General features: G+C 36.6%; 101 protein-coding genes (1 of these 101 running past the window's edge). 33 read left to right on the plus strand and 68 right to left on the minus strand.

Going from position 1 to position 115,343, the window contains the following annotated elements:
• Positions 1 to 815: 815 nt before the first annotated feature.
• Both A8B79_RS13260 and A8B79_RS13265 read right to left on the minus strand, forming a co-directional pair.
• Positions 816 to 1,205 (minus strand): rhodanese-like domain-containing protein, encoded by a 390-nt coding sequence (locus A8B79_RS13260; RefSeq protein WP_066223589.1) that lies wholly within the window; start codon positions 1,203 to 1,205, stop codon positions 816 to 818.
• A gap of 96 nt (positions 1,206 to 1,301) precedes the next feature.
• Positions 1,302 to 2,351 carry a hypothetical protein gene (locus A8B79_RS13265; RefSeq protein ID WP_066223590.1) on the minus strand — a complete coding sequence of 350 codons (1,050 nt, stop codon included), beginning with the start codon at positions 2,349 to 2,351 and terminating at the stop codon, positions 1,302 to 1,304.
• A gap of 266 nt (positions 2,352 to 2,617) precedes the next feature.
• Here A8B79_RS13265 and A8B79_RS13270 point away from each other — a divergent pair, with 266 nt between their 5' ends.
• The 5 genes from A8B79_RS13270 to A8B79_RS13295 all read left to right on the plus strand — a co-directional run bounded on the left by A8B79_RS13270 (position 2,618) and on the right by A8B79_RS13295 (position 11,144).
• The gene (locus A8B79_RS13270) at positions 2,618 to 3,607 is read left to right on the plus strand and encodes a hypothetical protein (RefSeq protein WP_066223592.1); all 990 of its coding nucleotides are present in this window, start codon (positions 2,618 to 2,620) and stop codon (positions 3,605 to 3,607) included.
• A gap of 239 nt (positions 3,608 to 3,846) precedes the next feature.
• The gene (locus tag A8B79_RS13280; protein WP_235603731.1) at positions 3,847 to 5,571 is read left to right on the plus strand and encodes an ATP-dependent DNA ligase; all 1,725 of its coding nucleotides are present in this window, start codon (positions 3,847 to 3,849) and stop codon (positions 5,569 to 5,571) included.
• A 92-nt stretch (positions 5,572 to 5,663) separates the two neighbouring features.
• Positions 5,664 to 6,956: an efflux RND transporter periplasmic adaptor subunit gene (locus A8B79_RS13285; protein WP_082894187.1), complete on the plus strand. Its 1,293-nt coding sequence runs from the start codon at positions 5,664 to 5,666 to the stop codon at positions 6,954 to 6,956.
• Between the two features lie 18 nt (positions 6,957 to 6,974).
• Complete coding sequence (locus A8B79_RS13290) at positions 6,975 to 10,091, plus strand: efflux RND transporter permease subunit (protein ID WP_066223598.1); 3,117 nt, start codon at positions 6,975 to 6,977, stop codon at positions 10,089 to 10,091.
• A 102-nt stretch (positions 10,092 to 10,193) separates the two neighbouring features.
• Complete coding sequence (locus A8B79_RS13295) at positions 10,194 to 11,144, plus strand: DNA-3-methyladenine glycosylase family protein (RefSeq protein ID WP_066223600.1); 951 nt, start codon at positions 10,194 to 10,196, stop codon at positions 11,142 to 11,144.
• On the opposite strand, the gene A8B79_RS13300 is transcribed toward A8B79_RS13295, so the two are convergent.
• From A8B79_RS13300 to gap, 7 genes are all read right to left on the minus strand, one after another.
• Positions 11,141 to 12,235 carry a hypothetical protein gene (locus A8B79_RS13300; protein ID WP_066223602.1) on the minus strand — a complete coding sequence of 365 codons (1,095 nt, stop codon included), beginning with the start codon at positions 12,233 to 12,235 and terminating at the stop codon, positions 11,141 to 11,143. The two genes, A8B79_RS13295 and A8B79_RS13300, sit on opposite strands and share 4 nt — an antisense overlap.
• Positions 12,236 to 12,429: 194 nt before the next feature.
• Positions 12,430 to 13,425, minus strand: coding sequence for a hypothetical protein (locus tag A8B79_RS13305; RefSeq protein ID WP_066223604.1), 996 nt, complete (start codon positions 13,423 to 13,425; stop codon positions 12,430 to 12,432).
• Between the two features lie 121 nt (positions 13,426 to 13,546).
• Positions 13,547 to 14,077 carry a fasciclin domain-containing protein gene (locus A8B79_RS13310; RefSeq protein WP_066223606.1) on the minus strand — a complete coding sequence of 177 codons (531 nt, stop codon included), beginning with the start codon at positions 14,075 to 14,077 and terminating at the stop codon, positions 13,547 to 13,549.
• Positions 14,078 to 14,245: 168 nt separating this feature from the next.
• Positions 14,246 to 15,556 carry a Na+/H+ antiporter NhaA gene (gene nhaA, locus A8B79_RS13315; protein WP_066223608.1) on the minus strand — a complete coding sequence of 437 codons (1,311 nt, stop codon included), beginning with the start codon at positions 15,554 to 15,556 and terminating at the stop codon, positions 14,246 to 14,248.
• A 251-nt stretch (positions 15,557 to 15,807) separates the two neighbouring features.
• Positions 15,808 to 16,896, minus strand: coding sequence for a calcium/sodium antiporter (locus A8B79_RS13320; RefSeq protein WP_066223610.1), 1,089 nt, complete (start codon positions 16,894 to 16,896; stop codon positions 15,808 to 15,810).
• Between the two features lie 94 nt (positions 16,897 to 16,990).
• Positions 16,991 to 18,886, minus strand: a complete 1,896-nt coding sequence (locus tag A8B79_RS13325; protein WP_066223612.1) for a M61 family metallopeptidase — start codon at positions 18,884 to 18,886, stop codon at positions 16,991 to 16,993.
• Positions 18,887 to 19,018: 132 nt separating this feature from the next.
• On the minus strand, positions 19,019 to 20,017 hold the full coding sequence (gene gap, locus A8B79_RS13330; RefSeq protein WP_066223614.1) for a type I glyceraldehyde-3-phosphate dehydrogenase: 999 nt from the start codon (positions 20,015 to 20,017) through the stop codon (positions 19,019 to 19,021).
• A gap of 229 nt (positions 20,018 to 20,246) precedes the next feature.
• Between gap and A8B79_RS13335 the strand changes: the two genes are divergently transcribed.
• Positions 20,247 to 21,047, plus strand: a complete 801-nt coding sequence (locus A8B79_RS13335; RefSeq protein WP_066223615.1) for a hypothetical protein — start codon at positions 20,247 to 20,249, stop codon at positions 21,045 to 21,047.
• Positions 21,048 to 21,174: 127 nt separating this feature from the next.
• Here the strand turns inward: A8B79_RS13335 and A8B79_RS13340 are convergent, their stop codons facing one another.
• The gene (locus tag A8B79_RS13340) at positions 21,175 to 23,022 is read right to left on the minus strand and encodes a flotillin family protein (protein WP_066223617.1); all 1,848 of its coding nucleotides are present in this window, start codon (positions 23,020 to 23,022) and stop codon (positions 21,175 to 21,177) included.
• 11 nt (positions 23,023 to 23,033) lie between these two features.
• Positions 23,034 to 23,693: a YqiJ family protein gene (locus tag A8B79_RS13345; RefSeq protein WP_066223619.1), complete on the minus strand. Its 660-nt coding sequence runs from the start codon at positions 23,691 to 23,693 to the stop codon at positions 23,034 to 23,036.
• A gap of 176 nt (positions 23,694 to 23,869) precedes the next feature.
• On the opposite strand from A8B79_RS13345, the gene A8B79_RS13350 reads away from it, so the two are divergent.
• Positions 23,870 to 24,328 carry a DUF1456 family protein gene (locus A8B79_RS13350; protein WP_066223624.1) on the plus strand — a complete coding sequence of 153 codons (459 nt, stop codon included), beginning with the start codon at positions 23,870 to 23,872 and terminating at the stop codon, positions 24,326 to 24,328.
• A 910-nt stretch (positions 24,329 to 25,238) separates the two neighbouring features.
• Here the strand turns inward: A8B79_RS13350 and A8B79_RS16235 are convergent.
• The 4 genes from A8B79_RS16235 to A8B79_RS13365 all read right to left on the minus strand — a co-directional run bounded on the left by A8B79_RS16235 (position 25,239) and on the right by A8B79_RS13365 (position 28,907).
• Positions 25,239 to 25,397 (minus strand): hypothetical protein, encoded by a 159-nt coding sequence (locus tag A8B79_RS16235; protein WP_201118609.1) that lies wholly within the window; start codon positions 25,395 to 25,397, stop codon positions 25,239 to 25,241.
• Between the two features lie 39 nt (positions 25,398 to 25,436).
• Positions 25,437 to 26,189, minus strand: coding sequence for a succinate dehydrogenase/fumarate reductase iron-sulfur subunit (locus A8B79_RS13355; RefSeq protein ID WP_082894199.1), 753 nt, complete (start codon positions 26,187 to 26,189; stop codon positions 25,437 to 25,439).
• 80 nt (positions 26,190 to 26,269) lie between these two features.
• Positions 26,270 to 28,192 carry a fumarate reductase/succinate dehydrogenase flavoprotein subunit gene (locus A8B79_RS13360; protein WP_066223627.1) on the minus strand — a complete coding sequence of 641 codons (1,923 nt, stop codon included), beginning with the start codon at positions 28,190 to 28,192 and terminating at the stop codon, positions 26,270 to 26,272.
• A gap of 13 nt (positions 28,193 to 28,205) precedes the next feature.
• Positions 28,206 to 28,907, minus strand: a complete 702-nt coding sequence (locus tag A8B79_RS13365; RefSeq protein ID WP_066224075.1) for a succinate dehydrogenase cytochrome b subunit — start codon at positions 28,905 to 28,907, stop codon at positions 28,206 to 28,208.
• 223 nt (positions 28,908 to 29,130) lie between these two features.
• On the opposite strand from A8B79_RS13365, the gene A8B79_RS13370 reads away from it, so the two are divergent.
• Entirely contained in the window at positions 29,131 to 29,727 is a 597-nt protein-coding gene (locus A8B79_RS13370) for a YigZ family protein (RefSeq protein WP_268872944.1), read from the plus strand.
• Positions 29,728 to 29,737: 10 nt separating this feature from the next.
• Here A8B79_RS13370 and A8B79_RS13375 read toward each other — a convergent pair whose 3' ends face one another.
• Entirely contained in the window at positions 29,738 to 30,697 is a 960-nt protein-coding gene (locus A8B79_RS13375) for an NAD(P)-dependent oxidoreductase (RefSeq protein ID WP_066223631.1), read from the minus strand.
• Positions 30,698 to 30,933: 236 nt separating this feature from the next.
• Here A8B79_RS13375 and A8B79_RS13380 point away from each other — a divergent pair, with 236 nt between their 5' ends.
• Together A8B79_RS13380 and A8B79_RS13385 are read left to right on the plus strand one after the other, a co-directional pair.
• Positions 30,934 to 31,989: a methyltransferase domain-containing protein gene (locus A8B79_RS13380; RefSeq protein ID WP_235603733.1), complete on the plus strand. Its 1,056-nt coding sequence runs from the start codon at positions 30,934 to 30,936 to the stop codon at positions 31,987 to 31,989.
• Positions 31,980 to 32,963: a radical SAM protein gene (locus A8B79_RS13385; protein ID WP_082894188.1), complete on the plus strand. Its 984-nt coding sequence runs from the start codon at positions 31,980 to 31,982 to the stop codon at positions 32,961 to 32,963. Before A8B79_RS13380 ends, A8B79_RS13385 begins: the two co-directional genes overlap by 10 nt.
• A gap of 202 nt (positions 32,964 to 33,165) precedes the next feature.
• Here the strand turns inward: A8B79_RS13385 and A8B79_RS13390 are convergent, their stop codons facing one another.
• Complete coding sequence (locus A8B79_RS13390; protein ID WP_066223633.1) at positions 33,166 to 33,921, minus strand: hypothetical protein; 756 nt, start codon at positions 33,919 to 33,921, stop codon at positions 33,166 to 33,168.
• Positions 33,922 to 34,046: 125 nt separating this feature from the next.
• On the opposite strand from A8B79_RS13390, the gene A8B79_RS13395 reads away from it, so the two are divergent.
• The 8 genes from A8B79_RS13395 to A8B79_RS13430 all read left to right on the plus strand — a co-directional run bounded on the left by A8B79_RS13395 (position 34,047) and on the right by A8B79_RS13430 (position 41,601).
• Complete coding sequence (locus tag A8B79_RS13395; RefSeq protein ID WP_066223635.1) at positions 34,047 to 34,592, plus strand: cob(I)yrinic acid a,c-diamide adenosyltransferase; 546 nt, start codon at positions 34,047 to 34,049, stop codon at positions 34,590 to 34,592.
• Positions 34,593 to 34,595: 3 nt separating this feature from the next.
• The gene (locus A8B79_RS13400) at positions 34,596 to 36,605 is read left to right on the plus strand and encodes an SGNH/GDSL hydrolase family protein (protein ID WP_066223636.1); all 2,010 of its coding nucleotides are present in this window, start codon (positions 34,596 to 34,598) and stop codon (positions 36,603 to 36,605) included.
• Positions 36,606 to 36,609: 4 nt separating this feature from the next.
• Positions 36,610 to 37,956: a phosphoglucosamine mutase gene (glmM, locus tag A8B79_RS13405; protein ID WP_066223638.1), complete on the plus strand. Its 1,347-nt coding sequence runs from the start codon at positions 36,610 to 36,612 to the stop codon at positions 37,954 to 37,956.
• Between the two features lie 25 nt (positions 37,957 to 37,981).
• Complete coding sequence (locus tag A8B79_RS13410) at positions 37,982 to 38,860, plus strand: N-acetylmuramoyl-L-alanine amidase-like domain-containing protein (protein ID WP_066223640.1); 879 nt, start codon at positions 37,982 to 37,984, stop codon at positions 38,858 to 38,860.
• A gap of 656 nt (positions 38,861 to 39,516) precedes the next feature.
• Positions 39,517 to 39,972, plus strand: a complete 456-nt coding sequence (gene msrB / locus A8B79_RS13415; protein WP_066223642.1) for a peptide-methionine (R)-S-oxide reductase MsrB — start codon at positions 39,517 to 39,519, stop codon at positions 39,970 to 39,972.
• Between the two features lie 19 nt (positions 39,973 to 39,991).
• Entirely contained in the window at positions 39,992 to 40,345 is a 354-nt protein-coding gene (locus A8B79_RS13420; RefSeq protein ID WP_235603735.1) for a hypothetical protein, read from the plus strand.
• A 7-nt stretch (positions 40,346 to 40,352) separates the two neighbouring features.
• Entirely contained in the window at positions 40,353 to 40,796 is a 444-nt protein-coding gene (locus A8B79_RS13425) for a DinB family protein (RefSeq protein WP_066223646.1), read from the plus strand.
• Between the two features lie 7 nt (positions 40,797 to 40,803).
• Positions 40,804 to 41,601, plus strand: coding sequence for an MBL fold metallo-hydrolase (locus A8B79_RS13430; protein ID WP_076782613.1), 798 nt, complete (start codon positions 40,804 to 40,806; stop codon positions 41,599 to 41,601).
• Positions 41,602 to 41,656: 55 nt separating this feature from the next.
• Here the strand turns inward: A8B79_RS13430 and A8B79_RS15980 are convergent, their stop codons facing one another.
• The 4 genes from A8B79_RS15980 to A8B79_RS13445 all read right to left on the minus strand — a co-directional run bounded on the left by A8B79_RS15980 (position 41,657) and on the right by A8B79_RS13445 (position 44,627).
• The gene (locus A8B79_RS15980) at positions 41,657 to 42,046 is read right to left on the minus strand and encodes an SxtJ family membrane protein (protein ID WP_082894189.1); all 390 of its coding nucleotides are present in this window, start codon (positions 42,044 to 42,046) and stop codon (positions 41,657 to 41,659) included.
• A gap of 18 nt (positions 42,047 to 42,064) precedes the next feature.
• Positions 42,065 to 42,502, minus strand: coding sequence for a hypothetical protein (locus A8B79_RS13440; RefSeq protein ID WP_066223651.1), 438 nt, complete (start codon positions 42,500 to 42,502; stop codon positions 42,065 to 42,067).
• A gap of 13 nt (positions 42,503 to 42,515) precedes the next feature.
• Positions 42,516 to 42,665: a DUF5989 family protein gene (locus A8B79_RS16240; RefSeq protein ID WP_201118611.1), complete on the minus strand. Its 150-nt coding sequence runs from the start codon at positions 42,663 to 42,665 to the stop codon at positions 42,516 to 42,518.
• 117 nt (positions 42,666 to 42,782) lie between these two features.
• The gene (locus tag A8B79_RS13445; RefSeq protein ID WP_066223653.1) at positions 42,783 to 44,627 is read right to left on the minus strand and encodes a carbamoyltransferase family protein; all 1,845 of its coding nucleotides are present in this window, start codon (positions 44,625 to 44,627) and stop codon (positions 42,783 to 42,785) included.
• 129 nt (positions 44,628 to 44,756) lie between these two features.
• Between A8B79_RS13445 and A8B79_RS13450 the strand changes: the two genes are divergently transcribed.
• The 6 genes from A8B79_RS13450 (at position 44,757) to A8B79_RS13475 (ending at position 52,239) form a co-directional block, all read left to right on the plus strand.
• The gene (locus A8B79_RS13450; RefSeq protein ID WP_235603736.1) at positions 44,757 to 45,626 is read left to right on the plus strand and encodes a YicC/YloC family endoribonuclease; all 870 of its coding nucleotides are present in this window, start codon (positions 44,757 to 44,759) and stop codon (positions 45,624 to 45,626) included.
• A 60-nt stretch (positions 45,627 to 45,686) separates the two neighbouring features.
• Entirely contained in the window at positions 45,687 to 46,256 is a 570-nt protein-coding gene (gene gmk, locus A8B79_RS13455) for a guanylate kinase (protein ID WP_066223657.1), read from the plus strand.
• A 5-nt stretch (positions 46,257 to 46,261) separates the two neighbouring features.
• On the plus strand, positions 46,262 to 46,555 hold the full coding sequence (locus tag A8B79_RS13460; protein WP_066223659.1) for a DNA-directed RNA polymerase subunit omega: 294 nt from the start codon (positions 46,262 to 46,264) through the stop codon (positions 46,553 to 46,555).
• Positions 46,556 to 46,557: 2 nt separating this feature from the next.
• A complete protein-coding gene (gene coaBC / locus A8B79_RS13465; RefSeq protein ID WP_066223660.1) occupies positions 46,558 to 47,748 on the plus strand; it encodes a bifunctional phosphopantothenoylcysteine decarboxylase/phosphopantothenate--cysteine ligase CoaBC in 1,191 nt (396 codons plus the stop codon).
• Positions 47,749 to 47,917: 169 nt separating this feature from the next.
• Positions 47,918 to 48,793, plus strand: coding sequence for an MBL fold metallo-hydrolase (locus A8B79_RS13470; protein ID WP_066223662.1), 876 nt, complete (start codon positions 47,918 to 47,920; stop codon positions 48,791 to 48,793).
• A gap of 68 nt (positions 48,794 to 48,861) precedes the next feature.
• Complete coding sequence (locus tag A8B79_RS13475) at positions 48,862 to 52,239, plus strand: DUF4175 family protein (protein ID WP_153038441.1); 3,378 nt, start codon at positions 48,862 to 48,864, stop codon at positions 52,237 to 52,239.
• A gap of 103 nt (positions 52,240 to 52,342) precedes the next feature.
• On the opposite strand, the gene A8B79_RS13480 is transcribed toward A8B79_RS13475, so the two are convergent.
• From A8B79_RS13480 to A8B79_RS13680, 41 genes are all read right to left on the minus strand, one after another.
• Positions 52,343 to 53,098: an HAD-IIB family hydrolase gene (locus A8B79_RS13480; RefSeq protein ID WP_066223669.1), complete on the minus strand. Its 756-nt coding sequence runs from the start codon at positions 53,096 to 53,098 to the stop codon at positions 52,343 to 52,345.
• Positions 53,099 to 54,118: a VWA domain-containing protein gene (locus tag A8B79_RS13485; protein ID WP_066223671.1), complete on the minus strand. Its 1,020-nt coding sequence runs from the start codon at positions 54,116 to 54,118 to the stop codon at positions 53,099 to 53,101.
• Between the two features lie 86 nt (positions 54,119 to 54,204).
• Positions 54,205 to 55,491: a glycerate kinase type-2 family protein gene (locus tag A8B79_RS13490; protein ID WP_066223673.1), complete on the minus strand. Its 1,287-nt coding sequence runs from the start codon at positions 55,489 to 55,491 to the stop codon at positions 54,205 to 54,207.
• Positions 55,488 to 55,970, minus strand: a complete 483-nt coding sequence (locus A8B79_RS13495; protein ID WP_153038442.1) for a hypothetical protein — start codon at positions 55,968 to 55,970, stop codon at positions 55,488 to 55,490. The genes A8B79_RS13490 and A8B79_RS13495 overlap by 4 nt, the downstream gene beginning before the upstream one ends.
• Positions 55,942 to 56,460: an exosortase X gene (xrtX, locus tag A8B79_RS13500; protein WP_066223676.1), complete on the minus strand. Its 519-nt coding sequence runs from the start codon at positions 56,458 to 56,460 to the stop codon at positions 55,942 to 55,944. The genes A8B79_RS13495 and xrtX overlap by 29 nt, the downstream gene beginning before the upstream one ends.
• Positions 56,457 to 57,677 (minus strand): DegT/DnrJ/EryC1/StrS family aminotransferase, encoded by a 1,221-nt coding sequence (locus A8B79_RS13505; protein ID WP_201118613.1) that lies wholly within the window; start codon positions 57,675 to 57,677, stop codon positions 56,457 to 56,459. The genes xrtX and A8B79_RS13505 overlap by 4 nt, the downstream gene beginning before the upstream one ends.
• Positions 57,678 to 57,767: 90 nt before the next feature.
• Positions 57,768 to 58,337 (minus strand): acyltransferase, encoded by a 570-nt coding sequence (locus tag A8B79_RS13510; RefSeq protein ID WP_066223679.1) that lies wholly within the window; start codon positions 58,335 to 58,337, stop codon positions 57,768 to 57,770.
• A 103-nt stretch (positions 58,338 to 58,440) separates the two neighbouring features.
• A complete protein-coding gene (locus A8B79_RS13515) occupies positions 58,441 to 59,469 on the minus strand; it encodes a Gfo/Idh/MocA family protein (protein WP_066223681.1) in 1,029 nt (342 codons plus the stop codon).
• Positions 59,469 to 60,641, minus strand: coding sequence for a nucleotide sugar dehydrogenase (locus A8B79_RS13520; protein ID WP_066223682.1), 1,173 nt, complete (start codon positions 60,639 to 60,641; stop codon positions 59,469 to 59,471). The genes A8B79_RS13515 and A8B79_RS13520 overlap by 1 nt, the downstream gene beginning before the upstream one ends.
• Positions 60,642 to 60,727: 86 nt before the next feature.
• Entirely contained in the window at positions 60,728 to 62,212 is a 1,485-nt protein-coding gene (locus A8B79_RS13525; RefSeq protein WP_153038443.1) for a hypothetical protein, read from the minus strand.
• A gap of 525 nt (positions 62,213 to 62,737) precedes the next feature.
• Positions 62,738 to 63,436 carry a sugar transferase gene (locus A8B79_RS13530; RefSeq protein WP_082894190.1) on the minus strand — a complete coding sequence of 233 codons (699 nt, stop codon included), beginning with the start codon at positions 63,434 to 63,436 and terminating at the stop codon, positions 62,738 to 62,740.
• Between the two features lie 122 nt (positions 63,437 to 63,558).
• Positions 63,559 to 64,626: a glycosyltransferase family 4 protein gene (locus A8B79_RS13535; RefSeq protein WP_066223687.1), complete on the minus strand. Its 1,068-nt coding sequence runs from the start codon at positions 64,624 to 64,626 to the stop codon at positions 63,559 to 63,561.
• Positions 64,627 to 64,796: 170 nt separating this feature from the next.
• Complete coding sequence (gene wecB / locus A8B79_RS13540; protein WP_066223688.1) at positions 64,797 to 65,891, minus strand: non-hydrolyzing UDP-N-acetylglucosamine 2-epimerase; 1,095 nt, start codon at positions 65,889 to 65,891, stop codon at positions 64,797 to 64,799.
• Complete coding sequence (locus A8B79_RS13545) at positions 65,892 to 66,950, minus strand: DUF354 domain-containing protein (protein ID WP_066223689.1); 1,059 nt, start codon at positions 66,948 to 66,950, stop codon at positions 65,892 to 65,894. It abuts the gene before it with no gap.
• Positions 66,947 to 68,110, minus strand: coding sequence for a D-glucuronyl C5-epimerase family protein (locus A8B79_RS13550; RefSeq protein WP_066223691.1), 1,164 nt, complete (start codon positions 68,108 to 68,110; stop codon positions 66,947 to 66,949). Before A8B79_RS13550 ends, A8B79_RS13545 begins: the two co-directional genes overlap by 4 nt.
• Positions 68,110 to 70,248, minus strand: coding sequence for a bi-domain-containing oxidoreductase (locus A8B79_RS13555; protein ID WP_066223692.1), 2,139 nt, complete (start codon positions 70,246 to 70,248; stop codon positions 68,110 to 68,112). The genes A8B79_RS13550 and A8B79_RS13555 overlap by 1 nt, the downstream gene beginning before the upstream one ends.
• Positions 70,249 to 70,258: 10 nt before the next feature.
• Positions 70,259 to 72,133 carry an asparagine synthase (glutamine-hydrolyzing) gene (gene asnB / locus A8B79_RS13560; RefSeq protein WP_066223695.1) on the minus strand — a complete coding sequence of 625 codons (1,875 nt, stop codon included), beginning with the start codon at positions 72,131 to 72,133 and terminating at the stop codon, positions 70,259 to 70,261.
• Positions 72,134 to 72,136: 3 nt separating this feature from the next.
• Complete coding sequence (locus tag A8B79_RS13565) at positions 72,137 to 73,237, minus strand: glycosyltransferase family 4 protein (protein WP_082894191.1); 1,101 nt, start codon at positions 73,235 to 73,237, stop codon at positions 72,137 to 72,139.
• Positions 73,234 to 74,382: a glycosyltransferase family 4 protein gene (locus A8B79_RS13570; protein ID WP_066223697.1), complete on the minus strand. Its 1,149-nt coding sequence runs from the start codon at positions 74,380 to 74,382 to the stop codon at positions 73,234 to 73,236. The genes A8B79_RS13565 and A8B79_RS13570 overlap by 4 nt, the downstream gene beginning before the upstream one ends.
• Complete coding sequence (locus tag A8B79_RS13575; protein ID WP_066223699.1) at positions 74,372 to 75,547, minus strand: glycosyltransferase; 1,176 nt, start codon at positions 75,545 to 75,547, stop codon at positions 74,372 to 74,374. Before A8B79_RS13575 ends, A8B79_RS13570 begins: the two co-directional genes overlap by 11 nt.
• Positions 75,534 to 76,754, minus strand: coding sequence for a glycosyltransferase (locus tag A8B79_RS13580; protein WP_066223701.1), 1,221 nt, complete (start codon positions 76,752 to 76,754; stop codon positions 75,534 to 75,536). Before A8B79_RS13580 ends, A8B79_RS13575 begins: the two co-directional genes overlap by 14 nt.
• A 27-nt stretch (positions 76,755 to 76,781) precedes the next feature.
• Complete coding sequence (locus A8B79_RS13585) at positions 76,782 to 78,005, minus strand: O-antigen ligase family protein (RefSeq protein WP_066223702.1); 1,224 nt, start codon at positions 78,003 to 78,005, stop codon at positions 76,782 to 76,784.
• Positions 77,995 to 78,555 (minus strand): CatB-related O-acetyltransferase, encoded by a 561-nt coding sequence (locus A8B79_RS13590; protein WP_235603738.1) that lies wholly within the window; start codon positions 78,553 to 78,555, stop codon positions 77,995 to 77,997. Before A8B79_RS13590 ends, A8B79_RS13585 begins: the two co-directional genes overlap by 11 nt.
• Positions 78,556 to 78,682: 127 nt before the next feature.
• Positions 78,683 to 79,690, minus strand: coding sequence for a hypothetical protein (locus A8B79_RS13595; RefSeq protein WP_153038445.1), 1,008 nt, complete (start codon positions 79,688 to 79,690; stop codon positions 78,683 to 78,685).
• 20 nt (positions 79,691 to 79,710) lie between these two features.
• Complete coding sequence (locus A8B79_RS13600) at positions 79,711 to 81,138, minus strand: flippase (protein WP_066223706.1); 1,428 nt, start codon at positions 81,136 to 81,138, stop codon at positions 79,711 to 79,713.
• Complete coding sequence (locus A8B79_RS13605) at positions 81,126 to 81,830, minus strand: SGNH/GDSL hydrolase family protein (protein ID WP_066223708.1); 705 nt, start codon at positions 81,828 to 81,830, stop codon at positions 81,126 to 81,128. The genes A8B79_RS13600 and A8B79_RS13605 overlap by 13 nt, the downstream gene beginning before the upstream one ends.
• A gap of 8 nt (positions 81,831 to 81,838) precedes the next feature.
• Positions 81,839 to 82,276, minus strand: a complete 438-nt coding sequence (locus A8B79_RS13610) for a YhcH/YjgK/YiaL family protein (RefSeq protein WP_066223710.1) — start codon at positions 82,274 to 82,276, stop codon at positions 81,839 to 81,841.
• Complete coding sequence (locus tag A8B79_RS13615) at positions 82,276 to 83,073, minus strand: cytidylyltransferase domain-containing protein (RefSeq protein WP_066223711.1); 798 nt, start codon at positions 83,071 to 83,073, stop codon at positions 82,276 to 82,278. Before A8B79_RS13615 ends, A8B79_RS13610 begins: the two co-directional genes overlap by 1 nt.
• Before the next feature lie 3 nt (positions 83,074 to 83,076).
• On the minus strand, positions 83,077 to 84,129 hold the full coding sequence (locus A8B79_RS13620) for an N-acetylneuraminate synthase family protein (protein WP_066223713.1): 1,053 nt from the start codon (positions 84,127 to 84,129) through the stop codon (positions 83,077 to 83,079).
• A 1-nt stretch (position 84,130) separates the two neighbouring features.
• Entirely contained in the window at positions 84,131 to 85,177 is a 1,047-nt protein-coding gene (locus A8B79_RS13625) for a nucleotidyltransferase family protein (protein ID WP_066223714.1), read from the minus strand.
• Positions 85,164 to 86,291 (minus strand): UDP-N-acetylglucosamine 2-epimerase, encoded by a 1,128-nt coding sequence (gene neuC / locus A8B79_RS13630; protein WP_201118616.1) that lies wholly within the window; start codon positions 86,289 to 86,291, stop codon positions 85,164 to 85,166. Before neuC ends, A8B79_RS13625 begins: the two co-directional genes overlap by 14 nt.
• Positions 86,273 to 87,301 (minus strand): N-acetylneuraminate synthase, encoded by a 1,029-nt coding sequence (gene neuB / locus A8B79_RS13635; RefSeq protein ID WP_066223717.1) that lies wholly within the window; start codon positions 87,299 to 87,301, stop codon positions 86,273 to 86,275. Before neuB ends, neuC begins: the two co-directional genes overlap by 19 nt.
• Positions 87,298 to 87,915: an acetyltransferase gene (locus A8B79_RS13640; RefSeq protein ID WP_066223719.1), complete on the minus strand. Its 618-nt coding sequence runs from the start codon at positions 87,913 to 87,915 to the stop codon at positions 87,298 to 87,300. The genes neuB and A8B79_RS13640 overlap by 4 nt, the downstream gene beginning before the upstream one ends.
• A complete protein-coding gene (locus A8B79_RS13645) occupies positions 87,908 to 89,059 on the minus strand; it encodes a LegC family aminotransferase (RefSeq protein ID WP_066223721.1) in 1,152 nt (383 codons plus the stop codon). The genes A8B79_RS13640 and A8B79_RS13645 overlap by 8 nt, the downstream gene beginning before the upstream one ends.
• Positions 89,059 to 90,246 (minus strand): UDP-N-acetylglucosamine 4,6-dehydratase, encoded by a 1,188-nt coding sequence (locus A8B79_RS13650; RefSeq protein WP_201118618.1) that lies wholly within the window; start codon positions 90,244 to 90,246, stop codon positions 89,059 to 89,061. Before A8B79_RS13650 ends, A8B79_RS13645 begins: the two co-directional genes overlap by 1 nt.
• 4 nt (positions 90,247 to 90,250) lie before the next feature.
• A complete protein-coding gene (gmd, locus tag A8B79_RS13655; protein WP_066223725.1) occupies positions 90,251 to 91,399 on the minus strand; it encodes a GDP-mannose 4,6-dehydratase in 1,149 nt (382 codons plus the stop codon).
• 364 nt (positions 91,400 to 91,763) lie between these two features.
• Positions 91,764 to 92,726 carry a GDP-L-fucose synthase family protein gene (locus A8B79_RS13660; protein ID WP_066223726.1) on the minus strand — a complete coding sequence of 321 codons (963 nt, stop codon included), beginning with the start codon at positions 92,724 to 92,726 and terminating at the stop codon, positions 91,764 to 91,766.
• Positions 92,727 to 92,767: 41 nt separating this feature from the next.
• Complete coding sequence (locus tag A8B79_RS13665) at positions 92,768 to 93,739, minus strand: SDR family oxidoreductase (protein WP_066223728.1); 972 nt, start codon at positions 93,737 to 93,739, stop codon at positions 92,768 to 92,770.
• 19 nt (positions 93,740 to 93,758) lie between these two features.
• Positions 93,759 to 95,048, minus strand: a complete 1,290-nt coding sequence (locus tag A8B79_RS13670; RefSeq protein ID WP_066223730.1) for a nucleotide sugar dehydrogenase — start codon at positions 95,046 to 95,048, stop codon at positions 93,759 to 93,761.
• Positions 95,049 to 95,072: 24 nt separating this feature from the next.
• Positions 95,073 to 95,609 (minus strand): hypothetical protein, encoded by a 537-nt coding sequence (locus A8B79_RS13675; protein ID WP_066223732.1) that lies wholly within the window; start codon positions 95,607 to 95,609, stop codon positions 95,073 to 95,075.
• A gap of 66 nt (positions 95,610 to 95,675) precedes the next feature.
• A complete protein-coding gene (locus A8B79_RS13680) occupies positions 95,676 to 96,377 on the minus strand; it encodes a metallophosphoesterase family protein (protein ID WP_066223734.1) in 702 nt (233 codons plus the stop codon).
• Between the two features lie 135 nt (positions 96,378 to 96,512).
• On the opposite strand from A8B79_RS13680, the gene A8B79_RS13685 reads away from it, so the two are divergent.
• Positions 96,513 to 98,846: a GumC family protein gene (locus tag A8B79_RS13685; RefSeq protein ID WP_066223736.1), complete on the plus strand. Its 2,334-nt coding sequence runs from the start codon at positions 96,513 to 96,515 to the stop codon at positions 98,844 to 98,846.
• 1,408 nt (positions 98,847 to 100,254) lie between these two features.
• Here A8B79_RS13685 and cysN read toward each other — a convergent pair.
• The 6 genes from cysN to A8B79_RS13720 form a co-directional block, all read right to left on the minus strand.
• The gene (gene cysN, locus A8B79_RS13695) at positions 100,255 to 102,141 is read right to left on the minus strand and encodes a sulfate adenylyltransferase subunit CysN (RefSeq protein ID WP_066223740.1); all 1,887 of its coding nucleotides are present in this window, start codon (positions 102,139 to 102,141) and stop codon (positions 100,255 to 100,257) included.
• 48 nt (positions 102,142 to 102,189) lie between these two features.
• Complete coding sequence (cysD, locus tag A8B79_RS13700; protein WP_066223742.1) at positions 102,190 to 103,098, minus strand: sulfate adenylyltransferase subunit CysD; 909 nt, start codon at positions 103,096 to 103,098, stop codon at positions 102,190 to 102,192.
• A gap of 34 nt (positions 103,099 to 103,132) precedes the next feature.
• The gene (gene cysQ / locus A8B79_RS13705) at positions 103,133 to 103,906 is read right to left on the minus strand and encodes a 3'(2'),5'-bisphosphate nucleotidase CysQ (protein ID WP_066223744.1); all 774 of its coding nucleotides are present in this window, start codon (positions 103,904 to 103,906) and stop codon (positions 103,133 to 103,135) included.
• 12 nt (positions 103,907 to 103,918) lie between these two features.
• On the minus strand, positions 103,919 to 105,688 hold the full coding sequence (locus A8B79_RS13710; protein WP_066223746.1) for an SLC13 family permease: 1,770 nt from the start codon (positions 105,686 to 105,688) through the stop codon (positions 103,919 to 103,921).
• Between the two features lie 62 nt (positions 105,689 to 105,750).
• Positions 105,751 to 107,808, minus strand: a complete 2,058-nt coding sequence (locus tag A8B79_RS13715) for a ComEA family DNA-binding protein (protein ID WP_066223748.1) — start codon at positions 107,806 to 107,808, stop codon at positions 105,751 to 105,753.
• Between the two features lies 1 nt (position 107,809).
• A complete protein-coding gene (locus A8B79_RS13720; RefSeq protein ID WP_153038446.1) occupies positions 107,810 to 108,634 on the minus strand; it encodes a hypothetical protein in 825 nt (274 codons plus the stop codon).
• A 46-nt stretch (positions 108,635 to 108,680) separates the two neighbouring features.
• On the opposite strand from A8B79_RS13720, the gene A8B79_RS13725 reads away from it, so the two are divergent.
• From A8B79_RS13725 to A8B79_RS13760, 8 genes are all read left to right on the plus strand, one after another.
• Positions 108,681 to 109,580, plus strand: coding sequence for a type IX secretion system protein PorD (locus A8B79_RS13725; RefSeq protein ID WP_066223752.1), 900 nt, complete (start codon positions 108,681 to 108,683; stop codon positions 109,578 to 109,580).
• Between the two features lie 80 nt (positions 109,581 to 109,660).
• Positions 109,661 to 110,431, plus strand: a complete 771-nt coding sequence (locus A8B79_RS13730; protein ID WP_066223754.1) for an electron transfer flavoprotein subunit beta/FixA family protein — start codon at positions 109,661 to 109,663, stop codon at positions 110,429 to 110,431.
• An 88-nt stretch (positions 110,432 to 110,519) separates the two neighbouring features.
• Positions 110,520 to 111,494, plus strand: coding sequence for an electron transfer flavoprotein subunit alpha/FixB family protein (locus tag A8B79_RS13735; protein ID WP_066223758.1), 975 nt, complete (start codon positions 110,520 to 110,522; stop codon positions 111,492 to 111,494).
• A gap of 71 nt (positions 111,495 to 111,565) precedes the next feature.
• The gene (locus tag A8B79_RS13740) at positions 111,566 to 112,891 is read left to right on the plus strand and encodes an FAD-dependent oxidoreductase (protein ID WP_066223760.1); all 1,326 of its coding nucleotides are present in this window, start codon (positions 111,566 to 111,568) and stop codon (positions 112,889 to 112,891) included.
• Positions 112,892 to 112,920: 29 nt separating this feature from the next.
• Entirely contained in the window at positions 112,921 to 113,268 is a 348-nt protein-coding gene (locus A8B79_RS13745) for a four helix bundle protein (RefSeq protein ID WP_066223762.1), read from the plus strand.
• A 58-nt stretch (positions 113,269 to 113,326) separates the two neighbouring features.
• Positions 113,327 to 113,629, plus strand: a complete 303-nt coding sequence (locus A8B79_RS13750) for a ferredoxin family protein (protein ID WP_076782615.1) — start codon at positions 113,327 to 113,329, stop codon at positions 113,627 to 113,629.
• A 195-nt stretch (positions 113,630 to 113,824) separates the two neighbouring features.
• On the plus strand, positions 113,825 to 114,997 hold the full coding sequence (locus A8B79_RS13755; protein ID WP_066223766.1) for an acyl-CoA dehydrogenase family protein: 1,173 nt from the start codon (positions 113,825 to 113,827) through the stop codon (positions 114,995 to 114,997).
• Between the two features lie 111 nt (positions 114,998 to 115,108).
• Positions 115,109 to 115,343, plus strand: partial view of a 6-bladed beta-propeller gene (locus tag A8B79_RS13760; RefSeq protein WP_066223768.1) — the beginning only. 893 nt of this gene lie beyond the right edge of the window; only the first 235 of its 1,128 coding nucleotides appear in the window; the start codon lies at positions 115,109 to 115,111; its stop codon lies beyond the right edge, outside the window.

Below are 115,343 nucleotides of genomic sequence, written 5' to 3' on the forward strand. Positions count from 1 at the left end.
ATATATGCCGAAGAATACGATACTATAAGTGATGCTATAGCAAGGGAGAAGCAACTAAAGAATTGGCATAAACAGTGGAAATGGAATCTGGTAAAGCAAAACAATTCAAAATTAGAGGATTGGTATGATACCTTAAGAGGATGGTAAACAAGAACAGACTAAAAGTCTTTACGTAAGATCCCGAAATAAATTCGGGATGACCTGTTAAGCAAGGGTTTATTGTATAATAAAACTCAGCTAGGATATTAGAAACCCGGGGATAAATCCACTACTGGATTATGTTCTTGTATTAAACTCGTACATAAACAAGCAAGGACTTTAGTCCTGCGAATATTCTCAATTTGGTTCCTATTTACCCATTCATCTGACGGATCTCCCGTCTGATGAACCTGTTGGTCAGACTCAAAAACCGGCTAGGATTCATTTTCGAAGCTCTAGCTTTTATTTTGACCTCCTCTGTCTCCTCCTTCATAAGGAGGAGAACTCGTTGATAAATCTTTAAGCAAATTTAATAGCAACAAGCCTCTTCTTGTGAAGAAAAGGTTGGTGAGATATTTTTGAGAGTTGCTACCGCACAAGCGGGAAAAGTTTTGTGCGGCATTTATTGGTCTAAAACTCAGCTATGATATTAGAAACCCGGGGATAAATCCCCTACTAGCTTATGTTCTTGTCTTAAACTCGTACATAAACAAGTAAGGACTTTAGTCCTGCGATTAGTGTCAATTTGGTTCCTATTTACCCATTCATCTGACTGATCTCCCGTCTGATGAATCTGTTAGTGAGACTCAAAAACCGGCTATGATTCATTGTCGAAGCTACGCAGCTTCCACTTCATACCCATCCGACATCCACCCGGTAATTCCTGCGGATAAAACTCGCACGTCATTAAATCCCATTCCTTTTACTTTTTTGGCGGCGTTGGGTGCTTTCCTGCACATGGGATTGGAACAGTAGAAAACGAGTGTTGAGTTTTTATCTGCATTTAGATCGCTTTCTGAAATTGAATTCGGATCTAAATTCTGAGCACCGGGAATATGAGTTTGTTGCCAACGCGATGAATCATTCATATCAAACACATGAACATTTTCCTGAGCAAGAATTCCGTTTAATTCTTCTGTAGAAATAGATTCAAGGTTCATTACCAACGGAAGGATATTTCTGAATACCATAATAAAATCTCTTTGATGAACAGGCGGTGCCTGCATGTTTCTTTATTTAATTAGTAACAGAAATAGGAAAGTTTCTTACAGGGTTGGTGAGAGTTTTTAGGGAGTGGCATTAAGCGCACAAGCGGGTGGGAGTCAAATCTTAGCTAGAGATAGTGTGCGCCATCGGTTTTTAAATAAATCAGAACAAGTTAAAGTATTCTCAATTTCGATAGCTTTAAATCCCATCTCAACTAGTTCTGAATTTATTATATCCAAATCTGAAAAAGAAATTTTATAAGCTGTACCTATACACTTCATTTCGTTTCTATTGGCTATTAAAGCAGTCCCCTTTTCCTTTCTTAGAAGCCTCAAATTCATGGGGTGATAGGCAAAACCTAGGAACAATGCTAAATCTGAATTACTAATAGATGCACGAATTTTAGAGATTCTATTTTTTTGAGAAGTCACACCTTCAGTAAAAGTGTTCAACTCTTCTGCGAGTTTCATGAGTTGATAAGCTGTTGGTTCTTTTCCAAATTCTATCGAATTATCTTGTTCCATCCATGGAAGAGTTCCTACCGTACCGTACGGGTGGTATATTTCTATGTAGCTTAATATCTCTCTCGCATCAAAAGGTGAGAGTTTATAATAGTATTGTAAAGCATGATATAAAAAGTGCTCTACACTCCTGTCATAGTTAAATATTATTAAAGTAAATTTCGAAAATCTTTCAGGTAAGTCCGATCTTTTACAATTCTCAGTAAGTATTTGGAAAAATGAGGTAAGCCATATGTCTTTTTTGAAATTAAAGTCTGGTCCAATATCATTTAATCTATCAAAATATATTTTACTAGACTTTTCCTGATCTAATATCGCTCTAGCGATTCCAATCTTGCCGCAAAATTCTATTTCACTATTTCCTTTATGAGCATCTAGAAAGTGATCTATAGATATAGCCAGTGGCATTGCTCTATGAATATCATTTGAAGCATTAATAAGGTCTTCAAAAGACGTTTTACAGTTATTAGAACTATAAACTCTAATAGTCTCATAAATTAATTCATCTTTATAAATAAAGTCTCGATTATGATATCCAAAACTTAAAAGATTCGCTATATCTTCTTTTAACTTAGTGCCTAAAGAGAATCCTAACTCATAACTTGCTCCTGCACCTATTACTAAAACTGTCCTTCCCTTAACCATAAAAATTTTATCTACTGTAAATTTACGAGAACATAATAATACTTTTAGATTATTTCTCTTCTTCGCAAATCCTCTAGTTTAATTGAATTAATAAAGCAGCTCAATTATAATATTCATTTCGTTCCAAAAAAGAACTTAAACCTATTATGCCACAAACTGTCACCCCCTCTTATTAGTTTAGTGAGCAGATTAAGACCTTAAACTAGCAAGCCCTTCAGGGCTGCGACTTAGACGCCTCGATTGATAGAGGCGATACAAGATCAAAAATGCTCAAAGTAACTAAAGTCGGATATCATGGAATAATCCTCCCCGAATTGGGAATAGGATTGGATTATTCGGGAACCAAAGCCGAGCATATTTTTATTTCGCATGCACACGCCGATCATGTTCCCCGAAATAAAAAGCTGAGCGTATATGCTACTCCCCCAACTGCAAAATTCATGAAATTGCGAGGCTTTGGCGGAGAAGTAAAACCCCTGGAGTTCAAACAACCGCTGGAAACGGATAGAGCCAAGATCACTTTTTATCCCGCCGGACATATTCTCGGCTCTGCCATGACTTTTGTGGAAAGCGATCTGGGAAACCTGTTGTACACCGGCGATTACCGGACTCCACCCGCTCCTGCTACCGAAGGATTTGAGTTACCGGATGCAGAGATCGATACTTTTATAACCGAAGCCACATTCAGTTTGCCGATCTACAAATGGAAGCCGGAAGAAGTGCTTGCAAATCAGATTCGAAATTTTGCTGCCCGAAATCTTGAACAAAGCTTTACTCCCATTTTCACTGCCTATAATCTGGGCAAAGCCCAGGAATTGATGTATATCTTAAAGGAGCTGAACCATCCAATGCAAATTCACGGAGCAGGATTTAAACTTTGTTCTGTTTATGAAGACTTTGGATTTCCACTTGGTGACTACGAAACCTATCAACGCGAGAATTGTGAAGGAAAGATCCTGATCACACCCGGTTCTGCTTTGGGGAATGGGTTTGCATCCAACGTAAAGAAAAAGCGAATCGCATACTGTTCGGGATGGGCAGCAAACGAGTCCAGACAAACACAGCTTACTGTAGACGAGCTGATTCCACTATCTGATCATCTGGATTTCTTTGAGCTGATCGATCTGTGTAAAAAATTACATCCAAAGAAAGTTTTGATCACGCATACGCCCAATCCTAAAGTGGTTCAACATTATCTGGAGGAGCTGGGGATAAATTCGGGGTTTTTAGATTTGGAGGCGGGCGATTATGAGTAGTTCTAGGTTGACCCTCCCCTCAATCCCCTCCTATGGAGGGGAAGCTCTTTGGTTTAATAATAAACCTACAACAAAGAGTCTTCCTCTCTCGGGAGAGGAAACAAAGGAGAGGGTCAACCACAAATCCTGCAAACTATTTGTCATTTCGACTATAGAGAGAAATCTAAAGAGCTCAGAGTTATTAAAGATATTTTTAGATGTCTCACATTCGTTCGACATGACAGAAAATGGATTTTTCTATGATTACTAAGTCAAACTCGTTTACGCGATTAGCCGAAACCGCCCAATCCATTTCATCAACTCGTGGGAATAATGCGAAGATCAAGCTGTTTGTGGATTATCTATACAAGCTGAAAGCCGACAAAGATGTAGAATTAGCGACTCAATTTTTAAGTGAAGGCGCTTTCTCTTCAGTTTCCGGTAAACGAGCATCAGTTGGACACCGAACGATTGCGACTTTAGCTGCTGATTTCTGTGAGATCGATTATGAAAAGGTATTCAAGCCAAGTAAAACGGCAAGCGGTTCTTCTTCTGAAACTATTCAGCGCTTGTTTGAAAATATTCCTGAAGCACAGTCAAAATGGAAAAGCGAAAACCTGACTTTACAGGAGATCAATGAAATCTTTGAGTCACTGTATATCACTTCCAAAAGAGACGCTAAGCAGCAAATACTTTTGGATGCATGGATGAGAATGTCGCCGTTGGAAATAAAATATTTTATTCGGATCCTTGGACAAGGTTCACTCAGAATCGGATTCGAAACTAAGAGCGTGGAAAATGCCATTGCCAAAACTTATGGTAAAGAGTTAGAAACGGTTCGCTATGCCAGAATGATCTCCGGCAGTATTGGCAGAACAGCCGTAATGGCGAAAAATGATGCTCTTGATGAAGCATCTTTTAAGATGTTTAGTCCCATTGCGTTTATGTTGGCTTCTCCTATTGAAAGCAGAGCTGTTACGGATCTTTCAGAATATATCGCTGAGGAAAAATTTGACGGAATGCGTTGTCAGGCTCATATTTCTGATGGAAGAGTAGAATTATTTTCCCGCGACTTGAATCAGATCTCTTCATCATTTCCGGAAATCGTAGAATTCTTTTCCGGTAAAGAGCTTCCTGATCTGGTTTTGGATGGAGAGATCTGTGTTTTCAAAGATGACACCATTCTCCCCTTTCAGCTTCTTCAAAAACGAATGGGCGTAAAAAAGCCCTCGAAAAAATTACTTACTCAATATCCGGTGCTGTTTATCGCTTATGATATTTTGTATGAAGATGGGAATCCGCTATTTGATGATTTGTTATCGGTTCGTCGGGTTAAACTCGAAAAGCTTTCAAAAAAACATTCTATTCCTATCACCTCGCAGATGAAAATCTATAATCAGGACGATGTGGAGGAGCTTTTTCAACGGGCGTTAGATCATGGAAATGAAGGCTTAATGCTGAAGCGAAAAGATTCTGTGTATGAATACGGACAACGCAGAAAATCCTGGCTAAAAGTTAAAAAACCCAGTGGTTCTTTGGATACTGTTATGCTGTACGCACATGCCGGAAGCGGTAAACGCGGCGGGACCTATTCTGACTTTACGCTGGGAGTTTCGGTAAAAGATGATGATCGGTATGAAGAAGAGTTCATTCCAATAGGAAAAGCATACGGCGGTTATTCTGATGAAGAACTCAAAAAGATGAATGCGCTGATCAAGGATATTACTCTAGAGCGATTCGGCCCTACACTGCTTTTGAAACCTCACTTAGTTATCGAACTGGAATTCGAGGACATCCAAATAAACAAAAGAACCAAGGCGAAATACACACTTCGTTTCCCGAGATTCAAAGCTATTCGCTGGGATTTATCTCCATCTGATGCAGACACCTTGAAAGATGTGGAACGAATGTATCAGCAGAAAATTGATGAAGAAAGGTCGAGGCAAGGCAAAAATCCTTCGTTTTATCTGCCTTCACGTAACTAATTTTTACGTTTTTAATCAGTTTTAACAACCATTCTGAACGCCTTTATGCTAGATTATGGTTCTAGCTTTAAAATTGCTCTTAAAACATACAGATGAGAAAAATACTAACAATTATTTTGCCTTTGTTATTCCTGATATCCTGCTCAAAAGAATCGCAGGATCAACAACGAAATCAGGGAAATCTTGTAATTCCTGCTGTTGAAGCCGTTCAATCTCAATTTGGCTCTCTTCCGCTTGTTGAACGATTTAGTGGAAATGTGGTTTCCGAAAACCAGGTGGAACTTTATCCTGAAGTAAATGCCCAGATCGCTGAAGTATATGTAGAAAATGGCGACTTTGTGAATAAAGGAGATGTACTTGTAAAGCTACAGGACGAACCTTTCCAGAAGCAGTTGCAACAATCTGAAGCTAATCTCAAAATCAATAATGCTCGTTTAAAACAAGCAAAAGCTCAGTTATCTACTCTGGAAGCTCAATACAAAAGAATACAAGCTCTTGCTGAAAAAGATCTCAGCAGCGAATTGGAATTGGAGCAAATCAATGCTGAAAAGATCTCTGCTGAAGCAGATGTAGAGTTAGCCGAGGCGCAGGTAGAACAATCAGCAGCTTTAGTGGATGAACGAAAAAATCAGCTTACAAAAACACTGATAAAAGCACCTGTTACCGGAACTATCGGACAAAGAAATGCCCAACCCGGTATGCAGGCATCAGCTTCTACTCCGCTATTTATGATAGGAGATCTGTCAAAACTGAGAGTTGAGATCCTGTTAACAGAAAGTATGCTTAATAAAATTAAAGTTGGTCAAACCGCCGCAATATCGGTAACTGATCAAAATGGAGAGATCGTTACTATTAGTGGTGAATTATCCCGAATCAGTCCTTTTTTAAATGAAATTACAAGAAGTACTGAAGCGGAAATCGATATTGATAACCAAAATGGATTATTAAATCCGGGAATGTATGTACCTGTTGATATTTTTTATGGTGAAAGTCAGCAAGCTACTTTAATTCCAACCAGCGCTATTTTCATTGATCCTAATACCGGTTCTGAAGGAATTTATATTGCCAATTCTATTGGTTCAGAAATCAAACCAGTAAGTGATTCTGCATCCGGAGTCTCTTCTTTAACTTCTCCTACAGATGTTACTTTTCAGGAAATTGATGTGATTGCCCGAGGTAAAATGGAAGTTGCAGTAAACGGTTTGGAAAGCGGGAAATGGGTGGTCACATTAGGACAAAACCTGCTTTCTGAAGGAAGAGTACAAGCACGGGTTAAAACCATTCCCTGGGAACATGTAATCCGATTGCAACAAATGCAGCGAGAAGATTTGCTCAATGACGTAATGAAAGACAAACAACAGACTCCTGAAAAACCCACACTTTAACATTTTAGCTTAACTGACATGGCACTTACAGACATTTCAATTAAACGTCCGATTGCAACTACAATGTTCTTTCTGATCATTATCACTCTTGGTGTGATCGGGTTTCGATATTTACCTGTTGATCTGCTTCCTCCTATCGAATATCCACAACTTACCGTAAGTACTGAATACCCAAATGTTGGACCTGAGGAAATTGAGACCATCATTACTGAACGAGTTGAAAATGCGGTAGCGGGAGTTCCAGGAGTTGAGCGTGTTCGTTCTCAATCCAGTGAGGGCCGAAGCAGAGTAACTCTGGAATTTGCTCAATCAGTAGATGTAGATGTAGCCGCAAATGATGTACGGGCAGCTTTAGATCGCCTAAGAAGTGCTCTTCCGCCCGAAGTTGAATCCCCTAGAATCTGGAAATTTGATCCCAATAACTTCCCGATTGTTATTGTTGGGGCTAATTCTGATAAAAATCTGGCGGATCTAACACTACTTTTGGATCGTGAGATCACTAAAAGATTTGAACAAATAAACGGAGTTGGCTCCATTGATATTTGGGGAGGTATAAACCGCGAAGTTAAAATTGATCTGAAGCGTGACCGGCTGATAGCGAGTGGTTTAACATCCGCCGATGTTCAACAAGCCATCTCCAGTGAAAATGCAAACCTTCCGGGTGGAAATGTAAATTCCGGAGTACAACAATTATATGTCAGAACTCAGGGCGAATTTGAATCAATTGATCAGATTGCAAATACGGTTATTACTACGGTTGATGGAAAACCTATCCGTGTTAAAGATGTTGCTGAAGTAAACTTTGGATATCAGGATCTGGATCGTCTGGTGACCATTGATGAAAAGCCTATGGTACGCTTTGGAATCCGTAAACAAACCGGAGCCAATACAGTAGCTGTTGCCGAAGATATTCGACGGGAAGTTGCACTCATCAATTCAGAAAGAAATGATCTTGACCTTTTTGTAACTACGGACCAAAGTACATTCATCCAAAGTTCTATTGACAATGTTCAGAGTTCAGCTATGTGGGGAGCTTTACTTGCGGTAGTCGTCCTTTACGTTTTCTTCAGAAATGGATCGTCGACTTTTATTATTGCTGTTTCAATCCCTATTTCGATCATCGCTACTTTTGCTTTGTTGTACTTTAACGGACTTACTTTAAACCAGATGAGTTTCGGAGGCTTGGCACTCGGTGTAGGCCTGATCGTGGATAATGCCATTGTTGTACTCGAAAATATAATACGGCTCCGTGAAGAAGAAGGCGAAGATCTGAAAACAAGTGCATTAATTGGTACAAAACAGGTTTCAGGAGCCATCATTGCTTCCACACTAACAACTTCTGTGATCTTTCTGCCGGTGATTTTTATGCAGACTATTTCCGGTTTATTGTTTCAGCAACTAGCTCTGGTTGTTGTTTTCGCACTTGTTTGCTCACTTCTGGTAGCACTAACTTTAGTGCCGATGCTTTCTAGTAGATTTCTGGATGTTAAAAAGAATTCTGAAGGCGCTAAAAAAGGTTGGTTTCAAAAGTTTTTTAACAAATTTGAGAATAAATATTCATCGTCACTAAGATCTGTTCTGAAATACAGAAAATTGGTTTTTGCAGTAACCGGAGTTTTGGTTATTGGATCATTTTTACTTGCACCTGTCATACCGGTTGAACTTGCTCCACAAACCGATGCCGATGAGATCGATATTGATCTGAGAATGGCTGATGGTACAAACATCACTGTGATCAATGAATATTTAGCAGAGTTAGAACAGGTTATCAGAAGTACTATCCCATTTGATGATATAGAACATTTGACAACCGATGTAAGAGACGGTCGCGCTGAAGTTGAGATCACTATGGTGGAAGCTTCTAAAAGGTCCCGAAGCACTTCTGAACTTGCGGAGGAAATTCAACAGAAAGTAGAAGGGGCGATTGCAGGAGCTAATATCAGAGTTAGTGCTCAGTCAGGCCTTTGGATCTTGCGCCGCGTATTTGGCTCAGGCGGAGCTGAAGATCTTCAGCTTGAAGTTCGTGGATATGATATTGACCGTTCTTATCAAATAGCTCAGGATATTAAACTGGAACTGGAAAAAATTGAAGGAATTACAGGAGTTGAGGTAGATCGTAGTGAAGGAACTCCTGAAGAGAATATAGTTTTTGACCGAGAAAAGATCGCTCAGCTTGGTTTAACTATTAATAGTGTTGCCAGAACTATTCAAACCAATATCGGCGGAAGCAGAGCAGGTGCATTCAGAGTTAGCGGAGACGAATACCCAATCACGGTCCGTTTGCGTCCTGAAGATCGCTTAAATACACAAGACCTTGATAACATTTCTATTCAAACTCCCGGTGGGCAGGTTATTCCTGTTTCTTCCGTAATTAAGAGAAATCCGGGACGCGGACCTGAGGATATCACCCGAATAAACGGTCAAAGAGTAACCGGAATCTCAGCGAATCTGGAAAGTGGTTTAGCATTGGGAGAGGCCGTAGAAATTGCTCAAGCTAATCTTGCTGATTATCCGTTGCCGGAAGGTTATAGTATCGTATTCAGCGGAGAATATCAGGAGCAACAAAAGGCGGCGGCAGATTTTAATATGTCGATCATTATGGCTCTGATTCTCATTTATATGGTAATGGCAGGGCAATTTGAGCGATTTTTGGATCCACTGGTAGTAATGTGTTCTGTTCCTTTGGCTGTAATCGGAGTTGTACCCACTTTACTTCTCACTGGAACTACAATAAACATACAAAGCTTGATGGGCATCATCATGTTGATCGGTATAGTAGTAAATAATGCCATCGTGTTAATTGACTATGTGAATCTACTTAGAAGAGACAAAGGGCTACCTGTGATTGAAGCAGTTATAGAAGCAGGCAGATTACGATTACGTCCGATTTTAATGACCACACTTACAACCGTTCTGGGTTTACTTCCACTCTCTTTTGGAATTGGAGCCGGAGCAGAGATACAGGCTTCTCTTGCACGAGTTGTAATTGGAGGGCTAACCGCATCAACTTTAGTAACACTAGTGTTTATCCCTGTAGTGTATGTTTCAGTTGATCAGGTAGTTGATAAATTGAAAGCTTACAACTGGAATCCATTCAAAAAAGAATCCGAAAAAATAGAATTAGCCGGGTCTTAATAGCTTATTCAACAATTCAGAAGATTGATACGCTTAATGGAATTAGTGTTATAAACTATTGGTTACTTTAATCACTATTGCAATATCCATTTATAATTTTCTATGAGTTCCTGGACACTAAAATCTATACCACCACACGACTGGTTTCTATGCCTTGATGTGGAATCCTATTTCGATCATGAGCATGATGTAGAAACTATTTTCGAAGAAGGATTTACTCGTCCCGTTCCGATTGGTGATACAGATGTGATCGTAACAGTTTTTTTTAACGGTGATCCGGATTCGCCTGAGTTCCATATCGAAACCAAAGAATCTTTATCAAAGGAAGAAATCGCTGAAGCCAATAGAAGCTTGTCTAAGATCTTAGGAACTGAAATGGATATCCGACCTCTGTACGATCAGGCTTCAGAAGATCCACTTTTAGCTGATAAACTAAGTTCGTTGTACGGACTGAAAAGAATGACCAGAGCTAATTTATTCGAAGATATTCAGAATAGAATTGTGGAGATGCAGATGAATCATAAACCTACTGCAAAGAAAATGATGTTTGCAGTTCGTAAAGCATATGGAACTGCTTTGGTTCATAACGGGAAAAGTATCCCTGCATGGCCACGAGCTCATCAGCTTATGAAAGCAGATCCAATGAGCATTCGTAAGCTTGGTCCTACCAAAAGAAAAGGCGAATATCTTACGGGATTGGCTTCAGATATGGTAGGCGGTAATGTTGATATGGAGCACATTACAAATTGTGATCCTCAAGAGGCTTACGATCTGCTAACCGGTATCAAAGGAATTGGACCTACCGCAGGACAAGATCTTATGATGATGCGAGGCAGACCGGATGCTGTTTTTCCCAGCAACAAAAAGAAAGATGAAGAAAAGGGACTGCGCCGTTGGATCATTGCCAGTTATGGTGAAAACCCACATACTATCAGTGAAAAGAAGTTTCAAAGTTTGATCTCAAATTGGAATGGATTTGAAGGGGCTGCATTGGAGTTTTTATATGTGAATTGGATCATCAGTGAAAAAGAGAAGAAGGCTAAAGGCGGTTAATCTTCAGTTTCAAGTTTTGTGTTTTTAAAAAGCGAAAACTCAACATCATTCAATCTTACCCCGATGTTCTCATCTGAAATATGAGTAACCATCACATCCTTTGGAAAACGGGCAATTTTTATAATTTGTCCATCCATATTTAATACAAACCATTTTTGATAATCACCTCTTAAATTAGATTGAAGCCAAAACCGGTTGTTATTATAAAAAAAACGTTCGGCTTCACTCTTAAATTCAGGCAAATAGGAACTCATTGTTTTCCACTGTTCACTTTTCTCACCATCTCTGAGGCTATCAAGTTCAGTATCACTCAGCTCCTGTTTTGGTAGATTTACAGGGGTAATACTAAGAGTATCAAAAAAAGTATCTATCTCTATGATCTCAGACTTAGAAGTCTCGTAAATAAAAAGTGATTCATTCTCTGAGTTGTATGCAGTTAGTGCTATATCACTGTATGGCACTTCACTTGCACCTACAAGGCGACCATCTAAATAAGTTCTTGCATATGGCCGGTCTTTTATAATTTTGACATCTCCATATTCTTTATTTTCTAAATTGTACTGAACAAATATTTTCTCTCTATCTTTTTCCTTGTTTTCAAGAAAATCAAAAGTGGTTAATTCAAAAATAAAACTACCATTTACCCCGGGATAAATATTTACTATTTCAGTCCCTTCATAAGGTTTAGGCTTAAATTCACTTAAAAAATTAAGATTTTCATCATACATCAACACTTTCTTATTACCCGAATCATTTAAGTACACAATATTCTCGGATGATTTTGTCATTTCGTAGACATCCAAAATTTCACCGGGTCCTCTACCTTCCCTTATTTGTTCAATGAGGTTTCCTTCATCATCCACCAGAATTACAAACTTATTTTGTCTATCAGCGATAATAATACGATCTGAGGCTACTCCAATACTTTTATATGACAAATGAGAAAAGTATAAGCTGTCAGCTTGATCGAAACTGGTTAGAGCTTTTGGTGTAAATTCAGGGATATCAGATAAATCTATTTCTTTGACTTTATCTGAGCAAGAAACCATTGACAACCCAATAAAAAGAACTATGAATATATTATTTCGCATTCACTCTGCAACTTAAGATTTTGTTTATAAAATATTTATGATATTAAATAAGTTTCAAAACCTCAAAACTCTACTCGGGTTAATCTGATTTGGAAAAAATCTAGTTAATTCATTCTGTAAATACTTAACCATTGCAAGTTATGGGGGAAAACCCTCACCTAACAGTGAGAAAGAAAAGAAGGCTAAGATGTAGATCAATTACTGACTGGAGACCCAATAAATAAATGGAAATAATCCCCCACTACAATCTTGTTATCTGAAAAAACTTCCAGATATTCAAAATTAAGGAAATCATATTCTGTTTCTTCGTAGAAAGGTCCAATATTTTCAAAACTCAAATCTTTTCCTTGTGCAAGAAATACCTCATCTGAGTCTGCGGCAATAACCTTACTGCTTCTGAGGCTTCTAACTAATTGTGTTCCAATATTAACTTTCTTCTTTTCCCAGGTGCTTGCACTTTTTTCCTTGAAATATATCCGGTCACTTTCAGCAGCATATATGATCTCATTCTGTTCATCTATACTTATTGATCTTATAAAATCATCTTCTTTATCAATATCTGATGAAATTCTTCTCCAGCTTATACCATCATCTTCTGAAGAGTGAATCCCATCGTGAGAAGCTAAGTAAATGATTCCTTCTTCTGACGCTGTTATTTCTTCTATATGATCACTCAACTTACTGTTTATAAAACTATTTCTATATAGAACTGAATCACCTTCAAGATCAAAGGTAGTTACTCCATGTGTTCTACCTATATGCAATTTATTCCCAAAAACTACTATATCTTGCATAATATATCTTCCTGTAACCTCCTCCCAGTTTTTTCCATTATCATCTGATACATATACATAGTTTGTAAACCCTAAAAAAACCCCTCCATTTTCTATCAGCACATCTCCTATCATATACAGACTTTCGTATACCCTAATTTTTTTTATGTGTACCGAATCCGGAGTAGAAAAGCTTTGGAATGTTTTACCCCCATCATTTGAATAATTTAGAACATCTTCATTCGCTACGTACAGTTCATTTTCACCATTGGTAGCAATAGCATTTATCCATTCCGACTTGAACTTTGTTATCTCTACCCAGTCATATAGCGGATCTTTTTTATCGTTCTTTGAATTGAGTAATCCACAACCATTCAAGAAGAATATTATTGAGACGAAATAAATTAAAGCTTTCATATCAACTCTCTTTATTTGACCCAATATCAGTTATTTAGGCTATAAATAAAATTAGAATTCCGACCCATAAAAAAAAGCCGAATGCTTTCACAATCGGCTTAGTTTGGTTTAAAAGAATGACCTAATAATCACTCTTTGAAGAATTCAGTGCTTTTTTGATACTTGGTGGTAGAATTACTTCATCAATTACATGCACAACACCATTGCTGGCATCCATATCTGCTTTTACTACTTCCGCATTTTCGATCATAACGCTTTCTCCATTACTTTTTATGGATGCATTACTTCCCTGAATTGTTTTAGCTTTCATTGTTTTAGTAACATCATCCGACATTACTTCACCGGGAACTACATGATAAGTAAGTACTGCTAACAATTTTTCTTTGTTTTCAGGCTTCAGTAGTTCATTTAAAACTCCCTCAGGAAGATTTTCAAACGCTTCGTTTGTTGGTGCAAAAACTGTATAGGGCCCTTCCGATTGAAATGTTGCCTCCAGATCAGCTGCTTCTACTGCTGTAGCTAATGTTGATAACGTCTCTGTTTCAGAAGTTAACTCAAGAATATTTGTTTCCTCCTGAGCTTTAACCTCGAACGAAAGGATTAATACCAGCGCTAATGTAAATAAATTTATTGCTCTCTTGAATAAGTTCATCTTGAATAGTTTTTATTAATGGTAACACTCACTTAAATAGAGATTAAAAATGATATGTTCCTATAAATAATAGAGCAGTGGATTCAAGTTCGAACTCACACTTATCAGCGCCACAAGTCTTATATGTTAAGATCAAAAAAAGCCTCTGAAAATATGAGGCTTTTAAATTTATTCTACAGGCTTAAGCTTAGATCTCAAAAAGAAATAACCGAGTAACCCACTCAACAAAGAGCCCACAAAAATACCCACTTTAGAGTATTCTATGAATTCCTGATTAGTAAATGCAAGTCCTCCGATAAACAAGGACATGGTAAATCCAACACCGGTTAAACAGGCAATTCCATAAAATATAGTCCATACTTTATCTGAATCGGGTAACTTAACTATACCTAATTTACTTGATATCCATACTGAAAGCATGATACCGATCTGCTTTCCAAGAAACAGACCAAAGATAATTCCAAGGGTCAAAGTTGATGAAAAAGCTATTACAGTCTGTTCGGCTGAAAGTGCTACTCCTGCATTTGCAAAAGCAAAAACAGGCATAATAAAATAAGCTACAAGCGGATGTAGCTTATGTTCTAATTTGTGCAATGGACTTTCAAGTTTTTCTATGCCCTCTTCTAAATAGTGAAGAGCTGTTTCATCATCTTCTTTGTCAGGGGTGTTAAGAGAATTTCGAAATAATTTAACTCCATTCTCGATGGTATCCAGTAACCCTTCCCTGTTTTTATGGGGGCTGGCAGGAATCATAAATCCTAAAACCACACCCGCTATGGTTGCATGAATACCTGATTTAAGTACGGCAACCCACAGAATTAATCCTACGAAAAGATATAATGCTATTGAACGGATATTTGCCCAATTCATAATCACTAGTACCAATATAGCACCACCGGAAACTGCAAGTGCAGTCAATGATATTTTACTCGTATAGAATAGAGCGATTACTACTACAGCAATTAAGTCGTCTACTACTGCTACTGCTGTAAGAAACACTTTTGCCCAAACGGGTACCCGGCTACCGAGTAAAGCGAGTATTCCTAAAGCAAAAGCAATATCCGTTGCAATGGCAATGGCCCAACCATCCATAAATTCTGTTCCGGCATTAAATCCGTAAAAGATCAATCCGGGAACAACAGCGCCTCCAAATGCAGCAATAATTGGAAGCAGAGCCGATTGCACGGTTGAAAGCTCCCCATATTTGATCTCCCGTTTTATCTCCAAACCGATCAATAGAAAGAAAATCGCCATCAATCCATCGTTGATCCATAAAATTAGTGGTTTCGAAATATTTCCGGATTCAAAACCTATGGTAAGCTTGGCTTGAAATAATTGAACGTACCAATCTGCCAAAGTTGAATTTGCTACTACAAGTGCTAATACTGCTGAAAAAAGTAGAAGAATTCCTGAAAATGATTCTGTTTTGATGAATTCTTGTATTGGTGCCAAAGGCTTTTTTGATGAAGTCTTTTCCATAATTTTAAAAATGTAGTGTTTTGTAATAAGTTGATTTGTATAACCCTATTTAAAAGGGCAGAAAGTGATTTTATAAATCAACTACATTCTTCAAAATGATGCTGAGGACACTTTTGAGATGGGAAAAATAAAGCTGTAGGACAACACAAAAAATTTTGTGATCTACCTGTAGTAAGCGTTTTTACGATATGTATAAATAAGTTGCTCATAGCAATGATATGAACAGAACTTAAAACTACGATGCACCATTCCTAAGAAATCAATTTTTTAACGAGTCTTCTGTATTTATATACACGCCAAATTATATATGCGATAGTTAAAGGTAAAACAGCATAAAGCATAACCCATTCCATTGTAGGCTCAAAAGCAGAACCCACGGCATCCAGAACCAGATAAGTCAGGTAAGAACCATAATAGAACAGTAACATCGCTCCATCAAATTTAGTAATATCAAAGCCGGCAATAAATATCGGGATACACATAATACTTACCGCAACCATGAAAGGAAGATCTAATGCCAATGCAGCAGGAGAAACTGTTAATATATTTGGAGCTATTACAACTGTTAAACCTAGTGTAAGCAAAATATTATATAGATTACTTCCCATCACATTTGCCACAGCCATATCTGTATTTCCTTTTCGGATGGTTGCAATGCTCGTAGCAACTTCCGGTAATGAAGTTCCTATCGATACAATTGTTAAACCAATCACTAACTCAGAAAGTCCTAATATTGTAGCAATTTCAACTGCACTTTTTACCATCCAGTCTGATCCCTGAATGATCAATCCCATACCAACAATTAAATATCCGATATTCTTCACATAGAAGAACCAACCAGTTGAGAGCTTTCTTTGCTCTGCTTCGAAGTCTGTTTCTTCGGGTTGATTGTCTCTTTCTTTCTTTATCTGGAAAAAAGTAAAAACTGAATATGCTACTAATCCCAATAACAGCCACACTCCGTCCAGTGTTGTAAGCTCGCCGTCAAAAGCAATAACGTACAATAATACACTTGCTGCTATTACGATCGGAACGTCAATTTGGACCACTCTGAGTTTTACTGCTAAAGGCTTTATAATAGCGCTAATCCCAAGAATCAGAAGTATATTTGCGATATTACTACCTACAATATTTCCCAGAACTAAGTCAGCGTTCCCTGCTATGGCTGCCTGCAAACTGATCGCCAGTTCGGGAGCACCGGTTGCAAAAGCGACCACAGTCAATCCCATAATTAAAGGTGAGACTCTCCATTTCACACCAAAGTGATCCACACCTCTTAAAAATAATTCTGCTCCGCCAATAAGTGCCGCCAATCCGGCTATAAAAGTAATTGCTGTCATATCTGAATTTGTGAACACCAAAGGTACAAGGTATTCAGCATAAAAAAAGCCTTTCCCGAGCAGAAAGGCTTAGTTTTTATAGTTTGATGAAAAATTATTTCTCCAACCACCAATTTCTGAGTTGAATTTGCTCATCGGTAGCATTTTCAACTTCCTGTAAATTTTGCTGTGGATACATTGGCGTTCCAACTTTTCCTTGTAGTTTCACCTCTTCTCCATTTCTTTCCAACGTCATTGAAATATCTGTATCCGGCGTCCACTGAAAACTCTGTGGAATAACCTGCTGGATATTTTGCAATGAAGCTTCTAATCCATTAATGGATTTCAGAATATCTCCAGGTCTAACTCCTAATTCTATCAGTGAAGTATTCAAGTCCATATTTTCGAAATAAATTTCTCTGGTTTCCGGATTTACATTAATAAATGCTGCTTGCTGATTTATCAGAAACAGATTTGTCTGTACCTCTTCCACTCCCATTTCAAGACCAACCTTATCAAAGAATACTGAATAATCGATAGGTGTAGTTCCTTCAACATGAGTTCTCAGAAACTCACCAATTGATGGGTAAGTCATCTCGGTTATTTCAGCGATCAGGTTATCATCTTCGAATGGTTTGTCGATTCCATATTTTGCTGACAATTCTTTCATCAACGAAAGCATACTTCTTTCACCGTTACTTTCTTCTCTCATCAGAATATCAATGCACATCCCGATCAAAGCTCCTTTTTGATACACATTGTAATAATTAGATGCATATGGTTCATCAATTACATTTTCACTCATAACTGTAAAACTCATAGAATCGTCCATAGTGTATGAACTTGAGATCTTGCTCTGAATCTTATTATAGAATTCTTCTTTAGGTTGAAGATCTTCGTAGGCCTGAAAGTGACTCGCAAAATATTCCGTAACTCCCTCATACATCCACAAATGCTTCGAAAATGTCGGCTCATAGTAATCGAAATAGTGAACATCTTCTGAGTGCACGCTTAATGGTGTTACAATATGGAAAAACTCATGTGAAACCACATCGATCATAGCTTGATTTAACTGTGGCTCCTGCATTTGCTCAGGAAGTACAACAATGGTTGAAGTCTGATGTTCTAGTGCTCCAAAACCCTGTGGTGATGTTTCAGTACCTTCTGACAGATACAGATAGATGTCATATCGCGGAGTACTGTTTAGGTCACCCAGATATACTTTTTGGGCCTGCATCATTTCAAAAACGGTCTCTTTGATCTTTGCTGCGGAATGCACTCCGTTTGGTGAATACACACTTAACACGATCTGAATGTCGCCCACCTGAAATTCTTCAATATCCAGATTACCGTAAAACATCGGATTATCAGTAATATCAAAATATCGGGCAGCTGTATAATTATCTACTACTGTTGAATCTCCTTCTAAAACCATAGAGCTGCTTGTAGGAAGCGCGGATGATTTTTTCATTCCGGCGGGAGCGGTAACAGCTAATTTGTAGCTATTATCTTTCAACTCTTCAAAATATCCTATAAAACCGTGCAGATTAAGAACAAAATTATCGTCTTCAATATTTGTGCCTGATGGTGAGAATGGTGTTGGTTTTTCTGTGTTCTCGATATCAAATGTATCGTTTACATAGTAGCCCAACTTATCTAATTTCTGAGCATTGGGAATGATCCATGTATTTTCATCCGGTCTATTTACTTCAATTTCCATTCCTGAATAATCATAAGCAACCAAGTCTTCTGTAAAACTTCCGAAATCACTGATATCATAAGTTCCCTGAACAACCCTTGGAATTCTGTATGTAACGGTGTCTTGAGAAAACATTCCGGGATCGATCTCAACCCAAACCCGGTCATTATCAATATTTACAAGATCAATTGAGGTGGAAATTGGAGTTTGTGCAGCTAGCTCTTTCATTTCTTTTGAAAGATTGTCTCCTGTTTTTGGCGAACATGCATAAGTTACACTAAGGAGTAAAACTCCATATATAAGTTTCTTCATTAGAATATGTTTTGATGAATATTTTGGATAGCAACTTCAGTAATCCGAAAAAATTGCCAAACCGTAATTTATTAATTGTAAGAAATTAAAAACCCCGGTCAGAGTTAACTGCCGGGGCTAAAGATTCGCTTGTTAAGCTATTTTCAGAATCAGATCTGCGGTTCTCATAGAATAACCGGCTTCGTTATCGTACCAGCCAATTACTTTTACAAGATTACCATCCACTTTTGTCAGGTCGCTGTCAAAAATATTTGAATGTGGGTTTCCGATGATATCCGTTGATACCAATGGATCTGTTGCATACTCAAGAATTCCTTTCATAGAACCTTCAGATGCTTTTTTGAACGCAGCGTTTACTTCTTCTGCAGTAGTTTCTTTGTTCACTTCACAAACAAAATCAGTCAGTGAACCTGTTGGGGTTGGAACACGAACGGCTCCTCCATCTAACTTCCCGTCTAAATGCGGAAGTACTAATCCAACTGCTTTTGCAGCTCCGGTCGAAGTAGGAATAATATTAATGGCAGCAGCGCGAGCTCTTCTAAGATCTTTGTGCGGTGCGTCTAATATTCTTTGATCACCTGTGTACGCGTGAATGGTTGTCATAAACCCTTTCTTAACTCCGAAAGCATCATCCAAAACTTTTACCATTGGTGCAAGACAGTTTGTTGTACAGCTCGCATTCGAGTAGATCTCTGTTTCTTCATCGATCACTTCATCGTTTACACCAAGTACTACTGTTTTAACTGGTCCTTTTCCCGGTGCAGAAATGATCACTTTCTTAGCGCCTGCTTCGATATGCTTACTTGCACTTTCTTTATCTACAAAAAAACCGGTTGATTCAATCACAATATCAACGCCAAGATCTCCCCAGTTTAAGTTAGCCGGATCTCTTTCAGCTGTAACTGAAAAACTCATATCATTGATGGAAATCTTATCCCCATCCACAGAAACCGTTCCATCGAAAGTCCCTTGCGACGAGTCGTACTTAAAAAGATGAGCTAGTGTATTTGTATCAGTTAGATCGTTTACCCCAACGATATCAACTTTATCGCTATACTTTGCAAGAATTGATCGGGTAACCATTCTACCAATTCGACCAAATCCGTTAATTCCGACTTTTATTTTTGACATTTTATACCTGTTTTTTTGATGGTCAATTCTGATATCATTTACAAAACCAACCCATTAAATAACTTTCTTTTCAGACTCTGAAAATACCACTACTAGTCGCCATATTCAATGATTTTAGCTTATGATAGCAATAGAAAAACATGAACAAGTACTAAAAGCGCTTTTCCAAAAATTAAATGGTTGGCGGAAATTTATTTTCTTATAATCTTTTGAACTTAATGGATACATAATGGGGAAAGTATTTACTGAAGAAGAAGTAAAAGAGATCATTCGGAAGGCTGCCGAAATGCAAAAAAAATCCGGGAGCGAAGTTCATGAGCAAGGCTTGACCATGAACGAACTTATGGAAATAGGCAAGGATTCAGGTCTTGATGTTGACTTCATTAAAACTGCCGCTCTGGAATACGAAAACAAGAAAATTACCCGCCACTCCGGTATAACGGATACTCATATTTTTGAAGAAAGAACTTTTGATAGCGAGTTACCTGAAATAACGATTTGGGAAGATGTGTTATCTGAATTGGGGCATCAATTTGGCGGAAGTGCTTTCGGGATGGCTAAAGAGTCTAAGGATCAACGAAAATGGTCTCATACCAGCATTTCAGGGATAGAAACAACCGTTTCACTAATAAAAAGAGATACTGGTACCAAGTTGAAACTTTCGCAAAGAGTAGGATTAGGAAGTCCTTTGACTGAAGGGATAATGTATGGAGGAGGACTTACTTTCTTAATTATGATGATAACCGGGGTATTTTCCGATTTAAGTATTCAAGGTATTATTGCTTTAAGTGCCGGACTTTGGAGCATTTCGTCTCTTCTGATATATCAATTAGATATTGCATGGAGAAAAAGAAAGCTTAAAAACCTGAAAGACCTTGCCAATAAGATCATTGACCAACTTCCGAAAAAACTATCTTCTTCAAAGAAAAAAGAAAAAGTGAATGAGAATCTATCTGAAATTGAAATAGAGCCTGAAGATGTTTATCAAAATAACGATAATTTAAATAATGACTTAAGAGAAAAGGAATAGTAAGACTCTTTTTTATCCTTCTTTAGTCCGGTTTTAAGCTTCTGTTCAATAAAAGATTAATAGCCTGGATTTATTCCCTAATCCAAACCCTTAGGCAAAATAAGCCTTAGGGGTTATTATTTTAAGATCACTTAGAACTTCCAGACTCACCTTTTTTTCTACTCACAGATTTATCCGTCTCAGTTTTTTTGGTTATTTCTTCACTCTCTGCTTCTGTTGATTTGGATTTCTTTTCGGGATTATCTGTTTTCTGATCGTTTTCGGTGTTTGATGCATCTTGCTTTTGTGCAATCTCACCACTTGGATTCAGCGCCTTTGTCAGCCCTTGTATTGATCCGGTTTCCATTCCAACTTCTTTTAGAATATTATCAACTACAGGTGCTAATCCTCTGTACTTAAGCAAACTGTTTACAAGTTGATCAGCCATGTTTCCGGATGAACCATTCCCTCCTGAACCTGCACTTCCGTTATTCACTCCCGAGCCAACAAAATCAGACAATCCTCCTACATTAATTACCTTCATATCCGAAATTGCTTCGATCGGTTTCACACTTGCTTCAATCATTGAAGTAGCCTGTTTTATTGTTTCGATCTGGACTCTCATCTGAATAATCTCTTTTGAAAGCACATTTTCGGCAGCGTTTAATTTCTCATTACCTTCGGCCTCAACTTTATATCTCTCCTCATCTGCTTTGGCTTTAATTTTGATCGCTTCAGCTTCAGCAACAGCAGTAGTTTTGATCGATTCCGCTTTATCAAGAGCCGCTGTCTTTTCAGCTTCGGCAGCTACTTTAATACTTACAGCTTTTTCTTCAGCCTCTTCCATTGCTTTGATTACTGCAATCTGCTTGTTTCTGTTCGCTACTTCTGTTTGTCGTGCTGTAGCAACTTTCTCAGATGCTGACGCCGCTTCCGCTTCTGCAAGTTTAGCTTCTTTTTCGGCTTTTGATCTAGTCTTTGACTTTTCAGCAACTACAATGTCCCTGTCCTGATTGGTTAGCTCGATCGCTTTTTCCCGCTCAATATCTTTCTCTTTTACAGATTGCTCATTCAGGATCCTTTCTTCCTCGACCATTCTGTTTGCTTTGATCTTCGCTCTTTCAACTTCACGTTGAGCTTCAATTTCAGCTTCTTCAGCAAGCTTATCGTTAATAGCTTTTTCCTTTGCAATTTGAGCGGCTTCTAAAGCAACCTGATTTGCAATAGCTCTTTGTTGAGTAGCTTTTGCAAACTCCTCTTCCCTTTCCAACTCCAGTCTTTCTTTTTCAGCTTCCAAGTTCTTCTTCTTGATAGCAACTGAAGTATTTTGTTCGATGTCGTTTCTTACTTTCTTCTTTTCTTCAATTGTCTCGGTAAGCTTGGTCAAACCCTGAGCGTCAAATGCATTATTAGCATTAAAAAACTGCTTATCCGTTTGATCCAGTCCTGTTAAAGAAACCGTTTCCAGTTCCAAACCATTTTTTTCAAGATCTACCTTTACAGCATTCTGAACTTTTTGAACAAAGTCAGTTCTCTTTTCATGAAGTTCTTCCATTCCCATCTCAGCAGCAACAGCCCTTAAAGCATCTACAAACTTACCTTCCATTAACTCTTTAAGCTGTTCCGGGGAAATAGTTCTTTGACCTAATGTCTGAGCTGCGAAAGCTATTGCATCTGCTTCGGGTTTAACTCTCAAGTAAAACTCGGCAGTAGCATCCACTCTCATTCTGTCTCTGGTAATCAATGCCTGCTCATTCTTTCTTGAAACCACTAAGCGAATAGTGTTCATATTTACGGCAATAATTTCGTGAAGTACCGGAAATACTAATGCTCCCCCATTCATAATTACTTTTTGGCCGCCAAAGCCTGTTCTTACAAAAGAAAGTTCTTTGGATGCTCTTTTATATAGTCTTGCAAAAACCAATCCTATAATCAGAAGCGATACCAGTATTATCGAAGAAATTATGACAATGTCATTTGTTTGAAGAAAATCCATTCTTAATCGTATTATTTATTTATTGGTAAGGTAGCTTTAAAAGTCGAACCCTTTTTTTCTGTTAAAACTACTTTAGTTCCTTGTTTGAATTCCGTTTCACTGTCCTCAGGCTCAACCATGATGTAGTGCAGTTGACCGTATACATCTTTGAACTTTGCTTCCGCAGGAAAACCCGGTCTTGAAGTCCCTATAACTATCTCAACTTCTTCTCCCACAAAAGAGCTTTCAAACAGTGCTGTTGTTTCTTCTTTAAATAATTTAGTTCCAAGAGTCTTAGCAACCCATCTGTATAATGGTAAACAAATAAGTATGCTTGCAGGTATGGCCGCAATAAGAGGCAAAGTAAATTCAAAAAATTTATTTGAAAGACTTTGCAGCATAAAACCGGTAATTGAAAAAGTAGCCAGAAAAATGATCAGCAAGATGAGAACAGGTACATTTTTTACTTTGATCCAGGCGATATACTTTGATATAAATCCGTTTTCAAATTCAACATCTGAATCTATATCTGTTTCCAGAGCGATATCTCCACCATCAAAAATATTGTCGATAAACTGAGAAAATCCAAATCCCAGTACTAAAGAGAACAACTCCAAGCCGAGTATCACCAACAGAACAGCAAATGCATAAAAGAAGGGAGCATTGTAAGGCTCCAACAAATACTCGATCATTTAACTTTAAAGATATATTTCAATTGAGTCTGTAAATATCAAAATCCGCCTTATTAAACAACTCCTATTTTGTAAGTCTACACTATTTATCATGTTTTAATTTAACGGGTTAATATCCCGATCTTTATTGGTACCTTTCGAGTTCACTTATTTAATTCTTTACTTCAGTTCCCAAAATGGACAGCAACGATATTTTCAGGCGATTACGATATATTCTAGGCTATAACGATCTTAAAATGGCAGAGGTTTTTGCTTTGGCTAATGATCCCATTGATCAGGCCAGAGTTACAACCTGGCTCAAGAAAGATGAAGATTCTGATTTTGTGAAAATGCCTGATGTTGCCTTGGCTACTTTCCTGAATGGATTGATCAATCAAAAGCGTGGCAAGAAAGATGGACCACAGCCTGTTCCTGAACAAGTATTAAATAACAACATCATATTCAGAAAATTACGCATCGCTTACAACCTTCAGAGCGATGACATTTTAGAAATGTTTGATCTGGTTGATAAAAGCATCAGTCCGCACGAACTAAGCGCCTTTTTCAGAAAACCCACCTCCGGAAAGTACCGGGAATGCAACGATCAATATTTAAGACATTTTCTTTCGGGCTTGCAGGAGAAGTTTAGAGCTTGATGGATTGGCTTACCACAAAAGCACGAAGGCACTAAATGTATTAAGCTCTCTGTCTTCTCTGTAGAAGTTAGATAATTCACATACAAAAATTGACTTGTTTGTAATTCTGAAGATTCCAGAAAAGGCTTCCAACTACGCCGAACTTAGAATTATTGGCGAAACAAGAACGCAATGAAATCGACGGCTCCGAAGGAGTAATCATTACATTCAGGCTGATTCTTAAATATGCATCATTCGAACGTAGACCTTTTGTAATGATTAGTCGATGTAATGGAGTTCGCGCCAATAATTCTTGTCGGGAGCTTTTGGTACTTTTGTCGGTACAAAAGTACATAGAACAAAGGAGTTGAACCCTATAAACACATTTATCTTAGAATACGGATACCTACTTTTGTCTTGATTTCCCGTTCTTCAACGGGGGTATCACGTTTACGCTTGGATTGGTTGATGGTGTTGGTTTAGCCACAAAAGCACTAAGGCACTAATTATTTTAGGCTCTTTGTCATCTCGAACACATGTGTAAGATCTGGGATTTACCTAAAATTACATCTTTAGATTTCTCCATCCGCTCGAAATGAGAAGTTTAGGAGTTGATTAGTTTCGTAAAGTAAAAGGTCATCCCGAACTTGTTTCGGGATCTTAAGAAAAGGCTACCAACTCATTCACGAAATAAACTTCAGCTAGTACAATGAATAGAGAGTTTAGTTTATGCCGCCTTATATTAATCTTTGATGTTTAAGCATGAATGGTATCTAACTTCCATTCTTCGCAAAGATCCTGAAACAAGTTCAGGATGACCCTCCGACACACTTGTCAAGTCAGCTTTCTATAAAGCACCCCTACTCAGGTTGGCATCTTTAAACAAAAAAGCCACCTCAAAACGAGATGGCTTTTAAATTAAAGCTGAAAACTATTCCTGAGTATCTTCTTTTTCATCTTTGGAAGCCTTTACCATTCCGGCAGCTCCAAAAGCAACACCTAAAGCAAGCCAAAGCGCTAAGTTATCGGTAATAATTCCAATCACCGTTCCGATAATTATCCCAAAAGCCAATGCATTTTTCTTATTCATAGTACTTTGACTTCAGTTTAAATTTTCGGATTAACTTAATTAGCTCACCAACGCCTTCATGTAATCTCTTCTCATTTCAGCAATAGCGGAGATAGAAATTCCTTTCGGGCAAACAGCTTCACATTCTGCAAAGTTGGAACAGTCACCAAATCCTTCTTCTTTCATTTGGTCTACCATTGCAACTGCACGGTTACTTCTTTCCACTTCTCCCTGAGGGAATTTATTTAAGTGAGCAAGTTTCGCTCCCGTAAACAACGAAGCCGAAGCATTCGGACAAGCAGCCACACAAGCGCCGCAACCAATACAAGCAGCATATTCAAATGCTTCATCTGATTTCTCTTTTTCTACCGGCAAGGCATTTGCTTCCTGAGCGGAACCGGTTTTTACCGATACATACCCACCTACTTCAATGATTCGATCAAAAGCACTACGATCTACAACAAGATCTTTAATGATCGGAAAAGCAGCTGCTCTTGGGGGTTCGATGGTAATTTTGTCGCCATCTTTATAATTACGCATGTGCAATTGACAACAAGCAACTTCGGCTTTTGGTCCGTGTGCCTGTCCGTTGATCACTAAATTACAAGAACCGCAAATTCCCTCGCGACAATCGTAATCGAATTCAACAGGTTCTTTGCCTTGCAGCTGAAGTTCTTCGTTGAGTACATCCAGCATTTCAAGAAAGGACATATGCTCGTTTACAGTATCTAAAGTATACTCTTCGAAATGACCGGGAACATCAGGTCCTGCTTGTTTCCAGTATTTCAAATGAATGGTCATATCTTTGCTCATAATCTTTTCCTTTGGTTCAGCCACTAAAGCACAAAATCACTAAATAATTTTTGTGTCTTGGTGATTCTGTGGTAAACCTTTTACTTGTATGATCTTTGTTTTAGTTCAACGAATTCAAATTCTAAATTTTCTTTGTGCAGCTCTTCCTGAAGCTGTCCGTTCACACCCTTGAATTCCCAGGCTGCTACGTAAGAGAAGTCTTCGTCATTACGGATCGCTTCTCCTTCTTCAGATTGATATTCCTCACGAAGGTGACAACCACATGACTCTTCTCTTTCCAGAGCGTCTCTGGCCATTAACTCAGCTAACTCAAAGAAATCGGCTACACGACCTGCAAATTCCAGATATTTGTTGTAGTTATTCTTTTCGCCCGGTACATACACATTCGTCCAGAATTCTTCACGAAGTTCCTGAATTTCTTTGATCGCTTTTTCAAGATCTTCCTTGTTTCTGGCAATACCGATGTTATCCCAAACGATCTTCCCGAGCGTTCTGTGGAAATCAACAATGGTTCTTTTTCCGTTTACATTCAGAAGTTTATCGATTTGATCCTGAGCACCTTTTTCTGCTTCAATAAAGGCGTTGTGATCGGTTCCGTAACGGGTACCCGGTTTTACATCAGCTAAGTAATTACCAATTGTTGCCGGAAGTACAAAATATCCATCACTCAAACCTTGCATCAATGCACTGGCTCCAAGTCTGTTTGCGCCGTGATCTGAGAAATTAGCTTCTCCTGTGGCAAATAACCCCGGAATGTTCGTCATCAAGTTATAATCTACCCAAAGACCGCCCATCGTGTAATGCACTGCAGGATAAATTCTCATTGGTTGCTCGTATGGATTTTCTCCTGCAATATTTTCATACATATCAAACAGGTTACCATATTTTGCAGCAACAGTTTCTTTTCCATCACGCTTGATAACATCGCGGAAATCCAGATAAACCGACAATCCTGTTGGTCCCACTCCTAATCCTTCATCACAAACGATCTTAGCATTTCTGGAAGCTACATCACGGGGAACAAGGTTTCCGAAGCTCGGATATTTTTCTTCCAGATAATAGAACCTTTCTTCATCCGGAATATCATTTGGATGACGATCATCTCCTTTTTTACGAGGAACCCAAACACGACCATCGTTTCTCAAACTCTCACTCATCAGAGTAAGTTTAGACTGGTAATCTCCGGAAACCGGTATACATGTTGGGTGAACCTGCACATAACATGGGTTTGCAAATAAAGCTCCTTTCTTGTGAGCTCTCCAAGCAGCTGTTACATTTGAATTCTTAGCGTTTGTTGAAAGATAGAATACGTTTCCATATCCACCGGTTGCCAATACAACTGCATCGGCTTCCCATCTTTTCAATTCACCTGAAACCAGATCTCTGGTAATAATACCTCGAGCTTGTCCGTCAATGATCACAACATCAAGCATCTCATGGCGTGGGTGATATTCAATTCCACCTTCGTTCACTTGACGCATCATCGCCTGGTAAGCACCCAGTAATAATTGCTGTCCGGTTTGACCACGAGCATAAAATGTTCTGGAAACCTGAGCTCCACCAAACGATCGGTTTGCAAGTAATCCACCATATTCCCGTGCAAAAGGAACACCCTGAGCAACTGCCTGATCAATAATTTCGTTTGCAACTTCCGCAAGTCGGTACACATTCGATTCTCTGGATCTGTAATCGCCACCTTTGATGGTATCGTAAAATAATCTCCAGATGCTGTCGCCGTCATTCGGATAATTCTTAGCCGCATTAATTCCACCCTGAGCAGCAATACTATGTGCGCGTCTGGCAGAATCCTGAATACAGAAACTCTTTACATTGTAGCCAAGCTCGGCCATACTTGCAGCCGCTGCTCCACCGGCTAATCCGGTTCCAACAACGATAACCTCATACTTTCGCTTGTTATTAGGAGCGACAAGCTTCATTTCTTTTTTATGCTTGCGCCACTTTTCTTCTAGTGGTCCTTCAGGTGCTTTTGAATCTAATTTCATTCTTAAATTCCTTTTAATATGAGATTAATGAGCCTTCACCGCCGGTGAAATAGATATACAGCGGAATGAAGATGAACATGAGCATAATTACGATTGCGAAACCATAAGCACCCATTTGTACTTTTTTTGAAGCTTCTTTGCTCTTCATAGAAAGCGAAGTAAAAGCGCTCCAGAATCCATGTGACAAATGGAGTATCAATAAACTCAATACAAATGTATAGCCGAAGGCATATAGCGGGTCAGTAAATTTTTCGATCACCAATGCCCTCAGGTCACGAGCCATTTCGCCCGATGCAAGCTTTACCATTTCAGTATCACCGAATTTAAATGTCCAGATATGGATCACAAGAAAAACCAAAATGATGATTCCTGTATAGACCATGCTTTTTGAAGCTAAAGACTGGTGACTTGGTCCGCCTTTAGTTTGATACTTCTTGTATCCTTCCGGGCGAGCTTTTCTTCTGTTCCACCAGATCGAGACTCCCAAAATTGTATGGTATAAAAAGAAAAAAGCCAATCCTGCTTCAATCACATAAAGCAAAGGACCCAGATCTTCTAAAGTTTTGGTATAAATGTTAAAGGCTTCAGGAGCACCGAAAATAGTTAGATTACCTACAATATGACCGATGAGAAACAGCATCAAACCGATGCCTGTGATCCCCGTCATGATTTTGCGGCCTACCTGCGAATTGATCGCTTTTATAAATGAGGGCATGCTGGTTTTTATAGTTAGTTCTGAAAATGTTAAACAAGCTTGTTTAAGCTTTAGTTTCAATTTAAAGTGAAACTAAATTATGCTTTTATAGATTTGAAAAATCGCTTTTTCCCTTTTCAATGGCAAGGTGGATTCACTCTAAATATTAAGTATGAACGGCGATAAATATTCTTTTACCTTTTCAAGCTAATAAATCAATCATTTTCTGAAAACAGTTTCTAACATATTTACTTCTGAATTCAAAGAAAGAGGTTCTAAGTTCATTGGATATCTCATTCCTGCTAAATCTGAGCAAGAGTTTGATGAGCAACTTCAAAAATTGAAAACCGAGCTTTGGGACGCTTCACATCATTGCTATGCTTACCGGATCGGAGCAAGTGACACCACCGAGTTCAGCAGCGATGATGGAGAGCCTTCGGGCACGGCCGGACTTCCAATCTTAAATCAACTTCGGTCTAATGAATTGGTGGATGTCTGTGCAGTGGTTGTACGTTATTTCGGAGGAACCAAACTTGGTAAATCAGGATTGATTGAGGCTTACGGTGAAGGAGCGAAACAAGCTATTGAAATAGCTAAACTGAAAACTGTTATTCCCTGCGTCTGGTTTCAAGTCAGTTATGAATATTCTGAAGAGAATATCATTCAAAAACTGAGACAGGATTTTCAATTGCACGAAAAAGATTCCGAATACCTGGAAAATGTTACATTAACAGTAGCCGCTCCAAAAGAACTCAGTGACTCTTTTAAAAATCGACTTGAAGACTTAGCTCATTTGTCTATCTCTTTCAAAAAAATGGATTCGGGATATTATTTCAGCTGAATAACTTTCTTTAATTCACACAATTAATTATTCCACCATTGGCAAAGGTTTCAACTACTTCAATTACACCTTCAGCTACTGCATCCTGAGCTTGTTGAGTTGATGCACCAATATGATGAGTTCCATATACATTAGGATGTTCGCCTATTTGGTTTTTGAATTCCGATTCTCCGGCGCCGGGTTCATCCGCATAAACATCCAGCGCTACTCGTATTCCCTTCTCATTCATGGCTTTGATCAAAGCATTTTCATCCACAAGTTCTCCTCTGGATGTATTTACTAATATCGCTCCGTCATTCATTTGAGATAAGAAATTCTCATCTACTAAGTTTTTTGTCTCTGGCACGGATGGTAAATGAAGACTTACTACATCGCATTTTTTTAACAACTCTTCTCTTGATCCAAATAATGTAATTCCTACTTCAGAAATCTTTGTTTTCGACTCCTCTGATCTTGAGGTTTTTTCAACCCCGAATACATTCATACCAAAGGCTTTTGCTCTTTCCGCTAATGCCAGTCCAATCGAACCCAAACCTAATATCCCTAAGTTTCTTCCGTAAATTCCTTTAGCGGCACTGTATTTTTTCTTACTCCAGATTCCTTGCCTAAGATCATGCACATTATCAGGAATCTTACGGTCTATGGAAATGATCAATCCCATCACAAGTTCAGCAACTGCAATAGAATTAGCTCCGGGGACATTACACACTTTTATGCCTTTTTTCGCAGCGTACTCTTTATCGATGGTATTTGTCCCTGCCCCGGCTCTAACGATCAGCTTAAGATCACTTGCCTTGTCTATCGTTTCAACTTCCACTCTTGTACTTCTGACAACCAATACCTCATGATCTGTAATTGAACCGGGTAACAAGTCAGATGTTAAAGAACTGTCAATTGTGCAAACATGCCCTTTGTCTGAAAGAGATTCTGCAACTGAATCCTGAATTTTGTCAGCTATTAATATTTTCATCTCAAGAGTCTATTTATTGATTAACCTAAATCTTCGGTGCTTAAACCGGAAAAATCTACAAATGTATTCCATTAAACGTTAATAAAGAATGTTACATAAAAGTTACACTTATGTTTGATGATTTAAAGTATAATAATTTCACTAAGTACCAATCCGAATTCAGAGTTGTTACGTTTCTTTATTTAAGTATCTTGCTCGGAATTTATTCGGAAGATCAGACAATCAAATATCTAACTATGAAAAATAATATTCACGACCAGGTTTCATCCTATTATGGGGAAACTCTGCAAACATCTGACGACCTGAAAACCAATGCCTGCTGTACAGATATAGAATACCCGAGGCATATCAAGGATATTCTAAGTCAGCTTCATGATGAAACCATGTCTAAGTATTATGGATGCGGTCTTACTATTCCTACAAATCTTGAAGGTTTGAGAGTTTTAGATTTAGGTTCGGGTTCCGGAAGAGATTGTTATGTAGCCAGCAAATTGGTCGGCAAAGAAGGTCACGTTATTGGCGTTGATATGACTGATGAGCAGTTAAAAGTAGCGGATGCTCACAAAGATTTTCATGCAGAAAAGTTCGGGTTTGCTAATGTTGAGTTCCAGAAAGGAAATATCGAAGAACTCGGAAAACTTGATATAGAAAAAGAATCGCTTGATCTGATCATTTCTAACTGTGTAATAAATCTGGCAACAGATAAAAAAGCAGTTCTTCAGGGCGCTTATGACCTTTTGAAAGAAGGCGGAGAAATCTATTTCAGTGATGTGTATTCAGATCGAAGAATTCCTCAGGATCTTGTTGATGACCCTGTTTTATACGGAGAATGTTTGAGTGGCGCTCTTTATTGGAACGACTTTTTAACCATTTCAAAGGATGTTGGTTTTTTGGATCCGCGGACAGTGAGTTCGAACAGAATCACCATCGAAGATGAAGAGCTTATGGAAAAGGTAGGAAATATCAATTTCTACTCCGTTACCTATCGCTTAATGAAATTACCAAAATTGGAAAGTGATTGTGAAGATTATGGTCAGGCAGTACGCTATAAAGGAACCATCGATCATAACAAAGATGCTTTTGAACTGGATGATCATCACTTATTTGAAGCCGGCCGCATTAAAACGGTTTGCGGAAATACATATATGATGCTTCACGATACACGATTTAAAGAACACTTTGATTTTTGGGGTGACTTTTCCACCCATTACGGAATTTTTGAAGGTTGTGGTGGAAGTGCCCCCTTCAACACAGAAAATACTAATTCAGACGAGGCTGCTCCATGCTGCTAAAAGATTTGAAAACGAAATCTCTTAAAGAACAGGAAATAAAACAGAATTTTCACGACAAAGGGAAATTCAGAGAACCAACAACTACGGGCAAAGGTGACGATCGCGCTTACGTAGAGTTGACCAATCTGGATACGCTTTGGTTCAATACGGGAACCCGATGTAACCTTCAGTGCAAAAACTGTTATATCGAATCTTCTCCAACCAACGATGAGTTATTATACATCACTACGGATGAAGTAAAAACCTATCTGGATGAAATTCGTGATCTTGAACTGAGCACAAAGCAGATCTCATTCACCGGTGGTGAACCATTTCTGAATAAAGACATGGTTCCAATCCTGGATTTATGTTTAGAGCGAGGATTTAACGTTTTGGTATTAACAAATGCCTACCGTGCTATTGACAAACATTTCGATGAACTGGATATACTGAATAAAAAGCATCCCGGAAAATTAACGCTTCGTATTTCTTTAGATCACCACACGGAATCTGTTCATGAGCGAGAAAGAGGTCCAAAGACTTTCAATAGAACGCTTACTACGATGAACACCCTTTCAAAAATGGGTTTTAATCTTGCAGTAGCAGGACGTTCTTTAGAAAATGAATCCAGAGATGAAGCTTTACAAGGCTACCAATCTATTTTGGATGAATATGAAGTTGGCATCACGGTTATAGGCGGAGAAAACATTGTGATCTTTCCTGAAATGACTACCGATCAGGATGTTCCTGAGATCACTACTGATTGCTGGGATATTTTGAATGTTAAAGCTGCAGATCAAATGTGTGCATCAGAACGCATGGTGGTAAAACGAAAAGGAACGGATATTCCGGTTGTGCTTCCATGTACGTTAATCGCTTATGATGAGCAGTTTGAGCTTGGAACCACGCTGAAGGAATCTTTCCAAAAGGTATATCTGAATCATCCTTACTGCGCTCAATTTTGTGTATTGGGCGGGGCCAGTTGTTCGGCTTGATAATTAAATTCCCTGTTTGTAAACCTAATTCATTACGAGTTATAATTATATCAAGTTTACCAGAGAGGACTTTAGTTCGATTGGATAAAGTATTTGCTTATTTAAGGCACTAATCCTGTTCACATCCGAATTACAGCATCCATCCTTATTAGCTGATTGTGCAGATCCTTCGGAGGTATTCTCAGGATGAACAACTTAGAAATCACTCCCACGCCACCTCTACAAATTTTTCGGGATCAAAGATATCAGGATCAAGCGAATCAGGGATTTCCATTTCAGTGTATTTTTCTACTAAACCGAGCATTCCGTTGGCTTTAAAGATCACTTCAGGAGCAACCCAACCTCCTCCCAATTTTTCATAGTTGTTGAATTGAACTTCCTGAAGAGTATTTGCTCTTCCAACCGTGATATTTCGCACAAAAACTAAGTGTTCAGCGTCGATCCAGAACTGAGGTTTTGTTGAATCAGCTTCATCCACTCCGATTACATAAACGCCTCTGCCCTGCCATTCATCCATGTACACTTTTTCAAGGTCGTAGCCAATTCTTGTAAGTTGGTTAGCTGTGCTGTCTACCGATTGATGATATACATCAAAGCCCAAAACAAGCAGATCGTGCACTCTCGGGAATTCCTGAATCTTCTCTCCGTTCACAAATCCGTACTGAACTCCGTCATTAAAGAGAATACCATTATTTGATGTTTTATCATCGAACTTAATAGCAAGTTTTCCCGGAAGACTCATAGCTTCGTACCACATTTGGGTTCTTACTACTTCATCGTTTTGTCCATAGAAGATCGTCTCTTGAGTAAATGTAAAGTTGGTGTACCACTTTCCTTTATATTCATCGTACATCTTTGAAAGCACATCCACTCCGGATTCAACCTCATCAGATTGAAAGCCAAAAGCATTAATAATCGGGATAAAAACAAACAGAACTAAAAGGAGTATTTTTCTCATGTATATATGTGCTAAAATTTCTTCCCTGAATGGTAGCAATCTCATTAATTAAGAACCATCAAAATCTATTAAAGCTGAATCAGAATGTTTATGTTTAAAGAGCTATTTTCAGCAAAAGATTATTTATGAAGATATATACGAAAAAAGGCGATGCAGGCGACACCTCTTTGTTTGGCGGACAAAGAGTTTCCAAAAGCTCGTTGCGAATTGAAGCATATGGAACAGTGGATGAATTGAATTCCGTACTCGGAGTATCGTTATCACACGGGATTCATGCTCGCTCAAAAGAACTTTTGGATGAAATTCAGAAGCAGCTTTTTGTATTGGGTTCTGATCTTGCAACTCCGCCATCAAAAAAGATAAAGATCGATCGTATTCAGGAATCTGAGATCACTTTTCTGGAGCAAGCTATTGATGAACTTGAGGAGCATCTTGAGCCTTTGACGAGCTTCATTCTTCCTGGAGGTTCTCCGGCCGGTGCAAATCTTCATGTCGGCAGAACTGTTTGCCGAAGAGCTGAACGATTAGCAGTAGAATGTTCAAAAGAAGATGAGATCTCTGAAGAAGCTATAAAATATCTGAACCGCCTTTCTGATTTCCTGTTTGTCCTTGCAAGATTTGAGAACAAACAATCCGGAAATGAAGAAACAAAGTGGTTGCCAAATTCCTGATCTATGGCTCTAAGTAACAAGCAGAAGTCTTACATAAAAAAGCACAGCAAAAAGAAAAGTGCCAAGAAAATAGCTTCGGACCTGAATCTCGAGGAAACGGAAGTACAAACGTATCTGGATGAGCTCAAAGAACCACTTCCGCTAAAAAAGAAAGTGCTGTTTTACGGAATCACCATTTCCATTCCTTTTTTGTTCTTTTTGGTCCTTGAATTGATTCTGAGAAGTACTAATTATTTAGGAAATACCGATCTGTTCATCGATCCGAATATTCCTACGGATGAATATCGCATTCCAAATCCGAATTTTGCATCCAGATATTTCTTCTACACAAATGTAATTCCCAGTCCTTCTATAGATGTTTTCTTAGCTGAAAAACCAAAAGACAGCTACAGGGTTTTTGCTATGGGTGGCTCAACAGCAGCCGGATATCCTTATGGATTTAACGGTACATTTTCTCGTGTGGTAGATGATGTTTTACAAGATGCCCTGCCAGACAAAAATGTGGAAGTCGTGAACGTGGGTATTTCGGCGATCAACACTTATACCTTGTACGACCAATTGGATGAGATCATCGAGCATAAACCGGATGCTGTTATGATCTATGCCGGACATAATGAGTTTTACGGAGCACTTGGAGTTGGTTCTAATGAAAATCTTGGTGCTTTTCCCGGATTTGTTCGATTCTATCTAAAACTTCAGCGATTCAAAACCTTTCTGTTTCTCAGAACTATTATTGTGGATACGGGTAAATGGTTCGCTTCTACCTTTTCGGATAAAAAGATTTTGGAAAATGGAACATTGATGGAGAGAATCGTTGATTCACGGTCTATTGAATTAGACAGCCCGAAATATGAACTCGCCATGATCCAGTTTGAAAGTAATATTTCAACCATTATAGAGACTTTTGAAGAAGAAGGAATCCCGGTTTTTATAGGCAGTGTTGCCAGCAACGTTAAAGATCAGGAGCCGTTTGTTGATATAACAGATGGAGAGCAACCATCCGCTCTTGCCACTTACCGGGAAGCTCAAAATGCTCTGGAAATTGATGACTTTGGCACTGCAAACGAAAAGTTCAATCTTGCCAAAGATCTGGATGGACTAAAATTCAGAGCACCTTCTGAAATAAACGAGATCATAAAAGATCAAGCTGACAAAAATACTCTTACAGCATACGTTCCCGTTCACGAAGCTTTTGAAGAAAACTCTGATGAAGGTTTAATTGGCTTTGATCTGATGCTGGAGCATCTTCATCCCAATCAGGAAGGTTACTTTTTGATCGGAAAAACTTTTTCTAAAGTTATTTTGAATGATCTGGAAAAAAGAGGAATAACAAGAAGTGAGATCCAAAAAGAAGATTGGGAAAAATATTTCAATAAAATGCATCTCACTTATTTTGATCATCGAGTTCAGTGGCACCGAATTTCTACATTAAAGCAGGGTTTTCCTTTTGTTCAGGGCCCAAAGCCAACTCCATACCAACTTTCGTATTCTTTCACTGATTATGTAGACAGCTTAGCTTATGCTTCGGTTCATGAAAATCTGGGTTGGGATAGAGCTAAAGTGGAAGTTGCCAATTATTACGAGAGTTCAGGACAAATTGATCTTGCACTTGTAGAATATTACGGACTGATAAGAAATCAACCATGGAATGATTCACCTTATGTATTTGCTGCACGACTTCATTTAGATCGCAATGAATTTGATAAAGCAGAACCATTGTTACGAAATGCTTATTCCATCAATACACAAGAACCTTTCATTACCAAAATGCTGGGTGCAATAGAACTGAACAGAGGTAATGCAAAAACGGCAATTCAACTTTTAGAAGAATCCGTAGCCATAAATCCGAGAGATCCACAGGCTTTATTTAATTTATCCGGTGCATATGGAACGGATCAGCAATTTGAAAAAGCAATGGAAACAGCACAAAAAGTTCAGCAATTGAGTCCCAATTTTCCGGGATTACGTGGCTGGATGATCCAATTAGAACAAATTATTCAATCAAGAAAATAATACAATGGCATTAATGATATCTGTCTCCGGGATTCGGGGCGTTTTTGGAACGGACCTTACCCCTGAAAATTTAGCCCGATTTACGGCGGCTTACGGAACATGGCTAAAAGGTGGAACGGTTGTTCTCGGGCGAGACTCGCGTGTAACCGGACAAATTTGTGAAGACATCGTGGCTTCAACGCTGGCAAGTGTTGGTTGTGATGTGATCAAAGTTGGGATCGTGCCAACACCAACGGTCGCAATGGGTGTTTTACGTCATAATGCTGATGGAGGAATTATAATTTCTGCCAGCCATAATCCGGCTCAATGGAATGCCTTAAAGTTGCTGAACGGAACCAGTGAGTTTATGACAGCTTCTGAAGGAAAAGAAATGATCTCCATTTCAGATTCAGGGAAATTCAATTATAAAATGTATGATGAGATCGGAAGCATTTCAGAAGACAATGATCTGCTTGAGTATCATATTGAAGAAATTCTGAAACTGGATTACATCGATCCTGAGATCATTCGCGCAGCAAAACTATCTGTTGCGGTTGATGCCGTAAATGGAGCCGGATCTGTAGGAGTTCCTCTGCTTCTGGAAAAACTTGGAGTTGAAACGGTTCATACTATTCACTGCACTCCCAACGGACTATTTCCACACAACCCTGAACCACTTCCTGAGCACCTGACAGAAATTTGTGATCTGGTAAAAAGCTCAAATGCTGACATTGGAGTGGTTACCGATCCGGATGCTGATCGTCTTGCTTTAGTAGATAACACAGGAATTTTATTCGGAGAAGAATACACACAAGCAACAGTATTCGACTTTATTCTTGGGAAGAAATCAGGAGACTCAGCTACCAATTTATCCTCTTCCAGAGTTGCTGATGATATCACGGAAAAGCACGGCGGAAAATGTCATCGATCTGCAGTTGGAGAGATCAATGTGGTTAAGAAAATGCAGGAAATGGACGCTGTTGTTGGCGGGGAAGGAAGCGGTGGAATCATCGTTCCGGATCTGCATTACGGACGGGATGCATTGGTGGGAATAGCTTGTGTTCTGCAACATTTAGCTGAAAAGAAAGTTAGTTCATCAGAGCTTCGGGCTTCTTACCCCGACTATTTTATGAGCAAAAGTAAGATCCAACTAGACGAGCTTGGAAAAGAAGCGGATGAAGTTCTTGAACTGGTAAAAGATCATTATGCTGATCTGAACCCTAATACGGTCGACGGAGTGAAAATAGATTTTGAAGAAGGTTGGGTTCATTTAAGAAAATCGAACACTGAGCCTATTATCAGAATTTATACGGAAGGAAAATCGCCTGAAGAAGCAAAAGCCTTTGCTCAGAAGGTCAAAAATTTATTCTGATCTTTAATTTTAATATCATTCAATTATGAAAAAGCAGTTTCTCTTTTTATTCAGCATTTTTTTCCTGATTCAAGCCTGTGCCCAAAATCAGAAAAATGAAACTTCATCGCCCACTACTGAAATCAGTTACACTGAAAAAGATGCCGAGATCTTTGCTGATATTCTTAGTAAGTACAAAGATGAATCTGACAAACCTATCGCCACTCTTATCCCTGAGCTCGGCAAGTATTTTCTTGGGCAGGAATATGTCGCTCATACGCTGGAAGTAAATGATGAAGAAAAGCTAATCGTGAATCTTCGGGAATTAGATTGTACTACTTATGCTGAAAACCTTCTGGCTTTAGCTAGAACCATCAAATCTGAAAACCAGTCATTTGAACAATTTGCTAAAGAGATCGAAAAGATCAGATACAGAGACGGAAAAAGAGATGAATATCCATCCAGATTGCATTACTTCAGTGACTGGATCTATAACAACAAAGAAAATGACTTGGTAACTACTCCAGCTGATAGTTTTGGTAATCCATTTCCGAACAAAGTGAGTTTCATGAGTAATAACCCGGACAGCTATAAGCATCTGAAAAATAATCCGGATTATGTTTCTGTGATCGAGCAACAGGAAAAAGAGATCAATGAAAAAAGCTATTTCTTTATTCCGAAAGAAAATATTGCTGAATACGAACATCTTCTAAAAGAGGGAGACATTATCGGGCTTACCACAAGTATTAACGGACTTGATGTCGCTCATGTAGGAGTTTTGGTTGAGCAAGACGGAAAATTACATCTGCTACATGCATCTCAGTCTAAACTTAAAGTTGAAATATCAGACGAACCCATTTCTTCATTTCTGAAACCTGAGTCCAAGAATACAGGGATCATGATCGCCCGCCCTGTTGAGATTTGATTATTTATCATTTTACAAACCCAATAATGTAGTAATTCGTTGATAGGTTTCATTTTAATAGTAAGATGAAACTTTCGCCCTTAGTATTTAAGACGGAGAAGAGAGCATGATCCGGATGCGTCTGCGAAGCAGGAATAATCCTTTCAGGTGAAGAGTATCATTATTTTCTCAGAATGAACGAAGACCTTTAGGATTATTCAGCGTAGGATCAGTGAACCCGTCTTAAATACTTCGGCTTGATCTTTTGCTACTTTTGTATCAAGACAAAAGTAGGTACCCTTGTGCTAGGCTAAGCCTGAGAAAAAGTATCTACTTCTTTATTCGATGTACTTTTGTGCCGATACTGAGCTTCCTCAGCACAGGCTCCAGTACCAAAAGCTCCCGACAAGAATTATTGGCGAGAACTCCATTGCATCGACTAATCATTACAAAAGGTCTTCGTTCTAATGATGCATATTCAAAAATCAGCCAGAAGTGTAATGATTGCTCCTTAGGATCCGTCGATTTCATTGCGTTCTTGTTTCGCCAATAATCCTAAAGGTCGGAGTAGTTGGAGCTTTTTCTGAAGTACTGTAACTTGCGAAAATAATAGCCCCCAACATCTCCCTGTTTACTTTCTACCAATAAACACCGTTCTTAAAATAAAAACACAGTTTATGATCAAGTGGCTGGATGTTCTCAACTACGCACGAAACGGCAATCCTGAACCGGACCGCAGAGTAGAGAAAAGCGATGAAGAATGGAAAAAAGAGCTCACCAACGAACAGTTTGCTGTTACCCGTTTAAAAGGAACGGAACGACCTTATTCAAGTGACGTTTGTAGTAAATTTGAGCCCGGTATTTATGCCTGTGTATGCTGTGACACTCTCCTTTTTGATGCCAATACAAAATTTGAAAGCGGTTCAGGTTGGCCTTCATTCAATCAACCGATTAAAGAAAATGCAATAGCTTACCACAAAGACGATTCACACGGAATGATCCGTGTAGAAGTAACATGTAACGTCTGTGATTCTCATGTAGGTCACATATTCCCCGATGGCCCGGAACCTAGCGGACTTCGGTATTGCGCTAATGCAGTAAGTCTTAAAAAAGTAGAGGAAGAAAATGTATAGGGTTATTCTTTTCGTTTTGATGATAGCCCCAGAATTATTAGCAGCACAAATTATAAATAGCTCGCATTCTAATCAGAATGATATCTTAATCATTTTCCAAATGAATAGTAATCAAATTGGGAGTAGTACTGAAATTGATTTAAAATCTGACAAGTTTAAATTACATGAATTGACTGGAGGAGACAGCTTACTAGTTGAAGCCAAGACAGATAGTATTTTTTACTCGATAGAGCCTTCTTTCATAGAAGAGATCATTGTTATAAAAAACTCCTATGATGAGATTAATCACTACTCGAGTAAAAATTATAATGGGGTTGTAATAGTTAAATTCAAAAATAAAGATCAGTTCTTATCAATAATTTGTAATAAATAATCTAGAAATGAACACTGAAACGCTCACTCAATTATTTGCACGTGATTTTGAAACGTTAGAATCTGAGATCTTTGCATACTCCACTGAAGAAAATCTCTGGATCAAAGAACCCGGAATTAATAACAGCGCCGGTAATTTAGGTCTGCACTTAGCCGGTAATCTGGCTCATTTTTTGGGAGCAATTCTCAATAACAGTGGTTACATCCGCGATCGTGAATTTGAGTTCAACGGTAAAGTCGATCGTGATGAATTGATCAACAGGATCAGAGATTCCAGAAAGACCGTTCGTGAAACACTGGATAATCTTACCCCTGAAGACTTCTCAAAAACCTATCCTCTTCAACCCTTCGGCTTTGAAATGAGTACAGATTATTTCCTGATTCATTTATACAGTCATTTCAGCTACCACTTAGGGCAGATCAATTATCATCGAAGATTGTTGGATAAATAGACTCTGAATGAAGAAGCTAACAATCATATTTTCGCTTCTCCTTTTTTCACTGAATGTTAGTGCCCAACTTGAAATCCGGTACATTGGCAATATGGGCGTTCTTATTTCAGGAGAAGAATCTTCTGTTTTGATTGATGGCTTGCATACGGAATACAACAAGGAATATTACCTCTTCCCTCCGCAAAGTCTGGTAGATACTCTTACAAATTCCTTAGGTGACTTTCCCCCGATCATAGCGATAGCTGTCACACATTATCATGGCGACCATCTTGATGGTGAACAGGTAAGCACTTTCTTAGATAAAAATACCCAAGTACTGTTTTTCGGAAGCAAGCAATCCACGGACCTTGTTGAAGAAGCCGGTTCGAATAACAATGACCGAATCATTACTATCGAAACTAAAACTTATCAGAAACAAACTGTTCGAATCGGAGATATTTCAGTAACAGGCTTTTATATGAATCATGTTAATCCTAACCGTCACGGTAACGTGCAAAATGTTGGATATCTCATAGAAATGGAAGGAAAAAAGATCTTACATGTTGGAGATTCCAATTGGTTTGAAGAAGCATTTACCGAGCTAAATCTACAAAAAGAGAATATAGATGTTGCCATTTTCCCTTATTGGATGTTATTAAATCACCAAAAAATAATACAACTAAGAACTTGGATAAACCCAAAGCATATTGTAGCAACCCATCTCCCACCCACCGGTTATGAAGATTATATCAAAACAATAAAAACTACTTATCCCAAAACCACTTTTTTAATCACATTAAATCAGAAAGTTGAGATCCAAAATTAAGAATTTAACATTCTTAATTTTTAATTCTTAATTCCGCCAACAAGTTGGCGAAGGCCTACCAAGGATTAACCAGATCTTCCTTTTTAAAAGTATGATCCCGAATCTCATAGAGACTCCCTTTATTGTCTTTGAGTCTTAACGGATCATTTCCGAATAAACGAAACAGAAGTGCGATCGGAGTAATAAAAAGAAAATAAAGAAGCCCGAGAATCAATGGATTCATCACTTTGCTCAGCAACTCAGCCAGTTTATACCACCCCCAAACAATGCGATCTCCAATCGGTTTTATCGCAATGGATAATACACCGATGATCAACGCGATATAGGCAAAGGTCTCGTCCTGAAAAATGGCTGCTATAACCAACAATCCCGTAACGATCACCAATTGCGTTTTGGGCGTTTCAGGATCGGTCTTTATAAAATTAAGATCTCTTTTGGGGAGCATAGTTTTAGATTGTAATAGTTAAGGCCATTTATAGTCTTTTCCATTATCCAAAAATGGAACACCTAGCTCTAATTTTGTTACTTTTTCGTATTCCGAATGTAATGAAATCCAATATTCCTCATTAAAATGCGACGTAAAAGAAAACAATTTGTCTGATTCCCAGCTCTCAATTCTTTTCCCAAAAACCTCTTTTTTTACGAAATCTATATTCTTGTCGAAAATTTGAATTCCACCAAATGCTATGCTCGGATTCGAAGTTTCTATATAGCCTAATCGGTTTTCTGTATCTTTGTAAAATGAGAGACTTATTTTTTTCTCGTTGAACACATAAATCAGTTTATTGCTGTCATCTTCATCGATTAGTTGCTCATCAAAATTACCTAATAAAACTTCAACCTGAGGTAATTTCATACCGAACTCTATTTCTTCAAGGCCTAAACCTAGCTTAACTTCCATTCTGGTTGATATCCTAAAATAAAGTATAAATAAACGGAGCGATTGAAGATCCGCCACCGATCACAATTAAAAATCCGAGTAATAAGAGCACTATGATAACAGGAGCCAACCAGAATTTCTTCCGCTCCTTCATAAACAGCCATAAGTCTTTAAGTAAATCCATGTTCTTCAAAAACTACATTGTTAATAGTCATCCCGGGCTTGACCCTGGATCTCATTCAACATAAAGATCCAGATTGCGGATCAAGTCCGCAATGACCTAAAGGGAGAATGATATAATTCAATCTTTATCGAATTCTATTTTATCAGTCCATTCAGGCTGATCTTCTTTTGCAAAAACATACTCACCAATTACCAAATAATCCATCTCTGTATTCATAAAACAACGGTACGCATCTTCAGGTGTACACACAATTGGTTCGCCCCGGACATTGAAACTGGTATTTACCACCATTGCGCATCCAGTTCGTTCTCTGAAAGCATCTATTAAATTCCAATATTCCGGATTCGTCTCTTTATGAATGGTCTGTATACGGGCAGAAAAATCAATGTGTGTGATCGCTGGATAATCAGATCTTTGTACTGCAAGTTTTTCCCTTAGTGGCAACTGGTTATAATCTTTCGGCAAATCTTTTTTCAATTCCTCTTTTATGGATTGAACCAGCAACATATATGGAGAATCGGAATCCAACTCGAAATAATCAGCCGCATGTTCCGCAAGAACTGATGGTGCAAAAGGCCTGAACGACTCCCTGTATTTTATCTTCAGATTCAGCTTTTTTTGCATGTCAACTCGTCTCGGATCGGCAATAATACTTCTACCACCTAATGCCCTTGGACCGAATTCCATTCTTCCGTAAAACCATCCAACCACATTTCCATTATCAAGGATCTCTGCAACCTTTTCATAAAGTTCGGAACCTGATATCTCATTAAATACGGGTTTAAACTTTCGTAAAGATCTTTCTACATCAATTTTATGAAAATCAGGACCTAAATACGCTCCCTGCATTGAATCCGGAGTTTCCGGAACTCTTTCGTCTTTGAAATATATGTATTGTGCAGCAAGCGCCGCTCCAACCGCTCCTCCGGCATCTCCTGCCGCCGGTTGTATATACACTTCATCGAAAATTCCTTCGTTCTGAAGTTTTCCGTTAGCAACACAATTAAGTGCCACACCACCCGCCAAACAAATAGCATTGGCTCCGGTTAATTTCTTAGCCTCTTTCGCCATCAAAATTACAACTTCTTCAGTCACCATTTGAATTGCTAAAGCCAGATCTGCTTCGTGTTGCTCCAGTTCTGCTTCATCTTCCCGGCGGGGAAAGCCAAATAACTCCTCCCATTTTTTATCCTTCACCATTCGCAATCCGGTGGCGTAATCAAAATACTTTTGGTTCAACCAAATCGAACCATCTTCTCGGATATCTACCAATTCAGATTTAATTTTAGTGATGTAATCCTGAAGCAATTCCGATTCGGGATTTCCATAAGGAGCCAAACCCATCAATTTATACTCACCTGAATTTACTTTAAAACCTAAGTAGTATGTGAACGCTGAATACAGCAATCCCAAAGAATGCGGAAATTTCAATTCGCGAAGAATTTTTATCTCATTTCCTTTTCCGTGACAGATAGAAGCCGTTGCCCATTCTCCAACTCCATCAATAGTAAGAATGGCTGCTTCATCAAATTTTGAAGGATAAAATGCACTGGCTGCATGACTCAAATGATGCTCCGGAAATAACAGAGTAACATCTTCTTTGTCGTATTCTTCAATTTCTTTTAAAGAATCATAGATCAATTTTTTCAGGAACATCTTTTCTTTCAACCAAACAGGAATAGCTGTTACAAATGACCGAACTCCTTTTGGTGCAAATGACAGATATGTTTCAAGAAGTCGCTCGAACTTAAGAAAAGGCTTGTCATAGAAAGCGATGGCATCCATTTCATCGATGCTTAATCCGGAGTGTTCCAAACAATATTTGACCGCATTTTCCGGAAAGGAAGCATCGTGCTTATTTCGTGTAAATCGCTCTTCCTGAGCCGCAGCTACAATTTTTCCATCCTGTATCAAACAAGCGGCAGAGTCATGATAAAAAGCAGAAATTCCTAGAATATTCATCCGAAAAGTAAAATTATTGCAAGAAGATACGAATCGTGGAATACTTGCCAAGTAGTTTCTTCCCGTCTGTTACTTTTGTACCTTTGTTTTTCTTAAAAATTCATCTGCGATTCATATATGATTATTTCTATGACCGGATTTGGACGGGGCGAGGCTACTGAAAATGGCATTACCGCTACTGTTGAAATCAAATCCTTAAACAGCCGATATTTAGATCTTTCTATACGGCTTCCACAACGACTTCAAGACAAAGAACTTATTTTGAAAGAATTAGTTCAGAAAACCATCAGTCGTGGAAAACTGAATATTAATGTTCACGTCACTGAGTCTGACTCCGGTGAGCCACACATCAAAGTAGATGAAGTTAAAGTAAAAGCTTATGCTCGTATTTTGCGAGAAGTCCAGGAAGCGGCGGGAATTGAAGGCAGTCTGAACGTCAGAAATATTACCGGTTTTGGAGATGTTTTTATAACTCAGGAAGATGATGAAGAGATCCTTGAAAAAAAATGGTCTGTTGCTTTAAAAGCTTTGAACAGCGCCGTGGAAAATCTGATTGCAATGAGAACGCAGGAAGGCAATCAGTTAAAAAATGATCTTATTGAGCGAATTGAAAATATCGAAGCCAATCTTAAAGATATTGAGAAAGTAACTAACGGCAGAGTTGAGGAAATCAGAAATAAGCTTCGTGAGCGAATTCAACAATTATTCGACGACGAAAATTTTGATAAAGAACGCCTTGAAACAGAAGTTGCTGTTATTGCAGATAAAATGGATATCACCGAAGAAATTGTGAGAATGCGTGCCCATTTAAAGTTCTTTATTGAAGCAATTGAACAAGCTGAACCTGCAGGAAGAAGACTGAATTTCTTAACTCAGGAAATGAACCGTGAATTGAACACAATTGGTTCTAAAGCAAATGACTCTGAAATTGCGCATCACGTAGTTCGTTCTAAAGAAACGCTGGAGCAGATCAGAGAACAAGTACAAAACGTTGAATAAACTAGATTTTAGTATTTAGTATTGAGACGCTTTTCTCAATACTAAATACTCGGTACTAATATGAAAGGTAAAGTTATAATTCTTGTTGCTCCCAGTGGAGCCGGAAAAACCACGCTTGCAAAAAGACTCTTCAAAGATTTTGACGATCTGAAGTTTTCTGTTTCTGCTACTACCAGGCCACCCCGTGAAGGCGAAGAAAATGGTATACATTATCATTTTTTATCTGATGAAGAATTCCAAGCCCGAATTGATGAGAATGACTTCCTGGAATGGGAAGAATTCTATGGCGGAAAGAGATATGGTACTTTGCAATCAGAAGTTGATAAAAGCCTGAAATTAGGCTATTTTGTTTTGCTTGACATCGAAGTAAAGGGAGCCGTAAATATCAATGAAATATACGGCGATGAGTGCTTGAGCATTTTTGTTCAACCACCTTCACTCGAAGTCTTAAAGCAGCGTTTAATAGCCAGAGGCACTGAAAATGAAGAAACTCTTGCCTTACGACTTGAACGTGCAAAAGAAGAACTTACATATGCCGATCGATTTGATCGGGTTATTATTAATGATGATCTAGAGACTGCTTACTCTCAAATAAAGCAAGCTGTTCTCGAATTCATGAATTCAAATTAGAAAATATGCCAATTCGCACACTTGACATCGAAGAGCTGAAAAAGACAACCGGTAACAAATATGAGTTACTTGTGATCATGTCTAAAAGAGCTCGTCAGATTGCCGCAAATGAAAAATTAGAGCTTGATGAAAAGCTACAATATTTCGAAGGTTTTGAAGACGAAGACGAGTTTTCATTCAATGAAGAACAAGAGCAAATTTCAAAGTCTTTTGAAAAACTTCCTCATGCAGTACAACGATCTATTACTGAAATGGAAGCCGGTAAAACTTATTTCCGTCGTCCTGAAGTAGAGGAATAAAAATGCTCTCCGGAAAGCGCATTGTTCTCGGTGTCACCGGAGGAATAGCAGCTTATAAAGCTGTCTTTTTACTAAGAGAATTTCAAAAAGCGGGTGCTGAAGTACGAGTCACTATGACTCCCTCAGCCACTCGCTTTGTTGGTTTAGAAACTTTTGCTTCCCTTTCTCAACATGAAGTTGCCGTTGAAATTTTCCCCGACGACACTCAATCAACTGATTGGACCCGTCATATTAACTGGGGAGAATGGGCCGATCTATTTGTGATCGCTCCTTGTACAGCAAACACTCTTTCCAAAATAGCTTCTGGAATTTCAGATAATATGCTTACGAGTACAGTTCTTGCAGCTCGCTCGCCTATTTTGATATGTCCTACGATGGATGGAGAGATGTATGAGTCTCCGACTGTAACTGAAAATCTAAAAAAAGTTCAGGAATTCGGATATCATGTACTAGAGCCGGCATCCGGATTTTTGGCTAGTGGTCTGGAAGGAAAGGGCAGGCTTCCGGAATTCGAAGACATTCTGGATAAAGCTTCAGAAATTATTGGATCCATCGAAGGACCTTTAAAGGGAAAAAAAGTTGTGGTCACCGCAGGACCCACCAGAGAGTTTATTGACCCTGTTCGCTTTATTTCAAATCCAAGCTCCGGCAAAATGGGGTTTGCAATGGCCGAAGCTGCAAAAAGATTAGGCGCTGAGGTCAAACTTGTTCATGGACCTGTTTCCGTTCCAAAACCTGAAGGCATCCACACAACTTCCATTACAAGTGCTGCCGAATTATTTGAAACTGTTAAAACCCATGCTGATGCTGATGTAATTATAATGGCAGCTGCTGTATCAGATTTCACTCCTTCAAAAACATATTCACACAAAGTGAAGAAGGAAAGCGGTTCAAGTTCTATTGAGCTTTCAAAGACTACAGATATTCTGGCATGGCTTGGTGAAAACAAGAAATCAGATCAGGTTTTGATCGGGTTTGCAATGGAAACAGAAGATCTGATCAAAAATGCTGCGAAAAAGCTTAGTAAGAAAAATGCAGACTGGATCATCGCAAATTCTATAAGTACTGAAGGTGCTGGTTTTGAAGTTGATACCAATCACGTGCACTTGATCAGCAAAGATTCTGAAACTGAATTTAGTGGAACCAAACAGGAAGTTGCTGAACTGATACTTGGAAAGATATTCCGAAAATGAGTTTCGTTATTCGAAATAAAAAGTAAAAATTGTAATATTTAAAGGTCATTTCACGGCGAATGCCTGAAATCTGGATTTCGATCATTTATAGAAATAGAGTTTTAAAACACAATTTAGATTCCTGCCTCCACAGGAATGACTTTATCACAACAATAAAAAATACTGATCTATGAGCTTATCCAAAACCACGCTGGGAAATTTTGAGTTGTACACCATCGAAACCGGTGACTTCAAACTAGATGGCGGTGCTATGTTTGGCGTTGTTCCTAAGACGTTATGGTCACGAGGAATTGAAGCCGATGAGAAAAATCGTATTCAAATGACCATGCGTTGTTTATTGATCAAATCAAAAGCTACAGATAAACTTTATTTGATTGATAATGGACTTGGAACAAAGTTCAATGAAAAGCTCATGAAGATCTATCAGGTGGATTTCAGCAAACATACCATGGAAAAATCCTTTGCAGAACATGGTTTTAATTTCGAAGATGTGACCGACGTGATCTTTACTCATTTACATTTCGATCATTGTGGTGGGACTTCATACTATGATGAAGACGGAAATCAACAATACACTTTCCCCAATGCTGAATATCATGTAACAAAATCTCATTGGGAAACAGCCACTAATCCTAATGCCCGTGAAAAAGCCAGCTTTCTTCCTGAAAATATAAACCCGCTAAAAGAGACTGATAATCTGAATCTTGTAGATGAAGATTATATCTATGAAGAAGGTTTATCAGCAATTATAGTAAACGGACATACACTTGGCCAACAGCTTCCACTCATTGAAGGAGATGGGAAAAAGATCTGTTTTGTTGCTGATCTTCTTCCCACTCATGTCCATGTACCGCTTCCGTGGGTAATGGGATATGATATGTATCCGGCTGAAACTCTTAAAGAAAAAGAGGGTTTTCTGGAACGTGCAGTTCGCGAAGACTTCCATTTATATCTGGAACACGACTATTATAAAGAGATCATCAAACTCAGTTCAGATAACGGAAGATATTCTGTAGCCGAATCACTTTTGTTAAATGAAGTATAAGCTGCAATAAAGCTTCTCATTTACGGTTTTTTAGAACATATTAAGCAGGATTTCCTTTTCTTATGGGTATGCGAGAAGACCATCAAAAATCAAAGTCAGAACAAATAAAAAAAGAGCTTCATCAAGCCTTTGATGACTTGGAACGTCGTTTTTTCATTTCAAAAATTCTGGCCGGACTTTCTGCTCTTTTTAGTGTGGTATTGTTACTTATCGCAATCGAACAATTTAGTTTTCTGAGCCCGGCTGTAAAATCCGTAACTGTATTGCTGGCACTTGCTTCAGCAATCGGGCTGTACTTGTGGTTACGCTCCCAAAACAAGCCTGATCCGTTTCATACATTCTACAAAAAATTTGCTCACAGTCAGCAGCTGGAAGAGATCAATTATTATCTGGATCTGGAGAAAGACGAGCTAGCTGATTCAGCTCTTGTTCAAGCCGCTATCGAAAAGAATCTTTCTTCAATTGATTATCAGCAGTTTAAAGAACGCCTCGTTTCTTATTCCGATTCTCAATCTCAAACCCGTTTTTTCAGAAATTCTATCAAGATTTCCGGAGTAGTGCTTCTCTTTTTCATAGTAACGGCCTTTACATTTCCTGATGGAGCCCAAAGAAGTGTTTACCTTTGGAAAGCTTTTGAAAAACCAAATCCCTACACTTTTACCGTTACCCCCGGTGATGTAACTCTGGAACAAGGTTCACCATTTTCAGCGAGTATCAATTTCGGTGATAATCAAACCCCCGAAAATGTAAATCTTTTTGTTAAAACATCGGTTGAGGAAGACTTCAGGTCTTTGAACATGGATCCCATGGCATCCGGATTCGCTTCAATCCCTTTTAATCTGAATAACGATCTGGAATATTATATTGAAATGGATGGATTCAGATCTGAAACTTATGAAGCTTTTGTTCAATTGCGCCCCCGGTTTTCTGAACTGATCTCCACTACAATTCCGCCGGATTATACTCGCCTGGACTCAACATCTCAGTCTTACCCCTTTTCTCTGATAAGAGCTTATCAGGGATCTTCGATAAGTCTGAACGGCTCTTTGAATAAAGAAATTGATCAATGGGAAATCATTTCAAGTTCGAATTCAATAGACAGCAATTCCATTGACCGTCAACAATTTTATGCGGGATTTTTAGTAACTGAGCCTGATACCATTTCCTTCCTCCTTAAAGATAAAAGCGGACTACAAAACAAAAACCAGTTTCAGTTTATCATTGAACCAATTATTGATGAGTACCCAATCATAGAATTAGTAGAACCCTCTGCTTCTTTCGAAATGGTACAGCCTAAGAATCTACCCCTAACTTACAAAGCTACAGACGATTTTAATATTACTCGAGGTCAACTTAAGTATGAACTCAAAAAAGCTTATGTCGACGATCCTCGGAACGGCTCCATCCGCCTAGATCGTCCGGTAAATGGAGTTCTTCAGCGATATGAGTGGGATATTTCCGAACTGAAACTTTCTCCTCTAGACGAATTAACTTTTTGGATAGAAGCTTCTGATAATGATGGTTACAATGGTCGAAAAACATCTCGTTCACAAGAGATCACTTTAACAGTTCCTTCTTTAGTGGATTATTTTGAATCTCTGGATGAAAAGGAAGATGAAGTTGACACCGATCTGGAGTCGATATCAGAATCTTTTGAGGAAATGAGTGAGGCTTATGACGATTTTGAAGAAAGCCTGAAGGACAACCCCGAAGTAAATTATGAAAATCAGAGACAAGTTGAAGAGGCTTCAAAGAAACAGGAAGAAGTTCAGAAAAAAATAGACGAACTCAACGAAAAGTTTGAAGAGATCAAAAATGAGCTTAGTGAGAATAACTTACTGAGTGAAGAAACACAAAAAGCCTACGATGAGCTTAAAAAACTCATGGAAGAAATTGATGATCCGGGTTTGCGTGAGGCTTTAGAAAAGCTCAAAGAAAATATGCAGCAACTTAATCCTGAGCAACTACGTCGTGCCATGGAAGATGTACAATTCAGTGAGGAAGATTTCAAAAAGAGACTGGAGCGAACAATCGAATTGTTTAAGCAACTGAAGCTTATGTCTGATATGGAAAAACTCGCCAAGTCATTTGAAGACCAAGCCAGACAAGAACAAGAGCTATCAGAAAATCCTCCATCAGACGAAGAAGCTGAAAACAAAAGAAAAGAAGATCTGAAGCAGATCGAAAAGCTTAGAGAATCCATTGAGAACCTATCCGAGAACACTTCTGAGAAAACAGAGAAACCTGTTTCTGAATTTCAAAAGGAAACTCAGGAAGAATTAGAAAACCGCATCAAAAAAGAAATTGAAAACTGGCTGGAGGAGAACCAAAATCAGGAGCAAGGATCGGGGGACGAAAACAATGAATCTCAACAACCTCAAAACCAGCAACCCAATCTCCAGCAGCCTTATCAGGAATTAGCTGCGAAAACCCGCGAGCAAATGAAAGCGATGGGGCAGCAACAAGATCAAATTAATGTTGCTGGACTTCAGTATGTCTTGCATTCATTATTAACCCTTTCAACTGAACAAGAGGACTTGGTTTATCTTTCACAACAAACCGAGGATAGAAGTTTAGCTTATATAGAGTTGGCTCGGGATCAAAAAAATGTAGAACAAATATTTGGGGCTCTGTCTGATACACTATTTAATCTTTCAAAATCTATTCCTCAGTTTTCTAATCAAATTAATTCAAAAACCATTGAGCTTAAGAAGCAGCTGGATCGTTCCCTGACACAGATGGCTGAACGAGACCAAAGAAATTCCTCGGTTGCTTCGCGTCAAGCATTTGGTGGAATTAACGAGATCGCATTTATGATCGCTAATCTTTTGGAACAACTTCAGAATAACCAAGGCGGAGGCAAAGGTGGAAGTGGTAGCCCTCAATCTATTCAGCAAATGATAGAACAGCTTGGCGAAATGAAAGGGAATCAACAACAGTTGAATGAACAACTTCAACAGATGATCAATGATATGCAGGGGGAACGACTTTCAAATGATCAAATGGAGCGTTTAAATCAGCTTGCAAAGCAACAGAACAGAATAAGAAAGCAACTTCAGGAACTACGTGAGAGTGGTGGCTTAGAAGGCGATCGTGCCGGAAGTGAGATTCAGAGAATGATCGAAGAAATGGAGGACACAATAAATGATCTTCGCGGAGGAGCAGTAGATCCAACCTTGATCGAGAGACAACAAAACATTCTTACCAGAATGCTTGATGCGGAAAAATCGATGCAGGAACGAAATGAAGAAGAGCAAAAAAGAGAAGGAAATCAATCTAAAGGCTTTGACAGAGTAACTCCATCGAACATCACTCTTGAAGAACTGGAAAAACAAATCCTTTCAAGACTTAATGACCCTAACTTTACAAAATATTCACCGGATTATCAGAAATTGATAGAGCGTTATTTTGAGTTGTTGAAACAGCTTCAGGAAAGACAAAGTTGATTAAACGTGAATAGTAAAAAGGGAGAAGTAAAAAGAGAAAAGATGAACGAATCAGGTTTGTATTTTTATTAACAAACGCTTTTCACTTTTGCCTTTTTACGTTTCAGTTTTCACTCAGTGACCGATTATATTCAATCACTTTTTTATAAGCCTCCAGAACAGCATCAGCATCTTCCCCATTCATTACATCAGAAACTTCTTTAGCTGATTCCATTGCATTATTAGGAGCAAATGGTTTCCCTACTATTTCTAATCCCGGCCTGTCACCTCCTGTATCTCCAATAAAGGCAACTTCGTTTAACTCCAGATCAAGAAGCTCACAAAGAAACTTGATCCCTTCTCCTTTATTTGTGCTTTTTGAGATCACATTAATGGAAACGTCTGTGTAGTGTACTTCAAAATTCGGATAATTGGCATCCACATATTTCCTGATCTCGGGATACATCTTATGAATAACTGCCGGTGTTTGATTTATAATTCCCGAATCGGTGTGTTTAGCAAACTCCGGTATCGTATTGGGATATTTCTCAATGAAATTTGTTTTGAGATGAGCTTTTAACTCTCCCAATTCACGCTCTCTGTCTATATCGAAAGTTGGGTGCCAGTGCAGCGTATTGTTAGCCATGTCGTAAACGCCTCCCCCACTTTCAAACAAAAAAGGTTTATACATACCCATCCATTGATAAACTGCTTCTGCATACGGCATCGGTCGACCGGTACAAATTGTTAAAGGCGGAACCGTTTCATCAGTTTTACTTAGCTCGTTAAGCTCTTTTAGTTCGGTAATTATTTCCCACTTTGGAGGAATGAAAGGCATACTTATGCATCCGTCCAAATCCGTAATAAAAAGTTTGATCATCTATTTTTCTTTTCGATAAGCCGGAACAAGGTAAGCAAATGTAAAGCACAACAATGCTAATGCCCCCATCCATTGATATTGGTTTTTATAGTCAGCGTATTCCTGACTTGAGAATTCTCCCTTTTCAAGTTCATCTACCCGAGCAAGAAAAGCGTCAATTCCGTCATTTCCTCTTTCAATTGCGTAATAGGTACCGTTCCCTCTGCTCGCTATTTGTCTGAGTTCATCACTTTGTAATGAAGTAGTTACTACTTTACCGGATCTGTCTCTCTTATATCCAATCAAGTTTGAAGAATTTTCTTCGTAAAGAGGGATTGTAGTACCCTCATCCGTTCCTATGCCTAATGTGTATACATAAATATTCTTATCGATCAAGTCTTGCAGAGGTGCATCATAAGATTGCCCGTGATCTTCCCCATCAGAAATTATCAAAAGTACTTTAGCAGCTTCAGTTTCATTTTCTTCCAGTGATTCAAATGCAGTTATTGCAGTTTCCATTGCTGCTTTAAAATCAGTTGCAGAGCTTGGCATTTGATCCGTGTCAGCAATATCGAGAAAAAGCTTAAGCGCTGAATAATCTAAAGTCATCGGGCTTTGAAGATATGCTTCCCCTGTAAAAACTATTAAACCAACCCGGTCTCCTTTCAACCTTTCAATAAGTCTGTTGATCTCGAACTTAGCTTTTTCTAATCTGCTCGGTCGAACATCTTCTGCATTCATGCTCGCAGAAAGATCTAGCGCAATCAACATATCAACGCCCTGCCTTTTAACTTCCCGAACTTCAGTACCAATTTTTGGGCCGGCCATTGCGAGTAAAAGAAAGGACAATCCGGCAATAACAAAAACGCTTTTTAGTACATCACCTGGTTTCCAGAAACCTTTCCTTAGCTTAGCGAAAAGTTGTTCGTTAAAGATTCTCTCTCTCTTTTTCTTGAGGGCTTTAGTTCTTAACCACACTCCTGCAATCAACACCGGAATGAGGATTAGTAACCAAAGTAATAATGGGGACTGCCAGATCATGATTTTTTTATTTAATGAAAAATAGGAAACAGACTCGACACATGTGAATTAAGAATTCAAAATTTATAATTCTCAATTTTGAATTCTTAATTTATTAGAACTATCTGCAAATCCATAAGATTAATTCCAGTTGGTCCTGTTCGTAAATGCGTTTCCGATTTTTTATGAAATTCATATGAATTGTTATCTGACAAAAGCTTCTCCGGTTCAACTTTATTCTTTCTGGCCAATAAGGTCGTATTTGAATTTACAATTGCTCCGGCGACATCAGTTGTACCATCTATTCCATCTGTATCCATACTTAATAATGAGATTGAATGCTGTCCTTCAATCGATAATGCAACCATCAAAGCCAACTCCTGATTTCGCCCACCCTTTCCATTGCCTTTAACTTGTACAGTACTTTCTCCTTGATAAACTAAAGCTGATGGTTTTTTCATCTCGTTATTACCACTCAATATAGATATAGCTTTTCCACAAATTTCTTTTGACACTTGTTGAACAGAGCCTGAATACGCTTCTTTTCGGACCCAGACATTATATCCTTGTCCTTCTAAATATTTAGCTAACCTCTTCTTTAATGTGTCAGAACTAGATAATAGCTGAGCTTTATGATTTAATGGTTCAAACTCATCAGGTTTAGGAGTTTCGGGAATATATCCCTCGACCCCGCAGATCAAATGCTCCTGAATTGAAACCGGAACACTGTCCCAAATCTCTAAATTCTTTAAAATTTGAACAGCCTCTACAAAAGTTGAAGGATCCGCAACTGTGGGACCACTTCCTATTGTACTTATATCATCTCCGGGAACATCAGATTCTATCAAAGATATCAGATTGATATGCTCTATCTCTTCTGAAAGCTTTCCTCCTTTCAAATCACAAACATGTTTACGAACAATATTCATCTCATGGATAGAAGCGCCTGATTTAAGAAGCAGATCATATAGTACTTTAATTTCATCAATTTCGATTCCAAATGGGGGAATTGTCAGCATCGAAGATGTTCCTCCTGAAATGCAAAAAATCAATGTATTACCGGCAGGTATTCTACGTACAAAATCCAATACCTCATAAGAAGCGGCTACGGTGTTTGAATCCGGTATGGGATGAGAACCACCAAAAATCTGAATTTTATTAGAAATAAAACCCTCATGATCATCCGATACAACTATTCCGTCATATAGTTGATCGCCATATTTCTCAACAATTTGAGAAGCCATCTTCAAAGAACCTTTTCCTACGGCAACCAGATATATTTTACCATGGATACTGTCTTCAATTTCAAAAGGCACTTTCTTGCCGTCTTCAGAAACAACCAATTCCGGAATTTGTAAAAGCACATTGTATTGTTTTTCTAGTGTTTCCTTCATTCTGAGTCTTCGTTTTTTCGACGATACATTATATAAATTGGTATTCCGAGACTACCCAGAGGTGATAAATATCTGGTTAGGAAATCCATAATCTCCAGAAAAAAAAGATTTCCGTTACTTCCCGGTATAAAGCTCAAAAAAGCTATTAACCAAAATCCGATTTGAATGAGAATAAGTATGCCAAAATCCTCCCATCTTGCCTGTAACCATATAAGGCAAACAGAGCTAAAAAGGAAGAACATCCCAAAAGGCACCTTAAACACAAACTTCTTTGAAAAATCGCCGTCACTGTAAACTGTAGTAATTCCTACTGAGCTTTGTTGAAACTGATCCACTCCTGAAACTTCGATCTTACTTTTTATCAGATCAGCAACATTTGATCTAATCGGACGGAGTCCCATAAAGTAAAAGCCTACGAATAAAATTATTAATAATAAGCGCTTCAACACATTAAGCTGATTGAGTTTTAGGTAACTCATTAAAATTCACCCAAACCATCCATAACAGAAAAATAGAGATATAAAAAATCGTTGTTGTGGAATAATCATGTGTAAAATCAAAAAATGCCGGCCACTCTGCCTGAGTAATAGTGAGTATTACTATTCTGACTAAATTAATAATATAGATTGCACAAATCCCTATAATTGAGAAGCTTAATCTATTTTTCCATGAACCCGGATAAGCAAGAATGAAACCGAGAAAAAGTCCCATTGCTGCAATACCATTACATCCATCAACCACCTCAATACCTGAGTTTCCGTAGATCCCTATGATTCGGTTATAAGCAAAGGTTTCATATCCCAGCCATTGTACAATCCCATTACTATTAGAAATGATGTTATGCGAGATCCATTCATCAAGGCTACCGTCCGGAAGCAACCAAAGCTCATATACTATATACCAGACTACAAAAAATCCTAATGCCTTAAGAATAAATTTTGTGAGAGGAGATTTCAGTGAAATATTCATGACATAAATTGTGAAATTTTTCGTGCCACTTCTTTTACCTGTTCATCAGCTAACTCAGGAAATATAGGCAAAGAAATTGCAGTTCTGCTTGCACATACAGCATTAGGACAATCTTCAGCAGCATATCCAAGATCAGAAAAACATTCTTGTATATGAAGCGGAACAGGATAGTATACAGCGTTTCCAATCTTTTCCGAATCCAAAAACTCTGAAAGACCATCTCGATTCTTTACCCGTACTGTATACTGATGATAAATATGAAATCCGTTTTCTTCAGGGGCTCCTGTAGTTTCTTTAGGTAAAACTATTTTCCCGTCAGGAAATTCACAACTCGAATGTGATTCGCATTCAGAACAACCCTCATATTCTGAAACCAAACCTGATTCTTGAAATAAAGAATTATATAAATGAGCAATTTCGTTTCGTCTCTGCGACCACTCATTCAGATATTTCAATTTAACGCTGAGAACAGCCGCTTGAATAGCATCTAACCTGCTGTTTATACCAACGTATTTATGGTGGTACTTTGGTTTTGCTCCATGTAGCCTTAGAATATTAGTCTTTTCAGCTAATGCATCGTTTTTAACAGTAATCAAGCCTCCATCGCCATAGGCACCGAGGTTTTTACTTGGGAAAAAACTAAAGCATCCAAAATCTCCAATGGTTCCTGCATCTTTTCCTTTACATTTTGAGCCTATAGATTGAGCAGCATCTTCAATAACAAAAAGGTCATATTCTTTGGCGATTTCCATGATCGGATCCATATCAGCCATTTGTCCATATAAATGAACCGGAATAATTGCTTTTATCTTTTCGATCGGAATCTGAAGCTTTTTAGCCAGATCACTTTCACCTTCCAAAAACTCACGGATCTTTTCAGGATCAATGTTAAAACTGTGATGTTCTATATCTATAAAGATCGGAATTGCACCTAATCTAGATATTGCTCCTGCAGTTGCAAAAAAAGTAAATGGAGAAGTAATAACATAATCGCCGGGCTCTATATCTATTGCCATCAATGCCAAAAGCAACGCATCTGAACCCGAGGCACAGCCTAATGAATGGTTAGCTTTTGTATACCGATTAACTTCTTTCTCAAAATCCTTTACTGATTCCCCCATTATGAAATATTGAGAATCCAAGACCTTATGAATGCTATCATCCACTTCTTTTTTAATAGATCGGTATTGAGCTTGTAAATCCAGTAATGGTATCATCAGAAATATTTATTTTTTATAAAGTGGAAGGTAAAAAATGAATTTAGTCTTGAAAAAGTAAACTTACCTTTTGGTATCTGAAATTGGTGTTTAGCCTGGAAATATTTCTCCATTTTTTAAGAAATATTCTTCTCCTGTTTCTTCACACTTTGCTTTATTTGACTCATCAAATCGAAGTCTGATACCTGCTTTAGAAACCCAACCAATTTGTTTAGCCGGATTCCCAACAACCAAAGCATAAGGATTTACCGGTTTTGTTATTACAGATCCGGCTCCAATAAATGCATATTCACCAATTTTATTACCACATACGATCGTGGCATTTGCTCCAATAGAAGCCCCTTGTTCAACTATTGTTTTTTTATATTCTTCCTTTCGGGTTACATGACTTCTGGGATTAATTACATTAGTAAAAACCATGGACGGACCGCAAAATACATCATCTTTTAAAATAACTTCATCATAAATAGACACATTATTCTGAACTCTTACATTATTTCCTAAAACCGCTTTACCTCCCACAAATACATTCTGACCTAGCACACAATTACTCCCAATTTCTGCTCCTGAAATAACATGGACCCAGTGCCATATTTTGGTGCCTTCACCGATTTGCACATCTTTTTCAACAATAGCGGTTTTGTCTATATACACACTCAACGTAATAAATTTAGTTTTGATTTGAATTTAGCTGATAGCTGATAGCTGATAGCTGATAGCTGATAGCTGAATATAATCAAAACTAAAAACTCTGCACTAAAAATTACTTTATGAAGCCGCCGGCTCTGTATATTTTTTCAATAAAACCAACCACCTTCATTCCTTCAAATACATTAGTGGTTGCAGATTCATGGCCTTTTAATGCATTAACAACATTCTCGATTACATAATGGTGATTAGCTGCACTTCCTTTATACGGCCCGTAATCATTTGGAGGATTGGTTTCAGGAAGATCCGGTTTTTCATAGTTTTCAATATGGCAGTATTCGATCTCGTTCATATACTGACCGCCAACTTTCAGGCTCCCTTTGGTTCCCACTACCGTTATACTGCTTTCCATATTTTTATCCCAACATGAAGTTGAGTAATTCAGACAACCTATGCCCCCTTTTAAAAATTCAAACTGAGCAAATCCTGAGTCATCAAAATTTTCAAGATCGGAATGTGTGAAATTCTTGATTACAGACCTAACATTTTTAATATCCCCAAACACCCAATATAGTAAATCTATGAAATGGCTGAATTGAGTAAAAAGAGCGCCTCCATCTAGATCATTTGTGCCTCTCCAATCACTCGTAGAATAATATCTTTGATCTCTGTTCCAATAACAATTTGTTTGTACCATCAGAATATCCCCGAGTATATTCTCAGATACTACTTTTTTTAACCAAAGTGACGGTGGACTATATCTGTTTTGTTTAACTACAAAAGCCTGTTTACCTGTTTCTATCATTGTTGATAAAACTTTCTCACAACTTTCCAATGTAAGCCCCATTGGTTTTTCTATTACAACATGATAGCCTGCTTCTAACAATTTTATCGCATAATCAGTATGGAAGCCATTAGGAGTAGCAATATTTACAACTTCAGATTCAAGTTTATCTTTAATCAGGAAGTCTTGAATTGATGTATATTTTTCAGGGTTAAGATTAAGTGAATGAGCTGCTTCAAGTTGTACAGCATCAGTATCTACAACTGATATCAATTCAGAATCTTTATACTCATGTATAATTTTGGCGTGACGCTGACCGATCCTCCCAAAGCCGAGTACAGAAAACTTAATCTTGCTCATTAATCTTGCCCAAAAAGGTCTCTGGTGTAAACTTTATCCACTACATCTTCTATTTCTGTAACCATTCTGTTGGCAACAATTACATCTGACATTTTCTTAAAAGCATCTAAGTCTCTGATAACCTTTGAATGATAAAATTCATCTTCTTTTAGATAGGGCTCAAAAACTACTACTTCAATTCCTTTAGCCTTGATTCGTTTCATTATGCCTTGAATGGCACTAGCCCGGAAATTATCAGAACCTTGCTTCATCACCAATCGATAAATACCAACTATTTTAGGTTCATTCTTAATGATCTGTCTTGCAATGAAATCTTTTCGAGTTCTGTTTGCATCAACTATTGCTCTTATCAAATTATTAGGAACATCTTGGAAATTCGCTAATAATTGTTTGGTATCTTTTGGAAGGCAATAACCTCCGTATCCAAAAGAGGGATTGTTATAGTGATCTCCAATACGAGGGTCTAAACCCACACCTTCAATTACCTGCTCACTACTTAATGAATGAGTTTCGCAATAAGAATCTAATTCATTAAAATAAGCCACTCTCATTGCCAAATAAGTATTTGAAAATAACTTAATAGCCTCAGCTTCAGTTGAATCAGTGAATAAAACAGGAATTTCATTCTCACTTTTTTTTGATCCTTCAACTAATAGCGCTGCGAACCTTTCGGCTCTCTCCGAACGTTCTCCAACTACAATTCTGGAAGGATTTAAATTATCGAACAGCGCCTTCCCTTCCCGTAGAAATTCAGGAGAGAATATCAAGTTTTCACACCCAAGTTCTTTTTTGGTTTTTTCGACATAACCAACCGGAACCGTAGATTTAACAACCATGACTGCTTCCGGGTTTTTTTCCATTACATCTTTGATTACATATTCCACCGAACTTGTATCAAAAAAATTGGTGTCCGGATCATAATTAGTAGGAGTTGCTATAATCACAAACTCAGCACCTTTATAAGCTGTAACAGAATCCAGTGTAGCAGAAAGATTCAGATCATTATTCTTAAAAAAATTCTCTATTTCCTTGTCTGTTATTGGTGACTTTCTGTTGTTTATGAGATCGACTTTGTCTTTTACAATATCAACCGCTACTACCTCATGATGTTGTGATAAAAGTACCGCAAGAGATAATCCAACATATCCGGTTCCTGCTACTGCTATTTTCATAAATTAAACTAATCTGAGAATTTATTGTAAAGTATAGTTTCTAAAGATAATAAGTATCATCAAAATATTGCTGTGTAAATTATGACCTATTTTGATTCATTATTTAAAATTTTGGTTAAACTGAGCCTAAAACCAGCTATCAACATGCCCGTCAACTCAACGACATCATTATTCTCTATATTGTTTTTATTCTGAACATCGTTAATCCCAAATTCACCTTCTAACCAAAATTCAGGTATTGGATTAAACGATAAATTTAAAGCCCCTCTGAGTGTTTGTTCAACAGTTCCAGTTAGCACAAACGGAGGCAAACTTCCATCAGGTTCAATTTTATAAAAGGGCTGGTCAATTTCTTGTTCTCCTTGTAGCAAGAGTGTTATTTCAGGCTTAATTCTTAATCCTTTTAATAAATTGTATGCAAAATGTTCAGTATGTACTGAAGCTAGAACATAATCATTAAACTGAGTAGCTATTCCACGACCCATATAAAGGTATCTACCGCTTATCTGAGTAGATGTATTGTAACTCTGATATGAAATCACTTCCAATTTAATTCCCAAATCGGTGTTATAAAATAACTCACTGAAGTTCATCATCCCAATAACACTGGCTGTCATCCTTTCATCATTATTGGTTAAATGAATATCATCCAAGGTTACTTGTCCATTCATTGTAAAGCGACCTTTATTCAACCACAATGATCCACCTATAAAAGTATTATTGAAATGATTGTTGGGGTTATTTGTCCTATCAAAGAGTAAATCATTAAAAGGATTCAGATACTTTAAAGATATTGAAGAAGTATTAGATGAATATAGCGCAGTTCTGAATAAACTTAATCTTAAACTATTATTTGGACTCCAATTTATTTTATGAGCAGCTAAATATCTTCTTGTACCATTTATTTGAGGTTCTCTTCCTCCGGTGAATGGATCAAAATCTCCATTTTCACTCAAATTATCTAACTCACCAAAAATACCCTCGATATTTAACCGATTATTCCCAAAACGAAAATTTATATTGTCATAAGGAAATGGGTTAGAACTAAGAATTGTAGAGGACTGACCGTATACTCCCCAATGATTCCTGTAGCGCCCAAAATAAATTTTTAAATACTCTGCCTGATAACCAAAATAGAAATCTTCAGCGCGTGTATGGAATCGACCAAACGGATTCACTCCGTCCGGATCTATAAAATAAGTTTCATCTTGTCTGAGATTAAATTGACCACCAAAACTTCCTCCCTCCAAATAAAACTTAGCGGCACTAATTGGGGAAAAATATAAATTTTTATCTTCTGGTCTTAGTAGGTTTAGTCTATTGGTATTTTTAAAATTAAAACCTCCTTCTATAGAAGCATTGATAACCACTGCTTTCTCTTCTACATCTTTGCTTTTGGGTGAAACGACTTTTTTAACCGAGTTATACCAAACCGCTTCGACCTCTGATAGTGTTTCTTCTTCTACTTTCAGTAGTGCTTCATAGACTTCACCGGTGGTATAGGGCAAAGATGTTGGATCTAATTCTAAAAGAAGTCCTCTATTTTGTAAGTGTGTTATATGATCATACACTCTTAGATTCAAAGTCAGAATCTTATTGGACTGAGCCGAAACCGTAATACTGAAAACAAAAAACAATACCAGCAGGAAGTAAAATCTCATAAAAAAATAATTAAGAACCGATCTTTGAAGCTAGACCATGAATATATGATTCCTTTTTTTTGGATGGTAATCTTTAATTACATTTCTCATATTTATCCTATCGGCCGCTAGTCAATCAGCATCTTGATAATTCAAGGTATTTGATATGTAAATCAACAATGAAGCTACTTCATATACTAGTGAAACTTGTTTTAGAATAACAAAACTCACTCTTCAGTAATACTTTTAATTTATTACCAAGATAGTAAAATAGGGAGATAAGGAAAGGACCTCATTAAATTTCAATTTCTCTTTTAAAATCAGGTTATTGGAACCTTATTATTAATCATAAATCCTCTTTAGAGGTAAATATCAATTTTAAGTTATTTAGAACTATCAATTTAGAATTGATAAACTCTACTACTAGAATTCCAAAATTCATTAATAAACAAATGTTTAACGAGCGCCTTTTTTAAGCAAAACACCTTTAAGAATAGTAAAAAATAGCTTTACGTCTAATTTGAAGCCGATATTTTTAACGTACATGATATCTGTTTTCATCCACATACTGAAGTCTGTATGGTGGCGAAAATATGCTTGCCAAATGCATCCTAAACCTGGCTTTAATTGAAATCTTTGTAATTCCTCTAATTCATAGTCAGTTATAGGAGTCGAGATTGGTCTAGGCCCAATTATTGTCATTTCTCCTTTCAGAATATTTATCAATTGAGGCAATTCGTCCAAGCTTGTTTTTCTTAAGAACCTTCCCAAAGATGTGATTCTGGGGTCCTTATCAGATTTAAATAATTTTCCACCATCCATTTCGTTCATATGGCTTATTTTTGATTGAAGATCATGAGCCCCATCAATCATAGTTCTGAATTTATATACGTAAAAAGGCTCTCCTGTTAGTCCATATCTTTTATGCCGAAATAAAACATCCCCTTTGGAATCCAGCTTTATTAAAACCGCAATAGTTATCAGTATTGGAGAAAGCGATACAAATATTGTAAGAGCGATCAGATATTCTACCAAATATTTAATTTTGATATATCTGCTACTCTTCGGGGTTAAAAATTCAGATGGCAACTTCTCTCTTTCTCGCTCCTTTCTAAATAATACCGAAGCACCCTTTGTTTCTAAAATCTCCGCCATATCCCTAACATTATTTTTAGCCTGTGTAATCGTATAAACTAGTCTAAATTTAAACGAGAACTAAAATAAACATCTAAATCAAGATATCAAATTACTATTCTAGATCAAAAATTAGAATTTTATTATAAACTCTTATAAATGTTATTCATTATTTCCACTGACTCCTTCCATGAATATTTTAAAAATACCACTGAGCGGGCATTTTTTCCTAATTCACTTGCTTGTTTAGGGTTCTGATATAAATATTCAATTTTCTTAGAAACTTCAACAGGATCTTCATTTGGGACGATCAAGCCTGTCTCACCGTTCTGTGTTACTTCTTTAAGCCCGCCTACATTGCTAACAATAACCGGTAACTCACATGCCATTGCTTCAATTACTGAAACTCCAAAACTCTCAGAATCCAATCTGCTCAGAGCTAAAAAAATGTCAAATTTATTTAACCAACAAGGAACTTCATCATGTTTTACTGAACCGACAAACTCACATTTTTCAAATACATTCAACTTTTTTGATAGAGTTATTAATTCTTCTCTCTTACTCCCTTCACCTACTATTACCAATCTTGTTTTTAAATCAGGGAATTTTCCCACAAACAAAGCAAAAGATCGTATTAAAACATCAACCCCATATTTATCTTCTAATTTCTTTACAGTGCCTATTGTAAGCTCAAAGTCATGGTCCTTTAAGTCCGTTTTTTTTACAAATTTTTCTATGTCTACTCCAAATGGAGTGATCTGAATTTCTCTATCTTCCCCAATAACTTCTTTAATCTTTTCAGCCATGACATTACTTGTAGAGCAGATAGTGTCAGCAGACAAGATGTTTTTTTTAACTACCCATTTATATATAAAATTCTTATTAGGATCATCATAAATATCGCTACCTAGCACTGAAACAACGTGAGGTTTATAGCCTGTCATTCTTGCTAAAAAGCTATGGCCGAAAGCATAGAATGAGTGGATAAAGTCGGGTTCAAGTTTTTTTAACTTCTTATAAAGAACTGGGATATTTAGTATATAGCCATAAGGATTCTTAAACGGCAAACTTATAACATTAACTTGGTTTACAAAGCTTTCTTCCTTTTCATGCATAGTAAACACAGTCACATTGATTCCAATCTTAGATAATGAATTAGCCCACCTCACTACGTGTATCGAAGCTCTGGAGCCAATTATGGCTATATGCATAAAAGACAATCTATAAGTTCAAAAATAACAAAAAAAATACCTCTAATTATCTGTAAAACTATAGATAATCAAGTGTTTATTCAGTAATTCACACTACCTGAAGACTTATATAAAGAAGAAAATTTTATATTCTTTAAAAAAAGTTAAACCGACAATCTATATTTAAAATATTAAATCTTAAAAATATCCTTTAGATGTCCTACAATCCTATTAGATGCTTTACCATCCCAAAGCTTTGGTATTCCTCCTTTTTTCCAGTCTCCGTTAAAAAGTGTTTCTAATGCTGGCTTTATCGCCTCAGGATCCATTCCCAAAAGCTCATTCGTTCCAATAGAAATTGTTTCGGGTCTTTCAGTACTATTTCGAAGAGTTAAGCAAGGAATACCCATTACTGTTGTTTCTTCGGTTATCCCACCTGAATCAGTGATCACTGCCTTTGAACGCTCTACAAGATAATTAAACTCAAGATAACCCAATGGCTCAATCATATGCAGTCTCTCGTGAGAAATCCCTATATTTTTTAGCATTTTAGCGGTCCTTGGATGAACTGGAAATATTAAGGGTAAATCTTTAGTATTCAATATAATCTCATTCATTAGAGATTTTAGATTCTCTTCCTCATCTACATTGGATGGGCGATGCAATGTCATTACAATAAAATTCCCCTTTTCTAATTCTACTTCATCCCAAACTTCAGGTTTTTTAAACCTTTCTCTATGTTTCAATAAAGTATCAATCATAGTATTCCCAACAAAGAAAACCCGTTCATCTTCTATTCCAATTTTATTGAGATTACCATTAGCAATTTCTGAAGTTGTAAAGAAATAGTTCGTGATTGCATCAGTAGCCAGACGATTTATCTCTTCCGGCATTTTCCAATCATTAGACCGGATTCCGCCCTCTACATGAGCAACCGGAATATGCATCTTCTGAGCTGTAATCGCACAAGCTAAAGTAGAGGTTACATCTCCTACCACTATACAAAGATCAGAAGGCTTATTCATGAGTAATTTTTCATAACCGATCATTATAGACGCAGTCTGTTCAGCTTGAGTCCCTCCACCTGCACCTAAGTTCTCATCAGGATCAGGAATACCCAGCTGTTCAAAAAACGAACCACTCATGTTTTTATCATAATGCTGCCCGGTATGTACCAGCCGAAAATTTAGATTAACACCAGCATCTTGTTCCTCTTTGATAGCGTCAATAATTGGGGCAATTTTCATGAAATTGGGTCTTGCCCCGGCAATAAGATCTATAAACATTTAATTCTTATTTTTATGATATTCTTGATTTATTAAATAATCGTAAATAAAATCTGCCACATTGATTTTATCCTTTAACATCAATTTCCTTCTATTTGAAAAAGTATCTTTGGCTTGGCTCGATATTAGTTCTTTGACCTTTGCAATCATTTGTTCAGACTGATCAGATGTAAATCCAAATCCTAATTCATACTTATTCTCTAACTCTTCTAAGTAGCCAAGCTTACCTACAAAATCATTAAAACGAATATAAGGAGTTCCTAAAACTCCAGCCTCTGCTGACATAGTTTGGCTGTCTCCAATAACCAAATTAGCATGTGCTAATATATGATGAATATCGCTTGGGTTTACAGGAATTCTATATTTTTCAACTTCTGGTTTCAACTCTCTTTCAGAAGTAATAATTACTTTCCCTTTAGGATTTAAAATTTCAATCAGCTTAACAGCCAAGTCGTCACTTAATCCACTTATACCTTCATCATGATGAGCATTTAAACTAACAAATCTCAAAACGGTATATGGCTCATCAGCTTTTATATACTTGTTTACTATTTCTTTTTTAGGTACAAAATGATCCGGATGCAAGTAAGCCAACTCGTGATAACCAGAATAAGTAATTGTCTTTTTTTTCCAACGCCCGTTATCACAGCTTGTAGGACTTAAAATTTGAGTAGCCCATGGATAAGCAATCCAAGCGTGAAGTGGTACAATAGCTGCATCATCTTCTTGTACATTGATTGCGGGAATACCAAGAAACTTACCTATGTAAGATATATCCGGAGAAGTGCCAATTAGCACATCCGGTTTATGTTCTTTACAAAAGCTTAAAATTCGGCTTCCTCTTTTAAATAAATCTTTAACCAACCCCAGACGACCTGAACTTTTCCCTTCCGGTAATATATTGTGAAAGTCAAAACCCGAATCTTCAAGTAAATTTCTTAATACATCCTTTTCCTTAATCAGTATTAAAGACTTATGTCCGTTTTCATCTAATTTCTTAATTACGTTTTTAAACAGATGAAAATGAGCAGGGTGCCCTAAGTGAAATAATACTTTCATTCTTTAGTTTTGTAATATTTAAAATCAACCAATGCCAAGTACATCCACGCTTGAGACCACCTCATGTAAGGAATTTTTATTGTAAAGAAACGGCGTATCTGATAATAAAAAAATCCTTTTTTATGTTGCATGTTATCAATTGTCCAATGAGCAATTCTATCAGCAAAATTCTCAAATGATGGATCTATATCCTTAAATTTTATAAAAGTGATTATTCCCTGAGATTGGTTATGTATTTCAACTGGGTATTTTTTTGGTATTCTCCAATAGGATTTTCCACTTGCGTTAAATTGCTCATTCTTATAAAAGAATAACCCCTTTTTTATTTGCTTTAAATATTTATCCCCAAAATTACAAATGTCTATAATTTTCATTGCTGATTCCAACACATAACCTTGATGAAAATCCACCTGTTTTTTTTCATTTCCTGTTTCAGGGTCGAGACTATAATTCCAACGACCGTCCTCCTTTTGATAGGCCATTGTAAATGCTAAGGAGCTTTCAGCTAAATTTTTATAGTCTTCATTATTGTTTAAAGTATATGCACATGAAAGTACTTCAGCACCTAAAAGGTTTGCATTATGGCAAACATCTATTTGAATATCTGTATAGCTGATACAACTACCGTATTCATTTTCATATTTAGGCAAATCATGAAAAACATATTTAGCAGCACTAAGTATTATTTCTTTTGCTCTTTGATCTTCAGTGATCTTATAATATTCATATAAACCCTTTACAATAAAAGCAGTAACAACAACAGAAGGGCTATAAGCGGGAACCAATTTAGTTGGGCTTGCCCAATCAAAATTATATCCCCAACAGGCATTCTCATAACCCTGTGACTTATTACTGTCTAACCATTCAATAAATCGTTCTGCCTTTTCTAAATATTTTTCATTATTAGTTATTCTAAACATTTTACTAAATGCATTGATAAATAATCCATATGCTTTTGGATTGATCCCTTTATCAACCCCAATTATTGGCCTGATATGTATTGGGTTTCTTTTTTGAAACTGAGTTGCTAAAACCGGAATCCACTTACCTAATTTTTTAAAAGGTATTTTTGAATTCAATGTATCGTAAGGATCGTAGCCCTTAAAATCGTTTGCAATAATATAATCTTCGAGTGCTGTTAAGCTTTTATCAATAGTCACTAAAATAATATTTTATCGTTTTTGGTAATGCTTTCCAGCACTTTACAAGTTACTAAAGAACTTTCATAGGATTCTTCGAAAGGAATTGGCGTCGGTTCTCCATCCCGAATTGATTTCAGAAATAATTCGATTTCATTTTTATGCCCTTTATCTTGCCCCTTATACTTAATCCGTTCTTTCTTCTTTCCAAAAATATTTAATTCCTTAAAATCATTTATTTGTGCAATAGTACCCCCGGAATAAATTTCGATAAATTCCTTTTCAAGATTCTTATTACCGTTTGAAAAATAATTTATGGTTGCTATACTACCATTTTCCATCTTCAAATTTACAACAACTGTATTGTGAAGATCATTTGGATCATCTATTGCTTCAGCAGATACTGATATAATTTTACTTCCGCCAATATGTCTTGCTAAATCAATAAAATGACAAGCTTCACCAATCACTCTGCCTCCACCAATATCAGCATCATTCACCCAATGATCTTTCGGAAGTATACCAGCATTTACTCTTATCATAATAGATTTTGGACGAGCTGAATCAAATAGTTCAATTGCTTTTTGAATAGCCGGTGCAAACCTACGATTAAAACCGACCATTAAGTGAACATTATGCCCACTGTTATGAGCCTCTTTATATGCTTCACTTATTTTTTCCAACTCTTCTTCATTCATACCCAACGGTTTTTCCACAAAGACATTTTTACCGTTTTCCAGAGCTTTAATTACTGAATCAGCATGTAGATTATGCCTAGTTGTAATAAAAACTGTATTAGTATTAGGGTCATTATAAACTTCATCCGACTCAGCTGCACAATATTTGAAACCATATTTATCAGCAACATATTTTGATGATGTGCCACTGTTGGTGGACACACCAACTAAATTGCATTTACCCTTAATATTTGGAAGCAGAGTACCTTGTGCAAACGAACCCGCACCTATAAAACTTACATTTACTTCCTCACTATTAAAGTTTCTATTGTTTAACTCAATACTACTTTTAATCTGAGTATCAATGTCGTATTCTATACATATACCAGTAAAAAATTCACTGTTCTCCAAAATCATATCGTATGCACTCGGAGCATCTATCAGGGAAAATGAATGTGTAATTAAAGGCTCAATGGTTATTCGATTTGCTTCTAATAGCTTTACAAAGCTTTGCATATTTCTGTTTTCAGTCCATCTAACATATCCAATTGGATAGTCCAATCCCTTCTCTTCATAATTTAGTTGATTTCTTCCGGGGCCATATGAAGATGACATTCGAAGATCTAACTCTTTCTTGTAGTAATTTGCACGACTAAAACCTGTAGGTACAGCACCTACAATAACTATTTTTGCTTTAGATCTTGCCATTTCCCCAGCAAACTCTACAGGATCCAATGATGAGGTTCCGGCTGTAATTATTATTGAATCTGTACCATAACCATTGGTAAAACTTTCTATGATATCTTCAATACCATCTTGATTACGATTATATACATTCTTTAGACCAATCTTCCTAGCTTGATCCACATGTGATTGTGATATATCGATACCAATTGGGTAGTTGCCTGAAGCTTCAAGAATTTTGTACGTGATTTGACCAATCAAACCCATTCCAATTATTAAGCAATTCTCTCCTAAGCTTAACTCAGCTTGTCGAATACCTTGTATTGCAATCGCTCCAATTGTTGTAAACGCTGCATGCTTTAATGACACATCTTTGGGCACCTTTACAGCTAAATTTATGGGAACTGAAACTACCTCCGCATGCCTAGCAGAATTACCCCCGCATGCTACCCAATCTCCCACCTTAAAGTTCTTTACTTCTTTTCCAACCGCAATGACCTCACCAGAACAGCTATACCCAAGCGGTGAGGGTGCCTCCAACTTATTCATTACCTTGCTATATGTTTCAACTAAGCCATTGGTTTTTACCATTTCAATAACTTGCTTTACTTCTTTCTGGCGGCTTTTGGCCTTGGCTAAATAGCCTTTTCTGGCATCAGAGACAGTTTTTCCTTCAGTGCCAGAACTTATCACTGAGAAATGATTCCTTACTAAAATGTTGCCTTTATTCAATTCCGGAAATGGAACTTCTAATATCTCCATTTTACCAGATTTTAACTGTTGTGTAAGCTGTTCCATAAATCTATTATTATTTAAAAAAAGTTTGCATCCAAAGCTCATTTACCATTAGCCTCCAAATAAGCTGTGAATTATCTTCTAACCCTTTGTCATTTCTTTCGATGAGCTCTTTAACGTATTTGGCATTATATATACCTCTTCTCTTTAAAGAGTCATAAGATAACACATCATTTACCATTTCTTTTAGCTCTTTCTTCAACCAACCCCGCATTGGTGCACTAAATGGAGCTTTTGGTCTGTATATTATGTCCTCAGGAAGATACTTCTCAGACACTTTCTTTAACAAGTATTTCTGTGTATTACCATTTATCCTAAATTTAGGTGGCAATGCGAACATAAATTCAACAATTCTATGATCAATTAGAGGGGGGCGCCCTTCAACACTGGCTGCCATCATTGCTTTATCAAGATAAGTTAAGTTGTGATCTGGCATATACATCATTGTATCCAAATAACATATCTTAGTTAAATAAGAGAGTGATTCATTTTCTGAAAAAAGCTCTGATCCCTTTTGTATGTATAAAGATTCATCATACTTAAAATCTTCGGCATAGTACTTATAAAAATCTTCTTCTTGCAAAGCAGAATTTTTCATTAATAAAGCTCTGCTTCCCCTAGGAAGTGACGCAAAGTTTAAGAAACTTTTAACCCATCTAATATACTTAAAATCTCTTGTTTTGTTACTCGACGGAATGTGCTCAAATAATGCTGCAATAGTACTTCTAATTGATTTTGGAACTTTTTGATAACTATCTGCATGTGGACGATAACCAGAAAAAACTTCATCTGCTCCCATCCCTGATAGCAACACTTTAATTCCAGCATCTCTTGCTTCCTTAGAAATTAAATATGTGTTAATAGCAGCCGGATCTGCAATTGGCTCCTCTAGACTATAAATCATTTTGGGTAACAAATCTACAACATCTGGCTCTATAGTAATTTCATGGTGATTAAAATTATGCAACCGGGCTAATTTTTTAGCATAGACAGAATCATCAACATTTCCCTGTCTTTTTAAATCTTCTTCCTTGAATTTAATGGTAAATGTGTTCAGAGGTTCATCCATTAACTTTTGCATCATTACGCATATAAGAGATGAGTCTAAACCTCCACTCAACAAAGCTCCAACGGGTACATCAGAAATCATTTGCAATCTTATCGAATCTTTTAAAAGCTCGTCTAATCTTTCGAATGCATCTTTTTCATTTATAGGTTCTTCAGATGGTTTTATATCCCAATACTTGCCTACAAAAAAATCCCCTTCGATAAAGGTTAAATAATGACCAGCTTCTAATTTTTTTATATCCCTAAAACCTGTTTGAGGTGAAACCTGATAATGTACAGGGGTATGTAATGCATGCAGGTCAGGGGCTCTAACGTAATCGTTACATTCCAGGATAGACTTTATTTCTGAGGCAATAATCAGTTTATTGCCTTTCTGATAATAATAAAATGGTTTTATTCCTAACCTGTCACGACAGGCAAAAACATTCCCAGAATTTTCATTATAAATGACAAATGAAAACATCCCATTTAAGTATTGAAGTGCATCACGCCCCCACTCTGAATAGGCTTTAAGTATTACCTCTGTATCAGAGTCTGATAAGAATTGATGTCCTTTCTTATCTAGCTTAGATCGTACATCTTTATAATTATATACTTCACCATTATATATAATCCAGTTTCTAGTGTTTGGATCAAATTTAGGTTGCTTTCCGCCTTCTGTCAGGTCGATTATTGATAACCTAACATGCCCTAAGCCAGAATTCTTATCATTAAACCACTCAGTATCAAATGAATCTGGTCCTCTGTGATGAATACATGTCACTGCATTTTCCAACTGATCTAAGGAACCACAATTAAAAAAACCAACTATTCCACACATAACTTATACTTTATCAAATACTCTTGAAAGATTATTTTCAAATATTGAAACAGTATATTTTTCGAGATATTTATCGCGTGCAGCTATACCCATTTTTTTTCTTGTTCCAGTATTATTAATTAAAAATTCGATTTTTTTTGCAATTTGTTCCGGAGCGGCTTTATCGACGATAAAGCCCGTTACTCCATTGTCTATAATTTCAGGAATAGAACCTTCATTAGTTGCTACTACAGGCTTTGCAAACTGCATAGCTTCCAAGATTACGTTCCCCCATGTATCATTCTTTGTAGGGAATACAACTACATCACAAACTGCATATATTTCTTTTTTTTCTTTACCATATTTTGGTCCAACATATTCAACTATGCTTGTAAGATTATTCTTCTTTAAAGCTATATTCAATTCTTCTTTATTTATGTCCCCCTCACCTCCGACAATGATAGCCCTAAATGGGATACCACGTTTATTAAGTAATTTTAAAGCTGATATAAAATCTAAAATACCTTTCGATTTGATCAGATTAGATAGAAAAAGCAACTTTACTTTCTCATTTTCAGTAAGATTTTCTGTTTTCGGTTTTGGTTTACCCATTTCCGGTATACCATTATTAACTATATGAATTTTTCCATCAAAAACAGGCTTCACATCATATTTTAATAACTCAGAAAGACAGATTATGTCTGAGTTTTTGAAAGCAAAACGATACAGTAAATACTGTATACGATTACTTGCCATTTCACTTATGCCTTTGCCATGTAAATGGAAAAGGATTTTTACCCTAAAAAATTTAATAAAGATGATATAGATTAAGTCTCTATAAAAAACAAACCCGATTGGAGAAAGCTGAAAATAAACAACATTAGGTCTTTCAAATATGAGTTCTTTGTTTAATCTAATGATTGTTTTTAAGAAAATTTTGATCTTACTAAAGTTTACTTTACCCAAATCGCTAACACTATTGGCATAGCTTAAAGTTATTGATCTAATATCAAAGTTTTGTCTAATACATTCACTGTCATAAACCTGCTTATTCATAAGAGTTGCCCCAGTTATAGGAGGGGGGATTTTAATTAAAAGAAGGATTCTTTTTTTTATACTTTTCATCTGTTTAAGCAATATTTTATTGCGCTTCTAAAACCTTCTTCCATATGCCCTATTGAACATTTTTCTTCTACCATTCTTTTCATCTCAACCTCCATTGTATTCTGTAATGAAAGGTCATTTAAGTATTCGATTATAAAATTAGACATATCCTCAGTATCCATATTTTTTGCTCTGTAGCCGGTTTTATGGTTTTGAAGGTATTCTATTTCAGGACTATGGTATGGTCCTTCTTTTCCTTCTTCAAATGTTACTATAGGGCAACTAAATGATAAAGCATGATTTACAGCTAGTCCTACATAACCAGGCATTAGTAAAATATCGGATACAAAAAGATATTTTGAATTTACTTGTTCATCATAAATTGCTCCTAAAAAATGTACATTGTTAAGGTTTTTACTATTCAATTGTACTTTCAATGTTTCTTTGGAAGGTCCTTCGCCTATTATATAAACACCAATGCCATCTTTTTCAGATGAAATTTTTTGTATTACTTCAGTAAAGTATTCAGGAAGTATTTTATCTTCCAAAAGTCTGCCAATAAAAAGTACCACATGGTTATATGCGATACCTAAATCATTTTTTATAGCGCTCTTCCCTTTCTTTATAAATCCATCATTAATTTTGGCAAAAGTTTCTGTATCTAAAGAATTGTTTGCAACGAAATATTTATCCGAAGGAAAAAGTTTTTTAATAATATCTTTATTGTTATTTGAATAAAATACTACGGCATCAGCCATATTGATATACCATTTCCTCACCCTAAATATAAATCCTTTTTTACCAAATCCTCTTTTCTTGTTAAAGCCATGACCCCACAAAATTAACTTAAAGCCTAAATATTTGCGCAGTAAAATCAGTGGGAACAGAGACAAAATACTAGGTGTAAATTCATGTATTATTACATCAGGTTGAAATTTAGCTACTTCAGAAAAAACATTTAAATATACTGCTGTTTCCTTTTTTGCATATTTTATTTTCCCAATTTCAGTGGAATATTCAGTCTTTATTTCTTTAATTCCGAGTTTAGAGTATGAATGTAATAGTTTAAAATTGTATCGATTGTTTAGTTTATCGAATATAGATTTTCTATAATTAGAAAATCCTTTCTGTATTACTAACACTTTTATTTGACTCTCAGTTTTCATTAATCCTATTTAAGATAATTTGAAACTGTTTTAAGGGCGTTTCTTTGGTTTTCTCTTTAAAAGCTTGCAATCCATTTTGAACTAAATTTTGTCTAAGTGCCGAATCGTTTAATAGGTCTGTTATAGCTTTAGTGATTTTCACAGGTTCATTGCTTTCTAAAGTATATATTGGACTCTCTTTATCAAGAAATTCAATTTCTATATTTGGAAGGGAGGAACAAATTACTGGCAAGGATTGAGAAAAAGCTTCCCAAAGAACACGAGGAAAACCCTCACTCTCTGTAACCAAAATCAGCATATCAGATTCTCTGTAGTATCTAATCATACGTGAAAAATCATTTACAATCCCTGAAAATGTAATTTTATCATTTAGTTTATTTTCCCTGATATACTCAAATACTTTTTTTGCATAACCCGAAGTATGGTCATATTTACCTACAATTGTTAAATTAAATTTTTTACCGGAATTAGATTTTATAAGACTTTGAAAAGACTCCAAAATCTCAATAATTTTTTTCCCTTCTTTTACGTGACTCACACATAATAGTTCGACTGTTTCGTTTATATTGGTGTCCTCACGGTAATAAACATCTTTCTTTTCAATCCTTAAAAGTGGTGATGTTTTAAGTAAATCAAATTTAGGAGAATAATAATCATATAACTGGTTATTATTTACTATATAAACATTACTTAATAGAACAGAAAGATATTCAAGATTTTGATAAAAAGAATATTTAACCTTTGATAAAATTCCTTGGCTTTTACCCAAAACCTTCATCTCACTCCAAACTCCTCCATTATAGGCTATGACTTTTTTATCGAATAATTTTGCAATTATTGCAATTATTAAACTTGATTTAAGAGGATAAAAAACATAGACAATATTTGCGTTACGAATAAGGCTAATGAGTCTAAAAAAATCTTTTTGAATTAAGCTCTTCGTGTCAAAACATTCGATTCCTTCTTTGAGTCGATAAGTTTCGTTCTGTACATTTTTTGGGGATACTTCCTTTGCAATTATATCCGTTTTATCAAAAAAAGAACTAATCCTATCCAAATAAAATCCATCACCTTCCTGAAAAAAATATCTTTCAGAAGAACTTATAAACCTACCTCTTGATGAAATCAATAAACAATTTTCTATTTTCACTTCAGTTTTGATCAATAAAAGTTAAAAGTGAAGCTGTTAGTCCAGAAGAATTAAATTCACTTTTTAAGATTTTTTTTCCCTCTATTCCAATTTGATTTGCCTTTTCAGGTTGTTTGTAGAGGTACTCAATCTTCTCTGCTAGAGCTTCAACATTAAATTCATTGCATATCAATGCATTTTTTCCATCTTCAAAAAAAGAATCGTATACAGGCAAATCTGATAGAATTACGGGACGTCCCGAATTAAGATAATCAATAATTTTTGTTGCAAAATTAAACCGGTTTTGCTTAATAGAGGGTTTAAAACAAATAAGAGCCATTGCATTTCGTTGGGCTTCAAATAATTCTGGAAGTTCAACTAGACCTTTTACCTTAATATTCTCTTCTAATCGGTGTTTTTTAGCAAATTCATTAATTCGACTTGACTCTAGCTCCTGAATTGGACCATAAAACTCCAAATTAATTGAAATGTCTTTTTCTACCAGAAATCGTACTGATTCCATTATTGTTCCGATTCCATCCTTTGGAAAATAAGTACTCCCTGAATGAATTAATGTGGCCCTTTTATCTTGAATCGGTTTTTGAGTAATTGATTCTGATTCAGCTTCTGATATAAATTTTACAATTGGAAAAGTATAAATAATTTTAGAATCGACACCTGTACTAATAATCCTATGTTTCAATTCATTTGTAATTGCACATATATAGTTAGGTAGTTTCCATCCTAATAAATATATAAGTGGCAACTTTAGTAGATTTAAAATATGACGAACCCAATCTTTAAAAGAAAAATGTTTTAAATCCTTTGCCAACCAAGATGAGATAGGATCTTCAACAATATCGTATACAATTGGAATGCCGCACTTACGTCCTACAGACCAAAGTATCATTAAACTTGATATGGATGAGGTACCACAAAATATCAGACTTACATTATCCTTTTTACAAGCCTCACTTAGTGTAGCTACTCTACTCCTAAAATTTAAAAATGTTAAAAACTTATTTGAGTACTTACTTTTACCATTATCAAAATAATATTCAAATTTTATTGTATTATAATTTCCTCTAGTTAGTGTGGCAGGTCTAGAAAAAGGAATAAATTTGGCCTTTAACCCATTACTTTGAAATCCTTTTGCAATTTCAGCTAATCTATTAGTTGATGCATTTCCATATGGAAATCTCAATCCGTCCCCAGTTACCCACACCATTTTTGTTTTTAGCATAAACTATTAACGCCTTAACAGTGAATTTTATGATTTTAATTTGATGTTAAGCATATAGTAAAACATTGGCGTATATAGAATGTAAAAGGTTTGTGAATGAAAACTAAAAAGACTTAAACCTATAATTATAGCTAATGCATACTTTGTATTACTTTGATAAACACTCGAGAAAAATTTAGATGATTTAATTGTATAAAATGTTCCTAATAAAACCCAAAATATCCCATACATTCCAAATATTGTACTTAACCCACTAACAATATTTATATTTACACCTAATTGATTTAAATAAGTCAAATGACTTGCACCCGCATACCCCAAAAATGGATGATTAATAAAATCTCTCCATCCAATTGTAAACACTGCAAATCTACCAAATGAGAAATTCCCTTGACTAGAGGTTCTAGCTTGGTTTATAATAGTATCAGCATTTCCAGCAATATATAAGTCTCTGATCTTAAGGAATAAAAAATCGACTGTTAAAAACACATAAATTGCTACGCTTAAAAAAGCAAAGCCTACTACTATTTTTTGCAAACTTACTCTATATTTTACTATCAGTATATAAGTTAGCAATATGATAAAGATCAAGTAACCTGTTGTAGACTGGGTACTTAATAATGCAACTAATAGCACAAAAAAGCGGCGATTTTTAAACGGTTTTACTTCTGAGTTTATAATATTAAAGTATAGAGCAAGGCAGAGAAAGATTGAAAATGGTCCTGGTTCCCAAGTAAACCCGCAATTTCTAAATATGTGGTTATAATGAATGGTATAAACAAGGACATTTTTACTACTAGTTCCAGATTGAGTAGATTCAAAATTACCAATATCAAAAACTTGCATAAAACTATACAGACTTTGATATGAAATTAATTGCCAAGCCCAAAAAAACAGACTTATTATAGCAAGGTAGTATAGAGCTGTTTCATACTTGCGAGTAAAATTTTCTTTAAATAAACATAGAAGTACATAACCTGCCAAGAAATAACTCAAATGACGGAGATAGAATCCAAAAAACAAATCATCATATACAAGCATCGTAAATGAACAGTACAGTGTCCATAAAATAATGAGTACAAAAAAATCTTTTCGAATTTTTATTCTATTGAGCAAAAAAACTGTGACACTCAGTACTAAAATAAAAGCTAATCCCTTTGTGCTTCGATAAAAACTTGTAGCGTAACCCGAAAAGAATAAAATTGTTAAGAAATAAAAACTATTTAGAACCGAAGAGAACTTAAACTTCATCGAAACTCCCTTCAATGTAATTCATGAATTTTACAATGTCATCGAATAAATTAGCGTGTTCCTGAATCCATTTTTCATCTTTATTCCACCATTGAAACTTGACTAAAAACTCAGTTACATCTTCAGAAAATCTTGTTCTGATCTTTCTTGCGGGTATTCCGCCTACAATAGTATATGGAGCAATGTCTTTTGTTACTACCGCTCCGGTTCCTATAATTGCTCCGTCACCGATTGCGATACCATCCATTAAAGATACATTATTTCCAATCCATACGTCATTTCCAATGATATTTAAAAACCGCCTTTCTTTATCTACATATTTATGCTCTTCAATTTTATCTTCATCCACAAAACTGAACCCAGCCTGTTTTTTTGTTGAATAAAATGCTGGGTGACTCGATATAAAATCAGTAGGATGAATACCAAAACTATTCTTTACATTTTGACCGATACTACAATATCTTCCAATTTTTACCCTACTAAGGCTTGTGTTTCCTGACAGATAACTTCCAAACCCGATTTCGGATCTTGAGATAGAAGAATTCTTCATTATTACATTATTACCCTCAAAATTAGTTCTAAGATCAGCATAAGCTTTATTTCCGAATTCTAAATTAATATGCCTCCTTTTTAGAATATATCTATAAATGATTCTAATTAATGATAAAGGAACTAATTTACGCATTAAGTTTTTCATTCAAATAGTTTTTCAGTTCAAATATTGATTTTACAAATTTTATTTCCCCTTCCGAATCGGAAATTAATTTTTCTTTTGCCTGCTTAGTAAAATCATCGTTATTTGGAAGCAAATCGTTTAAGGAAATAACTGAAACCCCTCCCATTTTGGAAGCTGTTACTAAAGACGCTGAAGAAAAAGAAACTACTGCATGCTTTACTTTATTAAAGAAAAACTCCACAGGAAGAAATTCCGGCAATGTTTCAAGATTAGATAAAGATCCTATATTTCCCAATTTAGGATGCATTTTAACAACAAAAGCATATTGTTCTAGTAAGTTATAGATTTCTGATACCTTTTTATTGTATTCTTTTGAATTATGTGAGCCTATTTTGATATTTTGTGCAACAAAAAGGAAATTAAAAGGAGAGTAATCAATATTTAATTTTCCGAAAAGCTCGAGAGTTTTTTCATAATATTGATTTGTTTCATACTCTATTACCAAACTATTTTCTTTGATGAAGTTTAAATTTAAACTGATCATCACATTTTTCTTTGTTGTCTTTCTTAATTCAAGTGGAACTTTCTCATAAAATACTACCAATAATAACTTTTGGATGATCAGTTTAGCCTCCCGAAAATTAGGGATTTTTTTTCTAAAAGAATTATAGACCATTTCAAAATCATGAAAAATTGGTCTTTCCCCTTTCTTAATCATAGTATGAATTAACAAGAAGCAAAAAACAGCAAATTGAGTATGAGAAAAATGGAGTTCGTCATTATCCACAATATTTAGAATAGTTGTAATTTCTTTTTTAACCGCTTTAATTTCTGTAAAGAATGACCTAATCTTGAACAAGCGATGGCGAAGTACCGGTATGTCAATATATTCGCAAGCTTTGAATACATTTTCTGATGCAGTAATAACCGTAACCGAGTTATTTAGAACAAATTTGTTATACAATGCCAAATTAAGCACCTGATAGGACTGACAATAGAAGTATTTCATAATCAATTAAAATCTCGAAATTAACCAGTTTTACTAATTCTAGGCAGATAAGGTTTTAGATATTTGAAATAAACAAAAACAGTGATTGCTAAAATTATTAACGATTTTAAACCTAGGCCAATCAATTTTACATCAAAAGACAGAAAATTACTGCTTAAAAAGAAAATACTACTCATTAGGACTGTAAATAGAATAATAAACCATAGTTTCATTTTAATTGGATAAAATTTTCTCGATAATATAATTTTTACACATATATCAAATACGTAGGTGATAAAAGTAGACCAAGCAGCACCTATTATACCAAACCTTGTTATTAACACGTAATTCAGAGCTAGATTTATCACCGCCGAAAAAATAGAGATATACATTACAATTTTAGTATTCTTCATTTGATAAAATGAAAGATTATAAAAAGCAGACATCTGGGAAGCCACAAAACCCAAAGAAACGATAGGTATAATGATATGAGCCCGACTATATTCTGAAGGAAATAATAGTGAAATTACGTCTTCGCCAAGAATACTTACAACAAACCCTCCAAAAATAACTACCGACATAAATGCCGTACTTAGCTGAGTTATTTTCCTTTCTACCTTTTCTGGATCGTCAGAGGTATTTACCAATTTATAAAAATAAGGGTCAAAGGCTTTCTTAAAAGCCATTGAAAAAATCAATACTAAACCAGCTATTTTATAGCCTAGTGAATATACACCTACCGATTGCAAATCAGTAAACCTTTCTAAAAATACTCTATCAGACAGATTCATTACCCACGCTGATAAATTTGCCGGTATCATTGGAAGCGAAAATGCAAGGGCCACTTTTATATATTCTACTTTAAATGTGAGACGGATAAAACGTAGTGTGACTCCAACATATATCAGCGCCATGACAACCTCACCTAGTAAATATCCCTGTAAATATCCTACAGCACCAGCTTCTAAACCAACCACAAAAAAAGTAATACCCAGATTAGTCACAATGAAATGAAGTAAAGATAAACTTACGTAATTCTTTGCCTTTTCTTTTACTTGTAAATAAGCTAAAGGAATATTACTAAAAACAGAAAAAAATGAAGCTCCAATAGCTAATGCAAAATAGGGATAAAATGATATTGAAGAATAAATCAAACTTACAATTGGGCTACCCACAAAAAGTAAGATCGTAGCTAGAGATGCCAATAAAAAAATTGTAACAGCTAAAGTGCCTAAAAATTCTTCTCGCTCCTTTTCATTGTAATCATAAATTAACCTGAAAATAGATCTACTTAGAGAAAAGGTAAAAAAGATTACCAAAACACCATTCAAAGCTAACAAAGAATTTATGATTCCATACTCTTCAGTACTTAGATAGGAGGTGTATAATGGAAGTAGAAAAAAAGATGCTACTTTAGGTAAAACATTTCCTAAAGTATAAAAAAAAGAGTTCTTAATTAGCTGTGACATAATAATTCAGCCAATCGATTTTTTACAAGTTCATGTCCTGCTTTATTTGGATGGTATCCATCTTCATATATTCTATAATCATATTTTTTTGCATCCAGTGGTAAAATAATCTCAACCATTTTATTTTCTGAACTAATTTTTTTGTAAAAATCATTGTATTTGTCAACATTTTGTAAAATCTGAGGATTTTTATCTACCATTTTTTCATCAGGGTATGCAATACCTATAATTATTATTTTACTAACCCCAATATTATAGGCTCTTTCTATGTAGTTATTTATATTAATTTTGAATTTATCAAAAGAAACTAAAGTATTTCCAAGATTTCTTTTCCTTAGTACCTTAATAAGACTTAAATAATTTGTCTTTATAAGATTTGGAACTCTCGATACCAACTTTCTTTCAAACTCATATAAAAGTCTCGGAGCACAATCTACAATTCCAAGTTGCAATATTATAGTATGAGGCAAATATGCTTCCAGACAATCTGCTCCCTTTGGCCAACCATCTACTCCTTTCTTTCCGCCTCCCATGGTGACTAGAATTTCTGTAGTTAGTTGCCGCTTAAAAAATGAAATGAAATCAAAATCAGGAAACTCCTTTTTAAGCTTAAAAAACCATGTATCCTCATATTTATTAAGATGGCCCGGCAAGCATAATGAATCTCCAATACAAAGAACTTTTTTTTCCATCTATTAAATTACTTTTCAAGCATTGGAATTTTAAAAACAATTTTTTTAACAATCTGCGGCTGTTTAATTAAGCCTCCTGTAACATGGGCTTCATTTGTAAATAAAACAATAAAATTGCCCTTTCTTAAAATTAATTTTTCATCAACCGCCCCTTCAAAAAGTTGATAATCATCATTCTCCATGTACTCTGTAACGGGTTTTAGATTGGTCGTGTCCTGAATTCCAATATATTCTTCCCCCTCCAAAATATAATGTACATCAATGTACCTTTGGTGGTTTTCAAATTTTGATAAATCAAATTTTTTTGTCTCATATTCAAGGTGAATTGCCTTTATGGTATCAGGAAGAAGTTCTTCGTCCATGCCTGCATTAACCCATACTATAAGCTTATTAAATTCTCTACTGATTTTATATCTTTCTAAATCAGAAATTTGATCTTTAATCATTATTTATAATATCTAGCTTTGATTTCTTTGATATTGCTTAAGTTTCTAGAAAAGAAATTATCAATTCTTTGTACGACTTCCTTATCAAGAGCAAGTTGTGTTCTGTGTTTATGTATTTTTTCGAAATCAGGGTTTTCACTTAATACATTAATTACCTCATGATATGAAGGAACAGCTGAAGCAGGAAAAAGTGAATATATTTTCTCTATAAACTGATAATCTTCTAGATAATCTGTTGTAATCCTTAATTCTTGTCTATTATAATATTTCTCTACTTCAATTTTATGAGTATCAAATACTTCTGGTCTATTTATAAGTGTACCCCATATTTCAGTATCTACTTCTTTTTTAATCTCACAAATTGTCTTTAAAGCTTCAGGGCGTATACCATATACTGCACATCCTATTGGTAATCCTTCAATGTAAATAAAATCATTTTTTCCCTTTTTAGCCTGATCTACAACAAGGTTTGCGTGGTGAATACTAAATAATGGGTTCTCCCCCGTAATATTAATTATATATTCTAAACCATAAAATTCAGCGGCATCACTTAGTCTTTTAAGCACATCCATCTCACTACCCAGATAGTAGTAGATGTTATTTTTCTTTGCAACATCTACGAGTGTTTTATCTTGTGGATTGGTAGAAGTACAGAGTATAATCTCAGAAATATCAGTGACTTTTTTACATCTCTCTATCACTCTTTCAATTATACTTTTACCATTTAAATCCAAAAGTAATTTTAGAGGCAGTCGTGTTGATTTTAGACGAGCCGTAATAAGAAAGCCAATTTTCATGATTTATTTAATAAACTGTTCAAAATTATTTTTTATAAATTCAAACTTCACATTTGAATAATCTATAATTTCATCTTTTGCTATTTCCTTATTGGCTCTCAATCCGATCAACTTAGGTAAATCATTTTGCGACAAACTACTACTCTCATTTGTCCTTTTGAAGGCTATATTCTTAAGGGTAATAGTTTCATTTTCTTGAATATCTTCTTTGGCCACAATAGCTTTTTTCATGGGGCCGGTATTGCCATATTTTAATTCTGCATCTGACATTTGAAGAGGATCATCTCCAAAAGTCTTATAAGCTATAGAATGTAACTCCTTAATTCTTTTCATTTGTTCTAAACTAACTGCAGCCTGTGAATCAACCCTATCTTCACCAAAAGTGTGTGTAAAATGTTTCTCTAAAACATTAAAACCCATTGCCGCAGCAAAAGAACTTATTGATGGGTTATCTGAATCCGAAGGGTCACTATGGTCAGCATAACCTATCGGATAGGCAAATATTTCTTTGAGAATATTCATGCGGGATAATTTTACATCGGAAGGATGAGTTGGGTAATTTTGGAATCCATGCATCAAAAAAATGTCTTTTTGGTTGTGTGCTTCTAAATAATCAATGGCATACTTTATTTCTTCTATTGTTGAACCTCCTGTACCTAATATTACAGTCCCATGAAACTTTGAAGCCTCTTCGAGCAGGAAAACATCGTTGATCCCAGTTGCATGAATTTCAATAGCATTTATTTCTATATCTAATCTATTCACCCACTTTATACTTTTAACATCATTGCAAAGTAGTACTAAATCTAGTTGCTTAGAATAAGCATATTCGATTATCTCTTTCCATCCGCTTTCACTAAAACACCATTTCCTTATTGTTTCAATTACTTCATGGTTTTCTACCATATAATCATTTAATTCAAGTAACAAATGAAACTTGATTGCATCTAATTTTAGATTAAAGGAATGATCAATCAACTCTTTTAAAAACTCCTTATTACCCATATGGTGAAAAGCAGTTTCTCCAATTATATACGGTCTATTTTTTGGTATCATCTCAAAATTTTAAAGTCTTAATATCTTCTTGTGCTTTTTTATAATCATCAGGTTTTCCTATATCAAGCCAATATTCCGACATTGGATAAGATAATACCTTTTTTTTATCTGCAATAAGCCCTTCCATTAAATCTGTCGTATTAAAAAATAAATCCTTGGGTATTCTGTCAATTATCTCCCTTTTCATCAGGTAGATGCCTCCATTTGAATAATAAGTATAAGTAGGTTTTTCTTTAAAACTCATCACATGCCCGTTGGACGTTTCTAAAACTGCATAAGGAACATCCACTTTATATGGAATGGTTACTACCGCAAAGTCAGCTTCTTCTTCTTTAAATCGTAAAAAAAAGTTCTCGTAATCTAAGTTCGTGAGAATATCTGAATTGGTTACTAAGACATAATCATGAATGAAATTATCTATTTTGGATACCGAACCAATGGTACCTAAAGGTTCGTCTTCCCAGACGTATTCGATGTTTAAGTTTTTATGATTGCCATTACCAAAATATTCTTCGATTTGTTCTCCAAGGTAATTCACTGAAATCCAAAAATCGTCCATTCCGAAAAGAGACAACCGTTGAATGTTATGCTCCAGTATAGGTTTATCTCCAATTATCAACAAAGGCTTTGGGGTCTTTTCTGTTAATGGGCGTAACCGAGAGCCTTTTCCACCAGCCATAATAACTACATCTACCGGTAAATAGGATTTTAAATTCCCAAAATTTACTACATTAACAATGCGCCCATCTTTATCCAAAATTGGAATAACCTTAAAATTATTCTCCCTGTATTCTATTACTTTTTGAATATCTTGATCTCCCTTTCTAATGAATCTTGGTTTAGTTTGAATAATATCGTCTACCGGCTTTTCCAATTCTATTCCTCTTATAAGCCCTCTACGAACATCACCATCTGTCAAAGAGCCGATAAGCCTATTAGAATCATCAACTACAAACACAATAGCATCCTTAGCCAACTCGTCCAAAACATTTAGTGATTCTCTAATAGAAGTACCTGAAGGGATTAAGTGCTCTTTAAAATGACGCATAGTTATTCTTCAATATTTTAACAATTCTTTTTGCAGTGTTAGATTTCTTATAAATATTAGCTCCATTAAATGATCCCAGATGTTTCACTTCCTCAATGCTCTTTAATATTTCTTTAGAACTAAAAGAACAATCTACTACATTTGTACTCTTGGCTCGTCCTTTTTGCCTGTTTCCCACGTTTATTACATACTTCTCGAAAGAAGCCGCTTCTATGATACCACTTGAAGTATTACCTACTAAGAATTCTGAATACTTCATTGCATTGAAATAATAAGTTTTACCAAAGCTTTCAATACATAGAAGTTGTTCTGGGATTTCATTTTTCAATTCTTCAATAGCATTTCGAAATATCTTTCCATTCGTGTCTGCATTTGGCATCGTAATCACCAAAAAATATTCATTGCTCATTTCTTTCAATGCGGACTTCATTTCCAGTGCATACCTTTGGTTTTTATTGATATCTACCGTTTCAGGGTGAAAAGTTATCAAAACGAATGGGCCATAAGGGAGATTAAATTTATTTTTAAAATTTTCTTCCCCCATAAATTGGAATTCTTCAATACTATCTAAGCTAAGAGATCCTACATTATATATATGGTCTCTATTATTAATTATTGACTGGATTCTTTTTTTATAAGCTTCAGTTGAAGAGAAATGAATTTTTGAGGCTAGGGTAATTTGATGCCTGTAGATGTTATCAATGGCTCCTAGTGTCGTTTCTCCGCCATGCAAATGCACAAATTTCACTCCAAATGGGATACCCGCTTGTACCGCAGCTGACACTTCAAACCGATCACCCAAACAAAATACCAAATCAAATTTATTTATTGACCAATAATCAGAAAATTTTGTTGCTGTCAGCCCATAGGAAGTGCTTATTCCATTTGGATTGTCATTTAATAAAAGAGATTGAATGAGATCTATATTACTAAATCCTGTTTTTTTTATTTCAGAAATCGTTTCACCATGAAAGTGTGAACCGTGGGTACCAAAGGCAATGATCTTTATATCAAAAAACTCATCCTTTTCCATTTGCTTAAGTAACGGAAGGTAAATCCCAAAATCAGCTCTCGAACTTGTAAGAACTCCAATTTTCATTCCAATGAATCCCATGTAAGAATTTCCATTGTTTCATATGGTCTATTCACAGCCTTACCAATAATATCTTTCCACTTCATCGGAGAGATTCCATTACCTGGTCGAAGTGGTATAATATCTTCTTCTTTAAGAATTTCCCCTGCTTCAATAGCACGATTAGTGTGAATACTTTTTCTGGCAACCTGTTTATTTTCGGCTTCACTTGGGCTAGGTTCTTTTTTTCCGTTACCAGAAATTGCCTTCTCAGTATTTCTAATTGCTGTAACCATATCCCTAAGCTCTCCTGGTTCTAATGAGGCCCGGTGATCAGGTCCCGGTAAATTACGATCAAGCGTGAAGTGTTTTTCTATGATTTTCGCTCCCAATGCAACCGCTGCTACAGGGACCTCAATTCCTAATGTATGATCAGAATATCCAACCTGTACCTTAAACCGTTCTGCGATTGAATTCATAGCTTTCAAATTAACATCTTGCATTGGTGTTGGGTACTCTGTATTACAATGTAACACCGTGATATCGTTTTTTGTCAAACCATAATCGGTTAATACCTTTAATGCAGACTCAATCTCTTGCATATCAGCCATACCTGTTGAAAGAACCACAGGTTTTCCAGTTTCAGCTAAACACTTAAGATATGGATAATTAGTAATTTCTCCAGACGGGCTTTTAAAAAAAGGAAGAGCAAATTGATTCAAAAAATCTATCCCCTCGACATCAAAAGCTGTAGATAAAAACTGGATTTCTCTTTTTTGGCATTCATTTATCAATGTTTGATGATCTTTCTCACTAAGCTCAAGAGACTTCAGCATGTTATACTGACTATCATCTTCATTATCAATATTCTTAGATTGATATTTTGCCTTTTTAGCAGCTTTACTAACAATCTTATCTGCTCTAAATGTTTGGAATTTTACAATATCCACACCTGCTTTTGAAGCTACATCAATAAGCTCAATAGCCTTGTCTATATCACCATTGTGATTAACTCCGGCTTCAGCAATTATAAGCACTCTATCAAAATTCATATTATTCGACCTGGATTACCCACAATTTTACTTCCATTCTGAACATTATCTAAAACAACTGCAGCCGCTCCGACTATTACGTCACTTCCAATCTCAACCCCTTCTTTAACAACAGCATTCGCACCAATAAATGATCGATCTCCTACTTTCACATTGCCTGCCAATACTGCACCTGGAGCAACATGTACACTGTTGCCTATTTTACATTCGTGTTCAATAATGACTCCAGTATTCAAAATTACAGCTTTTCCAATTTTAACCATTGGGTTAATTGAAGTACCAGCCGCAACAAAAGTCCCTGCCCCAAATTCTACTTTAGAACCAACATTCGAAGATGGGTGAATAACTGTTAATAATGACTCCCTTTTTAAAGTCAATAACTCGGTAATTCCTTCTCTAATTTTATTGTCACCAATTCCCAGAACAAATTCGAAACCGTTATCCCAACCTTCAAAATTTGAATTACCCTCAAACCCAATATATTCAAGCTTAAATGGATTTTTGGCTTGCTTATGTTTTTCGGTATAACCAAAAATCTCAAAACCTGCTTTCTCTGCAGCGTCAAGTACGACAAATGAATGTCCTGAATATCCAATGATTACTTGCTTACTCATTAATAATCACACTACTTGGAATATTTACGATTCGACCTTCTAAATACTCTGCATTTTTTTGTGTATCACGAAAACAATGTGCATACATAGGCAATTTGTGCATCAACTGCCAAATTGGTCGAGTCATGACACCTTTTTTATTTGTTTGATTGAGAAACAGATCCCGCTCTTTTCGGTCATTTAGTTCTACACACATTAACCAATAATTTGCTTTGGTATCTGGATTCTCAGTTCTGAATTGAATCCCTTTTTCTTCAAAAAATGACTCATATCTTTCGGCCAGTTTTCTTTTATTTTCTATAAATGAGTTTAATTGTTCCAATTGGGCACATATCAAAGCTGCATTCAAGTTTGGCATTCTGTAATTGTGACCAACTTCATCATGTATATATTCGTACTTGTGATTTTTTTTCGCAGTAGTTGTAAGGTGTTTAGCAAAATCTCCTGATTGTTTATCATTCGTTACAATTGCTCCTCCCCCTCCTGCAGTTACAATCTTGTTACCATTAAAAGAATAAATTCCAAACTGTCCAAAACTGCCGGTTGGTTTACCATGGTAGTTTGAACCAATAGATTCAGCAGCATCTTCTACCACTGGAATATTCCATTTATCACAAACTTCAAGAAGTTCATTCAAATGTACCGGAAATCCAAAAGTATGCATTGGCAAACATGCCGAAATTTTGCGGCCTGTTCTATTATTATAACAACCTTCCTCCCTTAGTTCCCCATACTCTTCAAGAAATGACTCTACCGCTTTAGGAGACAGCCCCATTGTGTCCACATCTACATCCAAAAAAACAGGTTTAGCATTATTATAAGCAATAGCATTAGCGGTGGCAACGAAAGTAAGTGCTTGCGTTATTACTTCATCACTTTCCTTAACCCCAGCCAAGCGAAGTGCAACTTGAAGTGCCGCTGTCCCATTAACTACAGCTACAGCTCTTTTCGTTTGAGATATTTCAGCCATCATCTCTTCAAACTTATCTACATAAGCCCCTACCGAGGAAACAAAAGTAGACTCTATTGTTTCCAAGACATACTTCTTTTCGTTGCCCAGAAAACGAGGCTCGTGTAGTGGGATGAAATCAGTTGTTTTATACTGCTCCTGAACAAATTCTATAAATTTCTCTACTTGATTCATTACATCTTAGAATCTAAATATTTACCAGTCTCCTTATGATCAAAACCAGAAAGCAGATCATGAAAAAGATTTACCAAATCAGCTTTTGTCCAATTAAGACTTTCCTTCATACTTTGAACTTTTTTTAAGAAATATTCCAGTTTTTCTTCTTCAAAACTGAGAGCACTTTTAACAATTCCCAAATTTTTAAACCTTTCTAAATCAAGTCTTTCACCTTCTACAAAAAACTCCTCAAAATCTTTTTCACCAGTAGTATCACTCTTTGTGAACAAACAAGGCCATTTTCCTTCTTGCGGTAAAACATCAACCAATTCCCTAGCTTCATCTTCACTAGAACACAAATAAGCTTCATACCCCCTCATATCCAAATATTTAACAGCAATTTCGGAAAAAGTGATTAAATGTAGGTCTTCACTTAATTTTGGAAAAAAAATATCCCGATTATCTCCCAATAAGCAGGACATCAAACACAATTCCCCTGATTCTTGCGGGGTGACGAAATAGCGTTTAATATCATTTGGAGCAACTACAGGCTGTTTTTTTTGGATACGCTGGTTAAAGCTATGCAAGAGCGAACCGTCGGAAAAAGCAACATTCGCAAATCGGGCAGTAGAAATATCAATACTCTGACTTTCTCGCATCAGAAAAAGCTCCATAATTCGTTTAGAAGCACCCATCATATTTACAGGATTAGCCGCTTTATCCGTTGAAACGCAAAAATATTTCTTAGTTCCTTTATCTCTAGCCTGCTGTATGGTTTTAATCGTATTCAAAATATTTACCTCCACCATTCTCATAAGGGTAAAAGGATCTTTTTCACTTCTTACATGTTTCAATGCTGACAAATTTAATACGTAATCATATTGCCCATCAGCTTTTATAAAAGCATCGTATTCGAACGAACCAGCATCAAGTGCAAAGGTTTTAAATTCACCATTTATATACCCTAATGAACTCCGAAGATCGCGAACCAATTCTACCATGTTATTTTCACTAATATCAACAACATGCAATTTTTTTGGGTTTCTTTTGAATATTTCCTTTGTAACTGCTTGTCCAATCGAACCAGCTCCACCAATTACTAAAAATGTCGAATTAGATACTTGCTCATTCAATTCTTTTTCCTTGACAGAAATATCACTTTTAAACAGTTCTTTTTTTCTACCGATAAGGTTTATAACATCCATAATCCTATTCAGCTTGTTTTAAAATTTTATGTCCCGCCTCTTTAAGATCTAAGTCTTTTCTAAATAGCTTTACATCTGCTTTCATCATGTCTTTCAATAGAGCTTGCAAATCGTACTTGGGTTCCCAATTTAGTTTTTCTTTAGCTTTCGACGAGTCTCCAATTAACAGTTCTACCTCTGTTGGACGAAAATAACGAGGATCTACTTCAATTACTTTTTTTCCTACTTTCAAGTTCGAGTCATTAAATTTTAGAGCTGTTGAAGACTCATACTTTTTTTCATCAATAAAGTCAATGACCCCTGTTTCTTCAATCCCTTCACCTTCAAAGCGTAAATGAATACCTACTTCGGTAAAAGCCAAGGTTATAAAATCACGCACTTTTGTTGTTACTCCAGTGGCAATTACAAAATCTTCTGGTTTTTCCTGCTGCAGGATACGCCACATAGCATCCACATAATCTTTAGCATGCCCCCAATCTCGCTTGGCATCCATATTTCCAATGTACATTTTATCCTGCAACCCTAAAGCAATTTTTGCTGCAGCTCTTGTAATTTTACGAGTTACAAAAGTCTCTCCACGTAATGGCGATTCATGATTGAACAAGATGCCATTACATGCAAACATATCATAGGCTTCGCGATAATTTACAGTAATCCAGTAGGCGTACATTTTTGCAACTGCATAAGGTGATCGTGGGTAAAATGGTGTTTTTTCCGATTGAGGAACCTCTTGAACTAAACCATATAACTCAGAAGTGGACGCCTGATAAATTCTTGTTTTACTTTCCATTCCAAGTAATCTAACAGCTTCTAAAATCCTCAACGTACCTATCCCATCAGCATTTGCAGTGTATTCTGGTGTATCAAAACTAACCTTTACATGGCTCATAGCTGCTAAGTTATAAATCTCATCAGGTTCACATTCTTTAATAATTCGAGTCAAATTCATAGAATCGGTCATATCACCATAATGCAAAAACAATCTTTGGTTCTCAACATGTGGATCTTGATAAAGATGGTCTATACGATCAGTATTGAACAACGAGGCCCTTCTTTTTATCCCATGTACTGTATACCCCTTTTCTAATAATAATTCAGCTAGATAGGCACCGTCTTGCCCCGTAATCCCTGTTATTAGTGCGACTTTATTCATTTATTATTACTTATTATTTTAGTCTTTTTGAAATAAATTATGGAGTTTAATAAACGCTGTTGTTACGTTCTCTAAATCTGCTTTAATTCACAATATATTTAATCAGAACAACTGATTTAATTTTACTACACCAAGTTACAGATATTAAAAATGTAGATATTTTAAATCTTTATAGCTCCCTACGATCAGACTACCGAATATTAAGTCATATCGATTTTTATGATCATATTACCTTTGAGATCAAATTAAATTATTTGGGAAAGTTGATCTTAATTTATCTTATATAGCTTAACGGTGAAGCCATATGGTTTTACTCCCATAAACTTTAAGATCCAAATCTATATTCTGTTTTAACTCAAACTCCTCAATTACCTATTTTTACTTCCTTTAGTATTTTCTGGTTTTCTAAAAACCAGCCATATGTAGTCTCAATACCTTTCTTCAGACTTATTTTCGCTTTCCAACCAAGTTCATTAATACGAGAAACATTCATTAATTTTCTTGGTGTCCCATCGGGTTTGGAAACATCCCATTCAATAATTCCCTTATGACCGATTACTCCCTGAATAGTTTCTGCAAGTTCTTTAATCATTAAATCTTTTCCAGTTCCCACATTAATCAGATCGTGATCTAATTTGCCCTCATATTCCATTATAAACCGTACTGATTCTGCTAAATCGCTTGTATGAAGAAATTCACGCTTAGGAGAACCACTACCCCATAAAGATACCGGTGTATGCCCAGCTTGTTTAGCTTCATGGAACTTACGCATCATTGCAGGCAAAACATGAGATGTTTCTAAATTAAAATTGTCCCGTGGACCATATAAATTAGTCGGCATCAAAGATATATAATTTCTTCCATATTCCTTGTTTAAAGCCTGACACATCTTAACTCCCGTGATCTTAGCTATAGCATACCATTCATTTGTAGGTTCTAAAGATCCCGTAAGCAAGTAATCTTCTTTTAATGGCTGAGAAGCCATTTTAGGATAAATACAAGAACTTCCCAAAAAGATTAAATCCTGAACATTATTTTGATGAGCCGCGTTAATTAAATTAGCCTCAATCATCAAGTTTTCATATAAGAATTCCCAAGGATACTCACTATTTGCCAATATTCCCCCAACACGAGCAGCGGCAATAATAACCACTTCGGGCCTATTTTCATTAACAAAATTATTGCAGCCCTCCTGATTTGTAAGATCTAGTTCATTGCTCGTAGCAGTAATTATATTGTTATATCCATTAAACTTTAAATTCTCAACAATAGATGAACCCACCATCCCTCTGTGCCCTGCAATAAATATTTTTGAATCCTTATTCATCGATCTATTTCCAATAACATGTTTTGTTATATAATATTTGATTACTCATTCGTAAAAAGCTTATACCAATTATAAACTTTTTCTAATCCTTCAATGAATGAAACTTCAGGGTTATAATTTAAATGCTCAATAATTTTTGATATATCTGCTTCAGAATGTAAAACATCACCTGGGCGAGTTGGTCCATAGATAGGTTGAATATCTTTACCGCTAATGGCCTGTAATGCATAAACCAATTCATTTAAAGAAATTCTTTCGTTGCAAGCTACATTATATATTTCATTTAATGATTTTTCGTTCTTAGTAAATAAAGCTAAGTCATTGGCCTGAATAGCGTTATTTACATATGTAAAATCACGGCTATGGTTCCCTTTTCCGTTAATAGTTGGAGATTTACCATCAATAAATGCTTGACAAAAAATTGGAATAACCGCAGCATATGGGTTACTAGGGTTTTGTTTGGGGCCAAAAACATTGAAATATCGTAAACCTACAAAATTTAGTCCGTAAGTTTTGTGAAATACATCTGCAAATTGTTCAATTGATAATTTTGTAACCGCATAGGGGCTAAGTGGGTTTCCGATTTTATTTTCCACTTTAGGTAAACTAGGGTGGTCACCATAAGTACTTGAACTGCATGCCAAAACAATTCTATCTATATTATTCTCTACAGCAGCATGCAAAATATTAACTGTACCTAAAATATTAACTTCTGCAGAACGCATTGGGTTTTCTATAGATCTAGGTACTGAACCAAGCGCTGCCTGGTGTGTAATTTTATCTATACCTTTTGTCGCGTCTAAGCAAGTTTCATAACTACAGATGTCACCTTTAACAAATTCGAACTTTGGATGTCTTTCAAATTCTTTTAAGTTCTCGTAGTAACCGCTTGAAAGGTCGTCTAATATCCTTACCAAAGCTATGCGCTCATCTTTCAGAAAATATTCAACCAGATTAGAACCAATAAAACCCGCACCACCTGTTATTAATAAATTAATTTCTTTTTCTTTCATATAATTTCTCAGGCAGGTACTATAGTCGCTTATCCACTTTACTTTTATCTAAAAAGCTTTTTACATCATAAACCACACAATTTTTATTTTTTTCAATTTGAAGATTTCTAAATTTTTCGTGAGATACGGCTAAAATAATAGCCGAATATTTCTTAAAATTCTGAAGATCATCACTGTTTAATAAACTTATACCATACTCTTCTTTCACTTCTTCAGGGTCAGCCCAAGGATCCAAAACTTCGACATTTGTATCATAACTTTTTAATTCATTGTAAATATCAATAGCTCTTGTATTTCTAATATCCGGACAGTTTTCTTTAAACGTAATACCTAGCATAAGAATATTTGACCCAATCACTTTGAGGTCCTTCCGCATCATACATTTTATTACTTCGGTTGCTACATGTTTACCCATACTATCATTTATTCTTCTTCCGGCAAGTATTATTTCCGGATGATATCCCACCTCTTGAGCTTTTTGAGCTAAATAATAAGGATCTACTCCAATGCAATGTCCACCAACTAGACCGGGTCGGAAAGGCAGGAAATTCCATTTTGTTCCTGCAGCCTCTAAAACGTCTTCGGTATCAATTTCGAGTAAATTAAATATCTTAGATAATTCATTCACAAAAGCAATATTAATATCTCTTTGCGAATTCTCTATAACTTTTGCTGCTTCGGCAACTTTAATACTTGGAGCTAGATGAGTTCCAGCAGTTATAATTGACTTATATAAATCGTCAACAAACTGGCCTGATTCAGGAGTTGAACCCGAAGTCACTTTCAAAATCTTGGTTAAAGTATGTTCCTTATCCCCCGGATTAATTCTCTCAGGACTATATCCTACTGTAAAATCTTTATTAAATTTTAATCTGGATATTTTTTCAAGAACGGGAATACAATCATCTTCTGTTACCCCAGGATATACAGTAGATTCATAAATAACCACATCTCCTTTTTTAAGTATTTTACCTACGGTTTCACTTGCCTTAACCAAAGGAGTTAGCACAGGACGGTTATGCTTATCGGTAGGAGTAGGAACAGTTATGATATATACGTTGCAATTCTCTAAACCTTTAGCATCGCATACAACCTTTAACCCTTTTTCATTAATATTGGAGTTTAATACTGATTTCAAATCATCATCAAGTACTTCTAACGTACGATCATGACCATTGTTTAATTCACTTACTCTATTTTTATTGATATCGAAACCAACAGTTGAGAATTTTTTTGCGAATTCTACAGCAAGTGGTAACCCGACATAGCCTAAGCCAATAATACCAATTCTAGCTCTTTCTATATTCAATTTTTTGAATCCTTAAATTCTATTTTAATTGCCATTTAATCTATCCAATAGTATAATAGTGGATGCAACAGCAGATACTGTTGATGCAAACACTCCTAAATAATCTCTGAATGAAGGACGTCTTTTTACCCTAACAGTAACAGTTTGATTATTCTTTAATTTAAATTCCCTCAACCCTTTCGGAAAAGGCTCTTCGAATCTATATTTAAACTTGCTAATAGTTTGAGTACCACTTTCGGGATCAAAGTCTTGAATGTTTATCTCTACCCTCATTTTTGACCAATCTATCTGAGTTTGACCATCCCTTAATGTAATCGGCCCAAAACTATATGATAACAACTGAGTTAAATCGGTACCTTTAGGAATTAAATATCGTCCTGAACTACCTACATCCCCCCAAACATTAATAGAATCTGAAAGTTGTCCTGGCTCAGAAATTCGGATTACTCTCTCACCTATTCTAAACTGCTGAGATGCTGAATTCATTTGACTACTTTGTGCTTTTACTAACGAACTTGCTATCACAAACACCAAAAAAAGTGCAATTCCTATTTGTTTCACTATTGCTTAATTATAATTAATCTTTACGGTGGGCAAAAATATGTATTTATTTATTGAAATTTTATTTTAATATCGTAATAATCTATGCGATTCACTTCTTGTAAATCCCAGCTTACTCAATTTAGTTAAAACTCTTTCTGTATCATAAGCTACCCTATCAAATACAACTGACCATTTATCAGTATTTACCATACAGTAAGATGCTCTAAAATCTGCATCTCTCGATTGTCCAACACTTCCGGGATTTATAAGATATTTATATTTCTGGTTAAAAGTCGTGATTCCAATTTTATCAGAAACTGTTCCCGGCATATGAGTATGACCAACAAAGCAAAGCTGTTGTTCGACCTTTGATAATATTTTTCTAGCTTTGATAGCGCTATCTACATACATCCATTTTTCAGGATTTAAGGGCTCTGCATGTACAGCTAACCACTCCTGATTCTCTAAAACAAGTGGCAGACTTCTTAGCCATTGCATTTGTTTCGTATTCAGCATTTCACTTGTCATCTCAATTAGCCGTCTGTTAGGTGACTTAAAGTGTTTAAGACTCAATTTCCCACATACACCAGCATCGTGATTCCCTAAAACAGTAGACATACCTCTGTTTTTAATAAGATCTAAACACTCTGAAGGGTATGGACCGTAGCCTACAACATCGCCTAAGCATAAATATATATCGGGTTTATATTCATTAATTTTTTTCAATACAGCTTCCAGCGCCGGTAAATTACCATGAACATCAGAAATAACTGCTATCAATGCCATACATGTCTATTCTATTTTTGATTTACAAGTTTAAAAATTAAGACTATTTAATGGTATTTAATAATAGTAATCAGGAATACTTTCTTTATATTTGTATTATTATTCAAAATTCAAGTTCAAATTAAGATTCATTAGATGCATTATAATGGAAATTCTCATAATAGTTCAAACTCTATTCTTTCATCACATACAAACCAACAAAATTCTGATGATGATCAAGAAATCGATCTATTAAAAGTATTTAATGTTCTTTTTTTATACAAGTGGACTCTAATTTCAATAACTGGTCTTGTTACTATATTATCAGCCATTTACGCTTCGATGCAGATACCTATTTATGAAAGTAAAGGTACGATTATTATAAGCGAGAGCAAGAACAGGTATTCTTATGCAGGAGCTGGAATTGAAAATTTATTAACTAGTACTTATGGAATTGGAGTTGGTAGCACTATTGCCAATGAATTGCAAATTATGCAATCAAGACAACTAAGTTTAAATTTAGCAAAGCGTATCAACGATATAGAATTTGATGAACACGGGCGAAAGTTTCCGATTCTTTGGAAAAATTATCCTGAAGATTCAACTTCTATAGATATTGAAAGTATAGCTTCAAGATTTAGATCTAATATTAGTTTTGAAAAAAAGGACCCTAATGCTGACATTGTAGAAATTTCTTATACAAGCCCACTACCTACCGAAGCTGCTACCATCATTAACTTAACTATGAATACCTACTCTGCTCTTTCTACTGACCAGAATAGAAACATGGCTGTATCTGCCCTTGACTTTTTAAGTGATGAAAGATCTAGATTGAAGGAGGAACTTATTTCTACTGAAGATTCTCTCCAGTTATTTATGAATAGAACTATGCTGGTTGCCTTAGATCCTCAATCTGAAAAATTGGTTTCTTCAATTGCCAGTATAGAAGTTGAAAAACAAAACCTTGAAGTAGAATTGGTAGCCGTAAATTCTGGTATTGAACAATATAAAAATCAATTAAATGAAATAAAGCCTGGCCTCGCGAACCAGTATTCGGAAGCAATTGGACCTATTATAGAGCGCTATCAATATGCACTTGCAGAGCTTGAGACAAATAAATTGCTATTACTAACAAAGAACCCGGATATTTCAGAAAATAATCCAGAAATCGTAAGAATTGATAGGCAGATCGAGCAAGTAAAGAAACAGATTAAGGATCGCACTAATGCTTTACTGACTTCAGAATCAGACCTTTACCTGAGCTTTATTGGCTCTGGTGAAGAAACTGTGACACAGAGAATTGCAGAGATTACAAAAACTCTTTTGGAGCTAGAGGTCAAGAGAACTCAACTTCAAACACAAGGAGATGTCATTAATGATAGATATCAAAAAACAAATACTAGGTTCGAAAAACTTCCTGATGAAATTATCCAACTTGCTCGACTAAAAAGAAATGTTCGTGTAACAGAAGAAATGTATCTACAAGTTTCTGCTCAATTTGCTGAAATGAGCTTATGGGAAAAGACGCAGTTTGGATTAGGTCGTCCTTTAGATTATGCCATTCCTACAAAAGCGCCAATTAAACCAAAGAAAAAAATCATTATTCTAGCTGGGTTTTTACTTGGAGGAGTTCTTGCTACAGGTTGTGTTTTAGTTTTAGAAATGATGAATGATCGCATTACTTCTACGGACGTACTTAGAGATTTTAATAAGCCGGTTTTAGGAGCAATTCCTGACTTCTCCGTTGTAGGAGAATTTAATCCGAATGAGAGACAATATATTGGTGATAAATCCATATCAAATCAACTAGTCACTTTCTTTGATCATATTTCACCTATATCCGAAGCTTACCGTAGACTGAGAATTAATGTTGTATATGCAAACCCAGATAAAGAATATAAAATATTGATGGTATCTAGTGCTACCAAAGGGGAAGGTAAAAGCACAGTAGCGGCAAATCTGGCTGTAACTTTTACGGGATCTGAGAAGAAAGTACTTATTATAGATCTAGATTTACGACGACCTACACAACACAAAATCTTTGGTGAAAACAAAGAACCGGGACTTTCTGATGCATTGTTTGATGCTTCAATAGATGTACGCCTTAGTACAGTAGCTCCTAATGTTGATTTAATTACGGTAGGGCATAAAACCCCGGAACCGGCTTCTGTACTAGACAGTAAACGACTCAAACAACTCATTGATAAATACAAAGCTGAATACGATCATATTATTCTGGACACTGCGCCCTATGGAATTATATCAGATTCGGCTTCATTGCTTCGTCTGATTGATGGCTTAATTGTAGTTTCAAGATTCAATGTAACTACAAAAAGAGAGTTAAAGTTTACACTTGAAGGTCTGGAGCATTTGAATGCGGATGTTCTTGGTATCGTTCTTAATGCTTTTGATCCTAAAAAGAGCACTGATTACTATACCAACTACAATTACTATAAGCGTACATATTCTGAATATTATAAGTACAGGTAAATAGGGGGGCGCTTCGCAGCTCCTTACTGTATATTTATCCATCTGTCTTCCACTTCAACAAAGGGAAGATATCGTTGGTCAGATCTAGAATTAGTACGGAGAACCTCCAACCACAAGATTCTTCAGATTCTGCAATTTATTATTCGGTCAATTATTAAATCGCTGCGGATTAAAATCCTGGCTGGTTTATATAATCAAATCTAAATCATCACCAAGATTCATTATTAAGTTCATCAGAGAGGACTTCAGTCCGAACAGTTTATGCATTGGAGAGAGGTTTTATACATATCATACTCCTTAGAATGGACGGAGTTGTTGATGAGGAAAACCCATTCCTGTCCCTTCCCATCGATGTGGGAAGGTGACGTCTTAACAAAATCAGATTTAGTTTCTCGGTTAGTCTAAAGCATTGATAAGCCAGTTATTCAGAATCAAACCTAAAAACCCGTCATCCTGAACTTTTTTCAGGATCTTACACAATGGCTATATTATTTCATTTGTCGTGAATAGTTTTTGTTCATTTTTATTGAAGCTATCTACGAATTTGGTCCTCACAAAGATCCCGAGATAAATTCGGGATTGTAGAAGTTAGATAATTCACTTACAAAAATTGACTTGTTTATAATTCTGACTATTTCTTAAAAAGCTTCCAACTACACCGACCTTTAGAATTATTGGCGGAGCAAGAACGTAATGAAATCGACGGCTCCGGAGAAGCAATCATTACACTCAGGCTGATTCTTGAATATGTATCATACGAAAGGAGACCTTTTGTAATGATTAGTCGATGTAATGGAGTTCGCGTTACTAATTCTTGTCGGGAGCTTTTGGTACTGGAGCCTGTGCTGAGGAAGCTCAGTATCGGCCAAAAGTACATGATCGTTTATAAACTACTCGATGGATATTAGAAACCAGGAGATAAATTCCTAGTTATCTAACCAACAAAATTCTTCTCCAGTTCACCAGTAAGGACTTTAGTCCGCACTACATCGTTGATTGCACAGCTTAAATAAAATTAAAGCCCCGACCCCCACAAAGATCCCGAAACAAGTTCGGGATGACCCTAACTGTTTTACTGTTCAAAAAACTGTCAACGAATTATCTGACATCTATAAGGATGAGCTTAAATTGAATTAAAGTAGAAAAGATCTCCTCTGTCTCCCTGTCTACCGACAAAGGCAGGCTCCTTCAACAAGGGGCGGACTCGTTAATAAAATTTAGAATCAACTCAAGAATTCCCCCTCCTTAACCAAGGAGGGGCGAGCTGCCTCGAACAGAAAATGTAGCAATGGAACGGGGAGGTCCGTGTAATCTGCGTTCCTGTATTCAGCGAACCTCTTTCTTCTAAAAAATATCTATCCGACAGGTTGTCCGTCAGCTGGATAATTTAATAAGGAATACCAAACTTTTAAGAGAGAATTTTCATGCATTCTTCAACAGCTTCATCAACAGATAATTTTTCTGTATCGATCAATAGCGTCGGATTTTCAGGAATTTCATAGTCTGCATCATATCCTGTAAGCCCTATGATCTCTCCTTCTTTTGCTTTCTTATATAAACCTTTAGGATCTCTGTCCTGAGCTTTTTCAGAACTGCAGTCAACATGAATTACCTGAAACTCTCCTTCAGGAAATAGTGTCTTTAGATCCTCACGATCTTCGTTGAAAGGAGATACGAATGTGCAGAGTACAATATTACCGTGCTCGTAGAATAAGCGTGCAACTTCACCAACTCGTCTAATATTTTCTCTTCTATCAGAAGCACTGAATCCAAGATCTCCATTTAAACCATGTCGTACCTGATCTCCATCCAATAACACTGTTTTCTTACCATCATCCCATAACTTCTTTTCAAGAGCTTTTGCGATGGTACTTTTCCCGGAACCTGAAATACCTGTAAACCAAAGTAATTTGGCTTTATGACCATTTCGTTCTTCTCGTTCTTCTCTTGGAATATTCCAAGGCTCCCAAACTACATTCGGTGATTTTTGTCTTATAGATGCCCTACTCTTTTCTCCATCTGTAGTTGATCCCGCCCTGATCATCCCTGCACCTACTGTAACGTTAGTTGCAGGATCGATAATAATGAAGCTTCCTGTTCTCTGATTTATTTGATACGGATCAAAGAAAATGGGTTTACTGGCTTGTATCTTTACTCTTCCTATCTCATTCAGGTCAAGCTTATTCGTATCTTCACGGCTTAAACTATCTACATTTATGCGATAAAGGATATCGTCAATAAATACCTTCGCAGTTTGTGTAGTTTGTTGTATCAAGTATTGTTTACCGGGCTCTAAAGACTTCTCGTTCATCCAACATAAATAAGCCTCGAAGTTGTTTCGAATAGTTGGAACGTTATTTTTCCTAACTATCATATCGCCACGGCTGATATCAATTTCGTCTTCCATGGTTAAAGTCACAGAGTCACCTGTAAAGGCTGCCTCCAAATTACCATCACGTGTAACAATTTCTTTAACTTTTGTGGAAAGCCCTGAAGGTAAAATTGTAACTTCATCTCCGGGACGGACATGACCTGACGATACCTGACCTGCAAAACCTCTGAAATTTTGATTAGGACGAATTACATATTGAACAGGTAATCGAAAATCCACAACATTTTTTGCTGCATCTACTTTCACCGTTTCTAAATGATGAAGTAAGGTGGAGCCTTTATACCAATCCGTTCTGTCTCCTTTTTCAACTACATTATCTCCTTTCAGAGCTGAAATTGGGATATAGGATATGTCAGTAACATTTAATTTTTTGGCGAAATTTCTGAAATCAGCTACGATCTCGTCAAAAACTTTTTCATCGTAGTCAACCAGATCCATTTTATTTACTGCAACTACAAGATGCGGGATTCTCAATAATGATGAAATAAAAGCATGTCTTCTGGACTGAGTCAACAACCCTTTTGAAGCGTCTACAAGAATGATTGCCAAATCTGCTGTTGAAGCACCGGTCACCATATTTCGGGTGTATTGTGTGTGCCCCGGAGTATCGGCAATAATAAACTTACGCTTTGGTGTAGCAAAATATCTGTATGCAACGTCAATTGTTATCTTTTGCTCTCTTTCTGCTTTAAGCCCATCCGTCAGCAATGCAAGATTTACTTCCTCTTCTCCACTGCTTTTGCTCGACTTTTCAATGGCTTCCATCTGGTCCTGAAAAATGGACTTCGAATCGTAAAGAAGCCTTCCTATCAATGTGCTTTTCCCATCATCTACGCTTCCTGCTGTTGTAAACCTAAGCAGATCCATATTTAAGTAAGCGTTTTCTTCAATCTGTTGACTCATCCTGTTGTATAAAGTGTTTTTAAATTTATCTGGTTCGATTGACGGATGTTAGAAATAGCCTTGACGCTTTCTGTCTTCCATAGCCGTTTCACTACGCTTATCATCATGACGTGTGCCCCTTTCTGTTTCTCTGGCAGATGCAACTTCCTGAATAATTTCTTCAAGGTCTGAAGCTTCTGATAATACAGCTCCAGTGCATGTAGCATCTCCAATTGTTCTAAAGCGTACTGTTTTAGTTACCAGTTTTTCCTCATCCATTCGGTTCACGAATTCAGTATCCGCCAACCAAACTCCTCGTCTGTCAAATACTTTCCGGTCATGAGCGAAGTAAAGAGAAGGTATATCGATATTTTCTTGTGCTATATATTGCCACACATCCATTTCTGTCCAATTACTAAGAGGGAAAACGCGGAAATTTTCACCCTGACTTTTACGTCCGTTATATAAGTTCCAAAGTTCCGGGCGTTGATTCTTTGGATCCCACTGACCAAATACATCACGATGAGAAAAGAAGCGTTCTTTGGCTCTGGCTTTTTCTTCATCTCTTCTTCCTCCACCTAAAGCTGCATCTACTTGATGTTTCTTTAGTGTATCCAGAAGTGTTACGGTTTGCAGGGCATTTCTACTGGCATCAGGACCTGTTTCTTCCTCAACTTTCCCCTCATCTATAGACTCCTGTACACTTCCAACTATCAGATCAACATCATACTTTTTTACCAGCTTGTCTCTGAATTCGATCGTTTCCTTAAAATTATGTCCTGTATCTACATGCATTAATGGAAAAGGAATACGACCCGGGTGAAATGCCTTCAAGGCTAAATGAAACATTACAATAGAATCTTTCCCTCCGGAAAATAATAACACAGGTCGCTCAAATTGTGCAGCAACCTCTCTCATTATGTATATACCTTCGTTTTCTAATTGCTTAAGATGTGAAGTGTTATTTAATTCACTCATGATATTTAAATCAATTTTTTTGAGTTGCAGACTACTATAGTTCTTCTGCGTTTATATTTTCATTTAATCCTAATAAGAAATAAGGATTTTTAAAATTTTCTTTATTGTAAGATAAAGGAGATGGTTTCTCCCCTTCTGCAATCGAATATCTATACACTGCGTCTGCAGCTGCAGTATCCCACTCCATGGTTGGCCCAAGCCTCGGATATAAATCCGCTTTTCCTTCAGCCACTAAACAAAATTTAAGTGAGCTTCCGGACGGAACTTCTTCTGAAACTTCGATCCCTATCTTTTCTAATTTCCTTTTAGTAGAATCATCGCCATGTGATCTGCTTACAACTATTCTGGCTTTTTCTGATTTATCGTATGGCAATGTATTCAATTGTACAGGGCTTTTATCACTTTCTTGTTTAAATGAACCAGAACTTCTATCTCCGTAATAAAGGGTGTCAAAAGCAGGAACATATACCACACCAAGCATTGGTTTATCCTGAACTATCAGCGCTATATTAACTGTAAACTCACCATTTTTTTTTATGAATTCTTTAGTTCCATCCAGAGGATCTACTAACCAGAATCTGTCCCACTTTTTTCTCTCATCGAAATCAGGGATTCCGGACTCTTCAGAAATAATCGGTATTTCAGGGGTTAGCTTTTTCAGCTCATTTACAATATGGTGATGCGCGGCAAGGTCGGCTTTAGTAAGAGGTGAGTCATCAGATTTGGATTTTACTTCAATTTCTTCATCATAATATTTTAAAATCTCCTGACCTGCTTCTTTTGCAATTTCTATGATATGTTCAATCATTAGGTAGTTTATTTAAAAGCTCCAAATTAGAGGAATTAAAGTTACAGTTATTATTCCCACTACTAAATTTAATGGTATTCCGATTTTAATGTAATCAGTATATCTGTACCCGCCCGGACCGTACACCATTAAATTAGTTTGATACCCTATGGGCGTTGAAAAACTTGCTGAAGCCCCCATAATAATTGCAATTGCAAATGGGATAAAATCCAGTTGCATTTCGGTTGCTAATGATAATGCAATTGGAAAGATTAATACCGCTGCAGCATTATTGGTAATCATTTCTGTTAACAGCCAAGTAGATACATATGTAAGAGCTAACGCTAATAACGGATTAGTCCCCGCAAAACTCAACAGTCCTTCTGCAAAAACAAAAGCCGCTCCTGTATTTTGTAATGCTGCTCCTAGTCCAAGAGAAGATGCTATTGCTAATAAAACTCTCCAATCTATATTTTCCAATGCCGTTGAATATTTCGTGCAATTAAACACAATCATTGCAACAGCTGCTAAAAATGAAGCTTGTAACATCGTAAGAACTCCAAAACCAGCTAAACCAACCATTCCAAACAGAACTAATGATGCCCTCCATGCTCCTTCAAAAGTTAATGGAGTTGAATCTTCAACGGGACTTATCAGGTAAAAATCATTGGAATTTCTGAATCGTTTCATAAATTTAGGGTGAGCTTCTAGCAATAAAGTATCGCCCTGTCTTAAGCTTATATTTCCTATTTTTTTAGAAACTCTTTCTCCTCTTCTTGAAACCGCTAAAACCACAGCATCATACCGATCTCTGAACCCTCCTTCTTTAATCGTCCGGCCAACAATTGGGTTACCCGGAGAGACCACTGCTTCAACAAGTTGTCTCTCCCGTCTTGGGGAATCTAGTTTAAAAACCTGATCAGTAGCTAATTTTAAACCTGCGAATTCCTGAATATCAATAATAGAGTTAACCATTCCTGTAAAGATTAACCGATCATTGGTTTTTAGTTTTTCGTGAGGAGCAACAGCCGGAATAGATCTTCCATCACGGATAATTTCCGCTAGAAACAAACTGGGAAGGTTACGCAGTCCTGCTTCTTCAATGGTTTTTGAAACGATCGTACTATCTTTTTCAACAATCATTTCGATGGTGTATTCTCGGGTATTCTTAAAACTTTCGATACTTGAACTTCGGTTGGGAAGCAATTTATCTCCAAAAATCAACAAATAGATAAAACCCGCAATTGCACATGGAACCCCGATCAAAGCAGGTTCAAATAATCCTAAAGATCGAGTTGTAGCCTCTTCAATTAGCAATCCATTCAGAATAAGGTTCGTACTTGTTCCGATTAGTGTACATGTTCCCCCTAAAATTGCAGCATAGCTTAGAGGAATCAATACCTTAGATACCGGAATACCCGTTCTCCTACTCCACTTTTCTAAGGCCGGAATAAAAGAAGCTACAATAGGAGTGTTGTTAAAAAACGCACTCATCACCATTACAGGGCTCATAATCCTTAGCTGAGAAGCCCTCACTGTAGAAGCATTTCCCATGACTTTCTGAACTACATATTGAATTGCTCCGGTTTCTTTTAATCCCGCAGCAACTACATACAGCGCTGCCACCGTGAGCATTCCTTCATTCGAGAAACCATCAAGTGCCAGAGGGGTGGGAACGATTCCGGTGATCACTAACAGTGCTAACCCACCAAAAAGGATCAGATCAGCTGATATCTTGGTAGAAATTAACATAACCAAACAAAAAATTAATACCGAAACTACCGCCCAAGCTTCAAAAGTCATATTTGCAGTGCTTTAAATTTTGCCAAGAATAACAGTAAACCGATCGGTAATCAATCTCTTAATCAAAACTTCACTCTGGCCTGTATTCCAAAATCACTGTTTTTGTTTCCTTGAATTTCGTTTAAACCACTGCTGACAAAGTTTTCGTTTTCAAAAACGGATAACGAATACTTAAACCATATCTCTAGAAAATCATTGGGTTCGTAGTTCAGAACAAAATATACTCTTTGACCTTGACCAGATAGCGCTGTATTTGAGAGTACATAGAGTAAATCATTCTCAAACTGAAATACACGGGAATCAAAACTATCGGTATCGAAAACAGTTACTCTGGCATCGATCTGAAGTTTACTTGATGCCTGAACTCTGATGTCCTGATACAAAAGCATTCCATATTCTTTGTCTTCATTGGCTCCCTGACTTTCTACCAATTCTATTCTCGATCTCAGCCTTACACTTCTGCTTAACTGATATTCAATTTGTGTTCGAATACTGGATCTTCGCTGTTCACCAATAAATTCTTCCACAACTCCACGTTCGTTTATTTCTGTAAATGTATCATCTTTAGTTTCTGACCTGATAAGTACATATCCATTTAGATCTGAATTTAAATCCACCTCCATCAATCCAAGTACATCAAACCCTTGGCTCGATTGATCAATTCCTAATCTTGGAGCATCAAACCTGTATTGGTCTACATAAGCTGAAAGTGAAACTTTGTCATTTAACCCATGCCTGATTCCGATATAAAACCCTTCTTCATTTTGAGGATCGGATGAACTTTCGCCAAACCCATCTCCCATAAAAGATTGAAAATCCCGACCATAATTTCGATATGCCATAGTAAAATCCGTTGAAAAGCCAATCGGACTTTCTATCCCAATAATTCCTCCTCTTCCACCATTATGGCTTTGTCCTATCTCCCCAAAAGCCAATACATTCCCAATCAATCCACGGTAATCAAATCCTAAAACAGAGTTTTTACTTCCTTCAAAATCGTACAGACTCGATAGCCCATTTCCCCTGTCAATGTAGCTGCTGAATTCTGTGCGATATCCCGTAGCACCAAATAAACCTACCGGAGTATCTATTCTGATTCTGCCTCCGTATGTTTTTTGGTCAATATTATTCCTTCTATCTTTTTCATTTAAAGTTCTGTGAAAGCCCGACGAGGAAGGAAATCTGGTTGTATCTCCCTCAATAACAGATGCAGTACGCGGACGATCTGAATAAAAAAACGTAGTCTCGATCTTTTCACCATAAGTAGCCGCAATACCTCTAAAAAAATCTGTTTCCTGAGCCGAACCATACGCCCGGAGCCCACGTTCGTTTTTACTTGTTGTACCAACTACTTCCCTTCCTTTCCCAAAAGCACCTCCTGTCCATAAAACTAACCCTTGACCAAAATTCAGAGCATAATCCCCAATTACGAGGTCCTTTAATTTCCCGTTTTCTTTCAGAGCAATATGTCCGGAAGTGTAATCAAATCCTGTTGGTCCGTTCAGCGTTTCACCGGCGTCTTTTTCTTGTGTAAGATTTATGGATAAATGTCTGCTCGACATTCGAAATCGTTGGTAATATTTACCCTGACTTCCCAAATACCCTCCTGAAGAATCTGGGATTTCATAGCCTCTTTGATCATCTAGCTCCTGTTGATATCTGGTGATGTACTCAAATGAATTTCCATCCAACCAATAGTTCGGATTTGTATACAGATCACGAAATCGCGACGAAACTCCCCCAACTGTTATATAAGGTCTCATTCTGGTGTAGGTTGCTCTTCCAATTCCTGAAACTTTTAAAATGTCATCTTTCTCTACGAAGGGGTTTTTCTTTCGGTAATCAATTAATGCTCTTGCTAGTTTAAGATTGAAACCGGGAATCTGGAGAAGATCGTTTACAGATGCAGAATTTATGTTAACGGGATTTGCTGCCAATTCTTCGAGGAATTGAGCCAGTTGTTCTCCCGCAAGCTCACCTTCTTCAGTCTCCTGTTCTTCTAAGGCTTCTTCCAGCTGCTTTTCAATTTGAACCTTTGCAGAATCTTTGTCCTGGGAGTAGACCAAACTTGAACAACATCCGATTATGATCAGAAACACTATTTTTTTTAACCAACTCATTTCAGAAAAAGAAATTCAACCCTATTCCGGGACTAAATCCGAGCGTTTCGTGTCGCTGAAATACAAGGTTAGCTTCCCAGAGAGTTGCTTCATAACCCATTCCAAATGAATATGTATTTGGCTCGGTTGTTACTCCAACCCTTCCTTTTAGATTTTCTACAACTTTCACTTCTATTCCACCCCGATAGGCAACCGGGAACCTGACATCTTTTACAATATCAAAAAGGAATAATGCATTTTGATCGAGATCATAACTTAAACCAAGTGATAATTCTCTGGAAAGAGATTCTTCATTTGCTGCAAAATCATAGCTTGGTTGGTTTAAATTGGTGGCTTTTGCACCAAGCCAAAGTCCTTGTGTCAACATGGTTGTTATTCCTACATCTATCCCCAATGCGCCACCGGATCCATATGGAGAAGCTTGCGAAATATGATTGTAGTTTAATACAGCACCAAATTTTAAATTATTCCATGAATTTGCATATCCAAACCGAATTCTGGTTTCATTAAACAAGTCTCCTCCATACCTGTGAAATCCGAAAGCAGCAATACCATATGAGGTTGGGAAAGATCCGGATGCAGCAATATCTGTTAATTCAACGAATCCATAATTTCTTAAACTAAAAAAACTAACACTCTTTTTTTCATTGTTGATGGTAGCAGGGTTTGAAAAGATCGCCCAACTATTATTTTGTAAAGCTGTTGTAGCTTGTCCCAGAGCTAAGCCATCTGCACCCATGGTAAGTTGCGCCAGTCCCATTTTGGGTGTGCTAACAAAAATTAGAACAAAAGTAATTTTATATAGATATGTTCGTATTCGTATCATTGGGTGGTAATTGATATAATATGTTATATATAAAGGAAAAAACTAAGTGATTAAACCAAGATTTTACTTTTTAATATTATTCTGCTTTGTAACAAGCTCTTCTTTTTCGCAAGAATTCGAATGTGAGGTAAACTTAAATTATGATTTGTTGGAAGGAAATTCATATTCCTATCTGACTGAACTTGAAAGTCGTATTGAAGAGTATATCAATGATTACAACTGGACAGAAGCTCAATTTGAAGAGCATGAAAGAATTCAGTGTCAAGTACAATTGATCATTGAAAGTGGTAATTCCAACTTTGATTTCGGATCCAGAGTTATATTCACAGCTCGTCGCCCTATTTATAATACCGTCACAGAAACAACTTCCATTATTCTTTCAGACGAATTGTGGCGATTTAATTATCCCGAAGGACGAACTTTAATACATGATGAACTTCAATTCGATAACCTTACCGGGACTCTGGATTTCTTCATCAATATTATTCTGGGATACGATTTTGATAGTTTCTCAAAACTGGGCGGAACTGAATATTTCAGAAAAGCTCAACAAGTAGTTGATCTTGCGCAAACCACAGCCTCACCCGGTTGGACAAGAGCCGCAAATAATCGAAGAAATAAATTTACGCTCGTTACTGATCTGTTGAACGCCTCATACGAACCGCTACGTACTGCTTATTATTCTTATCACCGACTTGGTTTGGACCAATTTTCAGATGACCCTAAGCTGGCAAGACAAGAAATCCTGGATGCACTCACACTAATTAGAGACTCTAAACGCCGTGCAACAAGCAACTATCTGTTCGACCTTTTCTTTGACACCAAAGCCAGAGAAATATCCGGCATTTTCGGAGAAGCTGAAGCAGCGGTAAGACGTCAGGCGTACAGTATTCTTTTGGAAACAGATCAGGGGCATTTAACCGAGTATTCTAACCTACAGAATTAAAATACTTTTCTTTTGGTTTTGTATATTGTCGACCCAAAAAAGCGGTTACATTAATAACTACGAATTGCAAAACCATAAGAATGAAATTTTATATATGTATTAAGATGGTGCCCGATGTTTACGCACCACTTCAGATCAAAGAAGGCGAGCTAATCATGGATGCAGACCGAATGGTTTTAAATGCCTACGATGCATCTGCGGTTGAGGAAGCTTTAGTTTTAAAAGAAAAGCACGGCGGAGAAGTTGAAGTTGTTTGTATCGGCCCTGCAAAAGCTTCAGAAACTATTCGAAAAGCTCTGGCAATGGGAGCTGATAAAGCGACTCACATTCTTGCTACCGGCGATGAAGAATACGATTCCGCCAGTTATGCTAAAATACTTTCTGCTTTCTTCAAAGATAAAGAATACGATGTGATTGGATTAGGTAAACAATCTCAGGATACAGATTCAGGATTAACCGGAAGTATGGTTGCTGAACATTTAAGTCTTCCATACACTACGAATGCAGTTGGCCTTGAGGTTGAGAACGGAAACTTAGTCGTTAAACGTCAGGGAGATAGCGGTCAGGAAATGATCGAGCTTCCAACTCCATGTGCAGTTACTTGTTCAAATGATATGAACGATCCAAGAATTCCAAATCTGAAAGGAATTATGGCTTCCAAGAGAAAGCCTATCGATCAGGTTGAGATTTCATCTTTGGGAATTGATGAAACTGAATTACAAGCTGATACTAAAGTAACTTCATACGAAGAAAAACCTGCCCGTCAGGCCGGAAAGAAATATGAAGGCGAAGCTGAAGAAGTAGCCCGCGAAGTTGCTCAGTTATTGGATACTGAAGCAAACGTACTATAATTAAATTATTAATGATGGATTCTGAATTTTGAATAGATTAATTCAAAATTCATCTCTCAAAATTCAAAATTTGACTGAAAGGAATTAAATGAGCACGATTTTAACATACATCGCAATTTCAGACGGAAAATTAAAGCGATCATCTTTGGAAGTATTATCACATTGTAAATCATTGGCTGATGCATCAGGCGCTTCATGTGAAGCTGTTGTTATTGATGCAAACGCTTCTTCTTTTGTGGATGGCATTCAAAAGTACGGAGCTTCTAAAGTTCATGTTGTGGAAGACCCGATCTTCAAAAACCACATGAATACACCTTTGCTGAAAGCTTTGTCTAAAGTGATGGCTTCTGTAAATCCATCTGTTTTTGCTTTTGCTTCCACAGAGGGCACCAAAGATGTTTTGGGAGCTTTAGCTGCTAATCAAAACGCTGCAGTTATTGCTGACGTTGCTTCCTTCGAATTGATCGATGGCGGAGTAAAAGCAAAACGACCTGTAATGGCAGCCAAGATCATGAACAACACCGAAGCTAAATCTGAGAAGGTTTTGGTATCCGTTCGTTCAGGTTCTTACGATCTGAATGAATCGCTTGAATCTGCAGAAGTTGTAAATGTAGATTTCAGCATGGATGATTCTGAAATGAAATCAACTCTTCGCGAAATCATTTCTGCTTCAGGTGACACCATTGACTTGAACGAAGCTGAGGCTATTGTAGCTGCAGGTCGAGGGGTTAAAGATGAAGAAGGGAAAGCGTTGATCTCAGAACTTGCTTCTGTACTTAAAGCAGGGATTGGTGCTTCAAGAGCGCTTACAGAATCCGGAGTATATGATCCAAGTTTGCAAATTGGTCAAACAGGAAAAGTAGTTTCTCCTCAACTTTATATTGCCGTTGGTATATCAGGAGCAATTCAACACGTTGCTGGAATGGCAAACAGTAAGGTAATTGTAGCGATCAATAAAGATCCGGACGCACCGATTTTTGAAGTTGCGGATTACGGAATTGTTGGAGACTTGTACAAAGTACTCCCACCATTCATCGAAGAAATAAAGAAAATTAAAGGTTAATAGTAGTGAGATTTGAGTATTGAGCTATTAGTTTCTCAATACTCACAGCTCAATACTCAGTACTATAGAAAATGGAAGACAAATTTGACTGTATCGTAATCGGAGGTGGAGTTGCCGGCCTTGCCGCTGCAATGACATTAGCCCGAAATAACATGAAGTTCCTTCTCATCGAAAAAGGAGAATTTCCGGGATCAAAAAATGTATCCGGTGGAGTTCTTTGGGGAAGTGACCTGAATAAACTCGTTCCAAATTATTGGGAAGAGGAAGACGGAGGTTGGGATAGATTTATAAATCATCGCCGTCTTACGTTCATGGATGAACAGTCATCATTTTCTTTGGATTTTAAATCTTCACACTTCAACGAAAAGCCTTATACAGGAGTTGTTGTTCTCCGTTCAAAGTTTGATAACTGGTTAGCCGGAAAAGTTCAGGAAGCTATTGACGCCAGTGATTTTGCCATGGATTCATTTATCGCCACAGATATTAAAGTAGATGAAGTGATCATGGAGAATGATAAAGCAGTAGGTATCAGAACCGGTGAAGATGAGTTTTTTGCTGATTCTGTAATTATCGCCGAAGGTGTAAATAACCTACTTACACGACAGGTTGGTTTACAAGATAAATACGTTCCTGCTGATCATATGCTCACCGGAATTAAAGAGATCATCCGTTTTGATCAGAAAGTATTGGAAGATCGTTTCCAGCTTAATGGATTGAGTGGAATGAGTAACGAATTTGTAGGATGGGCTACAAACGGTATCGAAGGCGGTGGGTTTTTATACACAAACCGCGATACCATTTCTCTCGGTCTTGTTTTAGGATTAAAAGACCTTCGGGAGAAGAAGCAAAAGCCATACGATGTTCTAAATCATTTCAAACAACACCCTACCATTGCTGATGCTATCAAAGGCGGTGAAGTTGTGGAATATTCTGCTCATGTTGTTTCATCCGGTGATTCCAGAGTGATGCCTAAAGAATTGTATAAAGATGGGATCTTACTAGTTGGCGAAGCTGCGAATTTATTGATGAATGCCGGAAAAGCGATTCAGGGAATGGATTACGCAATGCGATCAGGAATTCTGGCTGCAGAAACAATTGTAGAAGCAAAAGCTAAAAACGATTACACCTCCGCTACCTTAAAAGAGTACCGCAAAAAGATGGATGACAGCTATGTTATGAAAGATATCAAAGGTTTCCAGGATGCTGTTCATTTATTACATACTGATGTGATGCAGAATAAAGTGCCAAACTTGGTATGTGATTTTGGAAGACAATTCTTCAGCATCAAAAATGAACCAACTCCGAAATCTGAAAAAATGTTACTCGGAGCCATCAAAAGACATTCTTCCCTCTGGGAACTAGCGAAATTAGGATTTAAAGCGAGGAAATCACTTTAAGTGAAAAGATAAAAGTTAGAGGTGAAAAGATGATTAAGCTAAACCATAAAAAACTAAATGTATACAAATCCAGTATTGAATTGGTTAGTGAAATCTATAAGCTTACTAGCACTTTTCCTTCTTCTGAGAATTTTGGTTTAATAAGTCAATTAAGAAGAGCTTCTGTATCAATACCTTCAAACATTGCTGAGGGTTCTGCACGTTCATCTGATACTGAGCGCAAAAGATTTCTTCAAATAGCTCGTTCCTCACTAGTTGAGGTTGATACACAAATTGAAATAGCATTAACGCTTAATTATCTAAATGAAAAAGATATCGAGCATCTTTCGGATCTTTCGAACCAAGTATTTGCAACGCTTTCAAAAATGATGCAATGACAACACTTTTCAACATTTACTTTTCACTTTTACCTTTTTCACTTTTCACTTTCGAATCATGAAACTACTAAGCCTTCCAGAACGACTCGGACTTGTCAGTTACCGTAATCAAGCTAAATCTGAGATCAAACCTCATATCATTGTTGATACAGATATTTGCAACTCAACTTGTCCTCACAAATGCACTACATGGGTTTGTCCTGCTAATTGCTACACGATGGATGAAGCCGGAAAAGTTCACTTCCAAGTCGAAGACTGCATCGAATGCGGAACTTGTATGTATGCCTGTGATCAGGGTGCTGTGGATTGGAATTTTCCAGATCCTGAAATTGGCCGTGGCGTAACCTGGAATTTTGGATAAAAATATAGTTTTAAGGTGTGATGGTGTTATAGTGTTGCGGATTCACTTTTGTACAACCGCAACACTATAACACCTTAACACTATCCCACTAGTTCAAAATTTTACACATTCTTAAACGAAATTGGTACGCAAAAACGTTATTTTATGGAAGCGTTTCCAACAAGATTTTTCAATAACTAAAGACTTTTCAAAAAGATGGATACTGTACTAGAAAGAGAGCTCTCATTTGACCTCACTGAAGACCAAAAAATGATTCGCGACAGCGTAAAAGAATTCGTAGAACGCAACGTCGCAGACACTGTGATGGAAAGAGATAACAGCAAAGAATTTCCGCACGAAATTGTTAAACAATTAGGCGAGCTTGGAATGCTTGGAATCTATCACGAAGAACAATACGGTGGTGGCGGATTTGATGTAGTAAGTTTTTGCTTAGCATTAGAAGAAATTGCTCGTTGGGATGCTTCATTGGCTTTAACCGTAGCTTCTCATACTTCATTGGGAACCGGACATATCGCTGTTGCAGGTTCTCATGAACAGAAACTAAAGTATATGCCAGCTCTTACTTCAGGTGAGCAATTAGCAGCCTGGTGTTTAACGGAACCCGGTTCTGGTTCTGATGCTTCCGGCATGAAAACAACTGCAGTTAAAGATGGAGATCATTATATCATTAATGGTTCCAAGATCTTTATTACTCAGGGTTCTGTTGGAGATATTTACATCGTTCTTGCTAAAACTGATCCATCCAAAGGAACTAAAGGAATTAGTGCATTCATCGTAGAAGGAAAATGGGATGGAGTGAATCCGGGCCCGGGAATGCATAAGTTGGGAATGAATTCATCTGACACAACAGAAGTGGTTTTCGAAAACGTGAAAGTTCCTGCTGAAAATCTCCTAGGAGAAGAAGGAATGGGATTCGTCGACACGATGAAAGTTCTGGATGGCGGTCGGGTTGGTATCGCTGCACTTTCTGTTGGAATAGCTCGTGGCGCTTATGAAGAAGCTCTCAAATATTCTATGGAAAGAAAACAGTTTGGAACTGCTATCGGAAATTTCCAGTACATGGAAGGAAAGATCGTGGATATGGCAACAGAGATCGACGCAGCAAGATTGCTAGTTTTAAGAGCTGCTGTTCTAAAAGATAAAGGCAAGCCTTACACAGTTGAAGCTTCCATGGCTAAGTTATTTGCTTCAGAACTATCTGTACGAGCTGCATTGGAATCCATTCAAATCCATGGTGGATACGGTTACACCAAAGAATACCATGTGGAAAGATTCTTACGTGACGCAAAACTAATGACCATCGGTGAAGGAACTTCCGAAGTTCAAAGATTGGTAATTGCCAGAGAGTTAAAGAAAACGCTCGCATAATCTCTGAAACCCTTTTTATAAAAGCTCATAGCCTAACAGTTATGAGCTTTTTTTTATTGAACTTATTTTATGATATTGAACTTAAAATCGGTGATATATTTAAGTTCTACTATGAAAAATTTCTTAATTCTATTTCTACTATCTGGCTTTATACTAAGCTGTTCTTCTGATAAAAATACACCTGAAGAAAACCCAATCTATAATCCTGAATACGGAATATGGCAAGAGCGAGAAAACCCTCCTGTTGAATTTGAATTAGTTCAAACATTCGGAAGTGAGGACGCCACGAGCAAAGAATTGATTGGAGGCATCACTGCAATGTTCACAGACAATAATCAGAATCTGT

Origin of the sequence: Balneola sp. EhC07 (assembly GCF_001650905.1) — a bacterium.
Lineage (GTDB): Bacteria > Bacteroidota > Rhodothermia > Balneolales > Balneolaceae > Balneola.

What these genes read in the sequence shown, in the direction of transcription:
- A8B79_RS13260 (WP_066223589.1), bottom strand. Translation starts at nt 1,205, where the DNA reads ATGCAGGCACCGCCTGTTCATCAAAGAGATTTTATTATGGTATTCAGA.
- A8B79_RS13265 (WP_066223590.1), bottom strand. Translation starts at nt 2,351, where the DNA reads ATGGTTAAGGGAAGGACAGTTTTAGTAATAGGTGCAGGAGCAAGTTAT.
- A8B79_RS13270 (WP_066223592.1), top strand. Translation starts at nt 2,618, where the DNA reads ATGCTCAAAGTAACTAAAGTCGGATATCATGGAATAATCCTCCCCGAA.
- A8B79_RS13280 (WP_235603731.1), top strand. Translation starts at nt 3,847, where the DNA reads ATGATTACTAAGTCAAACTCGTTTACGCGATTAGCCGAAACCGCCCAA.
- A8B79_RS13285 (WP_082894187.1), top strand. Translation starts at nt 5,664, where the DNA reads ATGAGAAAAATACTAACAATTATTTTGCCTTTGTTATTCCTGATATCC.
- A8B79_RS13290 (WP_066223598.1), top strand. Translation starts at nt 6,975, where the DNA reads ATGGCACTTACAGACATTTCAATTAAACGTCCGATTGCAACTACAATG.
- A8B79_RS13295 (WP_066223600.1), top strand. Translation starts at nt 10,194, where the DNA reads ATGAGTTCCTGGACACTAAAATCTATACCACCACACGACTGGTTTCTA.
- A8B79_RS13300 (WP_066223602.1), bottom strand. Translation starts at nt 12,235, where the DNA reads ATGCGAAATAATATATTCATAGTTCTTTTTATTGGGTTGTCAATGGTT.
- A8B79_RS13305 (WP_066223604.1), bottom strand. Translation starts at nt 13,425, where the DNA reads ATGAAAGCTTTAATTTATTTCGTCTCAATAATATTCTTCTTGAATGGT.
- A8B79_RS13310 (WP_066223606.1), bottom strand. Translation starts at nt 14,077, where the DNA reads ATGAACTTATTCAAGAGAGCAATAAATTTATTTACATTAGCGCTGGTA.
- nhaA (WP_066223608.1), bottom strand. Translation starts at nt 15,556, where the DNA reads ATGGAAAAGACTTCATCAAAAAAGCCTTTGGCACCAATACAAGAATTC.
- A8B79_RS13320 (WP_066223610.1), bottom strand. Translation starts at nt 16,896, where the DNA reads ATGACAGCAATTACTTTTATAGCCGGATTGGCGGCACTTATTGGCGGA.
- A8B79_RS13325 (WP_066223612.1), bottom strand. Translation starts at nt 18,886, where the DNA reads ATGAAGAAACTTATATATGGAGTTTTACTCCTTAGTGTAACTTATGCA.
- gap (WP_066223614.1), bottom strand. Translation starts at nt 20,017, where the DNA reads ATGTCAAAAATAAAAGTCGGAATTAACGGATTTGGTCGAATTGGTAGA.
- A8B79_RS13335 (WP_066223615.1), top strand. Translation starts at nt 20,247, where the DNA reads ATGGGGAAAGTATTTACTGAAGAAGAAGTAAAAGAGATCATTCGGAAG.
- A8B79_RS13340 (WP_066223617.1), bottom strand. Translation starts at nt 23,022, where the DNA reads ATGGATTTTCTTCAAACAAATGACATTGTCATAATTTCTTCGATAATA.
- A8B79_RS13345 (WP_066223619.1), bottom strand. Translation starts at nt 23,693, where the DNA reads ATGATCGAGTATTTGTTGGAGCCTTACAATGCTCCCTTCTTTTATGCA.
- A8B79_RS13350 (WP_066223624.1), top strand. Translation starts at nt 23,870, where the DNA reads ATGGACAGCAACGATATTTTCAGGCGATTACGATATATTCTAGGCTAT.
- A8B79_RS16235 (WP_201118609.1), bottom strand. Translation starts at nt 25,397, where the DNA reads ATGAATAAGAAAAATGCATTGGCTTTTGGGATAATTATCGGAACGGTG.
- A8B79_RS13355 (WP_082894199.1), bottom strand. Translation starts at nt 26,189, where the DNA reads ATGAGCAAAGATATGACCATTCATTTGAAATACTGGAAACAAGCAGGA.
- A8B79_RS13360 (WP_066223627.1), bottom strand. Translation starts at nt 28,192, where the DNA reads ATGAAATTAGATTCAAAAGCACCTGAAGGACCACTAGAAGAAAAGTGG.
- A8B79_RS13365 (WP_066224075.1), bottom strand. Translation starts at nt 28,907, where the DNA reads ATGCCCTCATTTATAAAAGCGATCAATTCGCAGGTAGGCCGCAAAATC.
- A8B79_RS13375 (WP_066223631.1), bottom strand. Translation starts at nt 30,697, where the DNA reads ATGAAAATATTAATAGCTGACAAAATTCAGGATTCAGTTGCAGAATCT.
- A8B79_RS13380 (WP_235603733.1), top strand. Translation starts at nt 30,934, where the DNA reads ATGAAAAATAATATTCACGACCAGGTTTCATCCTATTATGGGGAAACT.
- A8B79_RS13385 (WP_082894188.1), top strand. Translation starts at nt 31,980, where the DNA reads ATGCTGCTAAAAGATTTGAAAACGAAATCTCTTAAAGAACAGGAAATA.
- A8B79_RS13390 (WP_066223633.1), bottom strand. Translation starts at nt 33,921, where the DNA reads ATGAGAAAAATACTCCTTTTAGTTCTGTTTGTTTTTATCCCGATTATT.
- A8B79_RS13395 (WP_066223635.1), top strand. Translation starts at nt 34,047, where the DNA reads ATGAAGATATATACGAAAAAAGGCGATGCAGGCGACACCTCTTTGTTT.
- A8B79_RS13400 (WP_066223636.1), top strand. Translation starts at nt 34,596, where the DNA reads ATGGCTCTAAGTAACAAGCAGAAGTCTTACATAAAAAAGCACAGCAAA.
- glmM (WP_066223638.1), top strand. Translation starts at nt 36,610, where the DNA reads ATGGCATTAATGATATCTGTCTCCGGGATTCGGGGCGTTTTTGGAACG.
- A8B79_RS13410 (WP_066223640.1), top strand. Translation starts at nt 37,982, where the DNA reads ATGAAAAAGCAGTTTCTCTTTTTATTCAGCATTTTTTTCCTGATTCAA.
- msrB (WP_066223642.1), top strand. Translation starts at nt 39,517, where the DNA reads ATGATCAAGTGGCTGGATGTTCTCAACTACGCACGAAACGGCAATCCT.
- A8B79_RS13420 (WP_235603735.1), top strand. Translation starts at nt 39,992, where the DNA reads ATGATAGCCCCAGAATTATTAGCAGCACAAATTATAAATAGCTCGCAT.
- A8B79_RS13425 (WP_066223646.1), top strand. Translation starts at nt 40,353, where the DNA reads ATGAACACTGAAACGCTCACTCAATTATTTGCACGTGATTTTGAAACG.
- A8B79_RS13430 (WP_076782613.1), top strand. Translation starts at nt 40,804, where the DNA reads ATGAAGAAGCTAACAATCATATTTTCGCTTCTCCTTTTTTCACTGAAT.
- A8B79_RS15980 (WP_082894189.1), bottom strand. Translation starts at nt 42,046, where the DNA reads ATGCTCCCCAAAAGAGATCTTAATTTTATAAAGACCGATCCTGAAACG.
- A8B79_RS13440 (WP_066223651.1), bottom strand. Translation starts at nt 42,502, where the DNA reads ATGGAAGTTAAGCTAGGTTTAGGCCTTGAAGAAATAGAGTTCGGTATG.
- A8B79_RS16240 (WP_201118611.1), bottom strand. Translation starts at nt 42,665, where the DNA reads ATGGATTTACTTAAAGACTTATGGCTGTTTATGAAGGAGCGGAAGAAA.
- A8B79_RS13445 (WP_066223653.1), bottom strand. Translation starts at nt 44,627, where the DNA reads ATGAATATTCTAGGAATTTCTGCTTTTTATCATGACTCTGCCGCTTGT.
- A8B79_RS13450 (WP_235603736.1), top strand. Translation starts at nt 44,757, where the DNA reads ATGACCGGATTTGGACGGGGCGAGGCTACTGAAAATGGCATTACCGCT.
- gmk (WP_066223657.1), top strand. Translation starts at nt 45,687, where the DNA reads ATGAAAGGTAAAGTTATAATTCTTGTTGCTCCCAGTGGAGCCGGAAAA.
- A8B79_RS13460 (WP_066223659.1), top strand. Translation starts at nt 46,262, where the DNA reads ATGCCAATTCGCACACTTGACATCGAAGAGCTGAAAAAGACAACCGGT.
- coaBC (WP_066223660.1), top strand. Translation starts at nt 46,558, where the DNA reads ATGCTCTCCGGAAAGCGCATTGTTCTCGGTGTCACCGGAGGAATAGCA.
- A8B79_RS13470 (WP_066223662.1), top strand. Translation starts at nt 47,918, where the DNA reads ATGAGCTTATCCAAAACCACGCTGGGAAATTTTGAGTTGTACACCATC.
- A8B79_RS13475 (WP_153038441.1), top strand. Translation starts at nt 48,862, where the DNA reads ATGCGAGAAGACCATCAAAAATCAAAGTCAGAACAAATAAAAAAAGAG.
- A8B79_RS13480 (WP_066223669.1), bottom strand. Translation starts at nt 53,098, where the DNA reads ATGATCAAACTTTTTATTACGGATTTGGACGGATGCATAAGTATGCCT.
- A8B79_RS13485 (WP_066223671.1), bottom strand. Translation starts at nt 54,118, where the DNA reads ATGATCTGGCAGTCCCCATTATTACTTTGGTTACTAATCCTCATTCCG.
- A8B79_RS13490 (WP_066223673.1), bottom strand. Translation starts at nt 55,491, where the DNA reads ATGAAGGAAACACTAGAAAAACAATACAATGTGCTTTTACAAATTCCG.
- A8B79_RS13495 (WP_153038442.1), bottom strand. Translation starts at nt 55,970, where the DNA reads ATGAGTTACCTAAAACTCAATCAGCTTAATGTGTTGAAGCGCTTATTA.
- xrtX (WP_066223676.1), bottom strand. Translation starts at nt 56,460, where the DNA reads ATGAATATTTCACTGAAATCTCCTCTCACAAAATTTATTCTTAAGGCA.
- A8B79_RS13505 (WP_201118613.1), bottom strand. Translation starts at nt 57,677, where the DNA reads ATGATACCATTACTGGATTTACAAGCTCAATACCGATCTATTAAAAAA.
- A8B79_RS13515 (WP_066223681.1), bottom strand. Translation starts at nt 59,469, where the DNA reads ATGAGCAAGATTAAGTTTTCTGTACTCGGCTTTGGGAGGATCGGTCAG.
- A8B79_RS13520 (WP_066223682.1), bottom strand. Translation starts at nt 60,641, where the DNA reads ATGAAAATAGCAGTAGCAGGAACCGGATATGTTGGATTATCTCTTGCG.
- A8B79_RS13530 (WP_082894190.1), bottom strand. Translation starts at nt 63,436, where the DNA reads ATGGCGGAGATTTTAGAAACAAAGGGTGCTTCGGTATTATTTAGAAAG.
- A8B79_RS13535 (WP_066223687.1), bottom strand. Translation starts at nt 64,626, where the DNA reads ATGCATATAGCCATAATTGGCTCCAGAGCTTCGATACACGTAGTGAGG.
- wecB (WP_066223688.1), bottom strand. Translation starts at nt 65,891, where the DNA reads ATGTTTATAGATCTTATTGCCGGGGCAAGACCCAATTTCATGAAAATT.
- A8B79_RS13545 (WP_066223689.1), bottom strand. Translation starts at nt 66,950, where the DNA reads ATGAAAGTATTATTTCACTTAGGGCACCCTGCTCATTTTCATCTGTTT.
- A8B79_RS13555 (WP_066223692.1), bottom strand. Translation starts at nt 70,248, where the DNA reads ATGGAACAGCTTACACAACAGTTAAAATCTGGTAAAATGGAGATATTA.
- asnB (WP_066223695.1), bottom strand. Translation starts at nt 72,133, where the DNA reads ATGTGTGGAATAGTTGGTTTTTTTAATTGTGGTTCCTTAGATCAGTTG.
- A8B79_RS13565 (WP_082894191.1), bottom strand. Translation starts at nt 73,237, where the DNA reads ATGAAAAGTATAAAAAAAAGAATCCTTCTTTTAATTAAAATCCCCCCT.
- A8B79_RS13570 (WP_066223697.1), bottom strand. Translation starts at nt 74,382, where the DNA reads ATGAAAACTGAGAGTCAAATAAAAGTGTTAGTAATACAGAAAGGATTT.
- A8B79_RS13580 (WP_066223701.1), bottom strand. Translation starts at nt 76,754, where the DNA reads ATGCTAAAAACAAAAATGGTGTGGGTAACTGGGGACGGATTGAGATTT.
- A8B79_RS13585 (WP_066223702.1), bottom strand. Translation starts at nt 78,005, where the DNA reads ATGAAGTTTAAGTTCTCTTCGGTTCTAAATAGTTTTTATTTCTTAACA.
- A8B79_RS13590 (WP_235603738.1), bottom strand. Translation starts at nt 78,555, where the DNA reads ATGAAGAATTCTTCTATCTCAAGATCCGAAATCGGGTTTGGAAGTTAT.
- A8B79_RS13595 (WP_153038445.1), bottom strand. Translation starts at nt 79,690, where the DNA reads ATGAAATACTTCTATTGTCAGTCCTATCAGGTGCTTAATTTGGCATTG.
- A8B79_RS13600 (WP_066223706.1), bottom strand. Translation starts at nt 81,138, where the DNA reads ATGTCACAGCTAATTAAGAACTCTTTTTTTTATACTTTAGGAAATGTT.
- A8B79_RS13605 (WP_066223708.1), bottom strand. Translation starts at nt 81,830, where the DNA reads ATGGAAAAAAAAGTTCTTTGTATTGGAGATTCATTATGCTTGCCGGGC.
- A8B79_RS13610 (WP_066223710.1), bottom strand. Translation starts at nt 82,276, where the DNA reads ATGATTAAAGATCAAATTTCTGATTTAGAAAGATATAAAATCAGTAGA.
- A8B79_RS13615 (WP_066223711.1), bottom strand. Translation starts at nt 83,073, where the DNA reads ATGAAAATTGGCTTTCTTATTACGGCTCGTCTAAAATCAACACGACTG.
- A8B79_RS13620 (WP_066223713.1), bottom strand. Translation starts at nt 84,129, where the DNA reads ATGATACCAAAAAATAGACCGTATATAATTGGAGAAACTGCTTTTCAC.
- A8B79_RS13625 (WP_066223714.1), bottom strand. Translation starts at nt 85,177, where the DNA reads ATGCGTCATTTTAAAGAGCACTTAATCCCTTCAGGTACTTCTATTAGA.
- neuC (WP_201118616.1), bottom strand. Translation starts at nt 86,291, where the DNA reads ATGGGATTCATTGGAATGAAAATTGGAGTTCTTACAAGTTCGAGAGCT.
- neuB (WP_066223717.1), bottom strand. Translation starts at nt 87,301, where the DNA reads ATGAATTTTGATAGAGTGCTTATAATTGCTGAAGCCGGAGTTAATCAC.
- A8B79_RS13640 (WP_066223719.1), bottom strand. Translation starts at nt 87,915, where the DNA reads ATGAGTAAGCAAGTAATCATTGGATATTCAGGACATTCATTTGTCGTA.
- A8B79_RS13645 (WP_066223721.1), bottom strand. Translation starts at nt 89,059, where the DNA reads ATGAATCAAGTAGAGAAATTTATAGAATTTGTTCAGGAGCAGTATAAA.
- A8B79_RS13650 (WP_201118618.1), bottom strand. Translation starts at nt 90,246, where the DNA reads ATGGATGTTATAAACCTTATCGGTAGAAAAAAAGAACTGTTTAAAAGT.
- gmd (WP_066223725.1), bottom strand. Translation starts at nt 91,399, where the DNA reads ATGAATAAAGTCGCACTAATAACAGGGATTACGGGGCAAGACGGTGCC.
- A8B79_RS13660 (WP_066223726.1), bottom strand. Translation starts at nt 92,726, where the DNA reads ATGAATAAGGATTCAAAAATATTTATTGCAGGGCACAGAGGGATGGTG.
- A8B79_RS13665 (WP_066223728.1), bottom strand. Translation starts at nt 93,739, where the DNA reads ATGAAAGAAAAAGAAATTAATTTATTAATAACAGGTGGTGCGGGTTTT.
- A8B79_RS13680 (WP_066223734.1), bottom strand. Translation starts at nt 96,377, where the DNA reads ATGGCATTGATAGCAGTTATTTCTGATGTTCATGGTAATTTACCGGCG.
- A8B79_RS13685 (WP_066223736.1), top strand. Translation starts at nt 96,513, where the DNA reads ATGCATTATAATGGAAATTCTCATAATAGTTCAAACTCTATTCTTTCA.
- cysN (WP_066223740.1), bottom strand. Translation starts at nt 102,141, where the DNA reads ATGAGTCAACAGATTGAAGAAAACGCTTACTTAAATATGGATCTGCTT.
- cysD (WP_066223742.1), bottom strand. Translation starts at nt 103,098, where the DNA reads ATGAGTGAATTAAATAACACTTCACATCTTAAGCAATTAGAAAACGAA.
- cysQ (WP_066223744.1), bottom strand. Translation starts at nt 103,906, where the DNA reads ATGATTGAACATATCATAGAAATTGCAAAAGAAGCAGGTCAGGAGATT.
- A8B79_RS13710 (WP_066223746.1), bottom strand. Translation starts at nt 105,688, where the DNA reads ATGACTTTTGAAGCTTGGGCGGTAGTTTCGGTATTAATTTTTTGTTTG.
- A8B79_RS13715 (WP_066223748.1), bottom strand. Translation starts at nt 107,808, where the DNA reads ATGAGTTGGTTAAAAAAAATAGTGTTTCTGATCATAATCGGATGTTGT.
- A8B79_RS13720 (WP_153038446.1), bottom strand. Translation starts at nt 108,634, where the DNA reads ATGATACGAATACGAACATATCTATATAAAATTACTTTTGTTCTAATT.
- A8B79_RS13730 (WP_066223754.1), top strand. Translation starts at nt 109,661, where the DNA reads ATGAAATTTTATATATGTATTAAGATGGTGCCCGATGTTTACGCACCA.
- A8B79_RS13735 (WP_066223758.1), top strand. Translation starts at nt 110,520, where the DNA reads ATGAGCACGATTTTAACATACATCGCAATTTCAGACGGAAAATTAAAG.
- A8B79_RS13740 (WP_066223760.1), top strand. Translation starts at nt 111,566, where the DNA reads ATGGAAGACAAATTTGACTGTATCGTAATCGGAGGTGGAGTTGCCGGC.
- A8B79_RS13745 (WP_066223762.1), top strand. Translation starts at nt 112,921, where the DNA reads ATGATTAAGCTAAACCATAAAAAACTAAATGTATACAAATCCAGTATT.
- A8B79_RS13750 (WP_076782615.1), top strand. Translation starts at nt 113,327, where the DNA reads ATGAAACTACTAAGCCTTCCAGAACGACTCGGACTTGTCAGTTACCGT.
- A8B79_RS13755 (WP_066223766.1), top strand. Translation starts at nt 113,825, where the DNA reads ATGGATACTGTACTAGAAAGAGAGCTCTCATTTGACCTCACTGAAGAC.